109 protein-coding genes, 2 pseudogenes and 1 riboswitch (2 of these 112 only partly in view) are annotated in these 109904 nt (G+C 72.7%); of the genes and pseudogenes, 51 read left to right on the forward strand and 60 right to left on the reverse strand.

Translation table 11 applies throughout. The features are described from left to right. Positions 1–198, reverse strand: partial view of a DinB family protein gene (locus tag SMA5143A_RS27460; protein ID WP_107465503.1) — the 5' end (the start) only. The gene continues 315 nt to the left of window position 1, outside the view; 198 of the gene's 513 nt are visible here — the first part of the coding sequence; it begins with the start codon at positions 196–198; its stop codon lies beyond the left edge, outside the window. A gap of 79 nt (positions 199–277) precedes the next feature. Between SMA5143A_RS27460 and SMA5143A_RS27465 the strand changes: the two genes are divergently transcribed. Then, on the forward strand, positions 278–1195 hold the full coding sequence (locus SMA5143A_RS27465; RefSeq protein WP_107465504.1) for a Gfo/Idh/MocA family protein: 918 nt from the start codon (positions 278–280) through the stop codon (positions 1193–1195). On the opposite strand, the gene lnt is transcribed toward SMA5143A_RS27465, so the two are convergent. Together lnt and SMA5143A_RS27475 are read right to left on the reverse strand one after the other, a co-directional pair. Further along, on the reverse strand, positions 1107–2681 hold the full coding sequence (lnt, locus tag SMA5143A_RS27470) for an apolipoprotein N-acyltransferase (protein ID WP_107465505.1): 1575 nt from the start codon (positions 2679–2681) through the stop codon (positions 1107–1109). The two genes, SMA5143A_RS27465 and lnt, sit on opposite strands and share 89 nt — an antisense overlap. Positions 2682–2983: 302 nt before the next feature. Beyond that, positions 2984–3478, reverse strand: coding sequence for a nuclear transport factor 2 family protein (locus SMA5143A_RS27475; protein WP_107465506.1), 495 nt, complete (start codon positions 3476–3478; stop codon positions 2984–2986). 154 nt (positions 3479–3632) lie between these two features. Between SMA5143A_RS27475 and SMA5143A_RS27480 the strand changes: the two genes are divergently transcribed. Next, positions 3633–4226, forward strand: a complete 594-nt coding sequence (locus SMA5143A_RS27480) for a DUF4291 domain-containing protein (protein WP_107465507.1) — start codon at positions 3633–3635, stop codon at positions 4224–4226. A gap of 469 nt (positions 4227–4695) precedes the next feature. Here the strand turns inward: SMA5143A_RS27480 and SMA5143A_RS27490 are convergent, their stop codons facing one another. Continuing rightward, on the reverse strand, positions 4696–5658 hold the full coding sequence (locus SMA5143A_RS27490) for an expansin EXLX1 family cellulose-binding protein (protein WP_107465509.1): 963 nt from the start codon (positions 5656–5658) through the stop codon (positions 4696–4698). 248 nt (positions 5659–5906) lie between these two features. Here SMA5143A_RS27490 and SMA5143A_RS27495 point away from each other — a divergent pair, with 248 nt between their 5' ends. Continuing rightward, complete coding sequence (locus tag SMA5143A_RS27495) at positions 5907–6647, forward strand: glucose 1-dehydrogenase (RefSeq protein ID WP_099965084.1); 741 nt, start codon at positions 5907–5909, stop codon at positions 6645–6647. A gap of 63 nt (positions 6648–6710) precedes the next feature. Here the strand turns inward: SMA5143A_RS27495 and SMA5143A_RS27500 are convergent, their stop codons facing one another. The 4 genes from SMA5143A_RS27500 to SMA5143A_RS27515 form a co-directional block, all read right to left on the reverse strand. Then, positions 6711–7049, reverse strand: a complete 339-nt coding sequence (locus SMA5143A_RS27500) for a nuclear transport factor 2 family protein (RefSeq protein ID WP_181362038.1) — start codon at positions 7047–7049, stop codon at positions 6711–6713. Between the two features lie 17 nt (positions 7050–7066). Then, positions 7067–7684, reverse strand: coding sequence for a chloramphenicol phosphotransferase CPT family protein (locus SMA5143A_RS27505; protein ID WP_107465511.1), 618 nt, complete (start codon positions 7682–7684; stop codon positions 7067–7069). Continuing rightward, on the reverse strand, positions 7681–7860 hold the full coding sequence (locus SMA5143A_RS27510) for a hypothetical protein (RefSeq protein ID WP_107465512.1): 180 nt from the start codon (positions 7858–7860) through the stop codon (positions 7681–7683). Before SMA5143A_RS27510 ends, SMA5143A_RS27505 begins: the two co-directional genes overlap by 4 nt. A gap of 166 nt (positions 7861–8026) precedes the next feature. Beyond that, positions 8027–8902: an undecaprenyl-diphosphate phosphatase gene (locus SMA5143A_RS27515; protein ID WP_107465513.1), complete on the reverse strand. Its 876-nt coding sequence runs from the start codon at positions 8900–8902 to the stop codon at positions 8027–8029. A gap of 360 nt (positions 8903–9262) precedes the next feature. Here SMA5143A_RS27515 and SMA5143A_RS27520 point away from each other — a divergent pair, with 360 nt between their 5' ends. The 3 genes from SMA5143A_RS27520 to SMA5143A_RS27530 are packed head-to-tail and all read left to right on the forward strand — an operon-like array spanning position 9263 to position 12104. Continuing rightward, the gene (locus SMA5143A_RS27520; protein WP_181362039.1) at positions 9263–10465 is read left to right on the forward strand and encodes a Gfo/Idh/MocA family protein; all 1203 of its coding nucleotides are present in this window, start codon (positions 9263–9265) and stop codon (positions 10463–10465) included. Then, entirely contained in the window at positions 10462–11397 is a 936-nt protein-coding gene (locus SMA5143A_RS27525; protein ID WP_107465515.1) for a PmoA family protein, read from the forward strand. The genes SMA5143A_RS27520 and SMA5143A_RS27525 overlap by 4 nt, the downstream gene beginning before the upstream one ends. Beyond that, a complete protein-coding gene (locus SMA5143A_RS27530; RefSeq protein ID WP_375136553.1) occupies positions 11394–12104 on the forward strand; it encodes a cupin domain-containing protein in 711 nt (236 codons plus the stop codon). Before SMA5143A_RS27525 ends, SMA5143A_RS27530 begins: the two co-directional genes overlap by 4 nt. A 194-nt stretch (positions 12105–12298) precedes the next feature. On the opposite strand, the gene SMA5143A_RS27535 is transcribed toward SMA5143A_RS27530, so the two are convergent. Beyond that, entirely contained in the window at positions 12299–12745 is a 447-nt protein-coding gene (locus tag SMA5143A_RS27535) for a DUF1772 domain-containing protein (RefSeq protein WP_107465517.1), read from the reverse strand. Positions 12746–12840: 95 nt separating this feature from the next. Between SMA5143A_RS27535 and SMA5143A_RS27540 the strand changes: the two genes are divergently transcribed. Beyond that, the gene (locus SMA5143A_RS27540; protein WP_107465518.1) at positions 12841–13419 is read left to right on the forward strand and encodes a TetR/AcrR family transcriptional regulator; all 579 of its coding nucleotides are present in this window, start codon (positions 12841–12843) and stop codon (positions 13417–13419) included. A gap of 28 nt (positions 13420–13447) precedes the next feature. Here the strand turns inward: SMA5143A_RS27540 and SMA5143A_RS27545 are convergent, their stop codons facing one another. Both SMA5143A_RS27545 and SMA5143A_RS27550 read right to left on the reverse strand, forming a co-directional pair. Further along, positions 13448–13954, reverse strand: coding sequence for a GNAT family N-acetyltransferase (locus SMA5143A_RS27545; RefSeq protein WP_107465519.1), 507 nt, complete (start codon positions 13952–13954; stop codon positions 13448–13450). A gap of 98 nt (positions 13955–14052) precedes the next feature. Continuing rightward, complete coding sequence (locus SMA5143A_RS27550; protein WP_107465520.1) at positions 14053–14835, reverse strand: TVP38/TMEM64 family protein; 783 nt, start codon at positions 14833–14835, stop codon at positions 14053–14055. Positions 14836–15345: 510 nt separating this feature from the next. On the opposite strand from SMA5143A_RS27550, the gene tuf reads away from it, so the two are divergent. Continuing rightward, the gene (tuf, locus tag SMA5143A_RS27555; RefSeq protein ID WP_107465521.1) at positions 15346–16515 is read left to right on the forward strand and encodes an elongation factor Tu; all 1170 of its coding nucleotides are present in this window, start codon (positions 15346–15348) and stop codon (positions 16513–16515) included. Positions 16516–16640: 125 nt separating this feature from the next. Next, positions 16641–17486, forward strand: coding sequence for a spermidine synthase (locus SMA5143A_RS27560; RefSeq protein ID WP_107465522.1), 846 nt, complete (start codon positions 16641–16643; stop codon positions 17484–17486). On the opposite strand, the gene SMA5143A_RS27565 is transcribed toward SMA5143A_RS27560, so the two are convergent. The 3 genes from SMA5143A_RS27565 to SMA5143A_RS27575 all read right to left on the reverse strand — a co-directional run bounded on the left by SMA5143A_RS27565 (position 17448) and on the right by SMA5143A_RS27575 (position 21016). Next, on the reverse strand, positions 17448–18752 hold the full coding sequence (locus SMA5143A_RS27565) for an MFS transporter (protein ID WP_107465523.1): 1305 nt from the start codon (positions 18750–18752) through the stop codon (positions 17448–17450). The two genes, SMA5143A_RS27560 and SMA5143A_RS27565, sit on opposite strands and share 39 nt — an antisense overlap. Before the next feature lie 137 nt (positions 18753–18889). Then, positions 18890–19954 (reverse strand): hypothetical protein, encoded by a 1065-nt coding sequence (locus SMA5143A_RS27570; RefSeq protein WP_107465524.1) that lies wholly within the window; start codon positions 19952–19954, stop codon positions 18890–18892. 60 nt (positions 19955–20014) lie between these two features. Then, entirely contained in the window at positions 20015–21016 is a 1002-nt protein-coding gene (locus SMA5143A_RS27575; RefSeq protein WP_107465525.1) for a hypothetical protein, read from the reverse strand. A 170-nt stretch (positions 21017–21186) separates the two neighbouring features. On the opposite strand from SMA5143A_RS27575, the gene SMA5143A_RS27580 reads away from it, so the two are divergent. The 3 genes from SMA5143A_RS27580 to SMA5143A_RS27590 all read left to right on the forward strand — a co-directional run bounded on the left by SMA5143A_RS27580 (position 21187) and on the right by SMA5143A_RS27590 (position 24228). Next, positions 21187–21639 carry a DUF4442 domain-containing protein gene (locus SMA5143A_RS27580; protein ID WP_181362040.1) on the forward strand — a complete coding sequence of 151 codons (453 nt, stop codon included), beginning with the start codon at positions 21187–21189 and terminating at the stop codon, positions 21637–21639. Positions 21640–21944: 305 nt separating this feature from the next. Beyond that, entirely contained in the window at positions 21945–23504 is a 1560-nt protein-coding gene (locus tag SMA5143A_RS27585) for a carboxylesterase/lipase family protein (protein ID WP_258193778.1), read from the forward strand. A 73-nt stretch (positions 23505–23577) separates the two neighbouring features. Then, entirely contained in the window at positions 23578–24228 is a 651-nt protein-coding gene (locus SMA5143A_RS27590; protein ID WP_055711925.1) for a DedA family protein, read from the forward strand. A gap of 145 nt (positions 24229–24373) precedes the next feature. On the opposite strand, the gene SMA5143A_RS27595 is transcribed toward SMA5143A_RS27590, so the two are convergent. Further along, positions 24374–24916: a gamma carbonic anhydrase family protein gene (locus tag SMA5143A_RS27595; RefSeq protein WP_107465528.1), complete on the reverse strand. Its 543-nt coding sequence runs from the start codon at positions 24914–24916 to the stop codon at positions 24374–24376. A gap of 124 nt (positions 24917–25040) precedes the next feature. Here SMA5143A_RS27595 and SMA5143A_RS27600 point away from each other — a divergent pair, with 124 nt between their 5' ends. After that, complete coding sequence (locus SMA5143A_RS27600) at positions 25041–25787, forward strand: acyltransferase (protein WP_107465529.1); 747 nt, start codon at positions 25041–25043, stop codon at positions 25785–25787. A 104-nt stretch (positions 25788–25891) separates the two neighbouring features. Here the strand turns inward: SMA5143A_RS27600 and SMA5143A_RS27605 are convergent, their stop codons facing one another. Continuing rightward, positions 25892–26749 carry an EamA family transporter gene (locus SMA5143A_RS27605; protein WP_107465530.1) on the reverse strand — a complete coding sequence of 286 codons (858 nt, stop codon included), beginning with the start codon at positions 26747–26749 and terminating at the stop codon, positions 25892–25894. Between the two features lie 93 nt (positions 26750–26842). Here SMA5143A_RS27605 and SMA5143A_RS27610 point away from each other — a divergent pair, with 93 nt between their 5' ends. Further along, positions 26843–27415, forward strand: coding sequence for a helix-turn-helix domain-containing protein (locus tag SMA5143A_RS27610; RefSeq protein ID WP_107465531.1), 573 nt, complete (start codon positions 26843–26845; stop codon positions 27413–27415). Between the two features lie 42 nt (positions 27416–27457). After that, positions 27458–28015 carry a YbaK/EbsC family protein gene (locus SMA5143A_RS27615; RefSeq protein WP_107465633.1) on the forward strand — a complete coding sequence of 186 codons (558 nt, stop codon included), beginning with the start codon at positions 27458–27460 and terminating at the stop codon, positions 28013–28015. Positions 28016–28094: 79 nt separating this feature from the next. On the opposite strand, the gene SMA5143A_RS27620 is transcribed toward SMA5143A_RS27615, so the two are convergent. Next, on the reverse strand, positions 28095–28655 hold the full coding sequence (locus tag SMA5143A_RS27620; protein WP_099965106.1) for an NAD(P)H-dependent oxidoreductase: 561 nt from the start codon (positions 28653–28655) through the stop codon (positions 28095–28097). A 130-nt stretch (positions 28656–28785) separates the two neighbouring features. Between SMA5143A_RS27620 and SMA5143A_RS27625 the strand changes: the two genes are divergently transcribed. The 3 genes from SMA5143A_RS27625 to SMA5143A_RS27635 all read left to right on the forward strand — a co-directional run bounded on the left by SMA5143A_RS27625 (position 28786) and on the right by SMA5143A_RS27635 (position 32042). After that, positions 28786–29442, forward strand: coding sequence for a TetR/AcrR family transcriptional regulator (locus tag SMA5143A_RS27625; RefSeq protein ID WP_107465532.1), 657 nt, complete (start codon positions 28786–28788; stop codon positions 29440–29442). Between the two features lie 141 nt (positions 29443–29583). Next, positions 29584–30480, forward strand: coding sequence for an AAA family ATPase (locus tag SMA5143A_RS27630; protein WP_107465533.1), 897 nt, complete (start codon positions 29584–29586; stop codon positions 30478–30480). Continuing rightward, positions 30477–32042 carry a VWA domain-containing protein gene (locus SMA5143A_RS27635; protein ID WP_107465534.1) on the forward strand — a complete coding sequence of 522 codons (1566 nt, stop codon included), beginning with the start codon at positions 30477–30479 and terminating at the stop codon, positions 32040–32042. The genes SMA5143A_RS27630 and SMA5143A_RS27635 overlap by 4 nt, the downstream gene beginning before the upstream one ends. A gap of 66 nt (positions 32043–32108) precedes the next feature. Here SMA5143A_RS27635 and SMA5143A_RS27640 read toward each other — a convergent pair whose 3' ends face one another. Further along, on the reverse strand, positions 32109–32477 hold the full coding sequence (locus SMA5143A_RS27640; RefSeq protein ID WP_107465535.1) for a VOC family protein: 369 nt from the start codon (positions 32475–32477) through the stop codon (positions 32109–32111). Between the two features lie 200 nt (positions 32478–32677). Here SMA5143A_RS27640 and SMA5143A_RS27645 point away from each other — a divergent pair, with 200 nt between their 5' ends. Further along, entirely contained in the window at positions 32678–33628 is a 951-nt protein-coding gene (locus SMA5143A_RS27645) for a universal stress protein (protein WP_107465536.1), read from the forward strand. 16 nt (positions 33629–33644) lie between these two features. Here the strand turns inward: SMA5143A_RS27645 and SMA5143A_RS27650 are convergent, their stop codons facing one another. Continuing rightward, positions 33645–34052, reverse strand: coding sequence for a CoA-binding protein (locus SMA5143A_RS27650; RefSeq protein ID WP_107465537.1), 408 nt, complete (start codon positions 34050–34052; stop codon positions 33645–33647). Between the two features lie 239 nt (positions 34053–34291). Here SMA5143A_RS27650 and SMA5143A_RS27655 point away from each other — a divergent pair, with 239 nt between their 5' ends. The 5 genes from SMA5143A_RS27655 to SMA5143A_RS27675 all read left to right on the forward strand — a co-directional run bounded on the left by SMA5143A_RS27655 (position 34292) and on the right by SMA5143A_RS27675 (position 40639). Then, positions 34292–34978, forward strand: coding sequence for a hypothetical protein (locus SMA5143A_RS27655; protein WP_107465634.1), 687 nt, complete (start codon positions 34292–34294; stop codon positions 34976–34978). Further along, positions 34975–35517 (forward strand): SixA phosphatase family protein, encoded by a 543-nt coding sequence (locus SMA5143A_RS27660; RefSeq protein WP_107465538.1) that lies wholly within the window; start codon positions 34975–34977, stop codon positions 35515–35517. The genes SMA5143A_RS27655 and SMA5143A_RS27660 overlap by 4 nt, the downstream gene beginning before the upstream one ends. Before the next feature lie 79 nt (positions 35518–35596). Beyond that, positions 35597–36223 carry a YigZ family protein gene (locus tag SMA5143A_RS27665; RefSeq protein WP_055515102.1) on the forward strand — a complete coding sequence of 209 codons (627 nt, stop codon included), beginning with the start codon at positions 35597–35599 and terminating at the stop codon, positions 36221–36223. A 259-nt stretch (positions 36224–36482) separates the two neighbouring features. Beyond that, positions 36483–37646: an exonuclease SbcCD subunit D gene (locus tag SMA5143A_RS27670; protein WP_107465539.1), complete on the forward strand. Its 1164-nt coding sequence runs from the start codon at positions 36483–36485 to the stop codon at positions 37644–37646. After that, on the forward strand, positions 37643–40639 hold the full coding sequence (locus SMA5143A_RS27675) for an AAA family ATPase (RefSeq protein ID WP_107465540.1): 2997 nt from the start codon (positions 37643–37645) through the stop codon (positions 40637–40639). The genes SMA5143A_RS27670 and SMA5143A_RS27675 overlap by 4 nt, the downstream gene beginning before the upstream one ends. Before the next feature lie 9 nt (positions 40640–40648). Here the strand turns inward: SMA5143A_RS27675 and SMA5143A_RS27680 are convergent, their stop codons facing one another. After that, positions 40649–41104, reverse strand: coding sequence for an Lrp/AsnC family transcriptional regulator (locus tag SMA5143A_RS27680; protein WP_107465541.1), 456 nt, complete (start codon positions 41102–41104; stop codon positions 40649–40651). 160 nt (positions 41105–41264) lie between these two features. Here SMA5143A_RS27680 and SMA5143A_RS27685 point away from each other — a divergent pair, with 160 nt between their 5' ends. Both SMA5143A_RS27685 and SMA5143A_RS27690 read left to right on the forward strand, forming a co-directional pair. Then, the gene (locus tag SMA5143A_RS27685) at positions 41265–41744 is read left to right on the forward strand and encodes a rhodanese-like domain-containing protein (RefSeq protein ID WP_107465542.1); all 480 of its coding nucleotides are present in this window, start codon (positions 41265–41267) and stop codon (positions 41742–41744) included. Between the two features lie 100 nt (positions 41745–41844). After that, positions 41845–42369 (forward strand): Imm21 family immunity protein, encoded by a 525-nt coding sequence (locus tag SMA5143A_RS27690; protein WP_107465543.1) that lies wholly within the window; start codon positions 41845–41847, stop codon positions 42367–42369. A 195-nt stretch (positions 42370–42564) separates the two neighbouring features. On the opposite strand, the gene SMA5143A_RS27695 is transcribed toward SMA5143A_RS27690, so the two are convergent. Then, positions 42565–44256 carry a DUF885 domain-containing protein gene (locus SMA5143A_RS27695; RefSeq protein WP_107465544.1) on the reverse strand — a complete coding sequence of 564 codons (1692 nt, stop codon included), beginning with the start codon at positions 44254–44256 and terminating at the stop codon, positions 42565–42567. Between the two features lie 224 nt (positions 44257–44480). After that, positions 44481–44969, reverse strand: a complete 489-nt coding sequence (locus tag SMA5143A_RS27700; protein ID WP_055515086.1) for an Lrp/AsnC family transcriptional regulator — start codon at positions 44967–44969, stop codon at positions 44481–44483. Positions 44970–45029: 60 nt separating this feature from the next. Here SMA5143A_RS27700 and SMA5143A_RS27705 point away from each other — a divergent pair, with 60 nt between their 5' ends. Then, complete coding sequence (locus tag SMA5143A_RS27705) at positions 45030–46268, forward strand: trans-sulfuration enzyme family protein (RefSeq protein ID WP_107465635.1); 1239 nt, start codon at positions 45030–45032, stop codon at positions 46266–46268. Between the two features lie 154 nt (positions 46269–46422). Here SMA5143A_RS27705 and SMA5143A_RS27710 read toward each other — a convergent pair whose 3' ends face one another. The 5 genes from SMA5143A_RS27710 to pdxR all read right to left on the reverse strand — a co-directional run bounded on the left by SMA5143A_RS27710 (position 46423) and on the right by pdxR (position 55513). Continuing rightward, positions 46423–47850 (reverse strand): GNAT family N-acetyltransferase, encoded by a 1428-nt coding sequence (locus tag SMA5143A_RS27710; protein ID WP_258193779.1) that lies wholly within the window; start codon positions 47848–47850, stop codon positions 46423–46425. A 146-nt stretch (positions 47851–47996) separates the two neighbouring features. Beyond that, on the reverse strand, positions 47997–50666 hold the full coding sequence (locus tag SMA5143A_RS27715) for a DUF7824 domain-containing protein (protein WP_107465546.1): 2670 nt from the start codon (positions 50664–50666) through the stop codon (positions 47997–47999). Continuing rightward, the gene (locus SMA5143A_RS27720; protein ID WP_258193780.1) at positions 50663–52120 is read right to left on the reverse strand and encodes an SWIM zinc finger family protein; all 1458 of its coding nucleotides are present in this window, start codon (positions 52118–52120) and stop codon (positions 50663–50665) included. The genes SMA5143A_RS27715 and SMA5143A_RS27720 overlap by 4 nt, the downstream gene beginning before the upstream one ends. A gap of 134 nt (positions 52121–52254) precedes the next feature. Then, the gene (locus SMA5143A_RS27725; RefSeq protein WP_107465547.1) at positions 52255–53844 is read right to left on the reverse strand and encodes an alkaline phosphatase D family protein; all 1590 of its coding nucleotides are present in this window, start codon (positions 53842–53844) and stop codon (positions 52255–52257) included. Positions 53845–54010: 166 nt separating this feature from the next. Continuing rightward, the gene (gene pdxR, locus SMA5143A_RS27730) at positions 54011–55513 is read right to left on the reverse strand and encodes a MocR-like pyridoxine biosynthesis transcription factor PdxR (RefSeq protein WP_107465548.1); all 1503 of its coding nucleotides are present in this window, start codon (positions 55511–55513) and stop codon (positions 54011–54013) included. A 47-nt stretch (positions 55514–55560) separates the two neighbouring features. Between pdxR and SMA5143A_RS45010 the strand changes: the two are divergent. Further along, positions 55561–55917 (forward strand): annotated as a pseudogene (locus tag SMA5143A_RS45010) (EamA family transporter); the annotation flags it as partial. A 519-nt stretch (positions 55918–56436) separates the two neighbouring features. Here the strand turns inward: SMA5143A_RS45010 and SMA5143A_RS27740 are convergent. Further along, positions 56437–57267 carry an alpha/beta fold hydrolase gene (locus tag SMA5143A_RS27740; RefSeq protein ID WP_181362041.1) on the reverse strand — a complete coding sequence of 277 codons (831 nt, stop codon included), beginning with the start codon at positions 57265–57267 and terminating at the stop codon, positions 56437–56439. A 143-nt stretch (positions 57268–57410) separates the two neighbouring features. Between SMA5143A_RS27740 and SMA5143A_RS27745 the strand changes: the two genes are divergently transcribed. Then, positions 57411–58298, forward strand: coding sequence for an RNA polymerase sigma-70 factor (locus SMA5143A_RS27745; protein ID WP_107465550.1), 888 nt, complete (start codon positions 57411–57413; stop codon positions 58296–58298). A gap of 256 nt (positions 58299–58554) precedes the next feature. Further along, a complete protein-coding gene (locus SMA5143A_RS27750; RefSeq protein ID WP_107465551.1) occupies positions 58555–59316 on the forward strand; it encodes a GntR family transcriptional regulator in 762 nt (253 codons plus the stop codon). Positions 59317–59452: 136 nt separating this feature from the next. On the opposite strand, the gene SMA5143A_RS27755 is transcribed toward SMA5143A_RS27750, so the two are convergent. Then, positions 59453–60610 carry an ROK family transcriptional regulator gene (locus SMA5143A_RS27755; protein ID WP_107465552.1) on the reverse strand — a complete coding sequence of 386 codons (1158 nt, stop codon included), beginning with the start codon at positions 60608–60610 and terminating at the stop codon, positions 59453–59455. Between the two features lie 516 nt (positions 60611–61126). Between SMA5143A_RS27755 and SMA5143A_RS27765 the strand changes: the two genes are divergently transcribed. Next, positions 61127–61567 carry a hypothetical protein gene (locus SMA5143A_RS27765; RefSeq protein WP_107465554.1) on the forward strand — a complete coding sequence of 147 codons (441 nt, stop codon included), beginning with the start codon at positions 61127–61129 and terminating at the stop codon, positions 61565–61567. A 71-nt stretch (positions 61568–61638) separates the two neighbouring features. Here the strand turns inward: SMA5143A_RS27765 and mug are convergent, their stop codons facing one another. From mug to SMA5143A_RS27805, 8 genes are all read right to left on the reverse strand, one after another. Next, on the reverse strand, positions 61639–62136 hold the full coding sequence (gene mug / locus SMA5143A_RS27770) for a G/U mismatch-specific DNA glycosylase (RefSeq protein ID WP_258193781.1): 498 nt from the start codon (positions 62134–62136) through the stop codon (positions 61639–61641). Positions 62137–62180: 44 nt separating this feature from the next. Continuing rightward, positions 62181–63623, reverse strand: coding sequence for an adenylosuccinate lyase (gene purB, locus SMA5143A_RS27775; protein ID WP_107465555.1), 1443 nt, complete (start codon positions 63621–63623; stop codon positions 62181–62183). A gap of 195 nt (positions 63624–63818) precedes the next feature. After that, on the reverse strand, positions 63819–64157 hold the full coding sequence (locus tag SMA5143A_RS27780) for a DUF4326 domain-containing protein (protein ID WP_107465556.1): 339 nt from the start codon (positions 64155–64157) through the stop codon (positions 63819–63821). 142 nt (positions 64158–64299) lie between these two features. Beyond that, positions 64300–65187, reverse strand: coding sequence for an SCO6745 family protein (locus tag SMA5143A_RS27785; RefSeq protein ID WP_107465557.1), 888 nt, complete (start codon positions 65185–65187; stop codon positions 64300–64302). Between the two features lie 162 nt (positions 65188–65349). Then, positions 65350–66213, reverse strand: coding sequence for an SGNH/GDSL hydrolase family protein (locus SMA5143A_RS27790; RefSeq protein ID WP_107465558.1), 864 nt, complete (start codon positions 66211–66213; stop codon positions 65350–65352). Between the two features lie 63 nt (positions 66214–66276). Then, positions 66277–67293, reverse strand: coding sequence for a hemolysin family protein (locus tag SMA5143A_RS27795; RefSeq protein ID WP_107465559.1), 1017 nt, complete (start codon positions 67291–67293; stop codon positions 66277–66279). After that, positions 67290–68627, reverse strand: coding sequence for a hemolysin family protein (locus SMA5143A_RS27800; protein WP_107465560.1), 1338 nt, complete (start codon positions 68625–68627; stop codon positions 67290–67292). Before SMA5143A_RS27800 ends, SMA5143A_RS27795 begins: the two co-directional genes overlap by 4 nt. A 300-nt stretch (positions 68628–68927) precedes the next feature. Next, entirely contained in the window at positions 68928–69347 is a 420-nt protein-coding gene (locus tag SMA5143A_RS27805) for a GNAT family N-acetyltransferase (protein ID WP_107465561.1), read from the reverse strand. A 184-nt stretch (positions 69348–69531) separates the two neighbouring features. Between SMA5143A_RS27805 and SMA5143A_RS44820 the strand changes: the two are divergent. Further along, positions 69532–69827, forward strand: a pseudogene (locus tag SMA5143A_RS44820) (MFS transporter); the annotation flags it as partial. A gap of 136 nt (positions 69828–69963) precedes the next feature. Here SMA5143A_RS44820 and SMA5143A_RS27820 read toward each other — a convergent pair. The 3 genes from SMA5143A_RS27820 to SMA5143A_RS27830 form a co-directional block, all read right to left on the reverse strand. Continuing rightward, on the reverse strand, positions 69964–70842 hold the full coding sequence (locus SMA5143A_RS27820) for an LLM class F420-dependent oxidoreductase (protein ID WP_107465563.1): 879 nt from the start codon (positions 70840–70842) through the stop codon (positions 69964–69966). A gap of 105 nt (positions 70843–70947) precedes the next feature. Further along, on the reverse strand, positions 70948–73518 hold the full coding sequence (locus SMA5143A_RS27825; RefSeq protein WP_107465564.1) for an ABC transporter permease: 2571 nt from the start codon (positions 73516–73518) through the stop codon (positions 70948–70950). Between the two features lie 4 nt (positions 73519–73522). Continuing rightward, a complete protein-coding gene (locus SMA5143A_RS27830; RefSeq protein WP_107465565.1) occupies positions 73523–74395 on the reverse strand; it encodes an ABC transporter ATP-binding protein in 873 nt (290 codons plus the stop codon). Positions 74396–74645: 250 nt separating this feature from the next. Here SMA5143A_RS27830 and SMA5143A_RS27835 point away from each other — a divergent pair, with 250 nt between their 5' ends. Beyond that, on the forward strand, positions 74646–74918 hold the full coding sequence (locus tag SMA5143A_RS27835) for a toxin-antitoxin system HicB family antitoxin (protein WP_107465566.1): 273 nt from the start codon (positions 74646–74648) through the stop codon (positions 74916–74918). Between the two features lie 4 nt (positions 74919–74922). Then, positions 74923–75297, forward strand: a complete 375-nt coding sequence (locus SMA5143A_RS27840) for a fic family toxin-antitoxin system, toxin component (RefSeq protein ID WP_099965147.1) — start codon at positions 74923–74925, stop codon at positions 75295–75297. A 49-nt stretch (positions 75298–75346) separates the two neighbouring features. Here SMA5143A_RS27840 and SMA5143A_RS27845 read toward each other — a convergent pair whose 3' ends face one another. Both SMA5143A_RS27845 and SMA5143A_RS27850 read right to left on the reverse strand, forming a co-directional pair. Beyond that, entirely contained in the window at positions 75347–76015 is a 669-nt protein-coding gene (locus SMA5143A_RS27845) for a class I SAM-dependent methyltransferase (protein ID WP_107465567.1), read from the reverse strand. 172 nt (positions 76016–76187) lie between these two features. Further along, positions 76188–76874 carry an esterase/lipase family protein gene (locus SMA5143A_RS27850; protein WP_107465568.1) on the reverse strand — a complete coding sequence of 229 codons (687 nt, stop codon included), beginning with the start codon at positions 76872–76874 and terminating at the stop codon, positions 76188–76190. Positions 76875–76983: 109 nt separating this feature from the next. Between SMA5143A_RS27850 and SMA5143A_RS27855 the strand changes: the two genes are divergently transcribed. Beyond that, positions 76984–79242, forward strand: coding sequence for a helix-turn-helix transcriptional regulator (locus tag SMA5143A_RS27855; RefSeq protein ID WP_181362042.1), 2259 nt, complete (start codon positions 76984–76986; stop codon positions 79240–79242). Positions 79243–79324: 82 nt separating this feature from the next. Here the strand turns inward: SMA5143A_RS27855 and bioD are convergent, their stop codons facing one another. The 3 genes from bioD to bioB are packed head-to-tail and all read right to left on the reverse strand — an operon-like array spanning position 79325 to position 82563. Then, entirely contained in the window at positions 79325–80044 is a 720-nt protein-coding gene (bioD, locus tag SMA5143A_RS27860) for a dethiobiotin synthase (RefSeq protein ID WP_107465569.1), read from the reverse strand. 1 nt (position 80045) lies between these two features. Beyond that, positions 80046–81335 (reverse strand): adenosylmethionine--8-amino-7-oxononanoate transaminase, encoded by a 1290-nt coding sequence (locus tag SMA5143A_RS27865; protein WP_107465570.1) that lies wholly within the window; start codon positions 81333–81335, stop codon positions 80046–80048. Continuing rightward, positions 81328–82563, reverse strand: coding sequence for a biotin synthase BioB (gene bioB / locus SMA5143A_RS27870; RefSeq protein ID WP_107465571.1), 1236 nt, complete (start codon positions 82561–82563; stop codon positions 81328–81330). The genes SMA5143A_RS27865 and bioB overlap by 8 nt, the downstream gene beginning before the upstream one ends. 200 nt (positions 82564–82763) lie before the next feature. On the opposite strand from bioB, the gene SMA5143A_RS27875 reads away from it, so the two are divergent. After that, positions 82764–83891 carry an 8-amino-7-oxononanoate synthase gene (locus SMA5143A_RS27875; protein WP_107465572.1) on the forward strand — a complete coding sequence of 376 codons (1128 nt, stop codon included), beginning with the start codon at positions 82764–82766 and terminating at the stop codon, positions 83889–83891. A gap of 57 nt (positions 83892–83948) precedes the next feature. Here the strand turns inward: SMA5143A_RS27875 and SMA5143A_RS27880 are convergent, their stop codons facing one another. Further along, positions 83949–84173: a DUF397 domain-containing protein gene (locus tag SMA5143A_RS27880; RefSeq protein WP_055512956.1), complete on the reverse strand. Its 225-nt coding sequence runs from the start codon at positions 84171–84173 to the stop codon at positions 83949–83951. A gap of 23 nt (positions 84174–84196) precedes the next feature. Beyond that, positions 84197–85054 carry a helix-turn-helix domain-containing protein gene (locus SMA5143A_RS27885; protein WP_107465573.1) on the reverse strand — a complete coding sequence of 286 codons (858 nt, stop codon included), beginning with the start codon at positions 85052–85054 and terminating at the stop codon, positions 84197–84199. 246 nt (positions 85055–85300) lie between these two features. On the opposite strand from SMA5143A_RS27885, the gene SMA5143A_RS27890 reads away from it, so the two are divergent. After that, entirely contained in the window at positions 85301–85759 is a 459-nt protein-coding gene (locus SMA5143A_RS27890; RefSeq protein ID WP_099965155.1) for an ATP-binding protein, read from the forward strand. Here the strand turns inward: SMA5143A_RS27890 and SMA5143A_RS27895 are convergent. The 5 genes from SMA5143A_RS27895 to SMA5143A_RS27915 all read right to left on the reverse strand — a co-directional run bounded on the left by SMA5143A_RS27895 (position 85731) and on the right by SMA5143A_RS27915 (position 89061). After that, positions 85731–86303, reverse strand: a complete 573-nt coding sequence (locus SMA5143A_RS27895) for a DUF6328 family protein (RefSeq protein WP_107465574.1) — start codon at positions 86301–86303, stop codon at positions 85731–85733. The two genes, SMA5143A_RS27890 and SMA5143A_RS27895, sit on opposite strands and share 29 nt — an antisense overlap. A gap of 153 nt (positions 86304–86456) precedes the next feature. Then, on the reverse strand, positions 86457–86930 hold the full coding sequence (locus tag SMA5143A_RS27900; protein ID WP_107465575.1) for a C40 family peptidase: 474 nt from the start codon (positions 86928–86930) through the stop codon (positions 86457–86459). 3 nt (positions 86931–86933) lie between these two features. Continuing rightward, positions 86934–87067: riboswitch (cyclic di-AMP (ydaO/yuaA leader) on the reverse strand. 430 nt (positions 87068–87497) lie between these two features. Next, positions 87498–87815: a hypothetical protein gene (locus SMA5143A_RS27905; RefSeq protein WP_099965156.1), complete on the reverse strand. Its 318-nt coding sequence runs from the start codon at positions 87813–87815 to the stop codon at positions 87498–87500. 7 nt (positions 87816–87822) lie between these two features. Next, positions 87823–88464 carry an ATP-dependent Clp protease proteolytic subunit gene (locus SMA5143A_RS27910; protein ID WP_107465576.1) on the reverse strand — a complete coding sequence of 214 codons (642 nt, stop codon included), beginning with the start codon at positions 88462–88464 and terminating at the stop codon, positions 87823–87825. A 168-nt stretch (positions 88465–88632) separates the two neighbouring features. After that, positions 88633–89061 (reverse strand): hypothetical protein, encoded by a 429-nt coding sequence (locus SMA5143A_RS27915; protein ID WP_107465577.1) that lies wholly within the window; start codon positions 89059–89061, stop codon positions 88633–88635. A gap of 134 nt (positions 89062–89195) precedes the next feature. Between SMA5143A_RS27915 and SMA5143A_RS27920 the strand changes: the two genes are divergently transcribed. Next, complete coding sequence (locus SMA5143A_RS27920; RefSeq protein ID WP_107465578.1) at positions 89196–89474, forward strand: type II toxin-antitoxin system Phd/YefM family antitoxin; 279 nt, start codon at positions 89196–89198, stop codon at positions 89472–89474. 157 nt (positions 89475–89631) lie between these two features. Here the strand turns inward: SMA5143A_RS27920 and SMA5143A_RS27925 are convergent, their stop codons facing one another. Continuing rightward, on the reverse strand, positions 89632–90735 hold the full coding sequence (locus tag SMA5143A_RS27925; RefSeq protein WP_107465579.1) for an ABC transporter permease: 1104 nt from the start codon (positions 90733–90735) through the stop codon (positions 89632–89634). A 186-nt stretch (positions 90736–90921) separates the two neighbouring features. Here SMA5143A_RS27925 and SMA5143A_RS27930 point away from each other — a divergent pair, with 186 nt between their 5' ends. The 8 genes from SMA5143A_RS27930 (at position 90922) to SMA5143A_RS27965 (ending at position 98289) form a co-directional block, all read left to right on the forward strand. Continuing rightward, positions 90922–91551, forward strand: a complete 630-nt coding sequence (locus tag SMA5143A_RS27930; protein WP_107465580.1) for a TetR/AcrR family transcriptional regulator — start codon at positions 90922–90924, stop codon at positions 91549–91551. Between the two features lie 194 nt (positions 91552–91745). Further along, entirely contained in the window at positions 91746–92048 is a 303-nt protein-coding gene (locus SMA5143A_RS27935) for an urease subunit gamma (RefSeq protein ID WP_048819736.1), read from the forward strand. A 10-nt stretch (positions 92049–92058) separates the two neighbouring features. Continuing rightward, positions 92059–92370, forward strand: a complete 312-nt coding sequence (locus SMA5143A_RS27940; RefSeq protein ID WP_107465581.1) for an urease subunit beta — start codon at positions 92059–92061, stop codon at positions 92368–92370. Next, complete coding sequence (locus tag SMA5143A_RS27945; RefSeq protein ID WP_107465582.1) at positions 92363–94084, forward strand: urease subunit alpha; 1722 nt, start codon at positions 92363–92365, stop codon at positions 94082–94084. The genes SMA5143A_RS27940 and SMA5143A_RS27945 overlap by 8 nt, the downstream gene beginning before the upstream one ends. Next, positions 94084–94758 (forward strand): urease accessory protein UreF, encoded by a 675-nt coding sequence (locus SMA5143A_RS27950; RefSeq protein WP_107465583.1) that lies wholly within the window; start codon positions 94084–94086, stop codon positions 94756–94758. The genes SMA5143A_RS27945 and SMA5143A_RS27950 overlap by 1 nt, the downstream gene beginning before the upstream one ends. A 266-nt stretch (positions 94759–95024) precedes the next feature. Then, positions 95025–95708 (forward strand): urease accessory protein UreG, encoded by a 684-nt coding sequence (gene ureG / locus SMA5143A_RS27955; protein ID WP_055542545.1) that lies wholly within the window; start codon positions 95025–95027, stop codon positions 95706–95708. 77 nt (positions 95709–95785) lie between these two features. Next, positions 95786–96547, forward strand: a complete 762-nt coding sequence (locus tag SMA5143A_RS27960; protein WP_107465584.1) for an urease accessory protein UreD — start codon at positions 95786–95788, stop codon at positions 96545–96547. A 152-nt stretch (positions 96548–96699) separates the two neighbouring features. Further along, positions 96700–98289 carry an alpha/beta hydrolase gene (locus tag SMA5143A_RS27965; RefSeq protein WP_107465585.1) on the forward strand — a complete coding sequence of 530 codons (1590 nt, stop codon included), beginning with the start codon at positions 96700–96702 and terminating at the stop codon, positions 98287–98289. A gap of 76 nt (positions 98290–98365) precedes the next feature. On the opposite strand, the gene SMA5143A_RS27970 is transcribed toward SMA5143A_RS27965, so the two are convergent. Continuing rightward, positions 98366–99391, reverse strand: coding sequence for an NAD-dependent epimerase/dehydratase family protein (locus SMA5143A_RS27970; protein ID WP_181362046.1), 1026 nt, complete (start codon positions 99389–99391; stop codon positions 98366–98368). A 127-nt stretch (positions 99392–99518) separates the two neighbouring features. Beyond that, positions 99519–100259, reverse strand: coding sequence for a lysophospholipid acyltransferase family protein (locus SMA5143A_RS27975; protein WP_107465587.1), 741 nt, complete (start codon positions 100257–100259; stop codon positions 99519–99521). A gap of 381 nt (positions 100260–100640) precedes the next feature. Here SMA5143A_RS27975 and SMA5143A_RS27980 point away from each other — a divergent pair, with 381 nt between their 5' ends. Next, positions 100641–101354, forward strand: a complete 714-nt coding sequence (locus SMA5143A_RS27980; RefSeq protein ID WP_107465588.1) for an SDR family NAD(P)-dependent oxidoreductase — start codon at positions 100641–100643, stop codon at positions 101352–101354. Positions 101355–101460: 106 nt separating this feature from the next. Here SMA5143A_RS27980 and rocD read toward each other — a convergent pair whose 3' ends face one another. From rocD to SMA5143A_RS27995, 3 genes are all read right to left on the reverse strand, one after another. After that, positions 101461–102687, reverse strand: a complete 1227-nt coding sequence (gene rocD / locus SMA5143A_RS27985; protein WP_107465589.1) for an ornithine--oxo-acid transaminase — start codon at positions 102685–102687, stop codon at positions 101461–101463. 70 nt (positions 102688–102757) lie between these two features. Then, positions 102758–103579, reverse strand: a complete 822-nt coding sequence (gene ddaH / locus SMA5143A_RS27990) for a dimethylargininase (RefSeq protein WP_107465590.1) — start codon at positions 103577–103579, stop codon at positions 102758–102760. Between the two features lie 122 nt (positions 103580–103701). After that, positions 103702–104193: an Lrp/AsnC family transcriptional regulator gene (locus SMA5143A_RS27995; protein WP_055711036.1), complete on the reverse strand. Its 492-nt coding sequence runs from the start codon at positions 104191–104193 to the stop codon at positions 103702–103704. Positions 104194–104295: 102 nt separating this feature from the next. Here SMA5143A_RS27995 and SMA5143A_RS28000 point away from each other — a divergent pair, with 102 nt between their 5' ends. The 4 genes from SMA5143A_RS28000 (at position 104296) to SMA5143A_RS28015 (ending at position 108600) form a co-directional block, all read left to right on the forward strand. Beyond that, a complete protein-coding gene (locus SMA5143A_RS28000) occupies positions 104296–105057 on the forward strand; it encodes a LytR/AlgR family response regulator transcription factor (RefSeq protein ID WP_107465591.1) in 762 nt (253 codons plus the stop codon). A gap of 9 nt (positions 105058–105066) precedes the next feature. Next, positions 105067–105462, forward strand: coding sequence for a hypothetical protein (locus SMA5143A_RS28005; protein WP_107465592.1), 396 nt, complete (start codon positions 105067–105069; stop codon positions 105460–105462). Positions 105463–105585: 123 nt separating this feature from the next. Then, complete coding sequence (locus tag SMA5143A_RS28010) at positions 105586–107331, forward strand: sodium/solute symporter (protein WP_107465593.1); 1746 nt, start codon at positions 105586–105588, stop codon at positions 107329–107331. A gap of 48 nt (positions 107332–107379) precedes the next feature. Then, a complete protein-coding gene (locus tag SMA5143A_RS28015; protein WP_107465594.1) occupies positions 107380–108600 on the forward strand; it encodes a sensor histidine kinase in 1221 nt (406 codons plus the stop codon). Between the two features lie 19 nt (positions 108601–108619). Here SMA5143A_RS28015 and SMA5143A_RS28020 read toward each other — a convergent pair whose 3' ends face one another. Both SMA5143A_RS28020 and SMA5143A_RS28025 read right to left on the reverse strand, forming a co-directional pair. Next, positions 108620–108775: a hypothetical protein gene (locus SMA5143A_RS28020; protein WP_107102705.1), complete on the reverse strand. Its 156-nt coding sequence runs from the start codon at positions 108773–108775 to the stop codon at positions 108620–108622. Between the two features lie 13 nt (positions 108776–108788). Continuing rightward, on the reverse strand, positions 108789–109904 hold the 3' portion of the coding sequence (locus SMA5143A_RS28025) for a serine/threonine-protein kinase (protein ID WP_107465595.1). It continues 813 nt past the right edge of the window; only the last 1116 of its 1929 coding nucleotides appear in the window; the start codon falls outside the window, past its right edge; it ends in the stop codon at positions 108789–108791.

A 109904-nucleotide genomic window follows, 5' to 3' on the forward strand; every position in this document is an offset into this window, starting at 1 on the left:
GATGCGCTCCACCTCCGCCATGTGCCGGACGAGCCCCATGAGGGACAGCTCGGAGGGCGGCACCGAGGCGAGTCGCAACCGGGCGTCGTCCAGCCCCTGGCACTTGAGCGCGAGGGTCTCCCGGTGATGGTCGAGCCATCCCTCCAGCATGTCCCGTTCACCGGCGGTCACGGAGGGCTCGGTGCGCTGCGATGTCATGCACGCATCCTCGCCCATCCGGGCCTCGCACGGCCACGCATATGCTGGGGCCTCGGCACACCGTGGACGGGAGACCCCTGTGAAGGTCGGCTGCATCGGGCTCGGCGACATCGCGCGGAAGGCGTATCTGCCGGTGCTCGGCACCCAGCCGGGCGTCGAACTGCACCTACAGACGCGGACGCCCGCCACGCTCAGCAGCGTCGCCGACAGCCTGCATCTCCCGCCGGGACGACGCCACGCCGACCTCGACGCGCTGCTCGCCCAGGACCTCGACGCCGCCTTCGTGCACGCACCGACCGGCGCCCATCCCGAGATCGTGACCCGGCTGCTGGAGGCGGGCGTCCCCACGTACGTGGACAAGCCGCTCGCCTATGAACTCGCCGAGTCCGAGCGTCTGGTGCGGCTCGCCGAGGAGCGGAACGTGGGTCTCGCCGTCGGCTTCAACCGGCGGTACGCGCCCGGATACACCCAGTGCGCCGACCATCCGCGCGAGCTGATCCTGATGCAGAAGAACCGCATCGGACTGCCCGAGCACCCCCGCACGATGATCCTCGACGACTTCATCCACGTCGTCGACACGCTGCGCTTCCTGGCCCCGGGGGCAGTGGAGGACATGACTGTGCGCGCCCGGACCGGGAACGGGCTGCTGCACCACATCGTCCTCCAGCTCTCCGGGGACGGCTTCACCGCGCTCGGCGTCATGAACCGCCTCAGCGGCTCCGCGGAGGAGATCCTGGAGGTCTCCGGGCAGGACACCAAGCGCCAGGTCGTGAACCTCGCCGAGGTCATCGACCACAAGGGGCAGCCGTCCCTGCGGCGGCGCGGGGACTGGGTGCCGGTGGCCCGGCAGCGCGGCATCGAACAGGCGGTGCTCACCTTCCTCGACGCCGTCCGGGCCGGCAAGGTGCTCAGCGCACGGGACGCGCTCGCGACGCACGAGATGTGCGAGCGGGTCGTACGGGAGGTGGAGGAGCGCTCCCGTCCCGGTCGCTCTTAGCCCGCACGGTCCGCAGGCCCTCGAAGGCGCCCCACACCACCAGGACCAGCAGCGCCGCGTGGACCGGCCAGTCGCCGAAGCGGACGTACGGAGTCGTACCGCTCGCCGTCGGCACGTCGTACACGGCGGAGGTGCTCTCGTCGGTGCCGAGCCAGGAGCCGACGCGTTCGCCGCTCGGGCCGTAGACGGCGGAGACACCGGTGAGAGTCGCGTGCACCATCGGGCGACCCGTCTCCGCGGCCCGCAGCGCGGCCAGTGAGGCGTGCTGCTCCGGCGCCCAGCTCTGCTGGAACGTGGAGGTGGCCGACTGGGCGAGCAGCACCTCGGCGCCCTCGTCGACGAGATGGCGGCTCATGTCGGGGAACGCGCTTTCGAAGCAGATCATCGGTCCGACGCGCAGCCCCTTGCCGACGTCCATCACCACCTGCTCGGTGCCACGCCTGCGGTCCTCGCCGGCCGCCTCGCCGACGGAGGTCGCCCAGCCGAGCAGGGTGCGCGCCGGGACGTACTCGCCGAAGGGGACCAGCCGCATCTTGTCGTAGCGGTCGCCGGTCGGGCCGTCGGGGCCGACGAGCACCGAGCTCTTGTAGATGCCGGGGCGGTCCGAACGGTGGGCGTCCACGTTGACCAGGATGTCCGCGCCCGTCGCGCGGGACAGCGCGGCGATGCGGTCGGCGAGGTCGGGACGCTCGACCAGGTCGTAGCCGACACTGCTCTCGCCCCACACGATGAGATCGAGGTCCTGATCCGCGAGACGCCGGGTCAGCGTCTCCTCCCTCGTGAACCGGTTCTCGGGGCCGTCGGTGACCCCGGGCTGGACGACGGCGATCCGTACCCGGCCGTCCACGTCGGGGCGCGGTGACCACACCCACGCGGCGGACGTCACGGTGGCCGTCGCGACGAGGCCCGCGACGGCGGGGACCCGCGCCCGCCGTACCGCGACGAGGACGGCGACCGCGACGTTCACTGCGACCACGAGGAAGCTGAGCAGCCACACCCCGCCGACCGAGGCCAGCCGCAGTGCGGCCTCCACCTGCCACTGGCTGGACCCCAGCAGCCCCCAGGGTCCGCCGAGCCCCTGCCAGGACCGGACGAGCTCGATCGCCAGCCAGCCCGACGGCACGACCAGCAGGGCGGCGGCGACCCGCCGGGACGGGGGAGCGCCCGCCAGGAGACGGTGCACCAGCCAGCCCCAGGGCGCCCAGAGCGTCCCGAGCAGGGCGGCTATGACGAAGGTGAAGACATGCAGGTTCGGCAGCAGCCAGTGGTGCAGCGCCAGCATGTACCCGAGGCCGCCCAGCCAGCCGTCGTACGCCGCCCGCCGCGCGGTCGGGGCCGTGCGGACCAGCAGCAGCCAGGGCACCAGGGCCACGTACGCGAACCACCACAGGGCCGGTCCGGGAAACGCGAGCACGGGCAGTGCCCCGGCTGCGGCGGCGCCGAGACCACGCCGCCATGGGGAGGCCGTCCCTTCGGGCGTCGTCATCCAGCGCCTCCCTCCCCGGTGATGGGTGTCTTCCAGTGTGCGCCCCCGAGACGATCTCCGACAGAGGGCGTGGGGAGGGACGGGCGTGACGGGAGGGTATGCCAGGGCAGGCGGGGCAGGCGGGGCAGGCGGGGCAGGCGGGGCAGGCGGGGGCAGCGGTGGCGCTGGTATCGGGTGGTCGGGGCAGCGGTGGCCCCCGGGCGGGCGCGGGTGGCGATGGCGCGAGGTCGGGCCGGGGTGGCAGTGGCGCGGGGGCGGTGGTGGCGCGTGGCAGGCCGGACGGCAGGGGCCGGGGTGTGGGGTCAGGCCGGGTGGGGGTGGTGGTCGGAGGGGAGGCCCTCGGGAGTGCGGCGCCACTTCTCCCGGACCACGACCTCGCTGAGCCGCCAGCCGTCGTCCGTGCGGACCAGGCCGAACGTGTAGCGGCCGCCACAGACGAAGTCGGGCGCGGTGGATCCGCCGTCGTGACCGGCGAAGCGCATGGGGTTGATGTAGTCGGCCTGGACCTCGGCGGTGTCACCGATGTCGTGCTCCAGGTACCCGAACCGCACCCGCCGGTTGACGATCAGATGCTGGCGCATGGGGAACAGCTCCATGCTGCGGGCCAGCCAGTCGGCGACCTGCGCGGCGTCGCCCTCGATGCCGCCCGCCGAGCGGTAGTCGGCGCGGCCGCCCGGGGCGAACAGCCCCCGGTAAGCCGTCCAGTCGCCGTCGTCCACCGCCACCGCGTACTCGGTGATCAGGCCGTCGACGGCGAGCCGGTCCATCACGGTCGCGAGCTCCACACGCTGCGTCATCGGTTCAGTCTTGGGGCAGGGGGCGCGACACGCCAAGGGGCGTGCGGTGACGACATACGACCGGTTGATATTAGGTGGCCCCCGGAGCCCGTGGTGATCGAATCTTGCTCCCGTGAAGGAAAGTGAGCGAGAACGACGAGAACGAACAGCGGACATGACCGAGCCCCGATTCCAGGTCCGCGCCCGCCACACGGCGGACACGATCACCGTGTACCAGGCCTACCGGCCCGGGATCGGCGGCCCGGCCGCCCGCGACGGCCGTTTCCCGGCCGAGTGGAAGCGGGACCGGATGACGTGGATCAAGCCCTCGTTCCTCTGGATGATGTACCGCTGCGGATGGGGTCTGAAGGAGGGCCAGGAGACGGTGCTCGCCGTCGAGATCCGCCGTGAGGGCTTCGAGTGGGCGCTGCGCCACTCCTGCCTGTCGCACTACGTCCCGGAGCTGTACGAGAGCCGGGCCGCCTGGCAGCAGGAGCTGCGCCGGTCGCCCGCCCGGGTGCAATGGGACCCCGAGCGCGGTCTGCAGCTGAACCCGCTGCCGCACCGCTCGTTGCGGCTGGGCCTGGCGGGTGAGGCGGCGGCCCGGTACGCCGACGAGTGGATCGTCGGGATCGAGGACGTGACCCCACTCGCCCGGCAGGTGCACGGCCTCGTCCGCGCGGGCGAGCTGGAACGGGCGGCGGAGCTGCTGCCCGAGGAGCGACCGTACCCGCTCGACGACACCATGCCGGCGCATCTGCGCGGCTGAGACGTACGGGCCGGGCGGGCCGTACAGGTCGAGCGGGCTGAAGGGCCGTGCGGGCCGATGGGCCGTGCGGGCCGCCGGTGCCAGCGGTAACGGCGGTGGTGGCGGCCGAGGAGGACGCGGACCGCGTTCTCGTGGATCGTGCGCAGCCGCGCCGGCAGGGCGGGGTCCGACGTCCTGTTCACCTGCGTCGTGATCGAGAAGGTGATCGACTTCCGCCCGTCGGGCGTCGGCCGGTTCGGAGTCGCCCTCGGTCCAGCGGCGCTGCTCCTCGCGTACAGCCGGGGGCGGTCGGTTCACCGGCGGCGTAGGGCCTGTCGTCTGGATCATGCCTGGGCCGCGGGGCTCACCGGCAGCCATTGGTGCCCGTAGCCCGAAGTCCGCATGATCCAAACGACAGACCCTAGGCGCGGATGAACCGCGTGCGGATCGGCGGGCCCCGACCCTCCTTCCGGGGCCCGCCGGGGGTGCGTCAGTGCCGGGCGAACTGGACCCGGGTCGGCTGCACGGTGTTCGGCCGCAACGCGATCCCGTCGAGGGTCAGCTGTTCCCCGTAGATGTCGGTGATCCTGATCGCGCCGCCGCAGCCGGCGCCGTGCTCGGAGAGGAAGTAGTTGTACCCGGTGCGGGCCAGCGCGGTCCAACCGCTGCCGGTGCGCACCTCCAGCCGGGCCAGCGGGTTGCGGTGGCCGAGGGCCTGGATGCCGCACCAGTACTGGCTGGAGCCGGTCTTGTACCGGATGGAGAGCGTGTCGGAGGAGCCGGGGCTCACCAGGCTCCAGGTGATCGGTATCTGGCCGCGCGACGGATCGGCGAGCTTGGCGAAGGCCTGGGTGGAGAGGTCGAGCTGGCCGGGCCGGCAGGGGGGCGGGCACTCGTTGGTGATCCGGACCGTGACGGAGGCGCTGCCCGACCGCACCAGGACGTACGCCCCGCACGCCCTGGACGTCTCGTAGTCGGTGGTGTTCATCGCGGCGATCATCATGTCGTCGCTCGGGCCGAACGAGCAGGCGCCGTCGCCGTTCCCGGCGTCGTAGAGGGTGGCGATCCCCTGGTAGGTGGTCCTGGGGCGGATGCGTCCCGCCAGGGTCGCCGTGCCGGACCCGGGCCGGCGGGCGCTCGTGACCTTCGGCTTCGGGGATTTCGCGGTCGGGGTCGGCGACGAGCTGGGGGACCCGCTCGTCGAGGCCGACGGGCTCGGGGACGGCGAGGACGTACGCCCGGTCGGGGTCGGCCGCTCGCGCGCCGGGGTGTCGGCGGCGGCCGTGGTGGTGACCTTCCTGGCCTCCTCGCCCTCGGCCCCGCGGCCGGAGCCGAACGCCACGACGAGGGACGCGACGAGGGCGACGGCCGCCACGGCGACGGCGGAGACGAGGGCGGTGCGTCGGCCGGGCCGGGAGGAGCGGCGCGGTGAGCGGTGTGAACGGGATGCCACGGATGAGTCCTTGCCTGGCTCGGGCGAACGGATGGTACGTGTGGGGCTCCTGTGGGGGGAGCGCACACCTGATCAGTGGCCGCCGGGTGCGGAAAGGTTGCCGTCACTTTCGCATCAGGTTGGTGGACCGGTCGGGGGGACGAGCGAAAACGGCGTACGCCCTGGTGGCCGGGCGGTGTTCATAGGATGATCGATCATTCGGCGGGAGAAGCCGAGATACGGAGCCGCCGGGGTACAGGGAGGTCGTTATGTCACGTCCGGTCACGGTGGTCACGGGGGGAAGCCGCGGCATCGGCGCCGCGACCTGTCTGCGGCTCGCGGCGGACGGCCATGACGTGGTCGTCGGATATGTGAGCGACGGCGCCGCCGCCGAGTGGATCGCGACGGGGGTGCGGGCGAACGGCGCCCGGTGCGTCACCGTCAAGGCGGACACGTCCGTCGAGGCCGACGTCGACCGGCTCTTCGAGACGGCGGCGGAACGGCTCGGCCCGGTCACCGGGCTGGTCAACAACGCCGGTGTGACGGGCCCGTTCGGCAGGCTGGCCGACACCGACCCGGCCGTGCTGCGGCAGGTGGTGGAGGTCAACCTCCTCGGCGTGCTGCTCTGCGCCCGCCGCGCGGCACGCGCCATGGCCGCCTGGGGCGGCGGAGCCATCGTGAACGTGTCCTCGGCGGCGGCCACGCTCGGCAGCCCGGGCGAGTACGTCCACTACGCGGCGACCAAGGCCGCGGTCGACACGCTCACGACGGGGCTCGCCAAGGAGCTCGGGCCCGACAACATCCGGGTCAACGCGGTCGCGCCGGGCGTGATCGACACCGAGATCCACGCGAGGAACGGGGATCCGGAGCGGCCCGAGCGGATCGCCGCGTCCATTCCGCTGCGGCGTCCGGGACGGGCCGACGAGATCGCGTCTGCCATCGCGTGGCTCATGTCGCCGGAGGCTTCGTACACCACGGGCGCGGTGCTGCGGGTGGCCGGCGGGCGGTGAGAGCCGGGGGCTTTCGATCGCCAGTGATGGTGGGGTGTGAACCGACGTATGTCGTACGTCGGGTCAGACCGCGAACCACACTTTCTCGATGCGGTCCTCGCCGACCTCGTACAGGGCGACCGCGGTCCGGACGCCATCGCCCATGAAGCCGGTGACGACCTCCTGGTCGATCACGAGTCGGCCGTGGACCACTCGGGAGACGAGTTCCGCGTGCAGGTCCGGGCTGGTGGCGAAGAGGGTGGCGTAGCGTTCCCGGAACGCCGGACCCGAGCGGTCCGTCATCACCTCGCCGGACGGGAAAGCGTGCACGGGGACGTCCTCGGCGTAGTAGCCCAGGAACCCCTCCAGATCACGCGCGTTGTACGCGGCCAGCTGGCCGTCGACGATCTCGTCCGGAGACACCGGACACCTCTCTTTCGTCAGCTCGCCGACACCGGGGTGGTGCGGGTGGCGCCCCGCTTCTCGCGCAGCCGCTGGAAGGCGGTCGGAGCGGTGCGGTGGGGCAGGAAGTCCTTGATGCGCCGCGCGCAGAGCGGCGGGTCCGTGAGAGCGGTGTCGCACTCGATGTCGTAGATCCCGTGGGCGTGCACCTGCGCCAACTGCCGCGCCGCGAGCCCCGGGGGCCGGTCGCCCCGCTCGCGCTCGCGTCGTTCGAGTTCGGCGCGGGGGCAGTGCACTCCGACGAACACGACGTCCTGCGGTACGAACAGGTCGAGGCAGTCCCGCAGCCGCCACTCCTCGCTGAGGACGTGGTCCACCACGACGTTGTTGCCCGCGGCGGCCATGCCCGCGATCGCGCGGTGGTAGCCCCGCCAGGTGCGGTGGAGCACGGTGGCCAGCCGCTCGGGCTCCATCTCCTGCCGTGTCCGCATGGCGTGGAACGCGTCGACCGGCAGATGGAAGAACGGCTCGTCCAGGATCCGCAGCAGCTCGACGGCGATGCTCGACTTGCCCGAACTGGACGTGCCGTTCAGGAAGATGATCAGCCCTCCGGGGGCGCCGTCCGAGGCGGCCGCGCCCTGCTCCGGGGCTCTCACGCGGCCTCGATGACCTCTCCGCGTATCGCCGTGGCCCACTCCACCACCAACAGCTCGTACTCCGCGCGCTCCTGGGCCGACAGCGAACCGCCCGCGCGCCGCCACAGGGCGCGGATCTGGTCGTTCACATCGGCAGCGGACCGCACGGAACCACAGGCAAGGGAATCGGGGGACATGCGGACAAGCGTAGGCGCAAGAGCTGACGGTGCGCTACAGCCCGGCTACGGATCCCATATGTGCTTGGTCACTGAAGGGAGTTGGGGCGTCCGCTCAGGTGCGGACGCCCCAACTCACGTGTCCGGGGCGGCCCGGTGACCGGCCGTCCGTGCGGATGTCTCCCGGTCAGCCCGCCGACTCGCCGGCGTGCGGGCTCAGTACGCCCATCGAGACGAGGACGACGATGACGATGCCGAGGATGATGCGGTACCAGACGAAGGGCATGAAGCTCTTGGTGGAGATGAACTTCATGAACCACGCGATCACGGCGTACCCGACCACGAACGCGATCACCGTGGCGAAGATCGTCGGACCCCAGGAGACATGACCGCCCTCCAGGGCGTCCTTCAGCTCGTAGCCGCCGGAGGCCAGCACGGCGGGGATGGCGAGGAGGAAGGAGTAGCGGGCCGCGGCCTCACGCTTGTAGCCCATGAGGAGGCCGCCGCTGATCGTGGCGCCGGAGCGGGAGACACCCGGGATGAGGGCCATGGCCTGGCAGAGGCCGAAGATCAGGCCGTCCTTGACGCTCAGCTGGTCCAGGGTCTTGCGTTCCTTGATCGCGCGGTGCTTGCCGCCCGTCTCGTCGCGGGCGGCCAGGCGGTCCGCGACGCCCAGGACGATGCCCATCACGATCAGCATGGTCGCGGTGATGCGCAGATCGCGGAACGGGCCCTCGATCTGGTCCTTCAGGGTCACGCCGAGGACACCGATCGGGATGGAACCGACGATCACCAGCCACCCCATCTGGGCGTCGCGGTCGCCGCGCATCTCCTTGTTGAACAGGGAGCGGGACCACGCCGAGATGATGTTGACGATGTCCTTGCGGAAGTAGATCAGCACCGCGGCCTCGGTGCCGATCTGGGTGATCGCCGTGAAGGCCGCTCCCGGGTCCTCCCAGCCGGAGAACGCAGCCGTCAGGCGCAGGTGCGCGCTGGAGGAGATGGGGAGGAACTCGGTCAGCCCCTGGACGAGTCCGAGGATGAGGGATTCAAACCAAGACATGAAGTTACGTGGTCCAAGCGCTGATCGTGAGGGGCCGACGGGAAAGGTGACACACCGCCGACCCGGCCGCCGGGCGGCCGTGCGGGGCGGGTGATCACAGGTACGGGGGGCAGCCTAGCGCCCCCGGATGACAGGGCCGCCACAGGGGTTTGGCAGGGCCGTGCGGGGGAGGGGTGCGGACCGGCGTACCGAGGGGTGGAACGGCCGAATCCATGGTGTTGACCAGTGACTATGTCCGCACATACGTTGCTGGCTGGAGAAAGCGCTTGCCGTTGCAAGGGTCACCGTACCGCCGGAGCCCTCGCCACCAGGCGTTGGCCACTGTCCGACGTCCCGTTCGATGGAGTGCTGATCACGTCCATGCCCACACCCAGCAACGATCCGGGCCCGACTCCGGACCAGCCACCGGCCCCCCTGAAGGGCCGCCGAGTCCGCGCCGCCGTCATCGGCATCGGCGCCATCGGCGGCGGCTCCCATCTGCCCGCGCTCGCGCGCCTCGCCGAGGAGGGCGAGACCGAGGTCGTCGCGGCGGTCGACATCGATGCCGAGGCGGTGCGCGCCTTCTGCGCCGAGCACGGCATCCCGCACGGCTACACCGATCTGGACCGCATGCTGGCCGAGCAGCGCCCCGACCTGGTCTGTGTGTGCACCCCGCCCACCCTGCACCGGGACCAGACCGTGGCCGCGCTGCGGGCCGGCGCCTGGGTGTGGTGCGAGAAGCCGCCGGTGCCGACGCTCGCCGACTTCGACGCCGTGGAGGCCGAGGAAGGCGCGGACACCGGCGGGCCCTTCGCCTCCATCGTCTTCCAGCACCGCTTCGGCTCGGGCGCCACGCACGTACGCAAGCTGATCGCCGACCAGGCGGTCGGCCGTCCCCTCGTCGCGCACTGCCAGACCACCTGGTACCGGAACACCGCCTACTACGCCGTGCCCTGGCGCGGCCGCTGGGCGACCGAGGGCGGCGGCCCCGCCATGGGCCACGGCATCCACCAGATGGACCTCCTCCTCGACCTGCTCGGCCCCTGGAGCGAGGTCCGCGCCATGGCCGGGCGCCTGGTCCACGACGTGGAGACCGAGGACGTCTCGACCGCCCTCGTACGCTTCGAGAACGGCGCCCTGGCCACCGTCGTCAACAGCGTCCTCAGCCCCGACGAGGTCAGCCGCATCCGCATCGACTGCGAGCGCGCCACGATCGAACTCACCCACCTGTACGGCCACTCCAACGCCGACTGGTCCATCACCCCCGCCCCCGGCACCCCGGACTCGGACACGGCGGCCTGGCGGGACTTCGGGCCGGACGTGCCCAGCTCCCACCTGGCCCAGCTGCGCGAACTCGTCGCCAGCATGCGCGCCGGTGAGCGGCCCCGCAGCAGCGGCGCCGACGGCCGGACGAGCCTGGAGCTGATCGCCGCGCTCTACAAGTCGGCGTTCACGGACACGACCGTACGGCGTGGTGAGATCGGCCCGGGGGACCCGTACTACACGGCCATGCACGGCGGAGCCCCCGGCTGGGCGCCCGCCCCCGTCCAGCAGCCCGCCACGAGTGAGGAGATCCCCGCATGACCTTCCACGACGGGCTGCGCGTCGTCCACGCCCACGGCGACCGGATCACGGTCACCGAGCCGGCCACCGGCGTCGAGCTGTTCAGCTACGTGTACCGGCCGGAGGCGGCCTGGGAGGCCCCCAAGCCGTATCTGCACCCGGTCCGCACCCTCGCGGGCGACATCGTCACCGACTACCGCCCCAACGACCACCGCTGGCACAAGGGCCTCCAGCTGACGGCCTCGCACCTGTCGGGCCAGAACCTGTGGGGCGGCAACTCCTACGTCCACGGCGAGGGGTACCTGCCGATCCCGGAGCGGGTCGGTTCGATGGCCCACGCCGGTTTCGACGAGGTCGTCTCCGACGGCGACCGGGTGGTGATCGCCGAGCGGCTGACCTGGCACCCGTACGGCGGGGAGCTGTGGGCCGACGAGGAGCGCCGGATCGAGGTGCACGACGTCGACACCGAGGCGGGGTCGTGGGCGCTCACCTGGACCAGCGCGATCACCAACCGGCGGGACGAGCCGCTGCTGTTCGGCAGTCCGACCACCGCGGGGCGTGAGATGGCCGGCTACACCGGCCTGTTCTGGCGTGGCCCGCGCGCCTTCCGCGAGGGGCGGATCACCGGCCCCGACGCCGAGGGGCCGGAGCTGATGGGCGGGCAGGCGCCGTGGCTGGCGTACTCGGGTGAGCACGACGGCACCGACGGGCACGCCACGCTCGTCTTCGTCCACGCCCCCGAGAACGACCACACGGGCGCCGAGGGCGCCCACCCCGCCCACTGGTTCGTCCGCAACGAGCCGTTCGCGGCCGTCGCGCCCTCCTGGGCGTTCTTCGACGAACTGGCGCTCGCCCCCGGCGACACGCTCACCCGCCGCTACCGGGTCGTCGTGGCGGACGGGGCCTGGGAGCGGGAGGAGATCGCCAAGTACCTGGAGGCGCACCCGTGGTGAACGGTTACGAGGGACTGCCCGGCGGCGTGGCCGTCTCACACCTCTCCGTCTACGACTGGCCCGCGACGGACGGGGTGTGCGGCGGAACGCCCCATATGCACCTGACCTGTTCGGAGGGGTACGTCGTCACCGGCGGACGCGGCGCCGTGCAGACCCTGACGGCCTCCGGTTACGAGGTCACGCCCCTGACGCCGGGGACGATCGCCTGGTTCACGCCCGGCACCATCCACCGGCTGGTCAACGAGGACGACCTGCGCATCACCGTCCTGATGCAGAACAGCGGGCTGCCGGAGGCGGGCGACGCCGTACTCACGCTGCCGCCGCGGTACCTGACCGACCCGGAGACGTACGCCGCGGCGACCCGTATCCCGGTGGACGCGCCGGAGGAGGAGCAGGAACGGGTCGCCCGGGCCCGCCGCGACCTCGCCCTGGAGGGCTACCGGGCGCTGCGCGACGCGGACGGGCCCGAGCCGCTCGCCGCGTTCCACCGGGCCGCCGCGGCGTTGGTCCGGCCCCGGCTCGCCGAGTGGCGGGCGCGCTGGGTTCGGGGCGCGCGGGCCGCCGTCGAGGCGACGGGGGAGCAGTTGGACCGGCTGGAGCGCGGGGACGTGACCTACTTGGCCGACGCCGGGGTCCGGGCGCAGGAGCCCTCGGCGTACGGGAAGTTCGGGATGTGCGGGCGGCTGGACGTCTATCAGGGGGACTGAGCGGGGGGCGCCGCCAGGGTGACGGGGCGCCTGCGGGGCGGGGGCGACGGTCACCTGGCGGCTGCGGGTTGTGGTGGCTTGTCGCGCGGTTCCCCGCGCCCCTTCAGGGCGCGGGTGCGAGCCTCTTCAGGGCGCGGGTGCGAGCCTCTTCAGGGCGCGGGTGCGAGCCTCTTGTCGCCGTGGGCCGAGCCGTGTCAGACGAGGGCGGCGGCCAGCAGGGCGAAGGCGGCGATGATGAGGGCGACGCGGCCGTAGTGGTAGCGCTCCCAGCGGTTCATCTGCTCCTTCCAGTCGGCGGGCCGGTTCTCGGGCGTCCACGTCTTGCCCCGGTTGTTGATCGGGACGAGCAGCAGGACCGACATGATCACGCTGAGGAGCAGCAGTACGCCGGCGATGACGACGAGGCCGGTGCCGGGGTCGTGCCGGCCGGCGGCGGCCCAGACCCCGACGAGGGACAGCGAGCTGATGTACCAGACCGGCATCACGGCACCGAGCATCCGGCCCCCGTGGGAGCGGCCGAGCTGACCGCTGTCGCCGGGGAGCGCGTCGAAGATCCGGTTGAGGACGAAGGCGACGGAGAACTCCACCCCCACCATCACGCCGACGGACACGAGGGTGACGACCTGAAGCGCGTTGAGCATGGCGATGCCTCCCGAGATCGATCTAGCATTGCTAGCTGATATGGCAACGCTAATGCTGGCGCCGCTTGATTGTCTAGCGGTGCTAGAATCCCGGCATGTCGGTACAGGAACGCAAGGAACGCGAGCGGGCGGCCCGCGAACGTCTGATCGTGGCGACGGCCCGCGAACTCGCGGAGGAGCAGGGCTGGGACGCGGTCACCACCCGTCGGCTGGCCGAGCGCATCGAGTACAGCCAGCCCGTCCTCTACAGCCACTTCCGGGGCAAGCGGGAAATCATCGGCGCCGTGGCCCTCGAAGGCGCCGCCGAGATGGCCGCGGCGCTGCGGGCCTCGGCCCGCGCCGCTGACGGCCCGCGCGCCCGGGTCGTCGTCCTCGCCCGCGCCTACCTCGACTTCGCCGAGCGCAACCCGGCGGTCTACGACGCCATGTTCCAGCTCGACGGCGGACTGGCGTTCGCGCGGGAGGACACCCCCGCACCGCTGAAGGACGCCTTCGCCGCCCTCCTGGAGACCCTCGCGGAGGTCGCCGGGGACGGCGTCCACCCGGGCGTGTTCACCGAGGTGTTCTGGGCGTCCCTGCACGGGCTGGCGACCCTGACCCGGGCGGGACGGCTGCCGGCGGAGTACGCCGAGGGGAGGCTGGAGCTGCTGGTGGACCGGCTCGCCGTGGTCTGACGCGGGCCGGCGAACGCCCCAGGCGGTGTCACAGCTGTCGGCGCATGCATGCCCGGGGCCACCGGTCCAGGCCGTGCGCCGCTTCCCGTGCCCGGATCGCCCGCAGGCCCGGGGTGAGCCCACTGTCGTCCAGGAGCCGGAACCCGCAGCGCGCGTAGTAGGGGGCGTTCCACGGGACTTCGGTGAACGTGGTCAGCGTCAGGGCGGGTGCCCCCTCGGTCGTGGCGTGGCCGGCCGATTGGTCCAGCAGGGACCGGCCGACGCCCCGGCGCGCGCTGTCCGGGTGCACCGACACCTGTTCGACGTGCAGGCCGCCGTCGACACGGTCGGCGATCAGATAGGCGACCGGGGTGTCGGCGTCGTCGGCCGCGACCCAGGCGAGCCCGGCGTGGAGGTGACGGGCGAGTTCACCGAGCGGGAGTGGCTCGTCGTCGGCGATCTCCGGCATGCCGATGTCCCGGAAGCACTGCCCGGCGGCCCTCTCGATGTCCTGAAGCAGGGGCAGTTCGTCCTGGCGCACCGCACGGATATGCATGAACGCATTGTCCGAGGCGCGAGGGAAAGCGCCACCGAATAAGGCCGGCCCTCGCACCCCGCAGGACGGCCCTCTTGGGCCCGTCCCGTCCGGCGGTGTCAGCGGGCCCGCAGGTGGTGGCGCTTGCGCCAGGCCAGGGCCGTGCCCAGCAGGGCCGGGAGTGCGATGCACGCCATCGCGAGCAGGAACGCCGGGGACGTCGGGGCCGAGGCGCGGGCGCCCGCGACGGCGTAGGCGGCGGTGTTGGGGATGGAGCCGAGGGCGGTGGCCAGCAGGAACGGCAGGTAGCCCATGCGGGAGACGGAGGCGCAGTAGTTCGCCGCCCAGAACGGCACCCCGGGGAAGAGACGGGCCGCCAGCATCGAACGGAAACCGTGACGGCTGAGCTGGCCGTCCGCCGACTTCAGCCAGCGGTGCCGCAACAGCGGCCGCAACGCGTCCTGCCCGAGCATGCGGCCCAGCGCGAACGCGATGCCCGCCCCGAGGACCGTTCCCGCGAGCGCGGAGGCCAGCCCCAGCTGCGAGCCGAAGAGGGCGCCCGCCGCGATGTTGAGGATCGGCCGGGGCACGAACGCCACCGTGCACAGCCCGTACGCCACCGCGAACACCACGGCCGCGGTGCCGCCGCTCAGCTGGGGCGGCCAGCCGTCGGCCAGCAGCCGCTGCGGTTCGAACAGCAGCACGGTCACCACGGCGCCGGCGAGCAGCGCCAGCAGCAGAGAGAACCGCGCCCACGGCGAGAGCAGCGCTCTGCCCCAGCGGGCGGCGCCGTTCGGCGAGACGGCGGGGACGGCTGCGGGTGCGGCGACGGCGAGCTCCGTGGCGGCGGTCCGGGGAAGGACCGAGGCGGTGCCCCCAGAGCGGGTGGTGGCATCGAGCATTCGTCGACGGTAACCGACCGATGTGTGTGTATGCCCTACGGAACGTCTCACCGCGGTCACAGGAACCGGAACGGCAGCCCCCTCGGGCGTCCGCCCCCGGGCGCCCGGCCGGGGACCGTACACCGCGCGGCCTGCGCCTTCGGGAGCACGCGTACCGCCCCTCCCGCGTTCAGCCGGCCCCCGACCTGTGAAGCATCTCTCTTCGGCCCGGTTCCCGAACTCGCCCGCCCGGAAAACCATTCGACGCGGGCCGACGCGTCGGCGAGGATCGACCCATGTTCCGGTACGCCTTCGTTCTCGCAGCGTCCGCGGTAGACGCGGATGCGCCGAAGGCTGCCCTTCTGATCGTCGTGGCCGCCGCAGACGGCGCCCGAGGCTGACCCTTCCCGGAGATTCCGGCGGACCCCGCAGGGGGAGGGTCGGCGAACTCTCGGGGTCCCCGTCCCGGCCACGCCCTCACGGCGCCGGGGCCATCACTCAGTACCGCTGAAGAGGCTTCGAGGTATCGCCATGTCCAAGACCGCTTACGTCCGCACGAAACCGCACCTCAACATCGGCACGATGGGCCACGTCGACCACGGCAAGACCACCCTGACCGCCGCCATCACCAAGGTCCTCGCCGAGCGCGGGGCCGGCACGTTCGTGCCGTTCGACCGCATCGACCGCGCCCCCGAGGAGGCGGCGCGCGGCATCACCATCAACATCGCGCACGTCGAGTACGAGACCGACACCCGGCACTACGCGCACGTCGACATGCCCGGCCACGCCGACTACGTCAAGAACATGGTCACCGGCGCCGCGCAACTCGACGGGGCGATCCTCGTCGTCTCCGCGCTCGACGGGATCATGCCCCAGACCGCCGAGCACGTCCTGCTCGCCCGGCAGGTGGGCGTCAACCACATCGTGGTGGCGCTCAACAAGGCCGACGCGGGGGACGAGGAACTGACGGACCTCGTCGAGCTGGAGGTGCGCGAGTTGCTCACCGCGCACGGCTACGGCGGCGACTCCGTCCCCGTCGTACGGGTCTCCGGGCTGAAGGCCCTCGAAGGGGACCCACGCTGGACGGCGTCCATCGAGGCGCTGCTGGACGCGGTGGACACCTATGTCCCGATGCCCGAGCGCTATCTGGACGCGCCGTTCCTGCTGTCCGTGGAGAACGTCCTGACGATCACCGGGCGGGGGACCGTCGTCACCGGTGCCGTCGAGCGGGGCACCATCCGGGTCGGCGACCGGGTCGAGGTGCTCGGCGCGGACGTCGAGACGGTCGTCACCGGTCTGGAGACCTTCGGCAAGCCCATGGCGGAGGCGCAGGCCGGGGACAACGTGGCGCTGCTGCTGCGCGGGGTGGCGCGGGACACCGTCCGGCGCGGACACGTGGTGGCCGCGCCGGGAAGCGTCGTACCCAGCCGGCACTTCACCGCGCAGGTGTACGTCCTGTCGGCGAAGGAGGGAGGCCGTACGACGCCGGTGTCCAGCGGGTACCGGCCGCAGTTCTACATCCGCACCGCGGACGTGGTCGGTGACGTCGACCTCGGGGTGGCGGCCGTCGCCCGGCCGGGCGACCGGGTCACGATGAGCGTGGAGCTGGGACGGGAGGTTCCGTTGGAGCCCGGTCTCGGGTTCGCGATCCGTGAGGGCGGCCGCACCGTGGGCGCGGGGACCGTCACGGCCGTCCGGTAGGCAGACAGAGCAAGGAGCGTGGGGGACCGCGGGTCGTCGTGGCCGGTGGCGCGGTTCCCCACCTCCCTTTCCGGGGGCGCTCCGACGGTCCCTCGGCCGGGTCCCCGCCCGGCAGAATGGGTCCCGTGAACGAAGCCATACCCGTCTCCCGTGCCATCGACCGGGGCACCGCCAAGCTCATGCCCGACGTCGACCGGGAGCGGGCCTGGCTGCTGACGGTGGACGGGGCCCCGCAGTCGTACGTCGACCTGGACGAGCCCACGCACCTGGAGTTCGAGTACGCGCGGCGGCTCGGGCACGCGCTGGACACCGTGGCGGAGCCGGGGCGGCCGCTCGACGTGCTGCACCTCGGCGGAGGCGCGCTCACCCTGCCCCGCTACGTGGCCGCCACCCGCCCGGGGTCCCGGCAGGACGTCGTCGAGTACGACCGGGGGCTGCTGGACCTCGTCGTGGAGCAGCTGCCGCTGCCCGCGGACGCCGGGGTCGCGCTGCACGACGCCGACGCCAGGAAATGGCTCGAAGGCGCTCCCGCCGACTCCGCCGACGTCATCGTCGCGGACGTCTTCGGCGGCTCGCGCGTGCCCGCGCATCTGACGACCGCGGGGTACGCGCGGGCCGCCGCACGGGTCCTGCGGGCGGACGGCGTCTACCTCGCGAACCTCGCCGACGCCGCGCCCTTCGCGTTCCTGCGATCCCAACTGGCGACGCTGGGCACGGTGTTCGAGGAGCTGGTGCTGATCGCCGAACCGGGGGTGCTGCGCGGCCGGAGGTTCGGCAACGCCGTGCTGCTCGCCTCCCACCGGCCGCTCGACGTCGCCGTCCTCGCCCGGCGCACCGCCGGTGACACCTTCCCCGCGCGGGTCGAGCACGGGGCGGCGCTCAGCGCCTTCATCGGCGGTGCCGCGCCCGTCGGCGAGGAGGACGCGGTGCCGTCACCCGAGCCGCCCGACGGCGCCTTCGGCATCGGCTGAGCCGGTCTCGGCGCCCGGCCGGCTCATGGCGACGGGCTCGGCGCGCCGCAGGGTCAACGTCCGCACGTCCCGGACGCACAGCACCGCCGCCGTGGCCGCGACGCACAGCCCCGCACAGCCCCACAGGGCCGCCGGACGGCCGAAGGCGCTCTCCGCGGGCCCGGCGAGCGCGGCGGCCAGCGGCACCATCGAGACCGAGCCGAACCAGTCGTACGCCGAGACGCGCGACAGCTTCTCCTCGGGGATCTCCTGGTGCAGCGCCGTCATCCAGGAGACGCCGAACACCTCGATCGACATGCCGCCGACGAACATCGTCACGCACAGCACGGCGACCGGCGCGGGCACGGCGAGCGCCGCGGACGGCAGGGCGAACGGGAAGACGCACAGCACCCCCACGAGGAGCAGCCGGCGCGGTTTCCAGCGGGTCATCAGCAGCGCCCCGACGGCGTTGCCGGCCCCGAACAGGGCCAGCGCCAGGCCCCAGGGGCCCGCACCGCCCAGATGGTCACGGGCCACCTGGGGGCCGTAGACCGCGTCGGCGGCGACGATGACCGCGTTGACGAGGGAGAACTGCACGACGATCGCCCACAGCCAGGGCCGGCCGGTGAACTCCCGCCAGCCGTCGCGGAGATCGGCGAGCATGCCGTGGCCCGGCTCGCGGTCCGGTATGTGGCTCACGTCGAGGAAGGCGCGCATGGCCCCGGCGATCGCGAACGCGGCCGCGTCGACGGCGAGCACCCAGCCGGGGCCGATCACCGCGACGAGCGCACCCCCGACGGCCGCGCCGGTCATGGTCGCGCCCTGCGAGGCGAACCGGAACAACGCGAAGGCCCGCCCCGCCTGCTCGGCGGTGACCGACGACAGCAGCATGCCCTCGGCCGCCGGGTTGAAGAACGCCTGTCCGGTGCCGCCGAGGGCGGACAACAGCATCATCTGCCACAGCCGTGCCTCCCCGGTGAGCACGAGCACCGCGAAGACGGCCTGGGACAGACAGTTGAGGGTGTTCGCGGCGACCATCACCCGGTGCCGGGGCAGCCGGTCCGCGACCGCGCCGCCGATCAGCAGGAACAGCACCAGCGGCAGGGTGCGTGCCGCCGCGACCAGACCCACGTCCCCGCCGTCGCCGCCGGACTCCAGGACCGCGAACGCGGCCGCGATGAGAGCGCCGTGGCTGCCCAGGTTGGTGACGACCGCGGCGGCCGTCAGCATCGTGTAGTTGCGGCCGGCCCAGGCGGGCCGGAGGCGGAAGGCGGCGGGAGTGGTCACCGGCCGACTATCGCCGCCCCCGGCAGTGCTTGCCAAACCGTTTCCGCGTGGCGTCCGGCCAGATCAGGCCACGGAGACGGGGCGGCTCGGCCGCCTCGGGGGCCGGCACCCGCCGGCCCCCGTACCCGGTGTCGCGCTCAGCCGCCCGTGGGCTCGCCGTACAGCCGTACCGTGCTGAGGATCTTCTGCACCGTCGCGTCCGGCACCTCGTCGTCGACGCCCTTGGCGCCGTGGAACGTCCAGGAGACGTAGTCGTCCTTGGAGTTCTTGAAGGCGAACGTGGTCGCCTTGCCGTCGGTGTCGCACTTGCCCTTCTTGGGGACACCGGTCGAGGAGGTGGTCGCGACACTGCCCTCCAGGCCCGACGCCGTCGTGTACGGCTGCGGTTTGCCGACCTTCATCAGCTTCTTCGAGGAGTCCTTCTGGTCGGTGTACCCGCCGAACACCCACCACGCCGAGTCGTTGCGGGCGATGTCGTCGGTGTTCTTCGCACCCTGCTGCCCCTTGGTGCCGACGGCGGCGAGGGACGTCTCCTCCTTGTAGCCGTCCTTGTTGGCGTCGGAGACACACCACTTCTCCTTGAGGATGGCGGGTGCCGACATGCCGATGATGACGGAGGTGTCGTCCTTCGAGTTGTCGTCGAAGCCGATGAACGTGCCGGGCGTCTTGACGTCCCAGTCCGGGGGCACGTCGAAGGCCGTGCCCCACTTCGGGTTGACGACGACCTTCCAGCCCTCGACCGTCGGCTTCGCGCCGGCGTCCTCACCGCGCGGGTTGTCCTGGCTCTCCGAGGCGGTCGGCGTGGGCGAGACCGACTGCTTGGGGTCGTCCTTCGCCTCGGTCTTGCCGTCCTCGTCGCCGCCGAGGACCAGGAACCCGGTCACACCGGCGGCGACGACGACCGCCGTGGCCGCCACGATCGCGATGAGCTTGGTCCGGTTGCCGCCGCCTCCGCCCGGCGGTTCCGGCGCGCCCACCGGGGACGGGGCACCCCACTGGGGCTGCTGCCCGTACTGCGGTTGCTGACCCGTCGACTGGTACCCGGGCTGCTGATAGGGGTTCGGCTGTTGGTACCCGGGCTGGGGGTACGCCGGCTGTTGATGCCCCGTCTGTCCCGGCTGGCCGTACCCGGGTTGCTGGTACGGGTTCGGTTGCTGCGGGTTCTGCTCGCCCCCGGGCGGCTGCTGCTGTCCTGGCCACATGGCTCGTAACCATAGATGTGCCGGAGGCGGGGGTGCCACGGAGCCCCCGCCCCACGGTCGTCAGCCGCCCGTCGGTTCGCCGTACAGCCGGACCGTGCTCAGGATCTTCTCGATGGTCGTGTCCGGGAGTTCGTCGTCGACCCCGGTGGCACCGAACAGGCTCCACGCCACATAGTCGCCCGCGGAGTTCTTGAACCCGAAGGTGACGGCCTTGCCGTCGCTGGCGCACTTGCCCTTCTGCGGCGTGTTCTTGGAGCGGGCCCAGGCGACACTGCCCTCCACCCCGGAGGCCGTCGTGTACGGCCGCGCCTTCTTGTCGACGGTGAGGCTCTTGCGGTCGGGCTGCGTGTAGCCGCCGTACACGTACCAGGGCACCTGGTTGAGGGCGACCTCGTCGGTGTCCTTGGCGCCGTTCGCGCCCTTGGTGCCCGCGCCGGCGAGTTCGGTGTGGTCCTCGCGGCCGTCCTTGTCGTCGTCCGAGGTGCACCACTCGGACTTGAGGAACGCCGGTGCCGACATGGTGATGAGGGGCGGGTCCCCGACATCGCCCTTGGCGTCCTCGAAGCCGGTGACGGTGGTCGGCGACGTGACCTCCCAGTCAGCCGGGACGTCGAAGGCCGTGCCCCACTTGGGGTTGACGACGACCTTCCAGCCCTCGACGGTCGGCTCGGGGCCGTCCGCGCCGCGGTCGTCGTCGGCCGAGGCGGAGGGGCTCGGGTCCTGGGAGGCGCTCGCCGAGGCCTTCCCGCCCTTGCCGCCGTCCTTCGCCTCCTCGTCGTTGTCGCCGCCGAGGACGAGGAACCCGGTCACCCCGGCGGCCACGACCACGGCCGCGGCCGTCACCACGGCGATGAGCCTGGTCCGGTCGCCGCTCTTGCCGGGCGGCTCCGGCGCGCCCGACGGCGCGGGCGTGCCCCACTGCTGCCCGTACGGTCCCTGCGTGGCCGACTGCTGGTAGCCGGGCTGCTGATAGGGATTCGGCTGCTGGTACCCCGGCTGCTGGTACGGGTTCTGCTGCGGATTCTGCTCGCCCCCGGGCGGCTGCTGCTGTCCTGGCCACATGTCCGGCAACAGTAGTGAGCCCGTGCCACGGTTCCGTCACCGTGCGCCCCCAGGCATGTACTGGTCAGGTGGAGAGTTGGTGAGGGATCGGGGCGAGGCCGGGTTCTGTTGCGCTGACCACACCGTGGCACCCCTGGTCAGAGCTTCCTACTCGTGGGTAACATCGCGGCATGAGCGCAGACCAGATGTCGATCGGCGAGATGCTCGCCGCCACGGTGCCGATGGCCAGGACACTGAACCTGGAGTTCCTGGAGACCACGCCCGAGAAGGCCGTGGTGGCGCTGCCGGACCGGAGCGACTTCCACAACCACGTCGGCGGGCCGCACGCCGGTGCGATGTTCACGCTGGGCGAGTCGGCGAGCGGGGCGATCGTCCTCGCCGCCTTCGGTGACCAGCTCTCGCGTGCCGTGCCCCTCGCGGTGCGTGCCGAGATCGCGTACAAGAAGCTCGCCATGGGCGAGGTCACGGCCACCGCAACCCTCGGCCGTCCCGCCGCCGAGGTCGTCGCCGAGCTCGACGCCGGCGAACGCCCCGAGTTCCCCGTCTCCGTCGCCATCCGGCGCGCGGACGGCGCCGTCACCGGCGAGATGACCGTCGTCTGGACCCTGCGCCCCAACGGCTGACCCGGCCCGCTCCCGTCACCCTCGCCGTCCGCCGTCCCGGCCGACCGGCGAGGGCTCCTTCGCGCAGCGCATTGACACGAGTCACTGACGGCCCTAGGTTCCCCGCCGACACGCGCACACGAGGTCCACCACGACGCCTGCACGAAGGAGTGAGGCTCATGCACGACACCGTGTCCCGGAGTTCCGCCCGCTTAGAGCTCCGAACAAAAGGGGAGCCCGGCTCGCGACGCCTGGTACGCACGCTCGCCAGACGCCGCGAGCTGATCGGACTCCCCTTTTGTTCGGAGCTCTTATGGCGGCTGGCGGTGGGAGCGACCGCCCTCGCCGCCACCCTCCTGGCGCCCGCCCCGGCCCAGGCCGCGACCCCTGGAGAACCGGCCCTCGTCCGTACCGACGCCGGCTGGGTACGCGGGCAGACCACGGCCGAGGGGCGGCAGTTCCTCGGCATCCCCTACGCCCGGCAGCCCGTCGGCGACCTCCGCTGGACCGAGCCCCGGCCGGTACCCCCCTGGCAGGGGGTGCGCGAGGCCGGCGCGTTCGGCAACAGATGCGCCCAGACGGCAAGTTGGGACCCCGGCTACGAACGGCCCAGCCACACCGAGGACTGCCTGTCCCTCAACGTGTACACCCCGCAGGGCACCACCCGCCGCCCGGTCATGGTCTGGCTGCACGGCGGCGGCCTCACCGCCGGCGCCGGCGAGGACGTCGTGCCGGACGCCTTCGCACGGCGTACCGGCACGGTCGTCGTGACCGTCAACTACCGCCTCGGCGCCCTGGGCTTCCTCGCCACCGACGACCTCGACAAGGAGGCGAGCGACGGCGTCTCCGGCAACTTCGGCCTGCTCGACCAGCAGGCCGCGCTGCGCTGGGTGCGGGCCAACATCGGCCGCTTCGGCGGCGATCCGGGGCGCGTCACCATCGCGGGTGAGTCCGCGGGCGGCCGCTCCGTCTGCACCCAGCTGGCCTCACCCACCTCCCGGGGCCTGTTCCGCGCCGGCATCGTGCAGAGCGGCGCGTACGGCGACTGCGCGGCCCGCACACACCAGTCGGCGGTGGCCCAGGGCAGGACCTTCCTGACCCGACTCGGCTGCGCGGACACGGCGTGCCTGCGCGGGAAGACCGCCGCCGAGATCCTCGCCGCCCAGGCCGGCCTGAACTGGGGGCCCGTCGCCGGCGGGGCCTTCCTGCCCGTCCAGCCCTTCGAGGCGTTCCGGACCGGGGCGGCCGCCCGGGTGCCCGTCCTCAACGGCGCCAACCAGGACGAGGGCCGCCTGTTCGCCTTCGGCCGCTTCGACGCCGCCGGGACCCCGCTCACCGCGGAGCAGTACCCGACCGTCATGCGGGCCGCCTACGGCGAGCGCGTCCTCGCCCGCTACCCGCTCACGAACCACCCCTCGCCGACCATCGCGTACGGCACCGCCCAGGGCGACCAGGGCTTCGCCTGCCCCGCGCTGCGACTGAACGAGGTCCTCGCCGGGCGCGGTCCGGTCTACGCGTACGAGTTCGCCGACCGGACCTCCCCGCCCTTCGCCTCACTGCGCAACCTGGGCACCGACTTCGACTTCGGCGCGACCCACGTCAACGAGGTGCAGTACCTCTTCCGGCACTTCGGTCTGGACAGCCCGCTGGACGCCGGGCAGCAGGCCCTGGCGCGCCAGATGACCGACTACTGGGGCTCCTTCGTCCGCGACGGGGTGCCGAGGGCCGCCGGTCAGCCCGCCGTCCCGGCCGGCGGCGACCGGGTGCTGACCCTCAGGGCCGCCGCGCAGGGCGGAAACGGGCTCAGCCGGACCGTGCACGGGGAGCACGCGTGCGACCTGTGGGACAACCTGCCGGGCTCCGCCGCCGTCACAGTAAGCAGGTAGGCTGCCCCGGCGCGCGCTCCACCACGAGAGCGCGCCGCGGGTCCGAGAACCGGACGCATGGGAGGAAGCGGCTTTGCACGTCCAGGAGTGGCTCGAAACGGTGCCACCGCTCAGCATCTATCTGCTGGTGGGGCTGGTCATCGGTCTGGAGAGCCTGGGCATCCCCCTGCCGGGCGAGATCATCCTGGTCTCCTCCGCGCTGCTCGCGTCCCAGCACGGCGAGATCAACCCGGTCGTCCTCGGCGCCTGCGCCACGGCCGGCGCGATCATCGGCGATTCGATCGGCTACGCCATCGGCCGCAAGGGCGGGCGTCCGCTGCTGGCCAAGCTCGGCCGGAGATTCCCCAAGCACTTCAGCGAGAGCAATATCGCGGTCGCCGAGCGGTCCTTCGACCGCTGGGGCATGTGGGCCGTCTTCTTCGGCCGCTTCATCGCCCTGCTGCGGATCTTCGCCGGACCCCTCGCCGGTGTCCTGCAGATGCCGTACTGGCGCTTCCTCACCGCCAACGTGCTCGGCGGCATCCTCTGGGCCGGTGGCACCACCGCCGTCATCTACTACGTCGGCGTGGTGGCCGAGGCGTGGCTCAAGCGCTTCTCGTGGCTGGGCCTGGTGCTGGCCGTGCTGATCGGTGTGACCTCGATGCTGGTGATCAAGCGCAAGGCGAAGAAGGCGGCGGAGAAGGCCGAGGCCGGCGAGACGGAACTGGTCCCCGCCGCGGACTGACCCCCTGGGCCCGAGGGAGCAGGGGCAGAGCACGGGCAGATGCGCGAGCTGTGCCTTCGGGCAGGGGCAGAGCAAGGTCGGACACGCGGGCCGTTCCGACAGGCAGGGGCCGCGCCACCGGTCGGTGGCGCGGCCCTTCGCCGTCTCAGGCGCCGTACTCCTCCTGTGCGGCCCGGTGGGCCCGCGCCAGCTCCGTGTAGTGCGTGCCGTTCAGCGTGACGCCCTCGCGCTCCTCCTCGGTGAGGGGGCGCTTGACCTTCGCCGGCACCCCCGCGACCAGCGAACCGGGCGGCACCCGCATCCCCTGCGGCACCAGCGCCTGCGCCGCGACGAGGGAGCCCGCTCCGATCACCGCGCCGTTCAGCACGGTGGCACCCATCCCGATCAGGCAGTCGTCCTCGATGGTCGCCCCGTGCACCACGGCGTTGTGCCCGATCGAGACGCGCTCGCCGATCGAGATCGGGAAACCGATGTCGACATGGAGCGTGCAGTTGTCCTGCACATTGCTCCCGGCCCCCACCACGATCGGCTCGAACTCGGCCCGCAGCACCGCGCCGTACCAGACGCTGGACCCCGGGTGCAGCGTGACGTCGCCGATCACCGCCGCCGTGGGGGAGACGAACGCGGCGTCCTCCACGTCCGGCTTCTTGCCGCCGAACACCGTGATCAGGGCCCGCTGCCGATTCATTGCCGCCTCCTGGTGATGGATCAGTCTCCCTCCGCACCGTAAGCCATGGGCACGGCGTCGCGTGGGGTGAAGATCACAGCCGAACGACACGGTCCGGAAGCCGACCGGTGAGTACGGTGAGCGGGTGCCCAGAAGCAGGAACACGTTCTCGTCATGGCGGCGTCGCGCGGTGCAGCGCGCCGTCCACGCGGGCTGGGAGTGGGTGCGGCGCACGGGGGCGGTGACGGCCGAGCACCCCGGCCGCCTCCGGTTCGGCGCGATGGGAACCGGTACCAGACTGGCCTTCCCGCTCGGCACGGTCTTCGGGGAGCCGTGGATCCATCTGGGCTCCCACTGCATCATCGGCGAACAGGTCACGCTGACCGCCGGACTGATGCCCGACCTCGACCTCGGCGCGGAGCCCATCCTGCGCATCGGTGACGGCGTCGTCCTCGGCCGGGGCAGCCATGTCATCGCCGACACCAGCGTGACCATCGGCAGCGACTGCTACTTCGGGCCGTATGTGTACGTGACGTCCACGAACCACTCGTACGACGACCCGCACGAGCCGATCGGCAGGCAGTGGCCGCGGATGGACCCCGTGTCCATCGGGCCCGGCTGCTGGATCGGCACCGGCGCGGTGATCCTGCCGGGGGCGCGCATAGGGCGCAACGTGGTGGTGGCCGCCGGAGCGGTCGTCCGGGGCGAGGTTCCGGACCGCTCGGTGGTGGCGGGGGCGCCCGCGAAGGTCGTACGGCGGTGGGACCCGGTGGAGGGCTGGCAGCCGCCGATCCGGACGCCCGCGCCCGTGCCGATCCCTGACGGGGTCACGCCGGAGCAGTTGCTGGCGTTGGCCGAGTGGGAGGCGGAAGAGGCCGGGGAGTCCGCCTGAGGGGTCGTTCCTTTCGGGTGCGTCGGCGGCTGCGGGTTCGTCGTGGCTGGTCGCGCAGTTCCCCGCGCCCCTGAGCGGCGGTGTTGGGCTCGGTGGTGGGATTCTCAGCCTGTTGCCAGGAGGAGGGTGCCTGCCAGGGCCAGGCCCGCGCCGGCCGCCTGGATGGGGCGCAGGCGTTCACCGAGCAGGAAGCGGGCGGCCAGCGCGGTGATCACGGGGTACAGCGAGGCGAGGACGGCGGCGACGGTCACCGGGCCGTACTGGGCGGCCAGGGAGTAGGTGCCGTTGGCGGCCACGTCCGCGAGGCCGACGAAGGCGAACGCCGGGAGCGAGCCGTACGGGAAGCCCTCGGGCGGGAGGGCCGGGGTACCGCGCCGCACCGAGACACAGAGGGCGGCGCCGCCCGTGACGGCGTTGGTGACGCGCTGGACGAACAGGGCCAGGAACAGGCCGGTGAGCGTCGTCGACGCCTCCGCGATCAGGGCCATCACCGCGCCGAAGCCGAAGGCCGCGACCAGGGTGAGGAGGATGGCCTGCCGCTGGACGGGGGCGCCCTTGATCTGCGGGCCGCCCGCGAGCGCGACGCCCACGATCGCCACCAGGATGCCGGCGATCCGCGGCAGGCCGGGGCGCTCCCCGAGGAAGAGTCCGATACCCACGGGGACGGCCACGCTCAGCGAGCCGAGCGGGGAGACGACGCCCATGGGGCCGAGGGCGAGCGCCTTGTAGAAGGCGAGCATGGCGACCGGGCCCACCACGCCGGCGGCCACGGCGAACCACAGCCGGGGGCCCGCCTCGCTCCAGCCGCCGGTCGCGACGACGATCGCGCCCAGCACGACGGCGGCGATCGTCTGGGAGACGACGACCACGGTGAGCGCCGGGACGCGCCTGCTCAGCAGTCCGCCGCCGAAGTCGGCCAGGCCCCACAGCAGGCTGGTGGCCAGGGCGAAGAGTGCGGTCATCGGGCAGCCTCGCAGTACAGTTCGGTGAACGAAGAGTGCACTCCACCGTAGTTCATTGAACTGAACTCTGCCATTCAAAATATTGGACGGAATGTGTCGGACCTCGACCTGCTGACCCAGTCCCTGGCGCGGAACGTCAAACGCTGGCGCACGGAACGCGGCTTCACCCTGGACGCCCTCGCCGCCCGTGCCGGAGTCAGCCGCGGCATGCTCATCCAGATCGAGCAGGCCCGCACCAACCCCAGCATCGGCACCGTCGTCAAGATCGGCGACGCTCTCGGCATCAGCATCACCACCCTGCTCGACTACGAGCAGGGCCCCCGGGTCCGCATCGTCCCGGCCGAGCAGGTGGTCCGGCTGTGGCACACCGACGCGGGCAGCTACAGCAGGCTCCTCGCCGGTACGGAGGCGCCCGGTCCGCTGGAGATGTGGGACTGGCGGCTGATGCCGGGCGAGGGCAGCGGATCCGATCCGCACCCGACCGGCACCGTCGAGATCGCGCATGTCACCGCAGGCGAGCTGACGCTCACCGTCGAGGGCGCGGAGTACCGCGTCCCGGCCGGCGCGAGCGTCACCTTCGAAGCCAACGCCACGCACCGGTACGCCAACGAGGGTGACGTCCCGACCGAGATGGTGCTGACGGTCTCGGTGCCGCCCGTCCAGTGAGACGTCGACTTCGCCTCGCGGTGCTTTGTTAGCGTGCCGCTCATGCGCGCACCCATCGGAGACTTCGACCACGCCACCCCCGCCCCCGCATGCCTCGACCGGCTCGTCGGGCCGGTCGCGGACGCCGTACGCCACTGGGGCGGCGCCGTGCCCGCCGAGCAGATCCTTTACGTCGAGACGGACCCGCTGTGGGCCGACACCGCCGTGTTCGTCGAGCACTACGGGCGGGACCTGCTGGAGCGGTCCGCGAACTGCGTGGTCGTCGCGGGCAAGCGGGGTGGCGAGTCGAGCCTCGCCGCCTGCGTGGTGCTGTCCACGACCCGCGTCGACGTCAACGGCGTGGTCCGGCGGCAGTTGGGCGCCCGCAAGGCGTCGTTCGCGCCGATGGACACGGCCACGGGGGAGACGGGCATGGAGTACGGCGGCATCACGCCGGTAGGGCTGCCGGCGGGGTGGCCGGTCCTGGTGGACTCCGCCGTGGTCGACCTGCCGTACGTCCTGGTCGGCAGCGGCCGGCGGCGCGGCAAGCTGCTGGTGCCGGGCAAGGCGTTCGCGGAACTGCCCGGCGCGGTCGTCCTGGAGGGGCTGGGCATCGCCTGACGGGTGCGGGTTCGGGAACGGCGGAGCCGGGCCCCGGGCCTCTTGGCCCGGAACCCGGCGGCGTACGGTCGTGCGCGACTCAGGCGGCCGCGGCGCCCGCCTGGGAGGTGAGCTGCTCGATCACGGCGGTGAGGCCGGTGACGACCTCGGCGTCGTCGGCCGGGTGGGTCTCGGCGAAGCGGACGACCGAGCCGGGGATGGAGAGCTTGGCGTCCTCCAGGACCGTGGCGCCGGCGATGCCGACGGCCTTGCGGGTCTCGTCCTGCGCCCACACGCCGCCGAACTGGCCGAAGGCGGTGCCGACCACGGCGACCGGCTTGCCCGTGAAGGAACCGGCGCCGTAGGGGCGGGACAGCCAGTCGATGGCGTTCTTCAGGACGGCCGGGATGGTGCCGTTGTACTCGGGGGAGAAGAGCAGGAAGCCGTCCGCCTGGCCGGCCGCCTCACGCAGACGCGCGGCGGTGGCCGGGAGGGCTTCCTCGGTGTCGATGTCCTCGTTGTAGAACGGCACGTCGGCCAGGCCCTCGTACAGCTCGATCTCGACGCCTTCGGGGGCGTGCTTCACGGCCGCCTCGGCGAGCTGACGGTTGTGCGAACCGGCGCGAAGGCTGCCGACGAGCGCGAGGATGCGTACGGACATGAGCTGACTCCTAGCAAGGGTGGAAGCGGAAGGCCGGAACCGAGGTTCAAACGGACCGGGGTCCGTTCAAATTTGTAGCACCTATCCGGACCGCGGTCCACTTCCCTGTGGTGAGCGTTACGCTCTTTTCATGAACGAGCCGCTGCCACCCTTGGTCAGGCCCTCGGAAAGCGACCCTCCCGACGGTCTGATCGACTTCGTCAACCCCGCCGGTGACCAGCCACGACTGAGGGCCGACGCCGCGCGCAACCGTGCCCGGCTGCTGGAGGTCGCCGCCCGTCTGGCCGGGGAGTGCGGAGCGGGCAAACTGACGATGGAGGCCGTGGCGACCGCCGCGCAGGTCGGCAAGGGCACCGTCTTCCGGCGCTTCGGCGACCGCACAGGACTGCTGGTCGCCCTCCTCGACCACCACGAGCGGGAGCTCCAGGCCGCCTTCCTGACCGGGCCGCCGCCCCTCGGTCCGGACGCGCCGCCCGCCGAGCGGCTCCGCGCGTTCGGCGCGGCCGTCCTGCGGCACGAGTACGCGCATCGAGACCTCTACCTCGCCGCCGGCGCGGACGCCTCGCGCCGCTTCAGCGGCCCCGCCAACCAGCTGCGGCTCGGCCACCTCTGCATGCTGCTGCGCCGGGCCGAGGTCACCGGGGACGTGGAGCTGATGGCGCACACCATGCTCGGTTACCTGGACATCCACCTGGTCGACCACCTGGTCGGTCGGCGCGGGATGTCGCTGGAGCGGCTGGAGCTGGGGTGGGGGGACCTGGTGGGACGGTTCGTCCGGGCGGCCTGACGGCGGGGGCGCGGGGCTCGACGTGACCTCGCGCACCGTCCGCCGACCGGATCTGTACCCCTGTGCAGGCAAAGCGACCGCTTGGTAGCTTGAGGGCGGTGTCGGTCGGCGGCACCGCGTACGTGCGAGGGGGAGTGGCAGATGGCCGACTCGAACGGGTCCCGGTCCGACGGCGCGGGGACGGGGTTCTTCTCCTCCGTGGACGACGTCCTCGCACAGCTCGCCGAGGCGGGCTACCTGGCCTCCACGGCCGTCGCCACCACGGTCTTCCTGGCCGACCGGCTGGGCAAGCCGCTCCTCGTGGAGGGCCCGGCCGGCGTCGGCAAGACCGAGCTGGCCAAGGCCGTCGCCCGGGTCGGCGCCGCCCGTCTGGTCCGGCTCCAGTGCTACGAGGGCATCGACGAGTCCCGCGCCCTGTACGAGTGGAACCACGCCAAGCAGCTGCTGCGCATCAGCGCCGGACGCGACGAGGCCTGGGACGACACCCGCAACGACATCTTCAGCGACGAGTTCCTGCTCACCAGGCCCCTGCTGACCGCCATCCGGGGCGACGAGCCGACCGTGCTCCTCGTCGACGAGACCGACAAGGCCGACGTCGAGGTCGAGGGGCTGCTCCTCGAAGTGCTCAGCGACTTCCAGGTCACCGTTCCTGAACTGGGCACCATCGCCGCCACCCGGCGCCCCTTCACCGTCCTCACCTCCAACGCCACCCGCGAACTCTCCGAGGCCCTCCGGCGCCGCTGTCTCTTCCTCCACCTCGACTTCCCCGACGCCGAGTTGGAACAGCGGATCGTCCGGCTCAAGGTGCCCGGCCTGGACGCCGTGCTCGCCGACTCCCTGGTCCGCGTCGTCGGCGCGCTGCGGGAGATGGACCTGCGCAAGGCGCCCTCCGTGGCCGAGACCATCGACTGGGCCCGCACCCTGCTGGCGCTCGGCGCCGAGACCCTCGACGAGAGCGTCGTCCGGGACAGCCTCGGCGTGATCCTCAAGCACCGGGACGACATCGAGAAGGCCACGCGGAAGCTGACCCTGGTATGACCGCGGTGGACGACGCCGGGGCCTCCTCCGGTACGGCCCCCTCCGGTACGGCCTCCTCGGGTACGGCCCCCTCCGGTGCGCCGCTCGCCGAGCGGCTCACGGGGTTCGTGCGGGCGTTGCGCGGCCATGGCATCCGGATCGGGCCCGGCGAGACCGTGGACGCGGCGGCCGTTCTGGAGGTGCTGGGCCTCACCGACCGGGAGCGGATCCGCGAGGGCCTGGCGGCGGCGCTGCTGCGTGCCGACCGTCAGCGGGCCGTGTTCGACGCGGCCTTCGAGCTGTACTTCCCGCTCGGCGTGGGCGAGTTGACGGGGACGTGGGAGGCTCCGGCCGCGGACCGGGACGAGTTGCGCGCACGGATCGCCGCCGCGCTCGCCGCCGGTGACGTCGCCGCCCTCAACCGGCTCGCCGGTGAGGCGGTCGAACTGCTCGGCCGGTACGGCACGTCGTCCGCTTCGGACGGCTGGTCGGCCCACCAGACGCTGGACCGCCTGCGGCCCCAGACGTTGCTCGCGGGAATCCTCGCGGCGCAGCGGGCCGGCGGAGGGGGTGGAGGCGGCGTTGGTTCCGGCTTCGGACCGGGGAACGGTGCAGGGGGCGGGTTCGGCGCCGGTGCGGGTGGTGTGGGTGGTGCGGGCGGCGCTGGGGCCGGGCCGGGCTCGGGCGGCCCAGGGTCGGGAGGGTTCACCGACCGGCTGGACGCGGACGAGATCCGGCGCCGTATCGAGGACTTCCGCGAACGGGTGCGCACCGAGGCACGGCGGCGGGTCGCCGAACGGCGGGGCGCTGCGCTGATCGCCCAGCGGGGCATCGCCCGCAGCGCCGACCAGGTCGACTTCCTCATCGCGAACCGCGAACAACTCGTCGAACTCCGCCGCACCGTGCAGCCGTTGGCCCGCAAACTGGCGACCCGTCTCGCCGCGCGACGGCGCAGGGCGGCGCGCGGCCGGATCGACATCCGGCGCACACTGCGCCGCTCGCTGTCCACCGGGGGAGTACCGCTGCGCCCGGCGTACCGGCGGCACCGGCCCGCCCGCCCGGAGATCGTGCTGCTGTGCGACGTGTCCGGTTCGGTCGCCGGGTTCGCGAACTTCACGATGCTGCTGGTGCAGGCGATGCGGGACCAGTTCAGCAAGGTGCGGGTTTTCGCCTTCGTCAACAAGGTCGACGAGGTGACCCACCTCGTCACCACCGGTGAGGCCGATCCGGCGGAACTCGGCAGGCGGATCGCCGAGGAGGCGACGATCAGCGGCTGGCACGGCAGCAGCGACTACGGGACCGCGCTCGGGGAGTTCGCCGAGCGCCACCTCGACGCCGTGGGGCCGCGCACCTCGGTGATCGTCCTCGGTGACGCCCGCACCAACGGGTTCGACCCCAACGCGGCCGCCCTGCGCCGCGTCGCCGGCCGGGCCCGCCGCGTCCACTGGCTCAACCCCGAGTCACCCGAGCTGTGGTCCACGGGCGACTCCGCCGCGCACGTCTACGCCGAGGTCGTCGAGATGCACGCCTGCCGCAACGCACGGCGCCTCGGGGAACTGGTGACACGGTTGCTGCCGGTGTGAGGCGGCGCCTATGTCGGCCTCAGCCCTCAGGCCCTTCCCGGCCTGAGGGCCGCCGCCGGCCTCAGGTCAACCCCGGCCGGTGTCGATCACGCAGAAGCGGTTGCCCTCGGTGTCCTCCAGGACGATGAAGTCGGAGTCCTCCTCGTAGAGTTCCCAGTCGACGCGGCGCGCGCCGAGGTCGACCAGCCGTTCGACCTCCGCCGCCTGGTCGGCCGCGTTCCCGGCGTAGAGGTCCAGATGCACACGGGGCCGCTCCTGCGCCGGGGTCTCGCTCAGCCCGAGCGACAGCTGCGGCCGGCCGCCGTCGGGGTGCACGAGCACCACCCAGTCGTCCTCCGGCTCCTCACGCGGCACATACCCGAGCGCCCGCGTCCAGAACGCGGCGGCCCGCCGAACGTCGCAGGCCCCCATCACCACGGATCCGATGCTCAGCATGAACCGATTCTCACCCCCGCCCCTGTGGCTTCGCACTGCCGGTGCGCGGTGCTCAGGAAGGCGTCGGCCCGGGAGCAGGGAGCCGGGAGCCGGGAGCCGGTCCCGGGACGCGGGAAGGTGACGGTTTCGGGATTCCTGTGTGCGGCTCTCTCGCGTAGCCGCGATCCTGGAGACAGGCCTCGACGTCAGGAGGTGCGCCCATGCCCCGCACCGTCACCGTGGGCTTCGACGGTTCCCCGGAGAGCCGCGCCGCCGTCGAGTGGGCGGCCCGTGAGGCCCGGCTCCGCGCCCTGCCCCTCCTCCTGGTCAACGTGTGGGAACCGGTGCCCGAGCCGATGGGACGGTCCCCGATGCTCGGTCCGTCCGCCCAGCAGGGCTGGGCCGAGCACGGGGTGACGTCGACGGGCCCCGGGGCACGGCGGATCCTGCGCGACGCCGCCGACGAGGTCCGGCGGCGCCATCCGGCCCTCGACGTGGGACTGGAGCAGCTGACGGGCCGGGCGACGGAGGAACTGCTGAAGGCGGCCGTGGACGCCGAGCCGCTGGTCCTCGGCTCGCACGGGCGGAGCGGCGTCGCGGGCCTGCTCGTCGGCTCCGTCGGACTGCACGTCGCCGCGCACACCGAGCGTCCCGTCGTCCTCGTCCGGGCCGGTGAGTCGGCCGACGACGAGCATGTGCGGGATCCGTCGGGGGCCCCGTCCGCCGGGACGCCGTTCCGGCCCGTCGTCCTCGGCCTGGACGTCGCGCATCCGGACGAGACGCTGCTCCGGTTCGCCTTCGAGGCCGCCGCCCTGCGGAAGACCGAGCTGCGCGTCGTCCACGATCCGGGCCACCGGTCCCCGGCCGGGCACGGTCCTCACGAGGGCGCCGCGTCGGACACGGCACCCGACCACGAGGACGTCCTCGGGGACGCCCTGGGACCGGCCGGCGCACCGCATGCCGTGCGGCGGGAGTTCCCGGACGTCGAGGTCGTCGAGGAGTCACCCCCGGGCAAGGCCGCCGACCACCTCGTCGCGGCGTCGCGGGAGGCGTCGTTGGTCGTCGTGGGCCGCCGGGTGCGTCACTCCCCGCTCGGCGCCCACCTCGGACCCGTCGCCCACGCGGTGCTGCACCACGCGGCGGCCCCGGTGGCGGTCGTCGCCCACAGCTGAGCGGCCGGGCGGACGGTCAGCCCAGCCGGGGAATCTCGATGGCGGGGCAGCGGTCCATGACCATGTCGAGCCCGGCGGCGCGGGTGCGGTCGTACGCCTCCTCGTCGACGACGCCCAGCTGGAACCAGACGGCCCGGGCGCCGATCCGGACGGCCTCGTCGGCCACCGGCCCGGCGAGGTCGCTGTTGACGAAGACGTCGACGACGTCCACGGGGAAGGGGATGTCCGCGAGCGAGGCGTACCCCTGCTCGCCGTGGACCGTCTCGGCCTTGGGGTGGACCGGGACGACCCGCTTGCCGTAGCGCTGGAGGACCTCGGCGACACCGTACGCGGCACGGCCGCGGTTGGTGGACAGGCCCACGACGGCCCAGGTGTCGCCGAGTTCCGTCAGGATCTTGCGGATCGTGGCGGCGTCGCCGTCCATGTCCTGTCTCCTCATCGTCCGTACGAGAGCGCCCGGTGCGGGCTGCCTGCGCCAACAGCGTGGCCGGCCCGGTGATTCCCGCGCCCGCCCGAGCGGCGCCGCCGGGGCGACCGGCGACCGGCAACCGGCGACCCCGCAACCGGCGACCGCGGAGCCGGGCCGGGCCGTCGCCCCGGTCGGCCGCACGGAATGTCGTGGTGCGCACTGCGTTCCGCCGCTCGCGCGCCTACGCTCACCTCGTGCTGCGTATCACCGACGCCCGGACCGGCGAGCCCGTCGACGTCCGCAGAGCGCTCACCAGGGTCCACGTCCACGCGCCGAGCGACGACACATCGGGGCTGCGCGTGCTGCTGGTCGCCGATGTCCTCGCACGGGCCCTGGACATGGGCGGGATCCCCGCCCTGCTGGTCGCCGACCCGCCCGCCACGCTGCGCCGACGCGCCGACGACCTGGGCATCCGGCCGGCGGAGGCCGCAGGGGCGGGCGGCGGGCGGCAGGTGCTGCGGGTGGCCGGCACCGGGGAGACGACCGGCGAGGGCGTCGGCGTCGAGGTCGCCCCGGTCACCGGACCGCGGGCGCCGGCCGCGTCCGGCACAGCCCTGCGGCTCGCCCTCCTTCGTCGGCCCCGCCGCACCCCCGTCGCCCTCGACGCCCCCGCCCTGGCCGAGGCGGACGAGGCCCTCGGCGCGTGGCGCAAGGCGGTGGCCGGCTGGGCCACCCGCCCCTCGAAGCCCGTCCCGGAGGACGTACGGCAGGCTCTGCGCACCGCCTGGGAGGACGATCTGGACGTGCCCGCCGTGCTCGCCGTCCTGCGGGCCGTGGAGCGGGCCGACGACGTGCCGGACGGGGCGCGGTTCGAGACGTTCGCCTACGCGGACCGGCTCCTCGGGCTGGAGCTGACCCGGGAGATCGGAGCACCGGCATGAACGGGCGGGGAGCGGGACCGCTGCGCAGACTCGTCGTCCTGCGGCACGCCAAGTCGGCCTGGCCGGTCGGCGTGCCCGACCACGAACGCCCCTTGGCCGCGCGGGGCCGCCGCGACGCCCCCGCCGCCGGGCGGGCCCTCGCCGAGGCGGACTGCCTGCCCGACCTCGCCCTGTGCTCCACGGCCGTCCGCGCCACCCAGACCTGGGAGGCGGTCGCCGCCCAGTGGGGGACGCCGCCGCCCGTACGCCTCGACCCGCGCGTGTACGCCGCCGACGCGGCGGAACTGCTGGACGTCGTGCACGAGGTCCCCGACGGGGTCAGGACCCTGCTGCTGCTGGGGCACAACCCGGGTCTGGAGGAACTGGTGCTGGACCTGGCCGGTGACGCGCTCGACGACGCCCTGGAGACCGTCCGCACCAAGTTCCCGACCTCCGCCGTCGCCGTCCTCGCCTGGCACGGCGACACCTGGTCCGCCCTGACCCCGGGCACGGTCCTCCTGACGGACCTGATCGTGGCCCGAGGCGGGAAGAAGGGCTGACCCCGGAGCCTGTCCCCGCCGCGCACGCCGCCGTGCACGCCGGCGCGAACGCGTTCCGGGCTGCGCATAGGCTGGCCCGATGCAGGACGAGTACCGCACCGTCGCCCGCGCCGGCGTGCACGAGACCGAGGTCAACCGCTCACGTTTCCTGTGCGCGGTCGCCCCGGCCGCCACCGAGCGGGAGGCCCAGGAGTTCATCGCGGCCGTCCGCAAGGAGCACGCCGACGCCACGCACAACTGCTACGCCTACGTCATCGGCGCCGACGCCGCCGTGCAGAAGGCGAGTGACGACGGTGAGCCCGGCGGCACCGCCGGCGTCCCCATGTTGCAGATGCTGATGCGGCGTGACATGCGCTACGTCGTCACCGTCGTCACCCGGTACTACGGCGGCGTCAAACTGGGCGCCGGCGGCCTCATCAGGGCGTACGGCGGCGCCGTCGGCGAGGCGCTGGACGCGCTCGGTACCCTCACCCGCCGGCGCTTCCGCCTCGCCACGGTCACCGTCGACCACCAGCGCGCAGGCAAGGTGCAGAACGACCTGCGGGCCACCGGGCGCGAGGTCCGCGACGTCCGCTACGGGGAGGCCGTCACCATCGAGATCGGGCTCCCCGACGCCGACGTGCCGGCCTTCCGCGCCTGGCTCGCCGACACCACCGCGGGCACGGCCGGCTTCGAGCTCGGCGGGGAGGCGTACGGCGACGCGTGACAGGGCGTGCCGACCGGCGATCGCGCCCGTGATCGCGACGGGGGACTGGGTCCAATTCCTCCAATCCGCGGCTTTCAGGAGAAAAGTTGACGAGTCTCCACGAACCGGTTCACGAACCGGTGACTGTGCCGGACCGTGCGAGACCAGGTGCCGACACGTATTAGCGTGGTCGGTGCGTCGGCGCGGTACGGGCCGGTCGCCGCGGGGCCGGGCGGGTCCAGGGAGGGATGAGGGGAAACATGCGGGTCGGAGTGGCGTCTTGAGGATTCTGCACACCTCCGACTGGCATCTCGGTCGGGCGTTCCACCGGGTGAGCATGCTCGGGGCGCAGGCCGAGTTCGTCGGTCACCTCGTCACGACCGTGCGGGAGCGCGAGGTGGACGCGGTGGTCGTCTCCGGGGACGTGTACGACCGGGCGGTGCCGCCGCTGGCCGCCGTCGAGCTGTACGACGACGCCCTGCACCGCCTCGCCGAGCTGGGCGTCCCCACGGTGATGATCTCCGGGAACCACGACTCGGCGCGTCGACTCGGCGTCGGCTCCGGGCTCATGGGCCGCGCGGGCATCCACCTGCGCACCGACGCCTCGGCGTCCGGAGTCCCGGTGGTCCTGGCCGACGCCCATGGCGACGTCGCCTTCTACGGGCTGCCGTATCTCGAACCAGCCCTGGTCAAGGACGAGTTCGCGGTGGAAAGGCCGGGCCACGAGGCCGTGCTCGCCGCCGCGATGGACCGCGTCCGCTCCGACCTGGCCGCCCGCGCGCCGGGCACCCGTTCCGTCGTCCTCGCCCACGCCTTCGTCACCGGCGGCGCGCCCAGCGACAGCGAGCGGGACATCTCCGTCGGCGGGGTCTCGTCCGTGCCCGCCGGGGTCTTCGACGGCGTCGACTACGTGGCCCTGGGCCATCTGCACGGCAGCCAGACCCTCACCGAACGCGTCCGCTACTCGGGCTCCCCGCTGCCGTACTCCTTCTCGGAGGCCGACCACCGCAAGAGCATGTGGCTGGTCGACCTCGGCGCCGACGGCTCGATCGACGCCGAGCGCGTCGACTGCCCCGTGCCGCGCCGACTCGCCCGCCTCCGGGGCCGGTTGGACGAGCTCCTCGACGACCCCGGCCTCGCCCGGCACGAGGACGCGTGGGTCGAGGCCACCCTCACCGATCCGGTGCGGCCCGCCGAACCCATGGCCCGGCTCTGCGCACGCTTCCCGCACACCCTCAGCCTCGTCTTCGACCCGGAACGCGCCCCCTACGACCCGGACGTCTCCTACGCCCGGCGCCTCGCGGGCCGTGACGACCAGCAGATCGCGGAGGACTTCGTGGCCCATGTGCGCGGCACCGGCCCCGACAGTCACGAACAGGCCGTGCTCCGGGACGCCTTCGACGCCGTACGGGCCGACGAGACCCTCCGGGAGACCGCCCGATGAGACTGCACCGGCTCGACATCACCGCCTTCGGCCCCTTCGGCGGCACCCAGTCCGTCGACTTCGACGACCTGTCGGCCGCCGGCCTCTTCCTGCTGCACGGCCCGACCGGCGCCGGCAAGACGTCCGTCCTGGACGCCGTCTGCTACGCCCTGTACGGCTCGGTGCCCGGCGCCCGCCAGAACGGCCAGGGGATGACCCTGCGCAGCGACCACGCGGACCCCGCGACACGCACCGAGGTCCGCCTCGAACTGACCGTCGCCGGGCGCCGGCTGGAAATCACCCGGCAGCCGCCCTGGGAGCGGCCCAAGAAGGGCAAGCGGCAGGGCACGACGGTCGACAAGGCGCAGAGCCGGCTGCGGGAGTACGACGCCGCCGCGGGCGCCTGGAAGGACCTCAGCCGGTCCCACCAGGAGATCGGCGAGGAGATCACCCAGGTCCTCGGGATGAGCCGGGAGCAGTTCTGCCAGGTGGTGCTGTTGCCGCAGGGCGATTTCGCGCGGTTCCTGCGGGCCGACGCCGAGGCCCGGGGCCGACTGCTCGGACGGCTGTTCGATACCCAGCGTTTCGCGGCCGTCGAGAAGCGCCTCGCCGACCGGCGCCGGGCCACCGAGGCACAGGTCCGCGAGGGCGACACCGACCTGCTCGCCGACGCCCACCGTATGCAGCAGGCCGCCGGCGGCGACCTCGCCCCGCCCCAGCTCGCACCGGGCGATCCGGGACTCGCCGAAGCCGTCCTCGCCTGGGCCGCCGTCGCCCGCAGCACCGCACGGGAGCAGCTCACCATCGCCCACTGCGCGCGGGCCGCGGCCGAGTCCGCGCATACGGCCGCCGAGCGCGACCTGGACGACGTACGCGAGGTGGCCCGGCTCCAGCGGCGGTTCGCCGAGGCGCGGGAGCGGGCCCGGCAGCTGGAGGAGCGGGCCGACGCCCACCGGGCGGACCGCGAACGCATGGAACGCGGCCGCAAGGCCGAGGCGGTGGAACCGGCCCTCGCCCTGCGGGACGAGGCCGAGACCGCGCACCGCAGGGCGAGCGCGGACGAGGCACGCACGCGTGCCGCCCTGCCCGCGGACCACGCCGACGCGGGCGCCGCCGGGCTCGCGGCCGCCGCCCGGAAGGCGTCCGAGGAGCTGGGCGGGCTCGCGTCGGCCCGCCGCGCCGAGCGGAAGCTGGCCGACCTCCTCGCCGAGCGCGCCGAACTCGACGGCGAGGAGCGCGCCGACGAGGACGTCCTCCAGGACGCCGAGGGCTGGCTGGCCGACTGGGACACCGTACGGGCCGGGCTACAGGCCCGCGTCGAGGCCGCCCAGGAGGCCGCCACCCGGGCCGAGCAGCTCGCCGTCCAGCGCGAGCCCGCCGAGAGGCGGCTGCGCGCCGCCCGCGACCGGGACCGGCTCGAACGGGACACCGACGAGGCGCGGGTGGACGTGCTCCGGCTCGCGGAGCGTGCCGGGGACGCGCGCACCCACTGGCTGGACCTCAAGGAACAGCGCCTGAACGGCATCGCCGCCGAACTGGCCGCCGAACTGGTCGACGGCCGGCCGTGCGCCGTCTGCGGCGGCACCGACCATCCCGCGCCCGCCCGCAAGGACGCCGGGCACGTCGACCGTGAGGCGGAGGAAGGGGCGCTCACCGCGTTCCAGCGGGCAGACGAGGAGCGAGCCGAGGCGGAACGGCGGCTCGGGGAGCTGCGGCGGGCGCTGGCCGCCGCGAGCGCGGAGGCCGGTGACACACCGACCGACCGACTCGCCGCGCTGGCCGAGGAGGTGGAGCGGGACTACGCCCGCGCCCGGCGCGGCGCCTCGGACCTGCATCCCGCGCAGGAGGCGCTGCTGCACGCCGAACGGGAGCGCGACCGGCGGGCCGCCGCACGACAGGAGGCGGCGGTCCGGGCCGCCACCCGCAACACCCGTCGGGACACCCTGGAGCGGGAACGGGCCGCCCTGGAGGAGGAGTTGACGCAGGCCAGGGGCGAGGCCCGGAGCGTGGCCGAGCGGGCCGGGCAGCTGGAACTGCGCGCCACCCGGCTCGCCGAGGCCGCCGAGGCCGTGCGCGCCGCCGACGACACCGCGCAGCGGCTCAAGGACGCCGACGCACGCCTCGCCGACGCCGCCTTCCGCGCCGGGTTCGACACACCGCAGGCCGCCGCCGCGGCACTCCTCGACGCGGGTGCCCACCGGGACCTGCAACGGCGCCTCGACGCCTGGCAGACGGAGGAGGCCGCGGTGCGGGCCGTGCTCGGCGAGCCCGAGACGGCCGCCGCGGCCCAACGGCCCTCCGCCGATGTCGCGGGCGCCGAGCGGGCCGCCGAGGCCGCCGCCCGGCGCCTCCAGCGGACCGTGTCCGCCTGGGACGAGGCCGAGCGGCGCGGCGCCGCGCTCGACCGGCTGTCCGCGCGGGCCGCCGCCTCCGTACGGCGGCTGGCACCGCTGCGGGAGGAGTACGACCGTGTCGCCCGTATGGCGGGACTCGCCGCGGGCACCGCCGCGGACAACGAGCGCAAGATGCGCCTGGAGGCGTACGTCCTGGCCGCCCGTCTCGAACAGGTCGCCGCCGCCGCGACCGTACGGCTCCAGCGGATGTCCTCCGGCCGCTACACCCTCGTCCACTCCGACGACCGGTCCGGACGCGGGCGCAGTGGGCTCGGACTGCACGTCGTCGACGCGTGGACCGGCCGGGAGCGGGACACGGCCACGCTCTCCGGCGGTGAGACGTTCTTCGCGTCCCTCGCGCTGGCGCTGGGCCTCGCCGACGTCGTCACCGACGAGGCCGGCGGCGTACGCCTCGACACCCTCTTCATCGACGAGGGGTTCGGCAGCCTCGACGACCAGACCCTCGACGAGGTCCTCGACGTCCTCGACGCGCTCCGCGAGCGGGACCGCAGCGTCGGCATCGTCAGCCATGTGGGGGACCTGAGGCGACGGATCCACGCACAGCTGGAGGTCGTGAAGGACAGGTCGGGGTCGGTCGTACGGCAGCGTACGACGGCCTGATCGGGGGCGTCAGCGACCGAGAGGGCGACGGGGGAGTGGTGAGGAGTACACGACGCTGGTCGTGACGGAGCCCAGCGAACCGATCTTTCCCGACACCTCCTCCAGGTGCCGCATCGAACGGGCGGTGACCTTGATCACGAAGCAGTCGTCGCCCGTGACGTGGTGCGCCTCCAGAATCTCGGGGGTGACGGCCACCAGGTCGTGGAACGGCTTGTAGTTGCCGTTGGGGTACCTGAGGCGCACGAACGCCAGGATCGGCAGACCGAGCCGCTCCGGTTCCACCACGGCCGCGTACCCCTGGATGACGCCCGCCTCCTCCAGCCGCCGTACCCGTTCGGTGACGGCGCTCGCCGACATCGACACGGCACGCGCCAGATCGGCGAAGCTCGCCCGCCCGTCACGCTGGAGGACTTCGAGGATGCGCCAGTCGGTGGCGTCCGGCGCGTACGGGGAATTCACGGTCATGGGGGAGAGATAGCAGGGGATTCCCCGGCCGGGCAAGGCCCGGACCGTGGAACGCCCCTTCAGGAAGGTGATCGCCGGCCGTAGATTTCTGGTCGGCGGGGCCGGACGGCGGCCCTGTCGAGGAGTCGGCCGCAGCGCCGGGCAGAGAGAGGCCCCCGAGATGACCACCACGACCGCCGTGAACCCCGTCCTGAGGGTCGCCCCCGCCGCCCCGGCCGAGGCCGCCGCGTATTTCCGGGCCGGCCTCGTCTTCCACGCGGACGTATCCGACGTGGCCGCCGCGCTCGCCGCCGACGGCGACCCCGGCTTCGTCGTCCTCGACTCCCGGTCCACCGAGTCCTGGGACCAGGGGCACATCCCCGGCGCGGTCCACCTGCCCACCGCCCTCATCCCCGAGCAGGCCGAGCAGCTCCTCGACAGGTCCGTGCCTGTCGTCACCTACTGCTGGGGCCCCGGCTGCAACGGCGCGACCCGGGCCGCCCTCGCCCTCGCCGAACTCGGCTTCCAGGTCAAGGAGATGCTCGGCGGCTTCGAGTACTGGGCCCGCGAGGGCTTCGCGTACGAGACCTGGGAGGGCGCCGGGCGGCGCGCGGCGGATCCGCTGACGGCGCCGGTGGACGCGGAGGACTGCGGCTGCTGACCGGGCGGCGGCGCCTTGCCCCCACCTGCTGCTGACACTCTGTCAAGAAGCCTGTCCACCCGGTGAGTTGCTCGACAAGGTCGACATGTAACTTCTGGGCATGGCTCGTCATGCGGATTCGGTGGTTCCAGGTGTGGTGCGGTGGGTGGAGTCGGCTGCCGGACCTCTCATAGCCGTGCCGGAAGCGGTCCTGCCGTTCTGGGCGGGCGCCGACGGCGACGAGACGTCCTCCGACTACGACCGCGCCTGCGACGTCGCCGGCCACGCGGGGCTGCTGCCCGTCGGCGACACCCGCGCCCTGGTACTGGGCGGTGAACCGGCCGCCACCGCGTACCTCCCCGAGCACGGCCTCTTCGTCCGCCGGTACGCGGCCGGCGCCGAGGCGCGGCTCCTGGCCGAGGTGGCCGCCGCCCTCGACGACGCCGTGTGGGAGCCCGCACTGGAGTGGCGCGTGCCGGGACCGCTCGTCCTCTTCGACGCGGCCCGCCCCGGGCGTGCCGCCACGCTGTCCGGCCACGCGCGGGTGGAGTTGGCGCCCGGACGGTACGGGGTCAGCGCCGCGTACGTCCCGACGGGGCCGTGGGCGGGGCTGCGTCTGGCGCGGGTCGGACCGTCGGCGGGCTGATCCTGGTCGGTCGGGGGTCGGGGGTCGGGGGTCGGGGGTCGGGGGTCGGGGGTCGGGGGTCGGGGGTCGGGGGTCGAGGGTCGAGGTTCGGTAGTCGGCGGACGGAGGCCGTGGCCGGCGGACGGAGGCCGTGGCCGGAGGTCGGGGTGGGCGGCCGGGCCCGGTGGCGCGGTCGGTGGGCCCGGCGCGCTCGGGTCACAGCTGGGAGAGTTCGTCCACCAGGTCGTCCAGGCCCAGGGAGCCCTGGGAGAGGGCGGCCATGTGCCAGGCCTTGGCGTCGAACGCGTCGCCGCGGCGCTGTCGGGCCTTCTCACGGCCGAGCAGCCAGGCCCGCTCGCCGAGCTTGTAGCCGATGGCCTGCCCGGGGATGGTCAGATAGCGCGTCAGCTCGCTCTCCACGAAGTCCGCCGGGCGGCTGCTGTGGGAACCGAAGAACTCCTCGGCCAGCTCGGGGGTCCAGCGCTCGCCCGGGCGGAAGGGGGAGTCCGCCGGGATCTCCAGCTCCAGATGCATCCCGATGTCGACGATGACACGGGCCGCGCGCATCATCTGCGCGTCGAGATAACCGAGCCGCTCCTCCGCGTCCTTGAGGAAGCCCAGCTCGTCCATGAGCCGCTCCGCGTACAGCGCCCAGCCCTCGGCGTTGGCGCTGACCCCGCCGATGGTCGCCTGGTAGCGGGAGAGGTCGTCCTTGACGTACACCCACTGCGCGAGCTGGAGGTGATGGCCGGGGACGCCCTCGTGGTACCAGGTGGACACCAGGTCGTACACCGGGAAGCGGGTCGCCCCCATCGTCGGCAGCCAGGTGCGGCCCGGGCGGGAGAAGTCCTCGCTCGGCGCCGAGTAGTACGGGGCGGCCGCGCCACCGGGCGGGGCGATGCACGACTCCACCTTCCGCACCGGCTCCGCCAGGTCGAAGTGGGTGCCGTCGAGGGCCTCGATCGCGCCGTCCATCAGCGACTGGAGCCATGCGCGGACCTCGTCGACGCCCTCGATGTGCCGGCCGTGCTCGTCAAGATGCGCCAGCGCCACCCACGGCGTCCCGGCGCCCGGAAGGATCTTCTCGGCCTCCTGCCTCATCTCGCCGAGCAGTCGGTGGAACTCCGACCAGCCGTACGCGTACGCCTCGTCGAGGTCGAGGTCCGCCCCCGTGAAGTAGCGGGCCAGCCGGGCGTACCGCTCGCGGCCCACCGTGTTCGGGGCGCCCTCGATCGCCGGGGCGTACACGTCGCGCATCCAGTCACGCAACTCCGCCACGGCACGTGTCGCCCCGCGGGCCGCCTCGTCCAACTCGGCGCGCAGGGACTCCGGGCCCTTGGACGCGAAGTCCTCGAACCAGCCGCGCCCCGCGCCGTCCGTGTCCGCCCACTCGGTGAGCTGCCCGATGAAGGTCGTGGTCGGCCGGGGAGCCGCATACAGCTTGCGGTCCAGGCCGAGCGCGAGCGACTCGCGGTACCCGGCGTACGCCGTCGGCACCGCCCGCAGCCGCTCCGCGATCGCCGCCCAGTCCTCGTCGGTCTCCGCCGGGGTGATGGTGAAGACCTCACGCACCTCGTGCGGCGGCGTCGCCATGTTGCCGACCGCGCGCAGATCCTCGTCGGCCTCGTGCACGGCGAGTTCGGCGGTGAGGCGCTCGCGCAGCAGACGCGCGCACCGGCGCTCGATGTCGCTGTCCGCGCCCGGACGCCGCTCCGCCTCGTCGAGCCTGGTCAGCGTCGTCCGGATCAGCTCCGCACGGGCCTCCAGACCGGCGGGCGAGGTGTCCGGAAGCCTGCTCGAACTCTCCTTCACACCGAGGTAGGTACCGGTCAGCGGGTCGAGGGCGATCAGGTCGTCGACATACGCGTCGGCGACCTCGCGGGGCAGGGGACTCTTGATGTCAGACATGCGGACAATCTTGGTACGGCGACCGGTCGCCGTCAGCTGCTTGACCGGGTGTTGAGCCTTACGGCGGCCGGATTCCGCTCACGGCGCAGCACCGGTACCGCTCGGCGCCCGCAGCACCCGTCCGCTCGGCGCCCGCAGCATTCGTTCCGCTCAGCGCCCGCAGCGTTCGTTCCGCTCAGCGCCCGCAGCGTTCGTTCCGCTCGGGGCCGCAGCACCCGTTCCGCTCAGGCGGGCCGTTCGGCGTCCGGCGGGAGCAGCGGCCCGCACTCCCACTGCTGGAAGATCAACCTGGTCTCCACGCGCGCCACTTCGCGCTGCGACGTGAACTCGTCGAGGACCAGCCGCTGCAGATCCGCCATGTCCGCGACGGCGACATGCACGAGATAGTCGTCCGGTCCGGTGAGGTGGTACACGGTCCGCGACTCGGGCAGCGCCCGGATCCGCTCCACGAACGGCCCCACCAGCTCCCGCCGGTGCGGCCTGACCTGAACCGACAGCAGCGCCTCCAGCCCCCGCCCGAGCTTGGCCGGATCGAGCCGCAGCTGATGACCGAGGATCACTCCGGAGCGGCGCAGCCGGGTCACCCGGTCCAGACACGTCGACGGCGCGACCCCCACCTGGGCGGCGAGATCCCGGTAGGTCGCCCGTGCGTCGTTCTGCAACAGGCGCAGAAGGTGGAGGTCCACCGGATCCAGTACGACAGATTCGGCCATTGTTCGAACGTAACACGGAGACCGACCCGTACCGCCCGGCCGATGTTCACCCTGACGCCCATGAACTCAGCGAGCACGCACGCGTACGACCCCGCACGCACCACGCCGAGAGCGCTGGACACCGAGGCCGTGCACGCCGGCCGCGACGATCTCGCGCGCCAGGGCCTGCACGCCGCGCCCATCGACCTGTCCACGACCTACCCCTCGTACGACAGCCGCGGTGAGGCCGCCCGCATCGACTCCTTCGCCGTCTCCGGCGCCGAACCCGAGGGCACCCCCATCTACGGACGGCTCGGCAACCCGACCGTCGCCCGCTTCGAGACCGCCCTCGCCCGTCTGGAGGGCACCGAGAGCGCCGTCGCCTTCGCCAGCGGCATGGCCGCGCTGAGCGCCGTGCTCCTCGCCCGCGCCTCCCTGGGCCTGCGGCATGTCGTCGCCGTACGACCCCTGTACGGCTGCAGCGACCATCTCCTCACCGCGGGGCTGCTCGGCTCCGAGGTCACGTGGGTCGACCCGGCCGGCGTCGCGGACGCGCTGCGGCCCGACACGGGTCTGGTGATGGTCGAGTCCCCGGCCAACCCGACCCTCGCCGAACTCGATCTGCGGGCCCTCGCCCACTCCTGCGGCTCGGTCCCGCTCCTCGCGGACAACACCTTCGCGACGCCGGTCCTCCAGCGGCCCGCCGAGCAGGGGGCCCGGTTCGTCCTGCACAGCGCCACCAAGTACCTCGGTGGTCATGGGGACGTCATGGCCGGGGTCGTGGCCTGCGACGAGGAGTTCGCCGGGCGGCTGCGGCAGATACGCTTCGCGACCGGCGGTGTCCTCCACCCACTCGCCGGCTACCTCCTCCTGCGCGGCCTCGCGACCCTCCCCGTGCGGGTCCGGGCGGCCTCCGCGACCGCCGCGGAACTGGTCCGCCGCCTCGACGCCGACCCGCGGGTGGCGCGGGTCCACTACCCCCGCGTCGGCGGCGCGATGATCGCCTTCGAGGTCCACGGCGACCCCCACGACGTCATCGCGGGCGTCCGGCTGATCACCCCCGCCGTCAGCCTCGGCAGCGTGGACAGCCTGATCCAGCACCCGGCCTCCATCAGTCACCGCATCGTGGACGAGACCGACCGCCGGGGCGCCGGGGTGAGCGACCGGCTCCTGCGGATGTCGGTGGGCCTGGAGGACGTGGACGACCTGTGGGCGGACCTGGACGGGGCGCTGGGCGCCACGGCCGACACCGCCACCACGGGGGTCGGCGTGGACGCCGAACGGCCTGCGGCGGGCGTGGGGGCGGCGTCCGGCCGCTGAGCGGCCGTCGAGGGCCCGGGGCCGGACCGCTCCGGCCATCGGGCTCTGGGCCTGGAACTCCGGGGCGTGTGGCCCTGGGCCCGCGTCGCGAAGCGCGGGAGCCCGTCACCGGCTCCCGCGCTGTGTGGTGTGGCCCTCCCGCTGTCGGGGCGGGTCACCGCCCCTTGCGGAGCCCCTCCGCGCCCTCGGCCCGGTGCGCCGCCACGGCGTCCAGACGGGCCGTGATCACCAGCGTCCCTTCCTCGATCTGGTAGTCGAGCGGCAGACCCAACGCCCGCATCGCCGCGACCATCCCCGTGTTGGACGACTGCGTCACGACGTATACGTTCGCGCAGCCGGCGTCGCCCGCCATGGCCACCAGCCGGCGGAGCAACTCGCTGCCGACACCGCGCCGCTGCCAGTCGTCCTCGACGAGCAGCGCGATCTCCGTCTCGTCGCCGTCCCAGAGCAGATGGCCCAGTCCGACGAGCCGCCCCGAGGTGGTCTGAGCGGCGAGCGTCCGCCCGAAGCGGGGGCTCAGCAGATGCTTGAGGTATCGGTCCGCGTCGCCGACCGGCCCGTGGTAGCGCATGCTCAGCGTCCGCGCCGAGCACCTGTCGTGCATGGCCTTCGCCGCGCGCAGATCGCCCGCGTCGGCACGGCGCACCGCGATGTCGTTGCCCTCGGGCAGCGTCAGTATGTCCTGGCTGCGCGGGATCCGCGGCCCGAGCCGCGTGTCCAGTTCCACCAGGGCCCGCGCCCGCGCGAACTCCGTGGGCGTGAACGGCAGATACGGCCGCTCCACCGTGATCGTCGCGCCCTCCGGTGCCCGCAGCCGCATCACCGTGCCCTCCAGGGCCCCCTCGACCGGCGCGCCCTCCTGGACCCGGCCCGAGCCGGGAGCGGTGGCGGGCAGCGAACGGATGGTGCAGCGGCCGAGCAACTGCCGTAGTGCCAGGGGGAGTTCCGCGGCGTCCAGCGCCGTACGCGTCGCCAGGCCGAGCACCCGCGTCGGCGCGTCCACCAGGTCATGGGCGTCGCCGCGCTCGATCCAGGTCTCGCTGCCGCCCGCGTCGGACACCGACCGGCTGATCTCCGCGGCGGACAGCTCCTCGGGCGCCCGCAGCAGGAACTCGTCCACGGTGCCCTCGGCCAGCGGGTGCGTCTGCAGGCTCAGGATGTCGACCCGGTGGGCCGCCAGCGCCGTGCACAGCGCCGCGAGCGACCCCGGTTCGTCCTTCACGGTCGTCCGCATCCGCCACAGCACGGTCACCCCGGACATGGCCCCGGCGCCCGCCTCAGCTGCCTCGCCCGTTCCGGCCGGCCCGGCCTGCCGCTCCGCGGGGAGCGGCGGCCGGGCGCCGGTATCGCTCGTGGGCGGCGCGTGACCGTGGCTTCGTGTCCACCACGCGTGGAAGCCGACAGCGGCCGACAGGACGGCCGCCGTGACCGCCGACAGCACCGCACCGCCCATACCTCGCGCGGTGGCGCCCGCCACCGCGTCGGCCACGGCCGCCGCCGCGAGGAGCGCGGCGAGACCGACCACGGCCCGCCGCCAGTGGCGCACCGGGCGACCGTTCCTCGCCCGCGTCACATCAGACATGTCTGGAGTCATGTGGCCACTGTGAAGGAAGGGTGTTGCGTGATCACGAACGCTTTGTGACCGGCCGGTAAAAGCATCGTTCCGTCCCTTTTGTTGCAGGTTGGACGATCGGGGGTCCGGCAGGTCGGATGACGGGTGGGCCGGGATCAGACCGCCAGCGCCGCGCGGAGCCGCCGTGCCTCGGTGACCAGCCGGGACGAGCCCCTCCGGTCCGCCGCCAGATCCAGGTGGGGCAACTCCCCGCGCGCCCCGGACCGCTCCACGCATTCGGCGGCGACGGCCAGCAGCTCCCCGAGCCCCCGAACCGGCGTGGTGGCCTTGGCCCGGCTCTCGCCGCCGCCCCCGCCCTGCCCGTCGGAGAGCTCGGCGAGCAGGTGCGGCAGGGCCGCTCGCAGGAGCGCCCAGGCCGTGCCGTACGCGCCGGTGGACGCCGCCGTGCGTATCGCCTCGGCGATGCGCAGCGGCTTCACATAGCCGGTCACGGCCAGTCGACCGAGGTCGGCGCCGGCCTGCTCGACGTCGAGCTGACCCCGGGCCGCCAGCACCAGCAGCGCGTCCACGGCGGCGAGCCGGTCCTCCGGGCGCTTGGCGCCCAGTCCGTACACCACGCACAGCCGTACGGCCTCGCCCGTCTCGCCCTCCGCCTCGGCGAGCGTCGGCAGGAACGAGAACCCGGTCCCGGTGTCCTCGATGACGCCCTGCGAAATGTCCCGCAGCACGCGCGCCGCCACCAGCTCCGGGCGTCCCGGCACGACCGCGAGCCAGTGGCGCCACTCGGAGTCGTCCCAGTGGGAGCAGTACCAGCGGCCCTGGTACTCGGACAGCGGGCGCCCCAGCCGGTGGACCTGCGGCGGGAAGGACTCGCTCTGCAACTCCGGGAGCTCCCCGAACTCCACCAGGATCCTCGGCCCCTCCGTACGGCTGCTCCGCACGGGCTGGGAGGGCACATCGGTCGCCAGCCACTCCGCCAACTGGTCGCCCTCCGGGGTGCCCAGATCCCCCGCCGCCACCGCGGCGGCCGCCGACGCGGCCGTGTCGGCGCGCCGCACCCGCAGCAGCGCCTGCGTGAAGTCCGCCCGACCGGGCCGGGCCCCGAGCCGCCGATAGGTGTCGAGTCTCGCCACCAGTTCCCCGGGCTCCAGCGACCCCGTGCTCCAGGTGGGCGTGGCCAGCAGGAACGGCGGCGGCTCGGTGCGGACGCGATGGGCGACCTCCCGCAGCCGGGCGTCGTGGACCCCGGCGAGGCCGCTGTGCACACACCCTCCGGACGTGGGCGCGTCCGAGCGCGCCTCGTGCAGGACGGAGAGGCGGACCCGCTCGAACAGCGACGCCAGGACGATCTCCAGGTCGTGCTGCGGGTCCCGGAAGTACCGGTCGACGTACGCCGGCTCCATCTCCGCCCACCAACGCCCCGCCACCACCGGACCCAGCGCCTCCACGAGTGCCTCGCGGTCCCGGTGGGCGTGGCGCACGAGACCGTCCAGCGTCCGCTCGAAGGCGCTGATGTCGCCGTCCGAGGCCAGCAGCGCGTTGACCTCCTCGGCGAGTTCGACGACCGTCTCCGGCGCCGGCACGAGACGCGTGGGCTCGGGCACGGGAGGGAGCAGCTCCTCGTACGCCTCCGGGAACTCCTCGGCCGGAAAGACACCGAGGACCTGCTGGGCGCGGGTCCGCAGTCCGGGGCTCAGGTCGCAGGCCGCGCCGGTGATCTCCTCGCGCGCGGCTCCCTCCTCGTCGGGGATGTCGACGATGTGCCGCTCGACGAGCTTCAGCGCTCGCTCCTGCACCTCCGTGTCCTCGTGCCCGAACGCCTGGGCGACCACCGGGAGCAGAGCGCCCGCGGTGGACGGGTCCTGCTTGAGCACCTTGCCGAGCAGGATCAGCTGGGAGCGGACGAGCTTCCGCTCGGGGCGGAAGAGCACGGCGCCGGACATCTCGATGAGCCGGCGCGACCCCAGTGCGCCGTCCAGGGCGAAGTCGACGAGGACGGACTGGGCGTGCCCGGCCACCGAGGAGGGGGCGTCCGCGCACAGGGACAGCCAGTCCGCGATCCGCTCGCACCGCTCGTCACGGGTGAGGTCGAGCGAGGTCAGCAGGCCTAGGAACACCTTGTTGTCGGCGGTGGAGCCGCCGCCGCGCAGCAGCCGGGCGACACAGCCGTCGATGAGGATCTTGCGGTCGAGGAGGCCCTCCTCGACCAGCTGGGTGAGGGCGTAGGTCCAGTTGTTCAGCCCTTCGCCGTACCGCCAGTCGCTGCGGGCGCCGATCTCCGCGATGTCGAACAGGGCGGTGACGAGGTCCGCGAGATGCGGGTCCTTGCGCAGATTGCCGATGACGGTGCCCGCCTTCCAGCGCGCCCGGCCGATGTGCTCCATCCAGCCCCGCACATAGCTCTCGGACGTCGGCACGGCACAGCCCGCGAGCCGCACCAGTCCGGACATCAGCTCGTACGGCACCTGCGCCGTCAGTGGCCGCTCCGCCAGCCGATGCACCAGGTCGTCGAGCCAGCGGGGCTCACGGTCGCCGAGCACATCGATCAGGACCGGCGCAGGCGCCTGCCGCCAGCGCATGTCGGACCCCGCGATCCAGTCGGCCACCGCCGCCGCGCCCGTCTGACAGGCCGCACCGGCCGCATGCAGGGCCGGATACGCGCGCTGCAGGGGCGAACCCCACGGCTCGGACCGCAGCTTCTTGCGCAGTTCCTTCAACTCGGGCATGCACGCCCGTCGTTCGGCGTCCGTCATACCGTCCGCCAGGGTGACGACGTCACCCGTGTTTCCCGCCCGTACCGCGTTGACCAGCGTCGTCGCCGTCATCGCGCACCCCCGTCGATGCTCGTCCCGCTCGGTTGCCTGTCGGTCGTCGTGCTGTCCTGCCCACCGGGGGCCGGTGTCCCTCCGGTCCCCGCGTCCGCGCCCCGGCGGACCATCCGCACCGCCAGCGCGTGTTTGCAAGGGCCCCTGCCGCCGCGGTACTTCGCCCACCACAGACAGGAACAGCTCAGTGTGCCCCCGTCGTCGCGGACCCGGTGGACATGGCCGTCCTCGGCGGTCACCGTGCCGAGCGAGCCGTCCAGGGAGACCGCCCCGGCGGCCACCAGGCCCCGGGCGGAGCGCAGCCGCGGATTGTGCCGCTCGACGCGGTCGGCGTCGTAGGGGAGTTCCCGGTGGAAGTAGGCGGCCTCCGCCGTGTCGTAGCCGACGCGTCCCGAGGTCCCCAGCCGGGTCAGCGCCGCCCGCACCCGCTCGGCGGTGAGGCCGGCGGACGCGGCCAGGTCGCCGACGTCGATGCGGGGCTCCCAGGCGAGGAGGACCGAGATCAGCTCCGCGTCCTCGGCGGCCTCGTCGGTGGCGAGGGCCTCCAGCACACCGCCCTCGCCCGAGAAGCCGCGCGCGGTCTCCGGGGACAGCGTGAGGGTGAGGCGCATACCGGGCAGCTCGACCTCCCACGCGCTCGCCAGGGCCGCGGCCCCGGTGGCCGGCGGGCCGTAGACGCGCAGCGCGGTCGCGTGGCGCAGGACCCGCTGGAGGGCCACCAGCCGCTCCGGGCCGGGCAGACAGACCGCGCCCGGCACCGGCCGCGTCGTCGGGCGCAGGACCCGGCCCGAGGGCACGACCCACTGGGCGCCCCGCGACGCGCCCCGCGCACCACCGCGCGGCAGCGACCGCAGGAACCGTACGGCCTCGGCGGCGGGCAGCTCGGCCCGCAGATCGAAACCGGCGGCGGTCACCTGCGCCTCGGCGAAACCGCGCAGCCAGCGGTCCGGCAACGGCACCTTCTTCTCCACCACCGGCCCGTCCAGCGTCGTCACCGCCAACTCGTCCGGGCCCACCCGCAGATGCAGCGGATCGTCGGAGCCGACGCGGGACAGCGCCTCGCGCAGCGGGTTGTTGACGTCGACGTTGGTCGTGCCGTGGCCGACCTCGCCCCCGTCGAGTCCCGGCTCCAGGACGTCGAGCCGGGCGTACACCCCGCCGCAGCCGGAGAACGACTCGAAGCGCAGCCGGTCCCCGTTGCCCGTCACCACCGGGTCCAGGGAGGCCCGCAGCTGCTGCTGGTAGTAGCGAGCCGCCGCCACGTCGGCGACCGCCAGCAGGGCGGCCGCGGCCACCTGAGGAGAGGTCAGGAAGCCCGTGAAGAACCGCGGATGGTCCTGGAAGCCCGTCGGGGTCGCACCCCGGGAGGTCTCCAGCCCCAGCCGGTGTCCGCCCATCGCGGACTCCAGCACGGAGGGTCGGGTATAGGCCACGGCCTGCAAAGATCGCGTCATGGGAAAACCGTAGGAGCGACCACTGACAACGGGCGATGACCTGCGAAAACGCGGCGGACGGCCCGGTGTTGCCGAGCCGTCCGCCCCATGCCCGGGGGCCAGGGTCACCGGTCCCCCGATTCAGGCCGTGCGGGTCACTGTCCCACCAGCCCCGGCTGGAGCGTCTTGGTGTAGAGCACGCTGCCGTCCTGCTCCCGCAGCCGCACCGTCAACTCCCCGCTGTGGCCGTCGATGTCGACCTCGCCGAAGAACTGGTAACCACCCGCGGGCGACACGTTCGCCGTGGTCGGCGCCTTGACGAAGACCCGCTCGGGACCGAACGTGGAGTCGAGGGCGTTCGCCGGGAAGGCACCGGCGTTGAGCGGCCCGGAGACGAACTCCCAGAACGGCTCGAAGTCGGTGAACGCGGCCCGCGACGGCTGGTAGTGCTGCGCCGAGGTGTAGTGCACGTCCGCCGTCAGCCACACCGTCCCGGTGATCTTCCGGTGCTTGATGAACCGCAGCAGTTCGGCGATCTGCAACTCACGCCCGAGCGGCGCGCCCGGGTCGCCCTGGGCCACCGCCTCGATGTTCGGCTTCCCGTCGCCGGTGTCCGGCACGACCAGGCCGAGCGGCATGTCGGAGGCGATCACCTTCCACACGGCACGCGAGCGCGACAGTTCCCGCTTCAGCCACCGCAACTGCTCGGCGCCGAGGATGCCCACCGGGTCGGTGGTCTGCCTGCCGGGCGAGTTGGCGTCGCGGTACGTCCGCATGTCCAGGACGAACACGTCGAGGAGCGGGCCGTGGCGCATCACCCGGTGCACCCGGCCCTCACGGGAGCCGGGACGCAGCGTGGAGATGGGGAAGTACTCGCTGAACGCGCGCCGCGCGCGGGACGCGAGCACGTCGACGCTCTTCTCGGTGTAGCGGGCGTCGGTGAGGATCTCTCCCGGGTACCAGTTGTTGGTGACCTCGTGGTCGTCCCACTGCACGATCGACGGCACCTGCGCGTTGAACCGCTTCAGGTTCTCGTCCAGGAGGTTGTAGCGGAAGTTGCCGCGGAACTCCGCCAGCGTCTCCGCGACCTTGGCCTTCTCCTCGGTGGTGATGTTCCGCCAGGTCCCGCCGTCGGGCAGGGCCGCCGTCGCGGCGATCGGGCCGTCGGCGTAGATCGTGTCCCCGCTGAACAGGAAGAAGTCGGGGTCCAGCCGTCCCATCGCGTCGAAGACGCGGTAGCCGCCGCGATCGGGGTTGATGCCCCAGCCCTGCCCGGCCAGGTCGCCCGACCACAGGAACCGCACGCCGGAGCGCCGCTTCACCGGCGTCGTACGGAACGTGCCGGTCACCGGCTCGCCGGTGCGGCGCGGGTCGTCCGGGTCGGCGAGGACCACCCGGTAGTGGATCTGCTCACCGGCCGGCAGGCCGCGCAGCCGGGTCGTCCCGGTGAAGTCGGTGCCGGCGCCGAGCAGCGGGCCGTGCCACCTGCGCGGGTTGCGGAACGACTCGGTGGCGGACGTCTCCACGATCATGCGCGCCGGCCGGTCCGAGCGCACCCACACGAGACCGGAGTGCGCGCTCACGTCCCCGGCCTGCACACCCCATCCGGCCCGCGGCCGACCCGACAGGGCGGACGCCGGAGCCGCCGCGAGCGAGCCGGGCAGGGCCAGGGCCGCCGACGCGGCCAGGGAACCGCGCAGCACACTGCGGCGGCCGGGCAGGGAGATCGGCGGACGGTGTGACATGAATGAGCCTCCTGGGGCGGATTCGGCCAATGCGCAGTGCCACAAGTACTGGTGCGCCGAGGCGCACGCGGAAACGACAAGTGAACAACTGACCGGTGTCGCGGGGAAGCACGCCGCGACGCCCGAGCGGGGCGTGTCGCACCCGGCCCCGGTCAGGCAGCCGGGATCACGGGCGGCCGTCCCGTCGGGTCGCCTCCGCCATCAGCCGTACCCCTTCCCGGATCCGCGCCGGTGACAGATGCGCGTAGCCGAGGACCAGCCGTGGCAGGTCGTCCGGCACGCGCCCGTACCGTCCCAGCTCCCGCACCGCGACCCCGGCCGCCGTGACCCGCTCCACGAAGCGGTCGCAGGGTCCGTACCGCTCGGGCAGCGTGGCGATCACATGGAGCCCGGCGGCGATCCCGGACACGCGCGTACCGGGCAGGTGCTCGGTGAGGGCGGCCACCAGGGTGTCCCGGCGTTCGCGGTAGGCCCGCTGGCAGCGGCGCAGTTGCCGGTCGTGGTCGCCGCGCTCCACGAACCGGGCGAACAGGGCCTGGTCGAGGGTGGGATGACCGAGATCCATGGTCCGCTTGCGCTCGACGACCTCCTCGGCCAGGGACGCCGGTACGAGGAGCCAGCCGAGCCGGAGCCCCGGCGCGAGCGACTTGCTGACGGAACCCGTGTACGCGACCCGCTCCGGGTCCAGACCCTGGAGGGCGCCCACGGGGGCGCGGTCGTAGCGGAAGTCGCCGTCGTAGTCGTCCTCGACGATCAGACCGTCCACCGACCGCGCCCAGTGCAGCAGTTCGGTCCGGCGCCGCGCCGAGTAGGCGATGCCCGAGGGGAACTGGTGGGACGGCGTCGTCACCACCGCCCGCACACCCGACTCGCGCAGCGGCCCCATGGCCAGACCCGACCCGTCCAACGGCAGTGGCACGGTGCCGATCCCGGCGGCGGCGTACAGGGACGCGTGCTCCGGGCTGCCGGGGTCCTCGACACCCAGGGCGTGCTCCCCGCGCGCGTGGAGCACGAGCCCCAGCAGGGTCATCGCCTGGGCGACCCCGGAGACCACCACCAGCCGCTCCGGGTCGGCCACCACGCCCCGGCGCCGGGCGAGCAGTTCGGCGAGCGCGGTCCGCAGCCGGGGCAGTCCGCGCGGGTCCGGGTAGCCGAACGCGTCGTGGGGGAGTTCCGCGAGCACCCCGCGCTGCGCGGCGGCCCAGGCGGCGCGCGGGAACAGCGACAGGTCGGGTGAGCCGGGGACGAAGTCGGCGCGGGCGCCGGGGGAACGGGGCGCGAGATCACGCGCGCGTGGCGGTCCGCCACGGACCGCGGCCCCCACCCAGGTCCCCGCGCCCCGGCCGCTGCGCAGATATCCCTCCGCCGCCAACTGCTCGTACGCCTCCGTCACCAGCCCGCGCGACACCCCCAGGTCCGCGGCGAGGTCCCGGCTCGACGGCAGCCGGGTCCCCCGCGCCAACCGCCCCGTACGGATCGCCTCCCGCAGCGCGGCCTGCAACGTACGTCCACGCGCGCGTGCGGGAGCGGAGGCGACCGGCAGCAGCAACTCCCAGGCGGCGGCCCAGGGCGCGGACCCCTCGCCGCCCACGGGCGAGGCGTCCGGCGGAGGACCGGTCCCCCGCGGCGCATTGGTTCCCGACGGCGAATTGGTCCCCGATGACGTCATGGAAGTGGACCTTAAACCGGTCCGCCCGCGTCCCTAGCGTCACCGTCATGAACGCCACCACGGCTCGCGGAGCCCTGCTCGCCGCCCTCGCCTGCGTCCTCGTCGGCGGCTCCTTCACCGCCAACAGCGTCCTCGGCGGCTACCCGTACGCCGGCGGCCAGTTCCTCCGCTACGGGCTCGCCTTCCTGCTGCTGCTCCCGCTGCTCGGCCGGGGCGGCACGGCACCGCTGCGCCGCCTCACCGCCCGGCAGTGGCTGCGGCTGACGCTGCTCGCGGCGGTCGGCATGGTCGGCTTCAACCTCGCCGTGCTCGCCGCCGAGCGCACGGCGGAACCGGCCGTGCCCGGCGTGTTCGTGGGCTGCGCCCCCGTCCTCGTGGCCGTCCTGGTCCCCCTGTCGGAGGGGCGGCGCCCCCGACGGACCGTGCTGTACGGGGCGTCGCTGGTCGCGGCGGGCGCGTTCACCGTTCAGGGCTGGGGCCGCACGGACGGCGCCGGGATCGCCTTCTCCGTCTGCGCGCTGGCCGGCGAGGTCGGCTTCGCGGTGCTGGCCGTCCCTGTGCTGCGGCCGCTCGGACCGCGGCTGCTGTCCGCGACCGTGTGCGGTGTCGCCGCGGTCGAGTCGGCCGCCGTCGGACTGCGCGTCGACGGCGGTGCGTGGCTGCGCCGCCCGGACGGCACGGAGACCGCCGCACTGGTGTGGCAGGCGGCGGTCGTCACCGTCATCGGGTTCGTGTGCTGGTACATGGGCATGCAGCGCATCGGCGCCGAACGCGCCACCCTCTTCTCCGGCCTCATCCCGGTGGCCGCTGCCTGCACCGCGCCCCTCGTCGGCACCGGCTCCTACGGCGCCGCCCAGGCCGCGGGCAGCGCCCTGGTGGGCGCCGGGGTCGCCCTGGGCTCCGGGCTGGCCGCACGCCGCGGATCAGCGGCTGCCGTCGAGGATGACGCGGGCCACCAGCGCCGGGTCGTCGTTCATCGGGCAGTGGCCGCAGCCGGGCAGTCGCACCAGCCGGGCGCCGGGGATGATCCGCTTGGCGCGGACACCCTGCCGCGGGACGAGCAGCCAGTCCCTCGTGCCCCAGGCCACGGTGACCGGCAGCTCCGGGATGTCGTCGGTGAACAGGACGCTGCCGCCCGCCCGGAGCGTCGCGTCGAACCCGGTGGCCCCGGCCAGCGCGAGCGTCTCGGCGACCACGGCCTCGGGTGAACGGCGGCTCGGGCGCGCGTAGATCGTGCTGGTGAGGGCGGCCCGGCCGGCCGCCGAACGCGACAGGCGCCGGACCAGCGGCAGCGGCATCCGCCGGGAGAGGTGCCGCATCGTGAGCAGGATGCCGAAGGCGTAGCGCCGCTCGGCCTCGTTCCAGAACCCGGCGGGCGACAGCGCCGTGACCGACCGTACGAGCTTCTCCCGGCCCAGCTCCAGGGCGAGCAGACCGCCGAGCGAGTTGCCCGCGACATGGGGGCGGTCGAGGTCCAGGGTTTCGCAGAAGGCGCGGAACACGGCGGTGGTCGTGGGCAGGTCGTAGGTGAGGCCGTCCGGGAGGCCGGGGGACGCGCCGAATCCGGGCAGGTCCACGCTGATGACCTCGCGCTCGGCCGCCAGCAGGTGCACCACCGGGTCCCAGGCCTGCCGGTGGTGGCCGATGCCGTGCAGCAGGAGCAGCGGTTCGCCGGTGCCCTCGCGCGCGTAGGAGACCGTCACGGACCGCGGGCCGAGCGGGGAGGGGACCTGGAAGGAGACCGTGGCGGACATGGTGCAGCTCCTCGTCTGTGAGGGTGGGGCGCGCCGTCGTACGGCAATTCCTAGACAGCTTGTCAGCAACCGCTACCGACGGGTAGTCCCCGTGGGTAACAAACGCCCTGGACACCGGTGCGCCCGTCGGATGGGATGGGACGGTGACCACTGACACCGCGACCGACGTCTTCGAAGAGCACCGTCCCGTCCTCATGGGAGTCGCCTACCGCATGCTCGGCAGGGTCGCCGACGCCGAGGACGTGGTCCAGGAGGCCTGGCTGCGCTGGACCGGCGCCGACCGGTCCGACGTACGCGAACCCCGCGGCTACCTGGTCCGCGTGACGACCCGCCTCGCCATCGACCGGCTCCGCCAGGTGCAGTCGCGCAACGAGGCCTACCCCGGCCCGTGGCTGCCCGAGCCGTACGTCACCGACTACGAGGCCACCGTCCCGGACACCGCGGAACGCGCCGTGCTCACCGACACCGTCTCCCTCGCCGTCCTCGTCGTCCTGGAATCCCTCTCACCCCTGGAACGTGCCGTGTTCGTGCTCCGGGAGGCCTTCGGCTACCCCTACGCCGAGATCGCCGGCATGCTCGACCGCACCGAGCCCGCCGTGCGCCAGCTCGCCGGACGGGCCCGCCGGCACGTCGACGAGCGGCGCCCGCGCTACGAGGTCGACCCGGCCGAACGCCGGGAGCTGACCGAGCGGTTCCTCGCCGCGGCAGCCGGCGGCGACCTCGACGGGCTCATGGCGCTGCTCGCCCCCGACGTCCGCCTCGTCGCCGACAGCGGCGGCCTCGCCAAGGCCCCGGTGCGCATCATCGAGTCCGCCGACAAGGTGGGGCGCTTCCTGCACGGCGTGTCCGGCCAGGGCGTCGAGGACGCCTCGTTCCGCTTCATGGAGATCAACGGCGGCTTCGCGCTGGTCGTCCTCGCCGCGGGGAAGCCCGACGCCGTGTTCCAGCTCGACGTCGCCGACGGGCGGATCCAGCGCATCCACATCGTCCGCAACCCGGAGAAGCTGCTCGCCCTGCCGCTCGACCAGTAGCCGGTGGGCCGTCGGGCACCCGCCCGTCAACCGCCGTACGACCCGTCAGGTGACCGGTCGTACGGCGGTTCGACGTGCCTTCATGAAGGCTCCGTGAACGCTGTGCCACGCCCCGCGCGACGGATGCCCGAGGCTTCGAGGATTGGTCTTGACCAAGGGTGGGGGCGGGCCTATGGTCGCAAGAAAGTGCAACAACCTTTAATAAACAAGGGCGCCAAAAACGCCGCCGGGACACGGCGAAGCAGCGGAGGACAGGGTGGGGACCCAGCAGCTCGAATCGGTGCCGGAACCGAAGTACTGGCACCTGAAGACCGTGCTCAGTGAGGCATTGGACTCCGAGTTCTCGGTGGGTGAGATCCTGCCCAACGAGCGCGACCTGGCGGCCCGCTTCGGCGTCGCCCGTGCGACGCTCCGCCAGGCACTGGAACAGCTCGAACTGGAAGGCCGGCTCCAGCGCCGGCGCGGCGTCGGCACCACGGTGGCTCCGCCGCGCGTGGGCGTCTCCGTCGGCGGCGAGCAGCACGCCTGGCCGGGCACGGCCGGGGACGCCTGGCAGGCCGTGGACTGCGCGGAGGCGACGCCGCCCACCGCGGTGGCCGAGATCCTGGACACCCTCCACGGCGAGCAGGTCCATGTCGTACGCCGCTCCCGCGTCTCCCACGGCCAGCCCGTGGCCGCCGAGCTGCTCTACATCCCGGCGGCCTCCGTGCCCGCCCTCTCCGCCATAGACGCGCCCTCCGGCGCGGCACGCGCGCGTGCGGTGCTGCGCGAGTTGCAGCGGCTGGAACTGGAGGGGCAGGACCGCTCGGTGGAGCTGGGCTCCGCGCGCGCGGAGGACGCGAAGGAACTGGACCGGCTGCCGGGAGCGCCCGTCCTCGTCGTCACGACCCGTTTCTTCGCGGAGGGACGCGCCGCCGCGGTCTCCCTGGCCACCTACCGTGCCGACACCTGCCGCCTGACCTTCGGCGCCTCGGGCGACGTCGAGATCCACCACGGCCCGGAACGCCGCGCGTCCTGAGCCGCGGGGTTCGGAGTCGCGCGCCTGAGCCGCGCGCGTCCTGAGCCGGGCGTCTTGCTGAAGCCGGCCCGTACGCGCCGCACCCGCCGTGCCCCGGACACCTCCGGGGCACGGCGTTTCGCCTGGGGCCGGGGCCTCAGCGCCGCGCCGTGACCGTTCCCTCGACGGCGAAGAGCTGCTCCTCGACATGGTCGAGCGCCAGCCGCAGCGCACCCATGGCGACGGCCGTCTCACCCAGCCGGGACAGGGCCACCCGGGGCGGGCGCAGGCAGTAGCGCGCGAGTTCCTGCCGCAGGGGTTCGAGGACGTCGTCGATGCCGGTCGCCCAGCCGCCGACGACGACCAGCTCGGGATCGAGCGCCAGCACCAGCGCGGCCACGTCGTGCACCAGCCGCTGGAGGAAGCGTTCCACCGCGGCGCGGGCGCGCTCGTCGCCCTCGCGCGCGTGCCGGAACACCTCGGCGACGGCCTGTTCGTCGAGCGGGTGCAGCGGCTCGCCGGTGGTCGACAGCAGCGCCTCCGGGGTGGCCTCCCGGCCCAGCAGGTGCAGCGCGCCGATCTCCCCGGCCGCGCCCCCGTAGCCCCGGTGCAGCCGTCCGCCGATCAGCGAGCCCGCGCCGGGGCTCAGCCCGGCCAGCACGAACACCAGGTCGTCGGACTCGGTGGCCGCGCCCTTCCAGTGCTCGGCGACCGCGGCGGCGTTGGCGTCGTTCTCCACCAGGACCGGGCACTTGAAGGAACGGCCCAGCCGCTCGCCCAGGTTCAGCCCCGTCCACTCCGGCAGGGCCGTACCCAGCCGTACGGTGCCGTCCGCCTCGACGATACCGGGGGTGCCCACACCGACCGCGCGCAGCGAGTCCCGCGCGACACCGGACCCGCGGAGCAGCTCCGCGACGGTCGAGCGCAGCCGTTCCAGCCGTTCGTCGGCCGGCGCGGACTCGGCGACGTCCTTGGTCAGCGAGCCCAGCACCCGCCCGTCGAGGTCCGCGAGCAGCGCGGTCACGCCGTGCGAGCCCACCTCCAGCCCGAGCAGGTGCCCCGCCTCCGCCCGGAACCGGTACCTGCGTGCCGGCCGGCCCTGGCGCCTGGCGGCCCCTTCCTCGGCGGCCCGCTCCACCACCAGCCCGGCCTCGACCAGCCCTTCGACGACGCCCTCGACCGTGGGCCGGGACAGCCCGGTGACCCGGGTGATCTCGGTGAGCGTGGCGTGATCCGTGGCGCGCAGCGCGTGCAGCACCACCGCCGAGTTGATTCTCCGGAGCAGAGAAGGATCCCCGCCGGTCAGCTGCCCCAACGTCCGTCCTCCCAGCTAGGGCCTGTCGTTTGGATCACGCCTGGGCCGCGGGGCTCGGCACGCACATCTGCCGCGTTGTCGTCGGTCGCCAACGCTCCGCGTCGACTCCCTCCTCCGCCTTGCAGCTGCACGCACCAAGCCCCGCTCACCGGCAGCGTGAATGCGCCGTAGCCCGAAGCCTGCATGATCCAAACGACAGGCCCTAGCACGCGTGTCTGCCGGATCGTACTCGCCAAGGGGGACCCCGGCGAGTGTCCACCGCCCCCGACCTGCCCGAGCACCCCGCCGCCGCTTCGCCGGCCGTCGCACCACGGGACCTCGGCCGACGATCGCCCCGCCGACGATCGCCCCGCCGCCGTCGGCCGACCGTCGTCGGCCGACCGTCGCCCGCTCGGCCGGTCGACCCGCCGGCCGGCCCCCGCGCCGGACGCGTGTCCCACGGAGCAGCCTCCCGGCCCCGGGGTGCCGCCCCATGACGGGACGCCAATTGTCAGTGGTGCCCGCTTTACTGGACGCATGAGCATCACGCGGCACCTCGCCCTCATCGAGAGGCTGTGCTCCGCCGAGTTCCCCGCGGAGCCCGGCCGGTCGGACACCGGCACGGGCGGCCCCGGCTACCACGTCGCCGAATTACAGACGAGCGCCGACTTCTGGGAGGACGACGGCACCCGCCGGGAGGAGACCGAGGAGCAGTACGAGGCGGACCGGGACGCCCTGTCGGAGCGGCTCGCCGAGCGGTGGGGCGCACCGGACGTGATCAGTCTCTGGAGCGTTCAGGACCGTTCCATGGCGGGGGAGGACCTGCCGGAGCCGTGGGCGGTGCTCAGCTCGCACGTCCCCGATGTGCACGTGTGGCAGGTCGTCGACGGCCGCTGGGTCGCCCTCGGCGTCTCCCAGTGGGACAAGGAGCTGCCGTTCCAACTGGTCGCCCTGATAACCGAGACGGACCCGCCCTGACCAGGCGGGTCCCCTGAGTGACGGGTCCCGGACCCGACCCCACGACCGGCAGGCGGCGCGGCCCCCGCTCCTCAGTCCTCCGCCGCCACCCGCAGCCGGGCGAACTCCTCCGCCATCGTCGCCGCCGTCCAATGCGCGTTCAGACCGCTGGGGTTGGGCAGCACCCACACCCGGGACGTGCCGATCGTCCGTTCCTGCGGGCCGACCACGGCCCTGCGGTCCCCGAACGCCGCCCGGTACGCGGTCACCCCGACCACCGCGAGCCACCGCGGCCGCAGCCGCTCCACCTTCGCGGTGAGCAGCCGGCCGCCCTCGACGTACTCCTCCGCCGTCAGCTCGTCGGCACGCGCCGTCGCCCGCGCGACCACGTTGGTGATGCCGAGCCCGTACGACGGCAACTCGCCCTGCTCGGACGGCTTCAACAGCCGCGGCGTGAAACCGGACAGGTGCAGGACCGGCCAGAAGCGGTTGCCGGGCCGGGCGAAGTGATGGCCGGTCGCGGCCGTCATCAGACCCGGGTTGATGCCGCAGAACAGCACCCGGAGGCCGTCCGCGACCACGTCCGGCACCAGCCGGTCGCGGGCGGCCTCCAGCTCCTGCGGGGTGAAGCGCGTCAGAGGATCGCTCCCGGCGTGTAACCCGCCGCCTCCGGACGCTGCTTGACGATCTCCTCGACCCGGCCGACGACGACGGCCACCTGGGCGGCCGCGGCGCCCGTGAAGGACAGCTTGTCCGCCATCAGCGCGTCGAGCTGCGCCCGGTCCAGCGGGATGCGCTCGTCCGCCGCCAGCTTGTCGAGCAGTTCGTTGCGCTCGGCGCCCTGCTCGCGCATCGCGAGGGCCGAGGCGACGGCGTTCTCCTTGATCGCCTCGTGGGCGACCTCGCGGCCGACGCCCGCGCGGACCGCGCCCATCAGGACCTTGGTCGTCGCGAGGAACGGCAGATAGCGGTCCAGCTCCCGCGCGACGACGGCCGGGAAGGCACCGAACTCGTCGAGCACCGTCAGGAACGTCTCCAGCAGACCGTCCAGCGCGAAGAACGCGTCCGGCAGCGCGACCCGGCGCACCACCGAGCAGGACACGTCGCCCTCGTTCCACTGGTCGCCCGCCAGCTCGCCGGTCATCGACGCGTAGCCGCGCAGGATGACCATGAGGCCGTTGACGCGCTCGCAGGAGCGGGTGTTCATCTTGTGCGGCATCGCCGAGGAGCCGACCTGGCCCGGCTTGAAGCCCTCGGTGACCAGCTCGTGCCCGGCCATCAGCCGGATCGTCTTCGCCAGCGACGACGGGGCCGAGGCCAGCTGCACCAGTGCCGTCACGACCTCGTAGTCCAGCGAGCGGGGGTACACCTGGCCGACGGAGGTGAAGGCCTGGGAGAAGCCCAGGTGCCCGGCGATACGGTCCTCCAGCTCGGCCAGCTTCGCGGCGTCCCCGCCCAGCAGGTCCAGCATGTCCTGCGCGGTGCCCACGGGGCCCTTGATGCCGCGCAGCGGGTAGCGGCCGAGCAGCTCCTCGACCCGGCCGTAGGCCACGAGGAGCTCGTCGGTGGCGGTCGCGAAACGCTTGCCGAGGGTGGTGGCCTGCGCGGCCACGTTGTGCGAACGGCCGGCCATGACCAGCTCGCCGTACTCGCCGGCCAGCTTGCCGAGGCGGGCGAGGACCGCCACCGTACGGTCGCGCATCAGCTCCAGGGAGAGCCGGATCTGGAGCTGCTCGACGTTCTCGGTGAGGTCGCGGGAGGTCATGCCCTTGTGGACGTGCTCGTGCCCGGCGAGGTCGTTGAACTCCTCGATCCGCGCCTTCACGTCGTGCCGCGTGACCTTCTCACGCTCGGCGATGGAGGCCAGGTCGACCGTGTCGAGGACCCGCTCGTAGTCGGCGAGCGCCTCGTCCGGCACCTCGATGCCGAGGTCCTTCTGGGCCCGCAGCACGGCCAGCCAGAGCTGCCGCTCCAGCCTCACCTTCTGCTCGGGCGACCAGAGCGTGGCGAGCTCGGTGGAGGCGTAACGTCCGGCGAGGACGTTCGGGATGCGGGGCTTGGCTGGCGCAGAAGTCACGTGTACGGATTCTACTGGCGATTCATGCAGGTGGGCGCCGCGGGCCTGCTCGTCGGAACCTACGAGAGCCCGGTCACAGCCCCGCGCGGGTGGGAGTGCCCGCCCGGCACGGGCCTGGAGCGCGGCCTCAGCGTTGGTCGGTACGGGCGCGGAGGGTGGTCCCGGCGCTGGTCGGCACGGGCCGGCAGGGCGGCCTCAGCGCTCGTCGGCGAGTTCCGCCAGGACGTCCCCGTGGCACAGCTCCGGCGCGCACCAGCAGGCCAGCGTCTTGCCGCGCAGCTCCGGCACCAGCTCCAGCAGCTCGGGCCGGGCCGACAGGTACTCCCGGTACTTGGCCATCACCTCGGCCCGGCTCCCGTCCCGTTTCTTCTTGTCGGTGTCGGGTTGGAACGGGTTGTACAGCGGGTGCTGGGGCAGGTCCCAGTGGCCCATGGTCCAGCGGCGGCCGATGTACACGACGTCGTCGGGGGCATGCTCCAGCCGCGGCCCGAAGTCCTGGATGCGGCCCTTCAGGTTGATCACGGTCGTGGTCACGTGCGACTCCCTCCGGTCAGGGCCCTCTTCGGACCCCTGTCGTCTCCAGGTTGCCGGTCTCTCGTAGGGCGGCAACTCGGGCGCCCGTGCCGGTCGAGGCGCCTCGACCGGCGTCGGGAACTCCCGGCTTCGCTCTGTTCTGTCACGCACTCTCTTCGCTGAGGCGGTCGACCGCCCAAGGGATGAGCTCCTTGGCCACCGCCAGGCTGAACGGCCTCACCAGTGAACGAAGTTCGGCGCAGGCGTCGGGACCGAGCGTGGTGTAGGGGAGGGCGGCCAGCCTGTCGGTGGTGTGCTCGATCTCCGCCCTGCGCCGCCTACCGTCATCGGTCAAGGTCAGGTGAGGTCCGTCGTCGAGCCAACCCCGCTCCCGCAGGTTCCGCACGGCCTGTTCCCACTGCTCCGGCGTCCATGCCCGCGAGCCGCGCAGCACCTCCGCGTCGATGTCTCCCGTGGCGGCGTGCGTGACGAGAGCGTCGAGCCCGCTCAGTCCGGCGGCCACCAGTGCCGCCACGTGACCGTCGCCACGGAACTCCCGGAGCAGGGTCTGTGCGTGCCAGAGCACGAGGTGGGGTGCGCTCGGCCACGGGAGTGCGGCGTGCGCGGCGAAGAGGGGGCGGCCCTGTGGGTGGCCCACGGTCGCTTCAGCCGCGGTACGGGCCAGTTCCGCCGCTCGGGCCATCGCCGGTGAGGAGACGTCCGCGCCGAGGATACGGCGGAGCGTGGTGTCGATCCCGCTGAGCCGGGCGGCGGCGAATCGCTGCGGCGTGGCGGCTTCCCAGGCCGCGGGTATGGCTCGGCGCACCAGTTGCGGATTGAAGTTGTAGAACGTGGCGATGACCAGTTCCGCCGGAGCGGCGCCGAGCGCGGCGGAGCGGGACGCGAAGTACCCCGTCCTGGCGTCGACGCCCAACTCGGCGTACTTGCCCGCGGCTTCGGGCGAGAAATAGACGGCCCCGTGGTAAGGCTCGAGAGTTCTCCAGGTCTGGCGTGCGAAGACCAGGCTGTCGCGGTCCGTGTTCTGGGGCATGAGGGGCTCTCCGTCCTGCGGCGGATGAAACGTTGCTGTTCATCGAGCACACGACGGCGCGTGGGGCGCACCCAGTCGTACCGTCTGGTCGGTACGTTATCGGAGGGCGGCTCCGACAACTACCGTTCCGCCACCGGACGCTGGTGAGGCTTCACAGCGGGGTCAGGGCCCCACCCGCCGCCAGTCCGTCACGGGCCCGGGGTTCATGTGGTCCACAGGGGTGACCCAAAAGGCTTTGCCCAGCTCAGCGCTGAACTGGGAGCCTGTCCGGCCGTCACCCGAGGAGCGGCCCGTCAGCCGGCGTCCGATCCACGGCAGCAGGTACTGCCGGGCGAACCGCGCGTGGGCCAGCTGTCGGGCGACCCAGGCGGGCGGCGCCGTCACGGCCATCGGTGTACGCCACTCGGCGTCCTCCGCCGCATGGCCGAGGGCCTGCCACACGGCCTCCGCGACCCGGCGGTGCCCCTCGGCGGTCAGGTGCAGCCGGTCCACGTCCCACATCCGCGGGTCGGACAGCGAGGGCGCGCCGTACAGGTCGACGACGAGCGCGCCGTGCCGGGCGGCCAGGTCGTCGACGCAGGCGAACAGCTCCTCCATGCGCGGCCGGAACCGCTCCAGCACCGGGCCCTGGCGGCCGGGGCTGCGCATCAGGACGAGCTGCTTGCAGGCGGGCGCGAGACGCTCCACCGCCTCCTCCAGCAGCCCGCGCACCCGGCCCATGTCGCACTTCGGGCGCAGGGTGTCGTTCAGGCCGCCGACCAGCGTGATCACATCCGCGCCCATGGCGGCCGCCACGTCGACCTGCTCGTCGACGATCTGGCCGATGAGCTTGCCGCGCACCGCGAGGTTGGCGTACCGGAAGCCGGGCGACCGCGCGGCCATCCGGCTCGCGAGGAGGTCCGCCCAGCCGCGGTAGGAACCGTCGGGCAGCCGGTCCGACATGCCCTCGGTGAAGGAGTCGCCGACAGCGACGAGGCTGGAGTACGGGGGAGGGGTGTCGTGGGTGTGCGTGGCGTTCGTCTGCATGGCGTACCCGATGCTATCGCCTTCACATACCCAGCGGTCGGTCACCCTCTCCCCGCAGCGGTGTCAGGCCGTGGGCTGTCCGAACAGCTCCCTCAGCACGTCCTCCATGGTCACGATCCCGCCGAGCCGTCCGTCCGCGCCCAGCACGGCCGCCAGGTGCGTACGGCTGCGGCGCATCGCGGTGAGTACGTCGTCGAGGGGCGTCGTCTCCCGGACGCGGGCGATGGACCGCATGTCCCGGATCGTGAACGGCACCTCGCGCGGGGCCGCGTCGAGCGCGTCCTTCACATGGAGGTAGCCCACGATCCGGCGCCCCTCGTCCACCACCGGGAAGCGGGAGAACCCGGACTCCGCGGACAGCCGCTCCAGCTCCTCCGGGGTGACGCCCACGCGCGCGTAGACGACGCGTTCCAGCGGGAGCACGACGTCCTGGACGGGCCTGCGGCCCAGTTCGAGCGCGTCGTGCAGCCGCTCCCGGGCGCGGTCGTCGAGCAGGCCGGCCTCGGTGGAGTCCCGGACGAGCCGGGCCAGCTCCGTGTCCGAGAAGGTCGCGGCCACCTCGTCCTTCGTCTCGACGCGCATCAGCTTCAGGAGCGCGTTCGCGAAGGCGTTGACCGTGAAGATCACCGGCCGCAGCGCCCGTGACAGCGTCACCAGCGGCGGACCGAGCAGCAGGGCGGAGCGCACCGGCTCCGCCAGCGCGATGTTCTTCGGCACCATCTCGCCGAGCAGCATGTGCAGATAGGTGGCGAGGGTCAGCGCGATCACGAAGGAGATGAGGTGCCCCGCGCCCTCCGGCACGCCCACCGCGTGGAACACCGGCTCCAGCAGATGCTCGATCGCGGGCTCCGCGACCACACCGAGGACCAGGGTGCACAGGGTGATGCCGAGCTGCGCGGCCGCCATCAGCGCCGACACGTGCCGTAGTCCCCACAGCACACTGCGGGCCCGGCGGTCGCCCTGTTCGGCGTACGGTTCGATCTGGCTGCGGCGGACCGAGATCAGCGCGAACTCGGCGCCGACGAAGAAGGCGTTGACGACCAGGGTCGCGAAGCCGATCAGCAGCTGGACGGCGGTCATCGCGTCTCCTCCTCGTGCTCGTCGTCGGCCTCGACCGGCGCGTGCAACAGCACGCGGGCGGCCCGCCGACCGGAGGCGTCCACGACGTCGAGCCGCCAGCGGGCGACCTCGACGGTGTCGCCGACGGCCGGGATACGGCCCAGCTCGGTGGCGACGAGGCCCGCGAGCGTCTCGTACGGCCCCTCCGGCACCTTGAGCCCGACGCGGGCGAGCTGGTCGGTGCGGGCGGCGCCGTCCGCCGAGTACAGCTCCCGGCCGTCCTCGTCGGTGCCGACGGGGGCCAGGTCGGGTGTCTCGTGCGGGTCGTGCTCGTCGCGGACCTCGCCGACGACCTCCTCGACGATGTCCTCCAGCGTCACCACGCCCGCGGTGCCGCCGTACTCGTCGATCACGACGGCCATCGTGCGCTTGCCGTAGAGCCGGTCGAGGACCCGGTCGACGGTCAGGGACTCGGGGACGAGCAGCGGCTCGCGCAGCAGCTCCGCCACGGAGGTGCGCAGCCGGCGCCCGGCGGGCACGGCGAGGACGTCCTTGATGTGCACGGTGCCGACCACCGAGTCGAGGCTGCCCCGGTAGACGGGGAAGCGGGACAGACCGGTCGCCCGGGTGGCGTTCGCCACGTCCTCGCAGGTCGCCTGGGCGTCGAGGGCGATGACCTGCACACGCGGCGTCATCACGTTCTCGGCGGTGAGGTCGGCCAGGTTCAGCGTCCGCACGAACAGCTCGGCGGTGTCCGGCTCCAGCGCGCCCTCCTTCGCGGAGTGCCGGGCGAGGGCCGCCAGCTCCTGGGGGCCGCGCGCGGAGGCCAGCTCCTCGGCGGGCTCGATCCCGAACAGGCGGACGAGACGGTTGGCGGTGTTGTTGAGGTGGGTGATGAACGGGCGGAACGCAGCACTGAACCAGCGCTGCGGGTTCGCCACCTTCTTCGCCACCGACAGCGGCGAGGAGATCGCCCAGTTCTTCGGCACCAGCTCGCCCACGACCATCAGCACGATCGTGGACAGGGCCGTACCGATCACCAGGGCGACGGAACTCGACGCCGAGGCGGGCACGCCCAGCGCCTCCAGCGGGCCCGCGATGAGCTTGGCGATGGACGGCTCGGCGAGCATGCCGACGACCAGATTGGTCACGGTGATGCCGAGCTGCGCGCCGGACAGCTGGAACGTCAGGTTCCGTACGGCCTTGAGGGCGCCGGCGGCACCCCGCTCGCCGCGCTCCACGGCCCGCTCCAACCGCCCGCGCTCGACGGTGGTCAGCGAGAACTCGGCGGCCACGAACGCGCCGCAGACCAGCGACAGCAGTACCGCCACCAGCAGGAGGAGCACTTCGGTCATCGGGTCACCCCCGTCCCATGATCCGGCAGGGGCGGGATGATCGCGCGATGTCGTGCACCGGCTCGGGCGCGACGGGCGCCGGACCGGCTACTGGGAGGCTCGCCCATGGGCGGACGCTCACGACCTTTCCGTAGAGACTCACAGACCCACCCATGGTAAAGGGTCGGCAAAGTGGTGTTCGCCGTCCCGCTCGCGTCGGCCTTCTCGGTCACGAGCGGCTGGTTCACCCACCGCCCGCCGTACCTCCTGAGCGCGTACCCAGACGATCGCCGCGCATGAGCCGTCGCGCGGCGTCCGGGGCTACAGGGGCTTGACCCAGCGTCGCCAGTGGTCCTCGCGGTGGTAGCCGGTGGCGGCCCAGGTGTGGTGGGCCTGTTCGTTGGCCTCCAGGACCATCGCGTCCACGCGCCGCCCGCCGAGGGCGACGAACCGCTGCTCCACCGCTTCCAGCAGCGCGGTGGCGATGCCCTGCCGACGGCGGTCCGGGTGCACCGCCAGCCGGTAGGCAGAGCACCGCCAACCGTCGAAGCCGGCGATGACGCTTCCCACGAGGACGCCGTCGCGCTCCGCGAGGATCAGCGCCTCGGGGTCCCGGGCGAGGAGCCGGGCGACTCCGTCGTGGTCGTCGCTGATGCTCGTTCCTTCCGCGGCCTCGCTCCAGAACCGCAGCACGGTGTCGATGTCCGAGGGGGAGGCGTAACGGATTCGAAGATCATTCATGGGACGAGCCAAGCAGAGCGCTCACCTGTCCGGCGAACGGATTTCCGCCACCGCGTTCCTCGTGGGGGGGGGGCGGAGGCGGGCCTCAACGGGGCTGCTGCCACCGGCGGCGACGGCCGCGTCGCGCACGATCCGGGCCGCGCGGGCGCTACAGCGCTGGGCCGAGAGGCCGGGGTGATCGCGCCAGGCGGACGCCGCCAACCGCAGGGCGGGCTCCGTGCTCCTCGCGGTGGCCATGCGCCCGAGGGGCGGCCGGCTGTCCGACCGGCTGGGCCCGGTCCGGATGCCGGCCGGCTCGCTGACCGTGGTCGTTCGCCGGGGCGCTCGTGCAGTCCTTCACGCTCCCCCTCGCCCCCCGTGGGCACCGTCGCCTTCTTGCCCGTGGCCGCCGCGCTCGGCGCCGGCGCGACCTTCGTCGCCGCACTCGCCCGCACCCTCACCGGGGTACCTGCCGCGGCGGAGGGCGGCGGGCGCGCACCCCGCACGGGCCGTCGGCGCGGGCACGGCACCACGGCCGACACGACCGCGTAGTACGGCGGCCGCGCTATCCGTCCGGCCCCACGGCACCCCGCACGTACTCGACGGCCGGCAGCCGGAGGCATCGGGCCCCGCCGTCTCACCGGCCGCGCAGCGCCTCGATGACGCGGGCGAACGCCTCCATGTTCGGCTCCAGGACCGTGAGATACGTGAAGCCGTACCGCTTCCGCTGCGCCAGTACCTGTTCGACGATCTCGTCCAGCGTCCCCACGAGGACCAGCGGCAGCCGCAGGACCTGCTCCTCGCGGAGATGCGGGATGTGCCCGAGCCACGGCCGCACGGCGGCGCCGCGGTCCTCGGCGAACTCCACGATCTGGATCAGCAGATTGAGCTCGGCCGGCTCCTCACGGCCGGACGCGAACTCGTGGTACCGGCCGACCCGTTCGTCCAGCTCCTCCGCCGTCAGCGCCTCCAGCGTGCCTCCCGCCCCCGGCCGGGCGCCCGTGAACGCCGCGATGTCCGCGTGTTCGGCGGTGATCCGCAGCATCCGGTCGCCGTTGGCGCCGACGAGCAGCGGTACGGTCCGCTGCGCGGGGCGCGGTTGGTGCTCCTCCGAGTCGAGGAGCCGCCGTAACTCCGCGATCGTCCGGGCGAGATGGTCGACGCGCTCGCGCGGCGACCTCCACGGCAGGCCCGCTCTCTCGTGCTCGGCCGGCACGTACCCGGTGCCCAGCCCCAGCTCCAGGCGTCCGCCGGTCAGCGCGTCCGTGGTGGCCACCTCGCGCGCGAGGAGCGCCGGGTTCCAGAAGCCCGCGTTGAGCACGAACGTGCCGACCCGGGGCCGTTCGGTCGCCTCGGCCGCGGCGACCAGCGCCGGGAACGGGGCGGGCATGCCCAGATGGTCGGGGACCAGGATCACGTCGTAGCCGAGCCGCTCGGCCCTGCGGCACTTCGCGCGCCACTCCTCGGCCGAGGTCGGATTGAGCAGGTTGACTCCGAAACGGAACGGGCGCGGCATGAACTCTCCTCACCGACAGGGGATTTGAGCCTGTGTGTCCCGGCGAGTACACCACCCGGGCGCGCTCGCTGCCAGCACGCCCGGCCTGTCGGCCCCGCCGGACGGTCACTCGTGCGCGATCGCCGCCAGCACATTCATCCGCGACGCCCGCAGCGCCGGCAGCAGGGCGGCCACCACCCCCACCACCGCCGAGCCGATCACCACGGCGACGACCGTGCCCCAGGGGATCGCCAGTGCCTTCATGCCCTGGAGCGCCAGCACCTGCTGCACGCACACCCCCCACACCAGCCCCAGCGCCAGCCCGAGGACCGCGCCGAACACGGCGATCACCACCGACTCCAGCCGGATCATCCGCCGCAGCTGCCGCCGGCCCAGCCCGATCGCGCGCAGCAGCCCGATCTCCCGGGTGCGCTCGACCACCGAGAGGGCGAGGGTGTTCACCACGCCGAGCACGGCGATGACGATCGCGAGGCCGAGCAGCGCGTACACCAGGTACAGCAGCACGGCGATCTGGCCGCGGACCAGTTCCTTGTAGTCGGCCTGGTCCCGCACCTGCACCTGCGGGTACGCGTCCAGCGTCCGCTCCAGGTTCGCGCGCAGCTCGTCGGCGCCGACCCCGGAGGCGGCGTTCACGTACAGCGCCGAGTCCTGGCCGTCCGGCACGTACCGCTCGACGGTGCCCGTCCCGAAGAAGAGGCCGCCCTGCATCCCGAAGCCGTCGGCGGTGTCCTGGTCGGTGAGCGCGGCGACCTTGAGCTCGGCGTCCTTCCCGCCCGGGAACCGCACCGGGACCGTGTCGCCGACCGTCACGTCGTGCTCGCGGGCGAAGTCCACGTCCATGCCGAGGGCGCCGTCGGCGAGCGCGGCGGCGCTGTCGCCCTCGGCGTAGGTGACGTTCGCGACCTCGTCGAGCCGGGGGTCGTAGGCGGCGGCGGTGGTCTCGATCCGCTTGCCGTCCGGCAGCCGTACGGCCACGGGCGCGAACCGCTGCCGTACGACGAGGCCGGCGCCCTCCGTGTCGCGGATCTTGTCGGTGACCTCCTGGGGGAACGGCAGGAAGTTCTGGTTCTGGACGACGAAGTCCGCGCCCAGCGTTTTGTCGATCTCGTTGTCGAACGACTTGGTCATCGACGCGCTCGCCACGGACATCCCGGCGACCAGCGCGAGCCCCACCATCAGCGCGGCGGCCGTGGCTCCCGTACGGCGCGGGTTGCGCAGGGCGTTGCGCTGGCTCATCCGGCCGACGGAGCCGAACAGCGCCGGGAACGCGCCGCCGAGGACCCGGATCACGGGCCGTACCAGGAGCGGGCCCGCGATGACGGTCGCGATCAGGGTGAGGACGACGCCGAGGCCGAGGAGCGAGGCCGCCGAGCCGGTGTCCGACGACATCGCGCACCCGACGAGCGCGGCGGCGCCGGCCGCGCCGACGACCGCGCCGACCACCGCCCGCGTCCGCAGCGGCCGTCCCACCCCGGCGATCTCCGCGTCCGTGAGCGCCGCCATGGGCGACACGGTCGCCGCGCGCCGCGCCGGCAGGTACGCCGCCACGAAGGTGACCCCGAGGCCGACGACGTACGCCGCGATCGGTGTGCCCACGCCGACGACCATCTCGGTGGACTTGAGGTTCATCCCGAACGCGCCCATGAGCTCGATCAGCCCGAAGGCCAGCCCGATGCCCGCGGCGAGGCCGAGCGTCGACCCGACGAGGCCGAGGAGCGCCGCCTCGGTGAGCACCGAACGGCGCACCTGCCGCCGGTCGGCGCCGAGGGCGCGCAGCAGGCCCAGCTCACGGGTGCGCTGGGCGATGAGCATCGAGAAGGTGTTGACGATGAGGAACACCCCGACGAGCGTCGCGATGCCCGCGAAGCCGAGCATCACGTACTTGATGACGTCGAGGAACCCGCCCAGCGAGGCGGCCGCCGAATCGGCCTGCTCGTCGGCGGTCTGGTACTCGTAGGTGCCCGGCCCGAGGGCTGCGGCGATCCGTTCCTTCAGCTCGGCGTCGCCGACACCGGGGTCCGCGGTCACCGAGATGCTCGTGGCGGCATCCGGGTCGCCCAGCAGCCGGGTCTGCGCGGTCCGGGTGTCGAGGAAGACCAGCGCTGCGCCGGGGTTGGTGGTGGTGAAGGTGGCGATGCCGACGATCCTCACCTTGAAGGAGCCGGGTGCGGCGAGGACGGTGAGGGTGTCACCGATCGCCACGTCCTTCTTCTTCGCGGTGTCGGCGTCCAGCAGCGCCTGCCCGGGTCCCTTGGGCGCGTGCCCGCTGGTCAGCTCCACGGGGCTGCGGTCGGTGGGATACCAGTCGGTCGCGATGGTGGGGGCGCCGGTCGTCGGGCCCACCGACTCGTTGTCCCGGTCGACGACGGTGATGTTCTCCACGGACGCGTCGACATGGGCGTCCGCCACCCCGTCGACCTTCGCGACCCGCTCGGCGAGCGAGGCGGGCACGGTGTCCACGGCCCCGGAGGGCATCTGCCCCTCCAGGTCGTCGTCCTTCGGGCCGACGGTGACGTCGGCCGAGGTGGAGGCGAAGAGACGGTCGAAGGTACGGGTGACCGTGTCCGAGAAGATCAGACTGCCCGCGACGAATGCCACGGACAGGACGACGGCCAGCGCCGAGAGCACCAGCCGCCCCTTGTGCGCCAGGAAACTCCGCAGGGTCGCCTTCAGCACGGTCTCAGTCCTTGTCGAGGTCGGTGGTCCCGGTGGGGCGCGCGTCGGCGGGGGCGCCCTCCCCGTCGGTCGTGGCGCGCGGGTCGAGCCCCGAGGGCTGGGCGGCGCTTCCGCTGAACAGGCGCATGCGTTCGAGGACCGCCTCGGCCGTGGGGTGCTCCATCCGGTCCACGATCCGTCCGTCGGCGAGATAGAGCACCAGGTCGGAGTGGGCGGCGGCCCCGGGGTCGTGGGTGACCATGACGACGGTCTGGCCCAGCTGGTCGACGGCCTCGCGCAGGAAGCCCAGCACCTCCAGTCCGGCCCGTGAGTCGAGGTTGCCGGTGGGCTCGTCCGCGAAGATCAGCTCGGGCCGGGAGGCGAGGGCGCGGGCGCAGGCGACCCGCTGCTGCTGGCCGCCGGACAGCTGCGACGGCCGGTGCCCCAGCCGGTTCCGCAGTCCGAGCGTGTCGATGACCTGGTCCAGCCACTTCTCGTCCGGTTTCCGGCCCGCGATGTCCATCGGCAGGGTGATGTTCTCGGCCGCGTTCAACGTCGGGATGAGATTGAACGACTGGAACATGAAGCCGATGCGGTCCCGGCGCAGCCGGGTCAGCTCCCGGTCCTTCAGCCCGGTGATCTCGGTGTCCCCGAGCCACACCTGCCCGGCCGACACGGTGTCGAGCCCGGCCAGACAGTGCATCAGCGTGGACTTCCCCGAGCCCGAGGGGCCCATCACCGCGGTGAAGCGGCCGCGCGTGATGTCCACGTCGACCGAGTCGAGGGCGAGCACCGCCGTCTCGCCCGAGCCGTACGCCTTCGTCAGGCCCCGGGCGCGGGCGGCGACACCGTCGGCTTCCGCGCGGCCGACGGAGTGCTCAGCGGCAGCAGTGGACAAAACGGCCTCCCTGATCGAAAGGGTTCGCATTCCGGGCGTTCCCGGACGAGCCTAATGTGATCCAGTCCACACCGGATATCCCCCCGAAGTCCGAGGCGGCCTCCGCCGCAGGTCGGGCACCGGATGTCGGTGTAAGGGGCATCGGAGTCATGCCCCTAGGGGGGCGGCTGCCACTGCTCCCGACGGGGAAGCGTGCTCGGTGGGCACGGAGGCCCTTGCCGTGCTAGCGCTCCGGCGCTAGCGTCGAGGCATGGCCAAGACCCAGCTGAACGTACGGGTGGACGAGGACACGGCGCGAGCCGCCCGGGAGCGAGCCCTGGAGCGCGGGATGAGTGTCAACCGGTACATCGAGGAGCTGGTCAGACAGGACACCGGAGAGGTGGGCCACACCTTCGTGGAGTCCGCGGCCGACTTCATGAAGCAGTACGAGGCGGTCTTCGCCGAGGAGTTCGACGGCGCCCCCACCCGGACGGCGCCGAAGGCGGCGGGGGAACCCGGGGGCGGGCGCGAGGGACGTCGCTGATCCCTTGAGCCAGCTCAGAATCGACCTCGCCTGGCTGCTGATGGTCGCCGAACAGAAGACGCCCGGAGATCCCCAGGTCAGCGACTGGGGCGCTCTTGTCGCCGCCGTCGCCCGGCACGACGCGCAGATCTTCGACGTCCCCGTCTACGACACCCCGCACGCCCGCGCCGCCTCCCTCCTGCAACTCCTGCTGCACGTCCCGGCCCTGGAGCGTTCCAACGCGCTGTTCGCCTCCGCTGTCGCCTACGGCTACCTCGTCGCCAGCGGCGTCAAGGTCGTCACCTCCGCCGAGCAGGTGCGCGAACTGGCCAGACTCGTCAAGAGCGGGGAGGCCACGGTGCAGGACATCGCCCAGGAACTGCGCCAGTGGAGCCGGTGAACGACGACCGTCCGGCGTCTCGGCGCCGGGCAGATACGTCGGGTGGGGCCTAGGGATTGTCCTCGTGCGGGCCGGAGCGTCGGGCCCGGCCCAGTACGTGGTGGGAGCTGGGCAGGCGCGGGCCCCGCGGCGGTAGGGACAGCTCCCTGACCGACTCGATCTCGAAGGCCGCGGCCCCGATCGCGCCCACCGGGTCGCGGGACACATGGCAGCCGCCGAACAGCAGGGGCCACACCGTGTGGTCCAGCGCCCGCCGGGTCGTGCGCGTCACCCGGCCGCCGCCCCCGCCGTGCTCGAAGAACCGCAGCTCACCACCGGGACGCAGCACCCGTCGGATCTCCCGCAGCGCACGCTCCACATCCCGCACGCTGCACAGCACCAGCGACACCACGGCCGCGTCGAACGCCTCGCTCTTGACCGGCAGGGCCTGAGCCGCGCCCGGCGCGACATCCACCGGCACATCGGCGCGCAGGGCCGCCTCCAGGGCCAACTTCCGCAGGGAGCGCTCCGGTTCGATCGCCACGACCTCCGCGACCGTACGCGGGTAGTGCGCGAAGTTCAGGCCGTTGCCGGCACCGATCTCGATGACCCGCCCCGAGAGCCCGGCGAGCAGCTCGTCACGCAACGGGCCGACCATCGGCTCCGCCGACACGCTCAGCCGGGCGTAGAACCGGGCGAACAGGGGGTGGCGCACGGCGTCCTTGCCGGCACGGACCATGACGGACCTCCCGAGGAGGACGACAGATACCCGGATTGTCCCCCGCCGGGGACCGGCTCACCCGTCCCGCGCCGAGAGGCGGACACGACGGCGCCCGCCGCGCGGCCCTGGGGAGGAGGTCGCGCGACGGGCACCGGTCGTACGGCGGGCGGTGTTCCGCGATGCCGTGCGGTCAGGCGATGAAGTTCCGCACCTGCTCGTAGACGCCGTGGTCGTTGTTCATCTCGTCGTGCGAGATACAGCCGACCTCGACGTTCGTGGCCCCGTTCAGGATCGCGGTGGTGTCCGGGGTGAGCGCGTCGTCGCAGTTCGACCAGTAGCTGGCGTACGACACACTGCCCGGCGTCTCGTCACCGGAGTTGAGCGAGGTCAGGAACGAGCTGCCGGTGTACATCTCGGCACACGAGGTGTACAGCCAGCGGCACCAACCCGCCACGGTCGTCCCGTGGTTGACGCCGGCCGTGGAGACGAAGTCGTCGACGTACGCCGTCCCGCCGAGGTTCTTCAGGTAGTAGCGGGAGCTGAGCGCGCCCATCGAGTGGACGACCACGTCGACCTTGGAGGCACCCGTCGAGGCGAGCACGCTCTGGATCTTCGTCTTCAGCTGCGCCGCCGTCGTGGCGTTCGACTGGCCCCAGTCGTACGACCAGGAGTGCAGCTCCGAGGCGGTGTAACCGTCCGCCTTGAAGTACGCGATCCAGTCGTCCCAGCTGCTGGACGAACTGCTCAGACCGTGCACGAAGACGACCGGGTTGTGGGTCGCGGCACGGGCGGGGGCCGCGGAGAAGGTCAGGGACAGCAGGAGTGTGCTGGTCACGGTCGCGAGGGCCGTGGCGATACGGCGCATGCGGCGATGCATGGAGCCTCCTGAAACGGGTGGGGTTCGTCAGGAGTGTCAGCGGGGTCTACGCGCGCCGCATCGGTGAAATCGCCGGTCTTTACTGGTCGGTTAACTCGCAAGTAACGTGATGAGTGTGGTGACTCCGGTGAACCCCCCACGACTTCCGCATCGCTCGCCACCGCCCCCCAGCACCGCGCGGCCGAGCCCGAACACGGCATTGGCCGCCGCGCCGACGCCACCCGAAGGCGTGCCCGCGCCCGAAGGCGTGCCCGTGCCCGCGCTGTCCGACGGCGTGCGGGTACGTCTGCTGCACGCCGCCCACGGCGATCCGCGCGCCGCCGCCGAACTCGCCGCCGCCCTGACCCCGCGCCAGGCCATCGGGCTCGACCCGCTGCCCGCCGAGCCGTTCGCGCTCGCCCCCGCGCTGCTGCGCGCCCACCGGCGGGACGTACGGGCCCTGCCCGACGACACCCGCTTCCTGCTGCTCCTCGCCGCGGCCGACCAGTACCCGATCCCGACCCACGCCTACGAGCGGGCCGTCACGGCCGCCGGACTCGACACCCAGCCCCTCGACGCGGCCGAGGCGGCGGGCATCGCGGACGCCACGGCCCAGGGCGTCGTCTTCCGGGACGCCTGGACCCGTGTCGCCGTCTACGAGTCCGCCTCCACGGCCGACCGCCGCGCGGCCCACCGCCTCCTCGCCGGAGTCCTCAGCGGCGAGGGCGAGAGACCTCGACGCTCCTGGCACCGGGCCGCCGCCGCCCTCGGCCCCAGCCGCCGGCTCGCCGCCGAACTCCGCCTCGCGGCGAAGGTGGCACGTGCCATCGGGGAGCCCGCGCTGGCCTCCGCCCTCGCCGAACGCGCCGCCGGCCTCACCCCCGACCCCGCCGAACGCATGCCGCTGCTCGCGCGGGCGGCGGCGGAGGCCTGGCGGTCGGGCGACGGCGACCGGGCCCGCCGGCTCGTCGCCGCCACCGACGACGACGCCCTCGCCGGCCTCCTCGCCCTCCGCTCCGGCAACGCCTCCGAGGCCTTCGACGCCCTGCTCACCGCCACGGTCCGGCACGGCGGCGGCCCCGACCCAAACACGGCCGCCCATCTGTTGGCACGAGCCACCGAGGCCGCCATCTACACCGGGGACCTGCGCCGCTGCCGGGAGGCCGCCGCCGTCGCCGACCGGCTCGGGATCCTCCCGCCGAGCACCCTCGGCGCACTCGCCGCCGCGTTCGAGGGGCGCTACGACGACGCCCGCGACGTCCTCGAAGCCGCGGCGGGCCGCTGCGGCCCCGGCGGTGACCCCACCGGGCTGATCCACGCCGGGATCGCCGCCCTGCTCCTCGGCGACCACACCCGCGCGTTCACCGCCACCTCCCGCGCCGCCGCCTCGGCCCGCGCCAGGGGCGAGACGGCGACCGTGCCGCAGGCCATGGAGTTCCGGACGTACGCCGAGTTCTGGACCGGGCGCCCCAGGGCCGCCGAGGCCGCCGCCGTGGAGGCCCTGCGACAGGCGTACGCCACCGGGCAGGACAACGGGGCCTGCCATCTCCAGGCCGCCCTCGCGATGTTCGCGGCCGTCACCGGGGACGAACAGGTGTGCAGGGAGCGCGCCGAGTCCGCCCGCGCCCACGCGCTGGAACGGGGCCTCGGACTCCCGGCCGCACTCGCCATGTACGCCCTCGCCTTCCTCGACCTCGCCGCCGGCCGCTACGCCGCCTCGGCGGCCCGCCTGCGCGCACTCGCCGGGTTCGGCCCCGGGCACGGGCACCGGGCCATCCGCCACCTCGCCACCCCGCACTACGTCGAGGCCGCCGTCCGCACCGGCGACACCCGCGTGGCCGGCGCCGCGCACGCCGACTACGACCACTGGGCCCGCACCGTCCGCAGCGCCGACGACCTCGCCCTCAGCGCCCGCTGCCGGGCGCTGCTCGCGACGGGGGAGGAGGCCGTGGAGCACTACCGGGCCGCGCTCGACCTGCACGCCTCCGGCACCCGTGACTTCGAACGGGCCCGCACGGAACTGCTGTTCGGCAGCGCGCTGCGGCGGCTCCGCAACCGCACCGAGGCCCGCGACCGGCTGCACAGCGCGCTGGAGGCCTTCATCCACTTCGGTTCGCCCCACTGCGCCGACCAGGCCCGCGCCGAACTCCGCGCCCTCGGCGAGAGGGCCCCCTCCGCCCCGGGCCCCGACGACCTCACCGGCCGGCTCACGGCCCAACAGCTCGCCATCGCCCGCATGGCCGCGGACGGCGCCACGAACCGGGAGATCGCCGCCCGCCTCCTCCTGAGCCCCCGCACGATCGACCACCACCTCCGCGGCGTCTTCGCCCGCCTGGGCATCAGATCCCGCATCGAACTGGTCCGCCTGCTGGGAGAAACGGCGAACTGAAGCCCGCCACCGTCCTACCGGGCATCACTGCCATGGTGTGCCGTCACCGCTGTGCCGGGGGCCTTGCCAGGAGGGCCGACCGTCACCCGGCCTCCCGCGCCGCGAAGGCCCCCGCGTCCCACGTCCCGCCCAGCGCCGGTGCCAGCCACTCGCCCGCCCGCGCCCGGAACTCCGCCGGTTCCAGAGCGCCCGCGCCCTCCGGCACCGCCCCCAGCAGCGGCGCTCCCGCCACCACCGGCAGGTCCGCCACATTGCAACGGGACGCCAGATCCGCGGCCTTGGGCCAGCTGCCGATCACGACACCCGTCAGCCGCACCTCCCGCACGGCCAGCTCGCGGGCCGTCAGCTCGGTCGTGTTGAGCGTGCCCAGCCCGGCCGAGGCCACCAGCAGCACCGGCGCGCCCAGCAGTCGCGCCGTGTCCGCCAGCGTGCCGCCCGCCTCGTCGAAGCGGACCAGGAGACCGCCCGCGCCCTCGACCAGGACCAGGTCGTGGTCGGTCGCCAGCTTCGCCGCCGCCTCGGCGACGTCCTCGGGGTGGACCGGGGCCAGCCCGGACCGCCGGGCGGCCGTCGCGGGAGCCAGCGGCTCCGGGTAGCGGGCGAGTTCGTGCGCGGCGACGGCGTCCCCGGCGAGCCGTACCACCTCGTCCGCGTCGCCGCGCTCGTCCGGCCGCACCCCGGTCTGCGCGGGCTTGAGCACCGCCACGGACCGGCCGGCGGCCGCCGCCGCCACGGCGACGGCCGCCGTGGCGACCGTCTTGCCGACCTCCGTGCCCGTCCCCGTCACCACCAGGATCGCCATGTCATCCCTCCCGCGCCGCCGCGCACACCGCGCGCGCGATCCGTGCCACGTCCTCGTCACCGGTGACGTACGGCGGCATCGTGTAGACGAGGTCGCGGAACGGCCGCAGCCACACGCCCTCGCGCACCGCGGCCTCCGTCGCCGCCCTCATGTCCACCTCGTGGTCGAGCTGGACGACACCGATGGCGCCGAGGACCCGGACGTCCTTCACCCCCGGCACGTCGAGCGCCGGGGCCAGCCCTTCCCGCAGTCCCGCCTCGATCCGCCGGACCTCCGTGAGCCAGTCCTGCCCCAGCAGCAGCTCGATGGAGGCGAGCGCCACGGACGCGGCCAGCGGATTGCCCATGAACGTCGGCCCGTGGGCGAGCACGGGCACCTCGCCCCGAGAGATCCCGTCGGCCACCCGTGCCGTGCACAACGTCGCGGCCATCGTCAGATAACCGCCGGTCAGCGCCTTGCCCACGCACATCACATCCGGCGTCACCGCCGCGTGCTCCGCCGCGAACAGCGCGCCCGTCCGGCCGAACCCGGTCGCGATCTCGTCGAACACCAACAGCACGTCGCGCGCGTCGCACACCTCGCGCAGCACCCGCAGATACGCGGGGGAGTGGAACCGCATCCCGCCCGCGCCCTGCACCACCGGCTCCACGATCACGGCGGCCAGTTCGTCGGCGTGCCGCTCGACCGCCGAGCGCAACCGCTCCGCGTACGCCTCGTCGTACTCCGCCGGCGGCGCCTCGACGAACACCTGCCGCGGCAGCACGCCCTGCCACAGCTCATGCATGCCGCCGTCCGGGTCGCACACCGACATGGGCTGCCAGGTGTCGCCGTGGTAGCCGCCGCGCCAGGTGAGCAGGCGCTGCTTGCCGGGACGGCCGAGCGAACGCCAGTACTGCAGGCACATCTTGACGGCGACCTCGACCGAGACCGACCCCGAGTCGGCGAGGAACACATGCTCCAGACCGTCGGGCGACATGTCGACAAGACGCTTCGCCAGTCGTACGGCGGGCTCATGGGTGAGCCCGCCGAACATCACATGGCTCATCCGGCCGAGCTGCTCGCGCGCGGCCTCGTTGAGCACCGGGTGGTTGTAGCCGTGGATGGCCGACCACCAGGACGACATGCCGTCGACGAGTTCGCCCGAGCCGTCGGCGAGCCGCAGCCGGACCCCGCTCGCCGACTCCACGACGAGCGGGTCCACCCGGCCCGGCATCGGACCGTACGGATGCCACACATGCCGCCGGTCGAGGTCCAGCAGCTCGGCCACGCTCGGGTCGGGCCCCTCAGGCATTGGGCGCGAGATCCGTGCCGGCACCCCGACGCCGCACGGCGACCAGATCCGTCCGGGCCTCGCCCGCTTGCGAGGCCGCCGTGGAGGAGGTGGTGGCCGCGGAACCGCAGACGCCGCCCCCCTCATGCGACCCGCACCCGCCACCGCTGTCGTGGGACCCGCAGCCGCCACCCTCGTGGGCACCGCACCCGGCGCTCTCGTGGGACCCGCAGCCGCCCCCGGCCGCCCGGTGCTCCGGCAGCGTGATCTGGTCGGCGCCCTCCACCTCGAACCCGGCGTCCGCGATCATCTCCAGGTCGGCCTTGCCGGCCTGGCCCTCGCTGGTGAGGTAGTCGCCGAGGAAGATCGAGTTGGCCAGGTGCAGCGCGAGCGGCTGCATCGTCCGCAGATGCACCTCGCGGCCACCGGCGATGCGCACCTCGACGTCCGGGCAGACGAACCGCACCATGGCGAGGATCCGCAGGCACCGCTGGGGCGTGAGGTTCCACTCCTTGGCCAGCGGGGTGCCCTCGAACGGGATCAGGAAGTTGACCGGCACCGAGTCCGGGTCCAGTTCACGCAGCGAGAAGACGACGTCGACGAGGTCCTCGTCGGTCTCGCCCATGCCCGCGATCAGACCGGAGCACGCCGACAGACCCGCCGCGTGCGCCTTCTGCACCGTGTCCACCCGGTCGGCGTACGTGTGGGTGGTCGTGATCTCCCCGTACGTCGACTCCGACGTGTTGAGGTTGTGGTTGTAGGCGTCCGCGCCCGCCTCGCGCAGCCGTTCGGCCTGACCGTCGGAGAGCAGACCCAGACAGGCGCACACCTCGACGCCCTCGTTCTCCTCCTTGATGGCCTTGATGGTGCCCGCGACGCGGTCCACGTCACGGTCCGTCGGGCCGCGCCCGGACGCCACCAGGCACACCCGCTTGGCACCGCCGGCGAGACCGGCCGCGGCGGCCTTCGACGCCTCGTCGGGCTTCAGCCAGGTGTACTTGAGGATCCCGGCCGTCGAGCCGAGCCGCTGGGAGCAGTACGAGCAGTCCTCGGGACACAGCCCGGACTTCAGGTTGACGAGATAGTTCAGTTTCACCCGTCGCCCGAACCAGTGCCTGCGCACCTTTCCGGCCGCGGCCACCACGTCGAGCAGGTCGTCGTCGGAGGTGCCGAGGACGGCGAGCGCCTCGGCACGGCTCAGCGGCTCGCGCCGGAGCCCCTTGTCCACCAGCGTGTTCAGCAGGTCCATGAGAGCCGATCCTGTCCTACCGGACCGCTCCCGGCCAAGGAGACTTCGGACAACAGAGTCGGTTCGACGTGTGGGTATCGCCACATCGTGGGCGACGGGCCGTCCCGTTAGTGTCTGTGCACTGCCTACAAAAGCCCCTGCCGCGCTGCCCGATGACAGCACCGGCACCGAGGGCTGCCCACGCGACCCCCGGAGGACTCATGGCGTTCGGCTGGATCGACGAGCAGGCGTCGGCACGCCGCCGCGCCGGGCTCGTACGGACCCTGCGCCCCCGCCCCGCCGACTCGCCCCTGCTCGACCTCGCGAGCAACGACTACCTGGGGCTGGCCCACCACCCCGAGATCATCGAGGGCGCGGCCGAGGCGGCACGCATCTGGGGCGGCGGGGCGACCGGCTCCCGGCTCGTCACCGGCACCACCGAGCTCCACGGCGAACTGGAGCGCGAACTGGCCGCCTTCTGCGGCTTCGAGGCCGCCCTCGTCTTCTCCTCCGGCTACGCCGCCAACCTCGCCGCCGTCACCGCGCTCGCCCCGCACGGCTCGCTGATCGTGTCCGACGCGGGCAACCACGCCTCCCTGATCGACGGCTGCCGGCTGGCCCGCGGGACCACGCAGGTCGTCGAGCACGCCGACCCCGACGCGGTCCGCAAGGCGCTCGGCACGGCCAAGGGACCCGCGATCGCGGTCTCCGACACGGTGTTCTCGGTGGACGGCGACGCCGCCCCGCTGGCCGGACTGGCCGCCGCGTGCCGCGCGTACGGCGCCGGGCTCGTCGTGGACGACGCCCACGGGCTCGGCGTCCTCGGCGACGGCGGCCGGGGCGCGCCGTACGCGGCGGGGCTGGCGGGCGCCCCCGATGTCGTCGTGACGGTCACTCTGTCGAAGTCGCTGGGCAGTCAGGGCGGTGCCGTCCTCGGACCGGCGAAGGTGATCGACCACCTGGTCAACGCGGCCCGGACGTTCATCTTCGACACGGGGCTCGCCCCGGCGGCGACGGGCGCCGCACTCGCCGCGCTCAGACTGCTGCGCCGTGAGCCGGAGCGGGCCGCCCGGGCCCGTGAGGTGGCGCGGGCGCTGCACACACGGCTGACGGCGTCGGGCCATGAAGCGGTGCGGCCCGACGCCGCCGTGGTGTCCGTACGGGCGCCGTCTCCGGATCAGGCGGTGCGGTGGGCGGCGGACTGCCGGGCGGCGGGTCTCGCCGTCGGCTGTTTCCGCCCACCGTCCGTGCCCGACGGCATCTCGAGGCTGCGGTTGACCGCCCGGGCGGATCTCACCGAGGGACAGATCGACCGAGCCGTGGGAATCATCGGCGATACGCGACCGTGAGTCGGCGTCGCGGCCGTGCGTCGCCAGAAGCGGAACCTGTGGTGCGGCCGGTGGTGCTCACCGAAGCGTGGTGACGAATCCCTCCCATGCCTCGGGGGTGAACAGCAGGGCGGGCCCCGCCGTGTTCTTCGAGTCGCGCACGGCCACCAGTCCGGCCAGTCGGCCGGACCCGGGACGGGCCGTTTCCACACAGTTGTTCATCCCCGTGCTGCGGCTGCTGCGCAGCCACCGCACACCGCGTAGCGCGGTACTGGTGGGTACGTTCCGAGGCAGAGCTGACATGGTGCCTCCTTACGCGCCGGAAGCTAGCCCTGAGCCAGACCGGCGATGTAATCCAACGAGTCCTCGGGCGAAAGGGCGTGGATCTGAAGGGTGTTGAAGGCCTCGACATAAGCCCTGAGGTCTTCTTTCCGTTCGAGGTAGAGGCTACTCGTCAAGTGGTCGAGAACAACCACGTCCAGATCGGAAGTGTTCCGAAATGAGAAGATTACGAAAGGACCGGTGATGCCGATGTGCGCCCCGGCAGTGAACGGCAGCACCTGCAACCTCACTTGCGGCAGACGCGCCGCCTCGACCAACCGCTCCAGCTGACGGGCCATGACCTCGGGTCCGCCGACCTCACGCCGCAGAACGCCCTCGTCGAGCACGGCGCTCAGCTCCATCGGGGGGTGTCCGCGCAGAACGTCCTGCCGTGCGAGCCGCACTTCCACGAGCGCGTCGATCTTGTCGTCCTCCAGTCCCTCCACCGCGGCCCGCGTCACCGCCCGGGCGTACTCGGGGATCTGCAGCAGGCCCGGCACGACCGAGGTCTCCAGGGTGCGCATCCCGCTCGCCTGCGACTCCAGGCTGATGAAGTCCCGGTACGTCGGCGGCAGCACCCCTCGGTACGCGTGCCACCAGTTGTGCCGTCCGCCCCCGTCCTCGGAGCCCGCCAGCGCCATCAGCAGTTCCCGTAACTCGCCGTCGTCGACCGCGTAGGCGTCCAGCAGTCGGTGGACGTCCGCGGGTTTCACTCCGCTGGCGCCCGTCTCGATGCGGCTCACCTTCGACTGGTGCCAGCCCACGAGACGGGCGGCCTCGACGCTGGTGATGCCGACGCGGGTGCGCAGGAGGCGCAACTCGGCGCCGAGCTTGCGGCGGCGCACCGCCGGACCGTACTGCATGGGTGTCTCCTTCCGCCCGGCGCGCGAAGTCGGGTGACGGTAGAGGATGGCCCGAGAGGCCCCTCGAATACGGTCGGCCGTCGGAGAGTTCACCGCTTCGAGCGACAGATATATGCATATCTTGGTGGATCGCCACCCGTGACGGCCCAGGTAGTGGCACTCTGGCGCGAAGCACCAGTCCGGGACCGTACTCGAATCATCCGCTCCCAGTCGGACATCGGTCCCGTGGGAAAGGGACGCACCGCCATGGCAGATCACCAGGAAGCATCCGTCACTCTGCCGAGCGATCCCGCCTCGGTGTCCGCGGCCCGGAGATACGTCGCCACCGTGCTGGCCGAATGGGGCCTGCCGAGCGACACGGACATCGCGGACACCGTGCGCCTGATCGTGTCCGAACTCGCCACCAACGCCGTTCAGCACACCTTCGGTCAGTCACCGACGTTCACCGTGGACCTCGTCCTCGACCGTGACGAGCATCTGCACATCGGCGTCACCGACAGTCATCCGCGCTTCCCGAAACGCCTGCCCGCCGCCGTCCAGCAGGACAACGGGCGGGGCATGGTCATCATCCGCTGGCTGACCGCCGAGTGCGGCGGGCGGCTGAGTGTCAGACCCACGCGGGAGGGCGGCAAGACGGTGGCGATCGAGCTTCCGTGGGCCGTCCCCGTGCAGCCGGTCAGGGCAGGCGGTCCGCAGGAGCCCTGACGGAGTCCCGCCCCTGGGGGGCGGGGACCGTCCCGCCGGGGCGCGGCGCCGGTGGCGTGCGGTTCCCGCGGACGGAGCGTCCCACCAGCCTCGGGAGCAGGCCCCACAGCAGCAGACAGCCGACGAGCGTGCCACCGCCGGCGGTGAGGCCCGCGGCCCGGCCGAGTGTCACGTCCACGATGAGCAGGACCGACCCCGCGAAGGCCGGCATCAGTACCCCCAGGCCGACACCGGCCAGCCTGGACGAGACCCGGACGATGGTGGGCTTGGCGTTCTGCTGGAACAGCGAGCGGTGCAGGGCGGCCGGGGCGGTGAAGAGCGCCGCCGCCAGGACCGCGAGGAGCAGTGTGGTGACGTACGTCGCGCGCTGGAAGGCGTCCAAGTCCGGGAAGCGCGGGGTGAAGGCCAGCGTCAGCAGGAACGCGAAGAGGATCTGCACCCCTGTCTGGGTGACCCGCAGTTCCTGGAGCAACTCGGAGAAGTTGCGGTCGGCCCGTTCGAGAGGCGTCTCGTTGCGAGCGGGGCTGATGCGTTCGTCGGCCATGGCTGTACGAGTAACCATCCGGGCCTGTGTCACGCCTGCCGAGGAGGGGGCGAAGGAGGGTTCTGGGGCACTCGGGGAGCGACCGGGGAGCGACCGGGGAGCGGCCGGGGTGAACCGGGAGGGCGGCCGGTGCTCCGGCCGCCCTCCGACGGGTCAGCGGACCCGGCCGTACCAGACGCTCTTCGTCCAGATCTTCTGCAGTCGCACGACGTCACCCGTCTTCGGCGAGTGCCAGATCTTTCCCTTCCCCGCGTAGATACCGACGTGGTAGACACTCGATCCCGAGTGGAAGAAGACGAGGTCTCCGAGCTTGCGGCTGCTCGCGGAGATGTGCTTCGTCTTGTTGTACTGCTGCTGGGCAGTACGGGGCAGCTTCTTGCCCGCCTTCTTGAACGAGTAGAGCGTCAGCCCTGAGCAGTCGAACCTGCCGGGGCCCGTCGCGCCGTACCGGTAAGGGGAGCCCTTCTTGGAAGCGGCGACCTGAAGCGCCTTCGACGCCACTGTGGCGGCCTCGGCGTCCGAGGCGACGCCCGGGACCACGATGCTGCCGCCGACGGCGGCGATGGTCAGAGCCGAGGCCGTGCCGGCCCGGGTCAACAGCGACGGGACACGATTGAGCGCAGACATGCGCAACCCTTCGTCAGCCGCCTGTGAAGGATGACCTGTCGGATTCGGGCTGGCGAAGTTGCCCGGCCGCTGACGCGGCTTCACCCCAAGGGCTGCTCGACCCGGTCATGGCGTGACCGTCCCGGCGACCCGTCGTGCTTGGGTCCTCCACTCCTGCCGATCCACTCCTGTCGACCGGTCATCCAGGCGGCGGCAGGACTCGGCGTCCGCCCGGATCGCCCCGCCGCTGCGGCGGGGGCTTGTCGTCAGGAAGGGATCTTGACGCACGGAAGTCCGAAAATCCCAACGGAATCAGGGATTTGTGGTGTTACTCACCACTCGCCCGTTCGGGTGGACAGACCTTTTTCAGCTGTTCTGTCCACGGAGTCGAGGACGTCCGCACCAGCAACGGAATGATGGGTTCCGGCACTCTTGCAGGCATGATGCGCAACTCCGGCGGTTTTGGGGACGGGTGGGCCGATGGGTTGTTCCGCGTAGGCCGTCCGGTGGGCCGAGACCCGGACCGGAGGGCCCGTCAGTAGTACGGCGGACGACGCCCGATCGGTTCAGGCGGGGGAGTCGTCGGAGTCAGGCGGGGGAGTCCTCGGGTTCCGGCGGAAGGGTGACCCGGGCCGCCCGCCGTTCCCCGTCCAGGACCCGCAGGGCGCGGGCCAGGGTGGGGGCGTGCAGTTCGTTCTCGCCGCGTGTGTGCATCAGTTCGAGCGCGTCGCGCAGCGCCGTCGCCCGGCCGACGAGGGCCTGCGCGGCCCGCAGCCCGCGATACGTGTCGCCGGGGCGGGCCGGGTTGATCCGGCCCAGCAGGTCGACCACGTCCAGATAACGGTCGATCAACTCCGCCTCGGCCCGCGTCAGCGCGGGCAACGGCGGCAGCTCGGGTGGGAGCATCGGCGGCTCACCTCGCGCCGGGGAGCGCCCGCGAGCCCCTGCGGCTCGGCACGACCCGGTCGGCCAGGCCGTAGTCCACGGCTCCGTGTGCGTCGAGGAACTTGTCCCGCTCGAGGTCGCCGCTGATCCGTTCGTGGCTCTGCCCGGTGTGCCGTACGAGCATCTCCTCCAGTCGCCGGCGGTTGCGCATCAGCTCCTCGGCCTGGATCGCCAGATCACTCGCCTGTCCGGTGACCGGCTCGGTCAGCGCCGGCTGATGGAGCACCACCTGCGCGCCCGGCAGCACGGATCGCTTGCCCGGCGTGCCCGCCGCCAGCAGCACCGCGGCGGATGCCCCCGCCCGGCCGAGGCAGACGGTCTCCACGTCGCAGGTGACGAACCGGATCGTGTCGTAGACGGCCGTCATCGCACTGAACGAGCCGCCGGGGGAGTTGATGTAGAGGGAGATGTCCCGCTCCGGGGACTGGTACTCCAAGTGCATGAACTGCGCCATCACGTCGTTCGCGGACGTGTCGTCGATCTGCGTCCCGAGGAACACGATCCGCTCCTCCAGCAACTTCGCATACGGATCCATCGTTCGGTGACCCGCACTTGTGCGTTCGGTGAATTCGGGGAGCACGTGGCGGGCCGACGGGCGGTTCGCGGGCATGGGGGTCTCCTCTGATCGACTTCTGTAAAAAATGTACAGGACGTACGCCTCTTTGGAGCGGCCCTCGGCTGACAGCGAAAATCCCCGCGGAGCGTGGCTCCGCGGGGATTGGTCTCGGAGGGCGAGTGGGGGGCGGGTGAGTGGTGGGGCGTGCGGGTGGAGTGCCGGTCAGTTGAGCGGGGCGGGGGCGGGGGTTCCGTAGAAGGTGATGGGGGGCCAGCCGCGGGTGGCGGCGAGTTCGTTGAGGGCGTTGGCCACTTCGAGCGCCGAGATCCGCTGGGCCGCCGGCGCCTCCGTCGTGCTCACGGTGAAGCTGACCGTGAGCTCCGTCATCTCGGTGCCGGGCATCCGGACGTATCCGCTGAACTTGGTGCCGTCCGGGAAGTCGGCCCCCGCGTTCTCCTGGGCTCGGGCCTGGGCCTGGGGCTGGTTCGGGGGCCGGCTCTGGGCCTGGTCCGGCGTCGGGTTCTCGTCCGCGGTCCCGTTCTCGGCCGCCCGGGCCGGCCCGCCGGCGAACAGTGCGGTGCCCGCCGCCGCTGTTCCCGCTGCCGCCGTCCCTGTGTATCCGAGCAGTGTGCGCCTGGAAAGGCTGGACATGATCTCCCCGTTCGTTTGTCATGAACGCCTCCCCTCGGAGGTCGTTGTGATCGTACGAACGTGCGGAGCGTCCCGGGGCAGAATGGGACCTTCCGCTCCGGGGAGGCGGTGGGACCCGGTCTAAGCTGGACCCCATGGCCTACGAGATTCCGGTGACGCAAGCCAGGGCTGAGCTCGCCGATCTGATCAACCGAGTGGTCTACGGCGGCGAGCGCGTCGTCGTGACGCGGCACGGCAAGCCCCTCGTCGCCCTGGTCTCCGCCGCCGATCTGGAGCAGCTCGAAGCGCTCCAGGATCCCGCGGAGGAGCCCGTCGTCAGCGCGGTCTCCGGCGTCCGCGAGGTGGCGTCGCCCCCTAGGGACCAGCAGCGGTTCGGCATCACGGCGGAGCACCGGGGGTCGGGCGCCTCCTAGAGGGCGTGAAGGCACGTCACTCACGCCCGCATACGAGTAGGCCGTGCGCCCCCGTCCGCTACAGCGGGGGCGCACGGCCTGTCTGGTTGGGGCCGCTTCTCGCGTGGCTCAGATGCCTTGTCCGAGGCGGGGTCCGGCTTCGGAGCCGCTCGCCCGGTCAGTGCGCGGGTGTGGGCGCCGGAGTGCGGCCGGTGGTGGGCGCGGCGGCCTGCGACGCGGCGGGCTTCTTCGGCCGCTTGAGCAGGGGGCCCACGAGGACCGCGCCCAGGCCGAGTACGGCCCACCAGGTCAGGATGAGCGCCGGGCTGAGGGCGGCGGCGCCGTCGAAGAACGAGACGGAGCGCAGCAGTGTCGCGCCGGCGCCCGGCGGCAGCCACTGACCGAGCGTCCCGGCGGGCTCGGGCAGCATCCGGGGTGCCGAGGCGGCGCCCGAGAAGGGGTTGCCGAGGAACACGATCAGCAGCGCGCCCAGGCCGAGGCCCGCCCGGCCCAGCAGTGCGGCCAGGCCGGCCACGGTGGCGCCCACGGCGAGGGTGGTGAGGCCCAGTACGCCCGCCTCCGCCCACCAGTCACCCGTGAGCGCGCCCAGCCAGGTGTGCGCCAGGGCCGCGGCGGCGAGGCCGACCAGGGCGGCGGCCCCGGCCAGTGCGCCGGCCGCACGCGCCCCGCGCAGCCCGAGCAGTGTCACCACCGCGCCGGCGGCGGTACCGGCCAGCGCCAACGGCAGCACGCTCGAACCGAAGGCCGACCCGCGCGGGTCCTCCGCCGGGGTCGCCACCACGTCGGTGACCTCCACCCGGGCGCCCTCCCGAGCGGCCTGCTCGCCCACCGCCTGCTGGAGCAACTGCGCGACCATCGGGCTCGCCGCCGACGCCGTGAGCAGCTTCGGCCCCGCCTCGGTGACGACGACCGCGCCGTACACGGTCCGGTCCTCGATCGCGTCCCGCGCGGCGGCCTCGTCGGCGTAACGGTGCACCTCGAAAGCGCCGTCCCGCTGCTCCAGGCGCTGCTCGACCTGCGTGGCGGCGGCCGCGGGGCCCGCCACACCGAGCGGCAGATCGCGCGGTGCGATACGGGCGTTGGGCCAGGCGAAGGCCCAGAGCGCGAGTGCCGCGATGACGGGGATCAGCACGATGACCGCGACCATCCGGCGACTCGGCGGTGTCACGTGCGCCCGGGAGTCGGCCGGGGTCGCCGGGGCGGCTGGGGCGGCCGGGGCGGTGGGCTCGGCCGCCGAGGGTGCGATGGGCGTGGCGGACATGGTTTCCCTCCATACCGATGGTGTGGGTGTGGGTGCGGGTGTGGTGAGGAGCAGTGGTGACCCGGGTCTCGTCGGCCGGCTCTCGCTCTCCTCGCCAAAAAGAAGGAGCGTTCGTTTTTCTTGACTTCACCATGCTCGCCGGGGCGTGACTTGTCAAGAAGGAACGTTCGTTTTACTTTTGACGGCATGCCTCGCGTATCGCAGGAGCGTCTAGACGCCCGCCGCCGCCAGATCCTCGACGCCGCGGCCCGCTGCTTCGCCCGCAACGGGTTCCACGCCACGTCGATGCAGGACGTACTGAAGGAGGCGGACCTCTCCGCCGGGGCCGTCTACCGCTACTTCACCGGCAAGGAAGAGCTGATCGCCGCGATCGTGGCGGAGGTGATCAGTGAGATCCGGGGTGCGTTCCAGGAAGCCGCCGCCCGGCGGCCGCTGCCGTCCCCGGAGATCCTCATCGGCATGGTCATCCGGCAGATCCTCGGCAAGGAGCCGACGCTGGGGCCGAACGGCGGGTCCCTCTACCCCCGGCTGATGGTGCAGGTCTGGGCCGAGACCCTCCGCAACCCGGACTTGCAGAACGTGCTCAACGACGGTTTCGCGCAGGTGCGGCAGCCGTGGGTCGAGATCGTCGAGGCGTATCAGGACGCGGGGATGATGCGGGCCGACATCCCGGCGCTCAGTGTGGCGCGGACGCTGATCGCGCTCGCCCAGGGTTTCGCGGCCCAGTACGCGCTCTTCGGGGACGTGCCGGTCCAGGTGGTCGAGCTGGGGTTGAAGGCTCTGATGAGCATGGAGGACCCGGCCGCCCGTACCTGAGCCGTGAGGGTTCCGCGCCTGAGCCGAGCGCGTTCCGCTCCCGAGCCGGGCGCGTTCCTCGTCCGGGCCGGGGGTCGGTTAACGTCACCGAAACGCCGCCCAATTAGCCTGCGGCCACGCCACCTGCGATGTTGCGCGGTGGCGAGGCAACCGGACCCCGCACGGTCCGGAGCGAGGATGTGAGGTGGGACGCCGTGCAACTGACCCCGCACGAGCAGGAGAGGCTGCTGATCCATGTGGCGGCGGACGTGGCCGAGAAGCGCAGGGCCCGGGGCCTGAAGCTGAACCACCCCGAAGCTGTCGCCCTGATCACCGCGCACATCCTGGAAGGCGCGCGGGACGGCCGTACGGTGGCCGAACTCATGGCGTCCGGGCGGAAACTGCTCACCCGCGACGACGTGATGGAGGGCATTCCCGAGATGATCCACGACGTCCAGGTCGAGGCGACCTTCCCGGACGGCACCAAGCTCGTCACCGTCCACGACCCGATCGTCTGAGGGGGCTGCCGTGATTCCCGGAGAGATCCTCTTCGCCGAGGAACCGATCGTGTACAACGAGGGCCGTGAGGTCACCCGGCTGACCGTCCTCAACGCCGCCGACCGGCCCGTCCAGGTCGGCTCCCACTACCACTTCGCCGAGGCCAACCCCGGTCTGGACTTCGACCGTGCCGCCGCGCGCGGCAAGCGGCTGAACGTCGCCGCGGGCACCGCCGTACGGTTCGAGCCCGGCATCCCCGTCGACGTGGAACTCGTCCCGCTCACCGGCGCCCGTGTCGTGCCGGGACTGCGCGGGGAGACCGGAGGTGCCCTCGATGCCTGAGATCTCGCGTGCCGCGTACGCCGACCTGTTCGGGCCGACCACCGGTGACCGTATCCGGCTCGCCGACACCGATCTGCTCGTCGAGATCGAGGAGGACCGTTCCGGCGGCCCCGGACTCGCCGGCGACGAGGCCGTGTTCGGCGGTGGCAAGGTCATCCGTGAGTCCATGGGCCAGGCCCGCGCTACGCGCGCAGACGGCACCCCGGACACGGTCATCACCGGCGCGGTCATCATCGACCACTGGGGCATCGTCAAGGCCGACATCGGCATCCGCGACGGCCGTATCACCGGCATCGGCAAGGCGGGCAACCCCGACACCATGGACGGGGTCCACCCCGACCTCGTCATCGGGCCCGAGACGGAGATCATCGCGGGCAACGGGCGCATCGTCACCGCCGGTGCCATCGACGCGCACGTCCACTTCATCTGCCCGCAGATCGCCGACGAGGCGCTGGCGTCCGGAGTGACCACCCTGGTCGGTGGCGGCACCGGACCGGCGGAGGGCTCCAAGGCCACCACCGTCACCCCCGGCCCCTGGCACCTGGCCCGGATGCTGGAGGCGATGGAACAGTACCCGCTGAACATCGGCTTTCTCGGCAAGGGCAACACCGTCTCCCACGAGGCGATGCTGTCCCAGATCCGGGGCGGGGCGCTCGGTCTGAAGCTGCACGAGGACTGGGGGTCGACGCCCGCCGTCATCGACGCGGCCCTGACCGTCGCCGACCGGACCGGCGTCCAGGTCGCCATCCACACGGACACCCTCAACGAGGCCGGGTTCGTGGGCGACACCCTGGCCGCCATCGCCGGACGGGGCATCCACGCGTACCACACCGAGGGCGCCGGCGGCGGGCACGCGCCCGACATCATGACCGTGGTCTCGCAGCCGCACGTGCTGCCCAGCTCCACGAACCCGACCCGGCCCTACACCGTCAACACCGCCGAGGAACACCTCGACATGCTGATGGTCTGCCACCACCTCAACGCCGCCGTGCCCGAGGACCTCGCCTTCGCGGAGTCCCGCATCCGGCCGTCGACGATCGGGGCCGAGGACATACTGCACGACCTGGGCGCCATCTCGATCATCTCGTCCGACGCCCAGGCCATGGGCCGGGTCGGCGAGGTCGTCCTGCGTACCTGGCAGACCGCGCACGTGATGAAGCGGCGACGGGGCGCCCTGCCGGGTGACGACCGCGCCGACAACCACCGCGTACGTCGCTACGTCGCCAAGTACACGATCAACCCCGCGCTCGCGCAGGGCCTCGCGCGTGAGATCGGGTCCGTGGAGAGCGGCAAGCTCGCGGACCTGGTGGTGTGGGAGCCCGCGTTCTTCGGGGTGAAGCCGCAGCTCGTGATCAAGGGCGGGCAGATCGCGTACGCGCAGATGGGCGACGCCAACGCGTCCATCCCCACACCGCAGCCGATCCTCCCGCGCCCGATGTACGGGGCGATCGGGCGGGCGCCGGCCGCCAACTCGTTCAACTTCGTGGCGCCGCTCGCCGTCGAGGACGGACTGCCGGAGCGGCTCTCGCTCGGGAAGCGGTTCGTCGCCATCGACTCGACGCGCGGGGTCACCAAGGCCGACATGCGGGAGAACGACGCGCGACCCGAGGTGCGGATCGACCCCGACAGCTTCGCCGTGCACATCGACGGCGAGCTGGTGGAGGCGACACCGGCCGCCGAACTGCCCATGGCCCAGCGGTACTTCCTCTTCTGATGTCCAGGGCGACTCTTCTCGTACTGGCCGACGGCCGCTTTCCCGCCGGGGGGCACGCGCACTCCGGCGGGGCCGAGGCGGCCGTCAAGGCCGGGCTGATCCGCGGGGCGGACGGTCTGGAGGCGTTCTGCCGGGGCCGGTTGCACACGGTGGGGCTGGTGTCGGCGGCGCTGGCCGCGGCGGCGGCACTCGGGGTCGACCCGGTCGCGCTGGACGCGGCGGCCGACGCCCGGACACCGTCCCTCGCGCTGCGGGTCGCCTCCCGCAAGCTGGGGCGGCAGTTGATGCGGGCGGCCCGTGCGACCTGGCCGTCCGAGGAACTGGGCGCGCTGGCAGGGGAGTTCCCCAAGGGGGCGCACCAGTCGGTGGTGTTGGGCGTCACGGCGCGGGCGGCCGGGCTCGGGCCCGAGGACGCCGCGTACTGCTCCGTGTACGAGAGCGTGAGCGGGCCGGCGAGTGCGACCGTGCGGTTGCTGAGCCTGGATCCGTTCGACGCGACGGGGGTGGTGGCGCGGTTGGCCCCCGAGATGGACCGTGTGGTGCGGTCGGCCGTCGAGGCGGGGCGGGAGGCGGTCGGGGGTGGGGTGGATGTGCTGCCGGCGGCTTCCGGGCCGTTGCTGGACATCGGGGCGGAGGTGCATGCGGCTTGGGCCGTGCGGTTGTTCGCGTCCTAGGAGGGGGTCGCCCCCGCCGCCCCTACCCGTCCCGTCCCCAGGGGCTGCGCCCCTTCGACCCCCGCGGTCGAGCTCGGGCCCTTGGGGTTCGTCGGCGGGTGCGGGTTGTCGTGGGCTGATCGCGCAGTTCCCCGCGCCCCTAAAAGACTCGGGCGCCTCCGCTTTTCAGGGGCGCGGGGAACTGCGCGAGCAACCACCCACAACCCGCAGGCGCTCGATCACCACGCCCCCCGAACTCTTCCACCCCCATATAAAGGAGCCGCTTCATGCATCTCGACCATGACCACCTCCACGACGGTCCCTCCGCGGTGAGCGCGGACGCGTATCGGCCGGACGGCCGTCGGCGCGCGCTGCGGATCGGGCTCGGCGGGCCCGTGGGGTCCGGGAAGACGGCCACCGTCGCCGCGCTGTGCCGTGCGCTGCGGGACGAGCTCGCCCTGGCCGTCGTGACCAACGACATCTACACACGGGAGGACGCCGAGTTCCTGCTGCGCGAGGCCGTGCTGCCGCCCGAGCGGATCACGGCCGTGGAGACGGGCGCGTGCCCGCACACCGCGATCCGGGACGACATCTCGGCGAACCTGGAAGCCGTCGAGGACCTGGAGGACGAGGTCGGCCCGCTCGATCTCGTCCTCGTCGAGTCGGGCGGCGACAACCTCACCGCGACGTTCTCCAAGGGCCTCGTGGACGCGCAGATCTTCGTGATCGACGTGGCCGGCGGCGACGACATCCCCCGCAAGGGCGGCCCCGGCGTCACCACCGCCGACCTGCTGGTGGTCAACAAGACGGACCTCGCGCCGTACGTCGGGTCGGACCTCGGTCGGATGGCCGCCGACGCGAAGGCGCAGCGCGCCGAACTGCCGGTCGTGTTCCAGTCGCTCAGGAGCGAGGCCGGTGTCACCGACGTCGCCGCCTGGGTACGGGAACGGCTCGCGGCGTGGACCGCGTGACGGCGGCGGGAGGCGCCGGGCCGCGAGGTGCGAGCGCCACGCAGTCGCGGGAGGGGAGTCACACCGGCGCACCCACCATGAGTACGACCGGTGTCCGCGCCACCGCGCGGCTCGCCGCCCGTGCCGACGGACGCGGCGGTACCGCTCTGCCCGTGCTGGAGAGCCATGGGCCGCTCGCGCTGCGGCGCACCCGGGGGAGTGGTGACGAGGCCCGGGTCATGCTGGTCGGCGCCATGAGCGGCCCGCTCGGGGGCGACCGTCTCGCCGTGGAGGCGGAGGTCGGGCAGGGCGCGCGGCTGCATCTGGGGTCCGCGGCGGCGACCATCGCCCTGCCGGGGCAGGGCAAGGAGGAGGCCCGCTACGACGTACGGGTCCGTGTCGCCGCCGGGGGCGAACTGCGCTGGCTGCCCGAGCAGTTGATCTCGGCCTGCGGCAGCGACCTGCGGGTGTCGACCTCCCTCAGTCTCGCGTCCGGTGCCCGGCTCGTGTTCCGCGAGGAGCAGGTGCTCGGGCGGGTCGGGGAGGGGCCGGGGCGGTTGAGCAGCCGGCTCACCGTACGGCTGGACGGGCGGGCGCTGCTCGACCAGGAGGTGTCCTGCGGGCCGGGCGCACCCGGCGGCTGGGACGGTCCCGCCGTGCTGGGCGGGTACCGGGCGCTCGGCCAACTCGTCGTCGTACGGCCGGAGTTCGCGCAGCGGCCGCCCGCACCCAGGGTGCTGGGGGAGTCGGCCACCCTGACTCCGCTGGCCGGGCCCGCGGTCCTCGTCAGCGCCCTGGCGCCGGACGCGCTGCTGCTGCGGCGGGTGCTGGACGAGGCGTTGGCCGGGCTCGACGGCTGACCCGCGGCCCGCTCAACGGAACGTGCCTCACCGGTTATCGGATTAGTAAAGAACGTTCCGCCCCTCTGTTCCCCGGTGCCTCCCAAGTACGAGGATCCCCGTGACCATTCGAAAATTCGAAACGATGTACGGGGAGTTCCCTCTTGAGAGGTATGAGGCCGACGAGAAGGGCGGCAGCGTTCGGCTCCGCCGGACTGCTCGTCACGGCGACCCTGATAGCCGGCGCCGTCACCGCCCCCGTGGCCAACGCCGCGGCCGCCGGCGGTGGCAAGGACCTGGAGGCCAAGGGTGTTGCCGTCGCCGCCGCCAAGGCGGCGAAGAAGGGCGTCACGTGGCAGGACTGCCCCGAGGGGTGGGGTCTGGAGAAGCCCATCCAGTGCGGCTGGGTCACCGTGCCGCTGAACTACGCCAAGCCGAACGGCAAGCAGATCAAGCTCGCCGTGGACCACATCGGCAACACGGGCACGAAGGAGGAGCGCCAGGGCGCCCTCGTCTACAACCCGGGCGGCCCCGGTGGGTCGGGTCTGCGCTTCCCGCGCCGGGTCACCACCAAGAACCCGCTGTGGGCGAACGTCTCCAAGGCGTACGACTTCGTGGGCTTCGACCCGCGCGGTGTCGGCAAGTCGGCGCCCATCTCCTGTGTCGACCCGCAGGAGTTCGTGAAGGCGCCCAAGATGGACCCGGTGCCCGACAGCGAGGCCGACAAGCGCAAGCAGCGCAAGCTCGCCGCCGCCTACGCGGCCGGCTGCCAGAAGCGCAGCGGCGCGATGCTGCCGTACATGACCACGGCGAACACCGCCCGTGACCTGGACGTCATCCGTGCCGCCCTCGGGGAGAAGAAGCTCAACTTCCTCGGCGTCTCGTACGGCACCTACCTCGGCGCGGTCTACGGCACCCTCTTCCCGACCCACGTCCGCCGCCTGGTCGTCGACAGCGTGGTGAACCCCTCGCGCGAGAAGATCTGGTACCAGGCCAACCTGGACCAGGACGTCGCCTTCGAGGGCCGCTGGAAGGACTGGACGAAGTGGGTCGCGCAGAACGACGCGACGTACCACCTCGGTGACACCCGTGCCAAGGTGCAGGCGAAGTGGCTGGAGCTGCGCGCCACCGCGAAGAAGAACCCGATCGGCGGGCTCGTCGGCCCGGCCGAGCTGATCTCCTTCTTCCAGAGCGCCCCGTACTACGACTCCGCGTGGGCGCCCACCGCCCAGGTGTGGAGCAAGTACGCCGCCGGTGACACCCAGGCGCTGGTCGACGCGGCCGCCCCGGACCTGAGCGACACCGCGGGCAACGCCACGTCGGAGAACGGCAACGCCGTCTACACCGCGGTCGAGTGCACCGATGCCAAGTGGCCCACCAGCTGGAAGACATGGGACCGCGACAACACCCGGCTGCACAAGAACTACCCGTTCATGACCTGGGCCAACGCCTGGATGAACCTGCCCTGCGCGACCTGGCCGTCGAAGCAGTACACGCCGGTGGAGGTCAAGACGAAGAAGGGCCTGCCGCCCGTTCTGATCGTCCAGTCCGAGCGTGACGCGGCCACCCCGTACGAGGGTGCCGTCGAGCTGCACAAGCGGTTCAAGGGCTCGCGTCTGATCACGGAGACGAAGGCCGGCTCCCACGGAGTCACCGGCCTGGTCAACGCGTGTGTCAACGAGCGCGTGGACTCCTACCTGCTCACCGGCAAGGTGGGCAAGGCCGACGTGAAGTGCGCCGCGCACGCCACGCCGGCACCGTAGGGAACTGAGTGGGTGAGGGGCGACCGGGCGGACCGGTCGCCCCTCACGCATGTGCCTGGGCGTGACCGCTCAGGGCTTACGGCCGGTGTTCCGCCAGCCAGGCGTCCTCCGCCGCGTAGTCGAAGAGGTCGCCGTACGTCGCGGCCATCCTGGGGTACGCCTCCCGCCAGTCCCGGCCGCCCGCCAGCCGGCTCTCGATCCACGCGACGGTCTCCGGCAGGGTCTCGGCGTACCGGACCACCGGGCGGTAGCCCACCTCCCGTTCGGCCGCCGACATGTCGCACACCACGTCCGTGGGCACGGACCACGGGGTGTCGCCCACCGTGGGCGAGGGGGCGGGCCCCTCGACGAGCACGTCCTCCGCCGTGACGCCCATGACGCTGTCGATCGCGGCGGCGATCTCCGCCACCGTGGGCGCGTCGGGGTCGACCGCGTTGAGCGCCCGGGAACCCGGCCGGGCGGCGGCCAGCCGGATCAGTTCCGCGATGTTGGTGACGCTCGCCGGATGGAAGCGGCTCCGCCCGCCGTACGCGAGGATCCGCCGGGGCCGCCGGTCGAGGTTGCGCTTCACGAAGTACAGCTCGCGGGGCGTACGGCAGTGCGGCCCGTGGATGGCGCCCGCACGCAGCAGCGTCGTCGGCAACCGGTCGCCGGCGGCGAGGAGTTCCCGTTCGAGGCCCGACTTGCGGGTGCTGTACGAGGTCTCGCCGGGCCGGATGGTGCGCTGGTCCTCGGTGAGGGGCACGGGGTACTCGGGGAAGCCGTCCGGCTCGGCCTGGGTGTCGAAGGTGCGGCCCTTGTCGTCCTCGTACACCGACACGCTGGAGACAACCACCGCCGAGCCGATCCGGTCGGCCAGCGCGGTCAACTGCCGGGCGTGTTCGGGCCCGTAGGCGACCATGTCCACCACGACGTCGCAACCGTCGCCGATCGCCGTCGCCAGCGCCGTGTCGTCCCCGCGGTCCACGCGCTCGACCCGTACCTCCTCGGGCCAGCCGTCGTCCCGCCCGCCTCCCCGAGAGAGGGCCGTCACCTCCCAGCCGTCCCTCGCCAGCGCGCCCACGGCCACACGCCCGATCTGTCCCGTCGCCCCGATCACCACAGCACGTCTCATGATCCGACCGTACGGCGGTGGCGCCGCCGTGGGAGGAGGATCTGCTCTGGGCAGATGACGCGGTGACACAGCGGCACCGACGCCCGCCCCAAGGGCGTTCTCGGCGCCGCCCGCATCAACTCAACGGCATACGCGGGAACTTGCGTTCCTTCCGGTCCTTGCGTTCCTTCGCCGCGGCCTCGGCCTCCTGGGCCTTCACGACGGCCGCGTACTGGTCCACGTACTCCTGCTCGGAGAGCGAGAGGATCGCGTACATGATCTCGTCGGTGATGGCACGCAGGACGGCCTTCTCGCTCTCCATGCCCTCGTAGCGGGAGAAGTCGAGGGGCTTGCCGAAGCGGATCACCACGGGGTGGATGTTCGGGATGACCTTGCCCGGCGGCTGCGCCTCGAACGTGCCGATCATCGCGCACGGGATCACGGGCACCCTGGCCCTCAGCGCCATGACCGCCACGCCGACCTTGCCCTTGTAGAGGCGGCCGTCGTGCGAGCGCGTGCCCTCCGGATAGATGCCGAGCAGTTCGTCCTTGCTGAGCACCCCGAGCCCCTCGCGGATCGCGGCCTGACCGGCCTCCTTCCCGGAGCGGTCGACGGGGATCTGCCCCGCGCTGCGGAAGAAGAACGCCGTCAGTCGGCCCTTGACCCCAGGCCCGGTGAAGTACTCGGCCTTCGCCAGGAAGGTGATGCGCCGCTTGAGGATCGCCGGCATCAGGAAGTGGTCCGAGAAGGACAGGTGGTTCCCGGCGACGATGGCCGCGCCCGACGACGGCACGTGTTCGAGACCCTCGATGCGGGGCCGGAAGACCAGCCGCAGCAGCGGACCCAGAAGCACATACTTGAGCAGGTAATAGAACACGGCGTCCCCTTCGCTCTACCGGATCGGCTCTTTGGACGTGTTCCGCCAGGTCACAGCACACATCCGCGGACGTGACCGGGCTGAGCCCGTCGCCAGGTGAGGGCAGGTCCGATCGGCCTCATGCCGACTCCTCGCTGACTGTACTGACGTTGCGTCAGGCGCTTGCGCGCCGGTGAGCCCCGTCCCGCGGTGCCGAGGATTGATCGTAGCCCGTAGTTCCGGCGGTAAGGAGGGCCCCGACCTGCCACAAACGGCAAAGACGATCAGCCGGGAACGTTCGGTGTTCGATGGGCGCGAGGGCGTGCAGGCGTACGTCCCGACGGCGGAGCGCCGGGCGTAGGGTCGAAGTGGGTCGAAGTGGCTCGACGGGAGGGAACGGACATGGCGCTGGTACTGGTGACCGGGGCGGCCGGTGGGCTCGGGCGCAACGCGGCGGACGCGTTGGCCGAGGCAGGCCACGACGTGGTGGTGCACGCCCGTGACACGGCGCGTCTTGCCGGTACGGAGGGCGGCGGACGGTGGAAGGGCGTCGTCGCCGGGGATCTCGCCGTCGCGGACGAGGTCCGGTCCGTCGCCCGCCAGGCCGCGGGGTTCGGCCGTTTCGACGCCGTCATCCACAACGCGGGCGTCCTGGATTCCCCCGACGAGATCGCCGTCAACATCGTCGCGCCGTACCTGCTGACGGCCCTGATGGACAAGCCGGCCAGGCTGATCTACCTCAGCAGCTCCATGCACCGGACGGGTTCCACCGATCTGGCGCGGCTGACCGCGGGCACGGCCTCCTACGACGACACCAAGCTGTGGGTGACCGCCCTCGCCCTGGCCTGCGCGACCCGCTGGGCGGGAACCTCCAGCCACGCGGTCGACCCCGGCTGGGTCCCCACCCGCATGGGCGGGCCGGCGGCCGCGGACGACCTGGCCGCCGGTCACCACACCCAGGTCTGGCTGGCCACCCACCCCGACGCCACCCCCACCACCGGCGGCTACTGGTACCACCGGCGGACACAGACCCCGCACCCCGCGACCCGGGACGAGCAGTTCCGGGCCCGACTGATCCGAACCCTGGAGCAGCACACGGGCGTCCCACTCGGCTGACGGCGGCATACCGGTACACCGGGGCACCGCGGGAGAGCCGCTCCCCGCAGGGGGAGCGGCTCTCCCGCGGGTCAGCCGCACGCCGGCTGACCGGAACGGCCCCGGATCAGGAGTCCGCCTCCAGAACCTCCCCCAACGTCCCCAGCGCCGAGCGGAGTTCCGTGGCCGTGACCGTCAGCGGCGGCGCCAGGCGGATCGTCGAGCCATGGGTGTCCTTGACGAGGATCCCCCGGTCCATGAGCCGTCGGCTGATCTCGCGGCCCGTGCCGATCGCCGGGTCGATGTCGACGCCCGCCCACAGGCCCCGCGCCCGGAAGCCGACCACGCCCCGGCCGACCAGCGCCGTCAGCCCGTCCCGCAGGACGACGCCCAGCTCGGCCGCCCGCTGCTGGAACTCCCCGGTCCGCAGCAGCTCCACCACCGCCGAGCCCACCGCCGCCGCCAGCGGGTTGCCACCGAACGTCGACCCGTGCTCGCCCGGCCTCAGCACGGACAGCACCTCCCGGCGCGCCACCACCGCCGACACCGGCACGATGCCACCGCCGAGCGCCTTGCCGAGCAGCACGGCGTCGGGCACCACGTCCTCGTGCTCGACCGCGAGCGTACGGCCGGTACGGCCCAGCCCCGACTGGATCTCGTCCGCGATGAACAGGCACCCGGCCCGCCGGGTCACCTCCCGCACCCCACGCAGATAGCCCTCGTCCGGGATGAGCACACCCGCCTCACCCTGGATGGGCTCGATCAGCACGGCCGCCGTCGTCTCGTCGACGGCCGCCTCCAGCGCGGCCAGGTCGTTGTACGGCACCACCCGGAAACCCGGGGTGAACGGGCCGAAACCGCCCCGCGCCTCCGGGTCGGTGGAGAAGCTGACGATCGTCGTCGTACGACCGTGGAAGTTGCCCGCGGCCACCACGATCGTCGCCCGGTCCGCGGGCACGCCCTTCACCTCGTACGCCCACTTGCGGGCCACCTTGATGCCGCTCTCCACGGCCTCGGCGCCCGTGTTCATCGGCAGCACCATGTCCAGGCCCGTCAGCTCGGCCAGGGACTCCGCGAACTCCGCCAGCCGGTCGTTGTGGAAGGCCCGCGACGTGAGCGTCAGCGTGTCCAGCTGGCGGTGCGCGGCCTCGATCAGCGCCGGATGGCGGTGACCGAAGTTGAGGGCGGAGTAGCCGGCCAGCATGTCCAGATAGCGGCGGCCCTCCACGTCCTCGACCCACGTGCCCTCGGCACGGGCGACGACGACGGGAAGCGGATGGTAGTTGTGCGCGAGGACGGGCTCCTCGGCACGGATGAGGTCGGCCGACGAACGCGTACGGACGGGAGCGGTCATGAGCGGGCCTCCTGGGTCATGGGGCGGAACGCCGGGCGAGGGCGGTGGAACGGGGGCCGGGTCTCCAGCTTCACGGGCGGAGCTCCTGAGTGCAGCACTTGATGCCGCCGCCGGCCTTCCGGAACTCCGACAGGTCGAGCGGGACGGGCACGTAGCCCTGCCGGTCGAGCTGGTCGGCGAGTTCCTTGGCGCGGGACGAGATGAACACATGGCGGCCGTCGGACACCGAGTTCAGCCCGAAGGCCAGCGCGTCCTCACGGCCGGCGATCACCGCGTCCGGGTAGAGCCGGGCGAGGACCGCGCGGCTGCCGGAGGAGAACGCCTCCGGGTAGTACGCGATGTTGCCGTCCTCCCCGTCGTCCAGCACGAACAGGGCGGTGTCCAGGTGGTAGAACCGCGGGTCCACCAGCTGGAGGCTGATCACCGGGACGCCGAAGAACTCCTGCGCCTGACGGTGGGCCTCACGCGTGGTCCGGAAACCGGTCCCGGCGAGGAGGAAGCGGCCGGCCGGCACCAGGTCGCCCTCCCCCTCGCACACCGACTCGGCCCGGTGCACCTCGTACCCGGCGCCCTCGAACCAGGCGTCGTACGCGGTGGACTCCGGGCGCCGCTCCGGCGCGTGGAACAGCGAGCCGAGGACCCGGCCGCCGAGGACGAGCGCGCAGTTGGCCGCGAAGACCATGTCGGGCAGCGCCGCCACCGGCTCCACGGTCTCCACGGTGTGGCCGTGGTCCCGGTAGGCGCGGATCAGCGCCTGCCACTGCTCACGGGCGAGGTCGACGTCCACGGGGGCGTCCGGACGCATCCAGGGATTGATCGAGTACTGAACGGCGAAGTGTCTGGGTTCGCAGACCAGAAAGCGCCGAAGGCGCGGCACACGGCTGTCGGGCACAGAGGGTCTCTCCGCTTCCTGCGGTGTCGGCTGGGGATGACACCACGGTAGGAATCAGGACAGACGCCCGACAAGCGACAAGCGCTGCGTGTTCACGCAGTGATACTGCGTATTCAACCGGCTCAGCGCACGTTCGGTGCGTCGGCGGTGGCGGCGGCCTCCGGAGCCTCGGGCAGCAGATGCGACAGCACCATGTAACTGATCGTCTTGCGGATGAACGGCTCGGTGCGGATCCGCTCCAGCACCTCCTCGAAGTGCTCCACGTCGACGGCCCGCACATGCAGCAGCGCGTCCGCGCCGCCGGTCACCGTCATCGCCGCCGTGATCTCCGGATGGTTGCGCACCACCTCCGCCAGCCGCCGGGGCGGCGCCGCGCCCTCGCAGTACACCTCCACGTACGCCTCCGTACGCCATCCGAGCGCCGCCGGCTTCACCGTGGCCGTGAACCCCGTGATCACCCCGGTCTCCCGCAGCCGGTCCACCCGCCGCTTGACCGCGGTGGCCGAAAGGCCGATGGCCGAGCCGATCTCGGCGAAGCTGGTCCTCGCGTTCGCCATCAGCGCCGTGATGATCTTGCGATCGAGCTCGTCGAACGCCGCTGACTTGCTGTTCATGCGGGCACTGTATCCAGCGACCGGCACCCGCGGTACGCGCCCGGAAGGCCTCCGGCGCGCGGACATGTGCAGGCGTACGAATTACTCCTACACTCCGGGTTCATGCTGCGCGCGCTCGCCGTCGATGACGAGAAACCCTCCCTCGAGGAGCTGCTGTACCTGCTGAACGCGGATCCGCGGATCAGCAGCGCCGAGGGCGCCAGCGACGCCACCGAGGCCCTGCGCCGGATCAACCGCGCCCTGGAGTCCGGCCCCGCCGGACCCGAGGCGATCGACGTGGTCTTCCTCGACATCCACATGGCCGGACTCGACGGCCTCGACCTCGCCCGGCTCCTCACCGGCTTCGCCCGGCCCCCGCTCGTCGTCTTCGTCACCGCCCACGAGGGCTTCGCCGTGCAGGCCTTCGACCTCAAGGCCGTCGACTACGTCCTCAAGCCGGTCCGCCGGGAACGGCTCGCCGAGGCGATACGCCGAGCCGCCCAACTGCGCGGCGCCGCCCCGCCGACGCCGATACCCGTCCACGAACCCGACCCCGACCAGATACCCGTCGAGCTCGGCGGCGTGACCCGCTTCGTCGCCGTCGACGACATCACCCATGTCGAGGCCCAGGGCGACTACGCCCGACTGCACACCTCGCAGGGCAGCCATCTCGTGCGCATCCCGCTCTCCACCCTCGAGGAACGCTGGCGCGCCCGCGGCTTCGTCCGCATCCACCGCCGCCACCTCGTCGCCCTGCGCCACATCGGCGAACTCCGCCTCGACGCGGGCACGGTCAGCGTCCTCGTCGGCTCCGTGGAACTCCAGGTCAGCCGCCGCCATGCCCGCGAACTGCGCGATCTGCTGATGCGCCGGACCACGAGCTGAGGAGACGGCATGCCCCAGGACCCCACCGAACGACGCGTCGTCGTCACCGGCGTGCCCCGCCGCACGCTCCCGCCCTCCCGGCTCCGCCCGGGCGGGAGACACCCGCACCGCTCCGGCCACCACCGCCCGCGCACCGAGATCGACGAACAGACCACCCTCGGCCACACCTATGTCCGCTCCCTCATGCGCAGCCAACTCCGGTCCGCCATCGCGGTGTTCGCGGTCCTCGTCCTGCTGGTCGCCCCGCTGCCGCTGGTCTTCGCCGCCATGCCGGACGGCGCCGGCCTGGAGTGGGCCGTCCTCGGCTTCGGCATCTACCCCCCGCTGGTCCTCCTCGCCCGCCGGCACGTACGGCGCGCCGAACGCAACGAACAGGACCTCGTTCGTCTGGTCGAGGACCGCTGAGACCCACCGTCACCGTGCCCGAGCCGACCGGAAGCGCGGCAGGAACGAGAACCGAGCGTGAGCGAGACCCAGCATGAGCGAGACCCAGCGTGAGCGAGAACCCCGCATGAGCGAGAAGCCGGCATGAACGAGAACTACGCCGTCCCCGCGGTCGCCCTCGTCGTCGTGGCGACCGTCTTCGTCGGCGCGTTCGGCCTGCGCATCTCCCGCACGACCTCCGACTTCTACGTCGCCTCCCGCACCGTCGGCCCCCGCCTCAACGCGGCCGCGATCAGCGGCGAGTACCTGTCCGCCGCCTCCTTCCTCGGCATCGCGGGCCTCGTCCTCGTCCAGGGCCCCGACATGCTCTGGTACCCGGTCGGCTACACCGCCGGATACCTCGTGCTGCTGCTGTTCGTCGCCGCCCCGCTGCGCCGCTCGGGCGCCTACACCCTGCCCGACTTCGCGGAGGCCCGGCTCGCCTCCAAGACCGTACGGCGGCTCGCGGGCGCCTTCGTCGTCGGCGTCGGCTGGCTCTACCTGCTGCCCCAACTCCAGGGCGCCGGACTGACCCTGAACGTGCTCACCGACGCGCCCCAGTGGCTCGGCGGGGTCATCGTCGCCGTCGTCGTCGCCGCGACCGTCGCCGCGGGCGGCATGCGCAGCATCACCTTCGTGCAGGCGTTCCAGTACTGGCTCAAGCTCACCGCCCTGCTGGTCCCCGCGCTCTTCCTCGTCCTCGCCTGGCAGGGCGACGGCGCTCCCCGCCATGCCTTCGACGAGCCGGCGTCCTTCCGCGAGCAGCGGGTCGTCCGCGTCGACGCGACCCTCGACCTGAAACTCGCCCAGCCGCTGACCGTCACGGTGTCCGGCACCGTCGACGGCCGCCGCCACGACGAGAAACGGATCGACCTGCCCACCGGCACCCACCGGGTCGAGCGGGGCACCCGGCTCACCTTCACCGAGGGCGACCCCGTACCCGTCGCCGACCGCGGCAGCAACGGCGGCATGTCCACCTCCCTCGCCGAGGGCCGCGAGGAACGCCCCCTCTACGCCACGTACGGGCTGATCCTCGCCACCTTCCTCGGCACCATGGGCCTGCCCCATGTCGTCGTCCGCTTCTACACCAGCCCCCACGGCGTCGCGGCCCGCCGCACCACGGTCGTCGTCCTCGGCCTCATCGGCGCCTTCTACCTCCTCCCCCCGGTCTACGGGGCCCTCGGCCGGCTCTACGCCCCCGAACTCACCCTCACCGGGGACGCCGACGCGGCCGTACTCCTCCTGCCGGACCGCATGGTCGGCGGCCTCGGCGGCGATCTGCTCGGCGCGCTCGTCGCGGGCGGGGCGTTCGCGGCGTTCCTGTCCACCGCGTCCGGCCTCACCCTGGCCGTCGCCGGCGTCCTCGCCCAGGACGTGCTGCCCGCCCGCGGGGTACGGCACTTCCGGCTGGGCACGGTCCTCGCCATGGCCGTCCCCCTCGCGGCGAGCGTCCTGGTGGGCGGACTACCGGTCGCCGACGCGGTCGGCCTCGCCTTCGCCGTGTCCGCCTCGTCCTTCTGCCCGCTGCTCGTCCTCGGCATCTGGTGGCGGCGCCTGACCCCACCGGGCGCCGCCGCGGGCATGCTCGCCGGAGGCGGCGCGGCGCTGCTCGCGGTCGCCGCGACCATGGCCGGCTACCCCGGCACCGGCGCCTTCCACGCCCTGCTGGCCTGGCCCGCCCTCTGGTCGGTCCCGCTCGGCTTCCTGACGATGGTCCTGGTCTCCCTCGCCACCCCGAGCAGGGTCCCGGCCGAGACCCCGTCGATCCTGGCCCGCTTCCACCTGCCGGAGGAACTGGTCGGCGGCCAGCCCGCAGCGGCCTCGAAGGAGATCGAACTGTGGCGCCGGTGAACGGAACCCGCGAGCCGTGGGCGGTGTACCAGTTGCGGGAGGTGAACGATGAGCGGTGAAGTCAGCGGATTCCTGGCCGGGTTCCTGGTCGCGGTGCTGCCGTTCCTCGCGGCCGGTTTCTGGCTCGGTCGCCGGACGGCCCGGCCGGGCAGAAGCCTGGGCGGCCTCGGCACACCCGTGGAGCACGCCACGTTCCAGACCCTGCACACCGCGACGCTCGCCGCGCCCCCGCTGCGCGCGGGCCTCACGGAGGAGACGGCCCGCAGATCGGCCAAACGGCTGCGCACCCTGCTCGGCACGGACGCGCTGTGCCTGACCGACCACGAGTCGGTTCTCGTCTGGGAGGGCGTGGGGGAGCACCACCGCGCCGAGATCATGGAGCGTCTGGCCGGGCCCCTGGAGAGCGGCCGGGGCGAGGCGTTCCGTCTGACCTGCGACATCCTCGACTGCCCGGTCCGCTGGGCGGTCGTCGCCCCCCTCACGGTCGACGACCGCGTCCACGGCGCGCTCGTCGCCTGCGCCCCCTTGGAGTCCGCCGTCCTCGTCCGCGCGGCCGGTGAGGTCGCCCGCTGGGTCTCCGTCCAGCTCGAACTCGCCGACCTCGACCAGTCCCGCACCCGGCTCATCGAGGCCGAGATCAAGGCCCTGCGCGCCCAGATCTCCCCCCACTTCATCTTCAACTCGCTCGCCGTGATCGCCTCGTTCGTCCGCACCGACCCCGAGCGCGCCCGTGAACTGCTGCTGGAGTTCGCCGACTTCACCCGCTACTCGTTCCGCAGGCACGGCGACTTCACCACCCTCGCCGACGAACTCCACGCCATCGACCACTATCTGGCCCTGGTCCGGGCCCGCTTCGGCGACCGCCTCTCCGTCACCCTTCAGATAGCACCGGAGGTCCTGCCGGTCACCCTGCCCTTCCTCTGCCTCCAACCCCTCGTGGAGAACGCGGTGAAGCACGGCCTGGAGGGCCGGCTCGACAAGAGCCACATCAGCATCACCGCCCAGGACGCGGGCGCGGAGGCACTCGTCGTCATCGAGGACGACGGCGTCGGCATGGACCCCGAGGTGCTGCGACGCATCCTCTCCGGCGAGACGAGCCCCTCGGGCGGCATAGGCCTGAGCAACGTCGACGAACGGCTCCGCCAGGTGTACGGCGACGACCACGGCCTCGTCATCGAGACCGCGGTCGGCGCGGGCATGAAGATCACCGCCCGGCTGCCGAAATACCAGCCGGGCGTACACCCGGACGGGGGAATACCCCGAGCCTGAGGATCACACAGCGTGCGTCTCAGGTGCGCGATGCCACCATCCCCAGCGTCAGCAGGCCGAGGACGACCCATCCGAACCACAGCCAGCCGTTGCTTCCGAGAGCCACGGTGTAGGCCGTCACCGCGACCAGCCCACCCACGGTGAGCACCCCCATGGCCTTAGTCGAACTGGGCATCGCGACACCCTCCTCATGGTTCGTCCTTCTCCATGGTGCGCCTGTCCTGGCGCATCGCGGTGCAGACGACGAAATGTGTGTCCGAATGCCATCCACTGTCTCCCACCCAGACGGCGGCTTCATAGATGTCGTGGGGGTATCCGTACTCCTTGGGCGGGACCTGCTTCTGGCAGAGGTCGGGCCCGTCGTCCTTCGCTTTCTTCAACTTCGTGGTCGAGGGCAGCTGGAGGAACGCGAGCACCTGCTCGTCGTGCGGTCCGTCGCAGGGGACCAGCTTGGCGCGGCTGTCGGAGAGCCGGTCGATGCAGTCCCGCTTCTGCATGGTGGCCGTGTCGGTGAACACCATGCCCATCGGTCGGTGCTCCCCGATCGGGCCGTGCACCGGTCCGTGGGTGCCCAGAAGCAGGCAGGCGACGCGCTGTCCGGCGCCGTCGAAGCCGTCGGCGGTCGGCACCACCGCGTAGCCGCGGGTGTCGGCGAGCAGGCCGTCGGCCTCCTTGGTGAGCCGGTCGCACTGGGCGGCGCCGCCGCTCCGGGCGTCCTCGGCGGATCCGGCCTCGTACAGGGCCATGACCTGCCCGTCCGTGCCCTCACCGCAGTCCACGACGGTCAGCCGGGGCTGGTCCGTGAAGGGGACGTCCGACCAGTCGGCGTCGACGCAGTCACCGTTCCTGAGTGCCCGTGTCAGCCCGATGGCGTCCCCGTAGGGCCTCGCGCCGCTTCCGGTGCCGCCGCCGAGCCCGCGGAGGTCCGGCAGATTCTCCAGCCCGTACATGAGCCCGCTGACCAGCAGGGCCAGGCCGAGGGTGGTCGCCACGCCGGCCAGCAGGGCCTTGGCGCGGTGATGACGGCGTCGGCCGTCGGTGCGGGTGCCGGGGGAGCGGCGGGCGGGGTGTGCGGGGCCGTGGTCGGAGGCGGAGGCCAAGTGGGTCTCCGGCGCCGCAGCGGTCGGCGCGGGCCAGGGCGTCTCGTGCGGGTGCCGAGAGGCGAGCACCTCCGGCTCCACGGCGTACAGGGCCCCGCTCTCCCACTGCGGCTGGGACCCCAGGTCCGGATCGGTGCGGGGGTGGGCCCGCGGGGTCACGATCGCGGCGAGAGCCGCCTCGGTGTCGCCGGCGGTGATCCGTTG

This window comes from Streptomyces sp. MA5143a (assembly GCF_900290235.1).
Taxonomy (GTDB): domain Bacteria; phylum Actinomycetota; class Actinomycetes; order Streptomycetales; family Streptomycetaceae; genus Streptomyces.

Bases quoted from the DNA above. Each gene is read 5' to 3' on its own strand.
- SMA5143A_RS27630 (WP_107465533.1), top strand. From the start codon at position 29,584: ATGGCCGACTCGAACGGGTCCCGGTCCGACGGCGCGGGGACGGGGTTC.
- SMA5143A_RS27570 (WP_107465524.1), bottom strand. From the start codon at position 19,954: ATGTGGCCAGGACAGCAGCAGCCGCCCGGGGGCGAGCAGAACCCGCAG.
- SMA5143A_RS27875 (WP_107465572.1), top strand. From the start codon at position 82,764: ATGGCGTTCGGCTGGATCGACGAGCAGGCGTCGGCACGCCGCCGCGCC.
- SMA5143A_RS27625 (WP_107465532.1), top strand. From the start codon at position 28,786: ATGAACGAGCCGCTGCCACCCTTGGTCAGGCCCTCGGAAAGCGACCCT.
- SMA5143A_RS27535 (WP_107465517.1), bottom strand. From the start codon at position 12,745: ATGCTCAACGCGCTTCAGGTCGTCACCCTCGTGTCCGTCGGCGTGATG.
- pdxR (WP_107465548.1), bottom strand. From the start codon at position 55,513: ATGACGTCATCGGGGACCAATTCGCCGTCGGGAACCAATGCGCCGCGG.
- SMA5143A_RS27855 (WP_181362042.1), top strand. From the start codon at position 76,984: ATGAGTGTGGTGACTCCGGTGAACCCCCCACGACTTCCGCATCGCTCG.
- SMA5143A_RS27495 (WP_099965084.1), top strand. From the start codon at position 5,907: ATGTCACGTCCGGTCACGGTGGTCACGGGGGGAAGCCGCGGCATCGGC.
- SMA5143A_RS27580 (WP_181362040.1), top strand. From the start codon at position 21,187: ATGAGCGCAGACCAGATGTCGATCGGCGAGATGCTCGCCGCCACGGTG.
- SMA5143A_RS27920 (WP_107465578.1), top strand. From the start codon at position 89,196: ATGGCCTACGAGATTCCGGTGACGCAAGCCAGGGCTGAGCTCGCCGAT.
- SMA5143A_RS27660 (WP_107465538.1), top strand. From the start codon at position 34,975: ATGAACGGGCGGGGAGCGGGACCGCTGCGCAGACTCGTCGTCCTGCGG.
- SMA5143A_RS27645 (WP_107465536.1), top strand. From the start codon at position 32,678: ATGCCCCGCACCGTCACCGTGGGCTTCGACGGTTCCCCGGAGAGCCGC.
- SMA5143A_RS27845 (WP_107465567.1), bottom strand. From the start codon at position 76,015: ATGGTCCGTGCCGGCAAGGACGCCGTGCGCCACCCCCTGTTCGCCCGG.
- SMA5143A_RS27695 (WP_107465544.1), bottom strand. From the start codon at position 44,256: ATGTCTGACATCAAGAGTCCCCTGCCCCGCGAGGTCGCCGACGCGTAT.
- SMA5143A_RS27880 (WP_055512956.1), bottom strand. From the start codon at position 84,173: ATGTCAGCTCTGCCTCGGAACGTACCCACCAGTACCGCGCTACGCGGT.
- SMA5143A_RS27475 (WP_107465506.1), bottom strand. From the start codon at position 3,478: ATGACGCAGCGTGTGGAGCTCGCGACCGTGATGGACCGGCTCGCCGTC.
- SMA5143A_RS27665 (WP_055515102.1), top strand. From the start codon at position 35,597: ATGCAGGACGAGTACCGCACCGTCGCCCGCGCCGGCGTGCACGAGACC.
- SMA5143A_RS27900 (WP_107465575.1), bottom strand. From the start codon at position 86,930: ATGTCTGCGCTCAATCGTGTCCCGTCGCTGTTGACCCGGGCCGGCACG.
- SMA5143A_RS27620 (WP_099965106.1), bottom strand. From the start codon at position 28,655: ATGTCCGTACGCATCCTCGCGCTCGTCGGCAGCCTTCGCGCCGGTTCG.
- SMA5143A_RS27540 (WP_107465518.1), top strand. From the start codon at position 12,841: ATGTCGGTACAGGAACGCAAGGAACGCGAGCGGGCGGCCCGCGAACGT.
- SMA5143A_RS27690 (WP_107465543.1), top strand. From the start codon at position 41,845: ATGGCTCGTCATGCGGATTCGGTGGTTCCAGGTGTGGTGCGGTGGGTG.
- SMA5143A_RS27640 (WP_107465535.1), bottom strand. From the start codon at position 32,477: ATGCTGAGCATCGGATCCGTGGTGATGGGGGCCTGCGACGTTCGGCGG.
- SMA5143A_RS27995 (WP_055711036.1), bottom strand. From the start codon at position 104,193: ATGAACAGCAAGTCAGCGGCGTTCGACGAGCTCGATCGCAAGATCATC.
- SMA5143A_RS27520 (WP_181362039.1), top strand. From the start codon at position 9,263: ATGCCCACACCCAGCAACGATCCGGGCCCGACTCCGGACCAGCCACCG.
- SMA5143A_RS27725 (WP_107465547.1), bottom strand. From the start codon at position 53,844: ATGTCACACCGTCCGCCGATCTCCCTGCCCGGCCGCCGCAGTGTGCTG.
- SMA5143A_RS28015 (WP_107465594.1), top strand. From the start codon at position 107,380: ATGAGCGGTGAAGTCAGCGGATTCCTGGCCGGGTTCCTGGTCGCGGTG.
- SMA5143A_RS27675 (WP_107465540.1), top strand. From the start codon at position 37,643: ATGAGACTGCACCGGCTCGACATCACCGCCTTCGGCCCCTTCGGCGGC.
- rocD (WP_107465589.1), bottom strand. From the start codon at position 102,687: ATGACCGCTCCCGTCCGTACGCGTTCGTCGGCCGACCTCATCCGTGCC.
- SMA5143A_RS27960 (WP_107465584.1), top strand. From the start codon at position 95,786: ATGAGTACGACCGGTGTCCGCGCCACCGCGCGGCTCGCCGCCCGTGCC.
- SMA5143A_RS27765 (WP_107465554.1), top strand. From the start codon at position 61,127: ATGAGCATCACGCGGCACCTCGCCCTCATCGAGAGGCTGTGCTCCGCC.
- SMA5143A_RS27925 (WP_107465579.1), bottom strand. From the start codon at position 90,735: ATGTCCGCCACGCCCATCGCACCCTCGGCGGCCGAGCCCACCGCCCCG.
- SMA5143A_RS27650 (WP_107465537.1), bottom strand. From the start codon at position 34,052: ATGGACGGCGACGCCGCCACGATCCGCAAGATCCTGACGGAACTCGGC.
- SMA5143A_RS28010 (WP_107465593.1), top strand. From the start codon at position 105,586: ATGAACGAGAACTACGCCGTCCCCGCGGTCGCCCTCGTCGTCGTGGCG.
- ureG (WP_055542545.1), top strand. From the start codon at position 95,025: ATGCATCTCGACCATGACCACCTCCACGACGGTCCCTCCGCGGTGAGC.
- SMA5143A_RS27800 (WP_107465560.1), bottom strand. From the start codon at position 68,627: ATGACCGAAGTGCTCCTCCTGCTGGTGGCGGTACTGCTGTCGCTGGTC.
- lnt (WP_107465505.1), bottom strand. From the start codon at position 2,681: ATGACGACGCCCGAAGGGACGGCCTCCCCATGGCGGCGTGGTCTCGGC.
- SMA5143A_RS28005 (WP_107465592.1), top strand. From the start codon at position 105,067: ATGCCCCAGGACCCCACCGAACGACGCGTCGTCGTCACCGGCGTGCCC.
- bioB (WP_107465571.1), bottom strand. From the start codon at position 82,563: ATGGACCTGCTGAACACGCTGGTGGACAAGGGGCTCCGGCGCGAGCCG.
- SMA5143A_RS27790 (WP_107465558.1), bottom strand. From the start codon at position 66,213: ATGCAGACGAACGCCACGCACACCCACGACACCCCTCCCCCGTACTCC.
- SMA5143A_RS27550 (WP_107465520.1), bottom strand. From the start codon at position 14,835: ATGCTCGATGCCACCACCCGCTCTGGGGGCACCGCCTCGGTCCTTCCC.
- bioD (WP_107465569.1), bottom strand. From the start codon at position 80,044: ATGGCGATCCTGGTGGTGACGGGGACGGGCACGGAGGTCGGCAAGACG.
- SMA5143A_RS27525 (WP_107465515.1), top strand. From the start codon at position 10,462: ATGACCTTCCACGACGGGCTGCGCGTCGTCCACGCCCACGGCGACCGG.
- SMA5143A_RS27950 (WP_107465583.1), top strand. From the start codon at position 94,084: ATGTCCAGGGCGACTCTTCTCGTACTGGCCGACGGCCGCTTTCCCGCC.
- SMA5143A_RS27910 (WP_107465576.1), bottom strand. From the start codon at position 88,464: ATGCCCGCGAACCGCCCGTCGGCCCGCCACGTGCTCCCCGAATTCACC.
- SMA5143A_RS27805 (WP_107465561.1), bottom strand. From the start codon at position 69,347: ATGAATGATCTTCGAATCCGTTACGCCTCCCCCTCGGACATCGACACC.
- SMA5143A_RS27930 (WP_107465580.1), top strand. From the start codon at position 90,922: ATGCCTCGCGTATCGCAGGAGCGTCTAGACGCCCGCCGCCGCCAGATC.
- SMA5143A_RS27965 (WP_107465585.1), top strand. From the start codon at position 96,700: ATGAGGCCGACGAGAAGGGCGGCAGCGTTCGGCTCCGCCGGACTGCTC.
- SMA5143A_RS27510 (WP_107465512.1), bottom strand. From the start codon at position 7,860: ATGTCCCCCGATTCCCTTGCCTGTGGTTCCGTGCGGTCCGCTGCCGAT.
- SMA5143A_RS27895 (WP_107465574.1), bottom strand. From the start codon at position 86,303: ATGGCCGACGAACGCATCAGCCCCGCTCGCAACGAGACGCCTCTCGAA.
- SMA5143A_RS27700 (WP_055515086.1), bottom strand. From the start codon at position 44,969: ATGGCCGAATCTGTCGTACTGGATCCGGTGGACCTCCACCTTCTGCGC.
- SMA5143A_RS27945 (WP_107465582.1), top strand. From the start codon at position 92,363: ATGCCTGAGATCTCGCGTGCCGCGTACGCCGACCTGTTCGGGCCGACC.
- SMA5143A_RS27480 (WP_107465507.1), top strand. From the start codon at position 3,633: ATGACCGAGCCCCGATTCCAGGTCCGCGCCCGCCACACGGCGGACACG.
- SMA5143A_RS27795 (WP_107465559.1), bottom strand. From the start codon at position 67,293: ATGACCGCCGTCCAGCTGCTGATCGGCTTCGCGACCCTGGTCGTCAAC.
- SMA5143A_RS27865 (WP_107465570.1), bottom strand. From the start codon at position 81,335: ATGCCTGAGGGGCCCGACCCGAGCGTGGCCGAGCTGCTGGACCTCGAC.
- SMA5143A_RS27820 (WP_107465563.1), bottom strand. From the start codon at position 70,842: ATGCCGCGCCCGTTCCGTTTCGGAGTCAACCTGCTCAATCCGACCTCG.
- SMA5143A_RS27835 (WP_107465566.1), top strand. From the start codon at position 74,646: ATGGCCAAGACCCAGCTGAACGTACGGGTGGACGAGGACACGGCGCGA.
- SMA5143A_RS27980 (WP_107465588.1), top strand. From the start codon at position 100,641: ATGGCGCTGGTACTGGTGACCGGGGCGGCCGGTGGGCTCGGGCGCAAC.
- SMA5143A_RS27710 (WP_258193779.1), bottom strand. From the start codon at position 47,850: ATGTCTGATGTGACGCGGGCGAGGAACGGTCGCCCGGTGCGCCACTGG.
- SMA5143A_RS27705 (WP_107465635.1), top strand. From the start codon at position 45,030: ATGAACTCAGCGAGCACGCACGCGTACGACCCCGCACGCACCACGCCG.
- SMA5143A_RS27885 (WP_107465573.1), bottom strand. From the start codon at position 85,054: ATGCAGTACGGTCCGGCGGTGCGCCGCCGCAAGCTCGGCGCCGAGTTG.
- SMA5143A_RS27785 (WP_107465557.1), bottom strand. From the start codon at position 65,187: ATGCCCCAGAACACGGACCGCGACAGCCTGGTCTTCGCACGCCAGACC.
- SMA5143A_RS27575 (WP_107465525.1), bottom strand. From the start codon at position 21,016: ATGTGGCCAGGACAGCAGCAGCCGCCCGGGGGCGAGCAGAATCCGCAG.
- SMA5143A_RS27915 (WP_107465577.1), bottom strand. From the start codon at position 89,061: ATGTCCAGCCTTTCCAGGCGCACACTGCTCGGATACACAGGGACGGCG.
- SMA5143A_RS28020 (WP_107102705.1), bottom strand. From the start codon at position 108,775: ATGCCCAGTTCGACTAAGGCCATGGGGGTGCTCACCGTGGGTGGGCTG.
- SMA5143A_RS27715 (WP_107465546.1), bottom strand. From the start codon at position 50,666: ATGACGGCGACGACGCTGGTCAACGCGGTACGGGCGGGAAACACGGGT.
- SMA5143A_RS27905 (WP_099965156.1), bottom strand. From the start codon at position 87,815: ATGCTCCCACCCGAGCTGCCGCCGTTGCCCGCGCTGACGCGGGCCGAG.
- SMA5143A_RS28000 (WP_107465591.1), top strand. From the start codon at position 104,296: ATGCTGCGCGCGCTCGCCGTCGATGACGAGAAACCCTCCCTCGAGGAG.
- SMA5143A_RS27850 (WP_107465568.1), bottom strand. From the start codon at position 76,874: ATGCATCGCCGCATGCGCCGTATCGCCACGGCCCTCGCGACCGTGACC.
- SMA5143A_RS27635 (WP_107465534.1), top strand. From the start codon at position 30,477: ATGACCGCGGTGGACGACGCCGGGGCCTCCTCCGGTACGGCCCCCTCC.
- SMA5143A_RS27615 (WP_107465633.1), top strand. From the start codon at position 27,458: ATGCGCGCACCCATCGGAGACTTCGACCACGCCACCCCCGCCCCCGCA.
- SMA5143A_RS27515 (WP_107465513.1), bottom strand. From the start codon at position 8,902: ATGTCTTGGTTTGAATCCCTCATCCTCGGACTCGTCCAGGGGCTGACC.
- SMA5143A_RS27595 (WP_107465528.1), bottom strand. From the start codon at position 24,916: ATGAATCGGCAGCGGGCCCTGATCACGGTGTTCGGCGGCAAGAAGCCG.
- tuf (WP_107465521.1), top strand. From the start codon at position 15,346: ATGTCCAAGACCGCTTACGTCCGCACGAAACCGCACCTCAACATCGGC.
- SMA5143A_RS27680 (WP_107465541.1), bottom strand. From the start codon at position 41,104: ATGACCGTGAATTCCCCGTACGCGCCGGACGCCACCGACTGGCGCATC.
- SMA5143A_RS27720 (WP_258193780.1), bottom strand. From the start codon at position 52,120: ATGACGCGATCTTTGCAGGCCGTGGCCTATACCCGACCCTCCGTGCTG.
- SMA5143A_RS27545 (WP_107465519.1), bottom strand. From the start codon at position 13,954: ATGCATATCCGTGCGGTGCGCCAGGACGAACTGCCCCTGCTTCAGGAC.
- SMA5143A_RS27740 (WP_181362041.1), bottom strand. From the start codon at position 57,267: ATGTCCGCCACGGTCTCCTTCCAGGTCCCCTCCCCGCTCGGCCCGCGG.
- SMA5143A_RS27890 (WP_099965155.1), top strand. From the start codon at position 85,301: ATGGCAGATCACCAGGAAGCATCCGTCACTCTGCCGAGCGATCCCGCC.
- SMA5143A_RS27605 (WP_107465530.1), bottom strand. From the start codon at position 26,749: ATGACCGCACTCTTCGCCCTGGCCACCAGCCTGCTGTGGGGCCTGGCC.
- SMA5143A_RS27685 (WP_107465542.1), top strand. From the start codon at position 41,265: ATGACCACCACGACCGCCGTGAACCCCGTCCTGAGGGTCGCCCCCGCC.